This window comes from Corynebacterium curieae (assembly GCF_027570035.1).
GTDB classification, from domain to species: Bacteria; Actinomycetota; Actinomycetes; order Mycobacteriales; family Mycobacteriaceae; genus Corynebacterium; species Corynebacterium curieae.
In genome coordinates, this window is sequence record NZ_JAKMUU010000001.1 from 749,108 (window position 1) to 864,450 (window position 115,343).

The 115,343-nt window shown below is 58.1% G+C and carries 93 protein-coding genes, 5 tRNA genes and 3 pseudogenes; 30 read left to right on the plus strand and 71 right to left on the minus strand.

Annotated features, from left to right (window positions below):
- Positions 1 to 99: 99 nt before the first annotated feature.
- Together L8V01_RS03495 and L8V01_RS03500 are read left to right on the plus strand one after the other, a co-directional pair.
- Complete coding sequence (locus tag L8V01_RS03495; protein ID WP_269945751.1) at positions 100 to 2,154, plus strand: site-specific DNA-methyltransferase; 2,055 nt, start codon at positions 100 to 102, stop codon at positions 2,152 to 2,154.
- A gap of 4 nt (positions 2,155 to 2,158) precedes the next feature.
- Positions 2,159 to 4,735, plus strand: a complete 2,577-nt coding sequence (locus L8V01_RS03500) for a DEAD/DEAH box helicase (protein WP_269945752.1) — start codon at positions 2,159 to 2,161, stop codon at positions 4,733 to 4,735.
- Between the two features lie 1,419 nt (positions 4,736 to 6,154).
- On the opposite strand, the gene L8V01_RS03505 is transcribed toward L8V01_RS03500, so the two are convergent.
- On the minus strand, positions 6,155 to 7,708 hold the full coding sequence (locus L8V01_RS03505) for a recombinase family protein (protein ID WP_269945753.1): 1,554 nt from the start codon (positions 7,706 to 7,708) through the stop codon (positions 6,155 to 6,157).
- 62 nt (positions 7,709 to 7,770) lie between these two features.
- Between L8V01_RS03505 and L8V01_RS03510 the strand changes: the two are divergent.
- Positions 7,771 to 8,415, plus strand: a pseudogene (locus L8V01_RS03510) (HNH endonuclease signature motif containing protein); the annotation flags it as partial.
- A gap of 76 nt (positions 8,416 to 8,491) precedes the next feature.
- Here L8V01_RS03510 and efeB read toward each other — a convergent pair.
- From efeB to lepA, 4 genes are all read right to left on the minus strand, one after another.
- Complete coding sequence (efeB, locus tag L8V01_RS03515; protein WP_269945754.1) at positions 8,492 to 9,775, minus strand: iron uptake transporter deferrochelatase/peroxidase subunit; 1,284 nt, start codon at positions 9,773 to 9,775, stop codon at positions 8,492 to 8,494.
- Positions 9,775 to 10,932, minus strand: a complete 1,158-nt coding sequence (locus L8V01_RS03520) for an EfeM/EfeO family lipoprotein (protein WP_269945755.1) — start codon at positions 10,930 to 10,932, stop codon at positions 9,775 to 9,777. The genes efeB and L8V01_RS03520 overlap by 1 nt, the downstream gene beginning before the upstream one ends.
- A gap of 3 nt (positions 10,933 to 10,935) precedes the next feature.
- A complete protein-coding gene (locus L8V01_RS03525) occupies positions 10,936 to 12,903 on the minus strand; it encodes an alkaline phosphatase family protein (protein ID WP_269945756.1) in 1,968 nt (655 codons plus the stop codon).
- A gap of 257 nt (positions 12,904 to 13,160) precedes the next feature.
- Positions 13,161 to 15,011 (minus strand): translation elongation factor 4, encoded by a 1,851-nt coding sequence (lepA, locus tag L8V01_RS03530; protein ID WP_269945757.1) that lies wholly within the window; start codon positions 15,009 to 15,011, stop codon positions 13,161 to 13,163.
- 18 nt (positions 15,012 to 15,029) lie between these two features.
- Here lepA and L8V01_RS03535 point away from each other — a divergent pair, with 18 nt between their 5' ends.
- Both L8V01_RS03535 and rpsT read left to right on the plus strand, forming a co-directional pair.
- The gene (locus L8V01_RS03535) at positions 15,030 to 15,566 is read left to right on the plus strand and encodes a type II toxin-antitoxin system PemK/MazF family toxin (protein ID WP_269945758.1); all 537 of its coding nucleotides are present in this window, start codon (positions 15,030 to 15,032) and stop codon (positions 15,564 to 15,566) included.
- 221 nt (positions 15,567 to 15,787) lie between these two features.
- Positions 15,788 to 16,051, plus strand: a complete 264-nt coding sequence (gene rpsT / locus L8V01_RS03540) for a 30S ribosomal protein S20 (protein WP_269945759.1) — start codon at positions 15,788 to 15,790, stop codon at positions 16,049 to 16,051.
- Positions 16,052 to 16,144: 93 nt separating this feature from the next.
- Here rpsT and L8V01_RS03545 read toward each other — a convergent pair whose 3' ends face one another.
- Complete coding sequence (locus L8V01_RS03545; RefSeq protein WP_269945760.1) at positions 16,145 to 16,723, minus strand: TetR/AcrR family transcriptional regulator; 579 nt, start codon at positions 16,721 to 16,723, stop codon at positions 16,145 to 16,147.
- A 333-nt stretch (positions 16,724 to 17,056) separates the two neighbouring features.
- Here L8V01_RS03545 and L8V01_RS03550 point away from each other — a divergent pair, with 333 nt between their 5' ends.
- A complete protein-coding gene (locus tag L8V01_RS03550; RefSeq protein ID WP_269945761.1) occupies positions 17,057 to 17,899 on the plus strand; it encodes a DNA adenine methylase in 843 nt (280 codons plus the stop codon).
- A complete protein-coding gene (locus L8V01_RS03555) occupies positions 17,892 to 19,232 on the plus strand; it encodes a type II restriction enzyme (protein WP_269945762.1) in 1,341 nt (446 codons plus the stop codon). The genes L8V01_RS03550 and L8V01_RS03555 overlap by 8 nt, the downstream gene beginning before the upstream one ends.
- Here L8V01_RS03555 and L8V01_RS03560 read toward each other — a convergent pair.
- The 21 genes and pseudogenes from L8V01_RS03560 to L8V01_RS03660 form a co-directional block, all read right to left on the minus strand.
- Entirely contained in the window at positions 19,229 to 19,876 is a 648-nt protein-coding gene (locus L8V01_RS03560; protein ID WP_269945763.1) for a LysE family translocator, read from the minus strand. The genes L8V01_RS03555 and L8V01_RS03560 overlap by 4 nt on opposite strands.
- Positions 19,873 to 20,262: an ankyrin repeat domain-containing protein gene (locus tag L8V01_RS03565; RefSeq protein ID WP_269945764.1), complete on the minus strand. Its 390-nt coding sequence runs from the start codon at positions 20,260 to 20,262 to the stop codon at positions 19,873 to 19,875. Before L8V01_RS03565 ends, L8V01_RS03560 begins: the two co-directional genes overlap by 4 nt.
- A 10-nt stretch (positions 20,263 to 20,272) precedes the next feature.
- Positions 20,273 to 21,250 carry a DNA polymerase III subunit delta gene (gene holA / locus L8V01_RS03570; RefSeq protein WP_269945765.1) on the minus strand — a complete coding sequence of 326 codons (978 nt, stop codon included), beginning with the start codon at positions 21,248 to 21,250 and terminating at the stop codon, positions 20,273 to 20,275.
- Position 21,251: 1 nt separating this feature from the next.
- A complete protein-coding gene (locus L8V01_RS03575; protein ID WP_269945766.1) occupies positions 21,252 to 22,664 on the minus strand; it encodes a ComEC/Rec2 family competence protein in 1,413 nt (470 codons plus the stop codon).
- Positions 22,665 to 22,682: 18 nt separating this feature from the next.
- The gene (locus tag L8V01_RS03580; protein WP_269945767.1) at positions 22,683 to 23,381 is read right to left on the minus strand and encodes a ComEA family DNA-binding protein; all 699 of its coding nucleotides are present in this window, start codon (positions 23,379 to 23,381) and stop codon (positions 22,683 to 22,685) included.
- 99 nt (positions 23,382 to 23,480) lie between these two features.
- Positions 23,481 to 24,356 (minus strand): DegV family protein, encoded by an 876-nt coding sequence (locus L8V01_RS03585; protein WP_269945768.1) that lies wholly within the window; start codon positions 24,354 to 24,356, stop codon positions 23,481 to 23,483.
- A complete protein-coding gene (locus tag L8V01_RS03590; RefSeq protein ID WP_269945769.1) occupies positions 24,356 to 25,054 on the minus strand; it encodes a histidine phosphatase family protein in 699 nt (232 codons plus the stop codon). Before L8V01_RS03590 ends, L8V01_RS03585 begins: the two co-directional genes overlap by 1 nt.
- Positions 25,055 to 25,061: 7 nt before the next feature.
- Complete coding sequence (gene rsfS / locus L8V01_RS03595) at positions 25,062 to 25,505, minus strand: ribosome silencing factor (RefSeq protein WP_198493287.1); 444 nt, start codon at positions 25,503 to 25,505, stop codon at positions 25,062 to 25,064.
- A 148-nt stretch (positions 25,506 to 25,653) separates the two neighbouring features.
- A complete protein-coding gene (nadD, locus tag L8V01_RS03600; protein WP_269945770.1) occupies positions 25,654 to 26,271 on the minus strand; it encodes a nicotinate-nucleotide adenylyltransferase in 618 nt (205 codons plus the stop codon).
- A 23-nt stretch (positions 26,272 to 26,294) separates the two neighbouring features.
- On the minus strand, positions 26,295 to 27,563 hold the full coding sequence (locus L8V01_RS03605; RefSeq protein WP_269945771.1) for a glutamate-5-semialdehyde dehydrogenase: 1,269 nt from the start codon (positions 27,561 to 27,563) through the stop codon (positions 26,295 to 26,297).
- A gap of 97 nt (positions 27,564 to 27,660) precedes the next feature.
- Positions 27,661 to 28,566, minus strand: coding sequence for a D-isomer specific 2-hydroxyacid dehydrogenase family protein (locus tag L8V01_RS03610; RefSeq protein WP_269945772.1), 906 nt, complete (start codon positions 28,564 to 28,566; stop codon positions 27,661 to 27,663).
- A pseudogene (locus L8V01_RS03615) lies at positions 28,566 to 29,496 on the minus strand (D-isomer specific 2-hydroxyacid dehydrogenase family protein). The gene L8V01_RS03610 and the pseudogene L8V01_RS03615 overlap by 1 nt, the downstream one beginning before the upstream one ends.
- Before the next feature lie 33 nt (positions 29,497 to 29,529).
- Positions 29,530 to 30,762 (minus strand): glutamate 5-kinase, encoded by a 1,233-nt coding sequence (gene proB / locus L8V01_RS03620; RefSeq protein WP_269945773.1) that lies wholly within the window; start codon positions 30,760 to 30,762, stop codon positions 29,530 to 29,532.
- Positions 30,763 to 30,822: 60 nt separating this feature from the next.
- Entirely contained in the window at positions 30,823 to 32,355 is a 1,533-nt protein-coding gene (obgE, locus tag L8V01_RS03625; RefSeq protein ID WP_269945774.1) for a GTPase ObgE, read from the minus strand.
- 85 nt (positions 32,356 to 32,440) lie between these two features.
- Positions 32,441 to 33,376 (minus strand): class C sortase, encoded by a 936-nt coding sequence (locus tag L8V01_RS03630; RefSeq protein ID WP_269945775.1) that lies wholly within the window; start codon positions 33,374 to 33,376, stop codon positions 32,441 to 32,443.
- Positions 33,377 to 33,378: 2 nt separating this feature from the next.
- Entirely contained in the window at positions 33,379 to 34,764 is a 1,386-nt protein-coding gene (locus tag L8V01_RS03635; RefSeq protein WP_269945776.1) for a hypothetical protein, read from the minus strand.
- A gap of 234 nt (positions 34,765 to 34,998) precedes the next feature.
- Positions 34,999 to 36,501 carry a SpaH/EbpB family LPXTG-anchored major pilin gene (locus L8V01_RS03640; RefSeq protein ID WP_269945777.1) on the minus strand — a complete coding sequence of 501 codons (1,503 nt, stop codon included), beginning with the start codon at positions 36,499 to 36,501 and terminating at the stop codon, positions 34,999 to 35,001.
- 359 nt (positions 36,502 to 36,860) lie between these two features.
- Positions 36,861 to 42,800: a DUF5979 domain-containing protein gene (locus L8V01_RS03645; RefSeq protein ID WP_269945778.1), complete on the minus strand. Its 5,940-nt coding sequence runs from the start codon at positions 42,798 to 42,800 to the stop codon at positions 36,861 to 36,863.
- 451 nt (positions 42,801 to 43,251) lie between these two features.
- Positions 43,252 to 43,530: a 50S ribosomal protein L27 gene (gene rpmA / locus L8V01_RS03650; RefSeq protein WP_005324079.1), complete on the minus strand. Its 279-nt coding sequence runs from the start codon at positions 43,528 to 43,530 to the stop codon at positions 43,252 to 43,254.
- 42 nt (positions 43,531 to 43,572) lie between these two features.
- Positions 43,573 to 43,878 (minus strand): 50S ribosomal protein L21, encoded by a 306-nt coding sequence (gene rplU, locus L8V01_RS03655; protein WP_005324077.1) that lies wholly within the window; start codon positions 43,876 to 43,878, stop codon positions 43,573 to 43,575.
- A gap of 226 nt (positions 43,879 to 44,104) precedes the next feature.
- The gene (locus L8V01_RS03660) at positions 44,105 to 47,998 is read right to left on the minus strand and encodes a translation initiation factor IF-2 N-terminal domain-containing protein (RefSeq protein ID WP_269945779.1); all 3,894 of its coding nucleotides are present in this window, start codon (positions 47,996 to 47,998) and stop codon (positions 44,105 to 44,107) included.
- A gap of 200 nt (positions 47,999 to 48,198) precedes the next feature.
- Here L8V01_RS03660 and L8V01_RS03665 point away from each other — a divergent pair, with 200 nt between their 5' ends.
- Entirely contained in the window at positions 48,199 to 48,966 is a 768-nt protein-coding gene (locus L8V01_RS03665) for a hypothetical protein (RefSeq protein WP_269945780.1), read from the plus strand.
- Here the strand turns inward: L8V01_RS03665 and arsB are convergent.
- The gene (gene arsB / locus L8V01_RS03670) at positions 48,963 to 50,027 is read right to left on the minus strand and encodes an ACR3 family arsenite efflux transporter (RefSeq protein ID WP_269945781.1); all 1,065 of its coding nucleotides are present in this window, start codon (positions 50,025 to 50,027) and stop codon (positions 48,963 to 48,965) included. The two genes, L8V01_RS03665 and arsB, sit on opposite strands and share 4 nt — an antisense overlap.
- Positions 50,028 to 50,135: 108 nt before the next feature.
- On the opposite strand from arsB, the gene L8V01_RS03675 reads away from it, so the two are divergent.
- Positions 50,136 to 50,486: an ArsR/SmtB family transcription factor gene (locus L8V01_RS03675; protein ID WP_269945782.1), complete on the plus strand. Its 351-nt coding sequence runs from the start codon at positions 50,136 to 50,138 to the stop codon at positions 50,484 to 50,486.
- A gap of 13 nt (positions 50,487 to 50,499) precedes the next feature.
- Here the strand turns inward: L8V01_RS03675 and L8V01_RS03680 are convergent, their stop codons facing one another.
- From L8V01_RS03680 to L8V01_RS03710, 7 genes are all read right to left on the minus strand, one after another.
- The gene (locus L8V01_RS03680; protein ID WP_269945783.1) at positions 50,500 to 51,804 is read right to left on the minus strand and encodes an exonuclease domain-containing protein; all 1,305 of its coding nucleotides are present in this window, start codon (positions 51,802 to 51,804) and stop codon (positions 50,500 to 50,502) included.
- Between the two features lie 160 nt (positions 51,805 to 51,964).
- Positions 51,965 to 52,375, minus strand: coding sequence for a nucleoside-diphosphate kinase (gene ndk, locus L8V01_RS03685; RefSeq protein WP_005324068.1), 411 nt, complete (start codon positions 52,373 to 52,375; stop codon positions 51,965 to 51,967).
- Between the two features lie 79 nt (positions 52,376 to 52,454).
- Positions 52,455 to 52,766 (minus strand): hypothetical protein, encoded by a 312-nt coding sequence (locus tag L8V01_RS03690; protein ID WP_239192356.1) that lies wholly within the window; start codon positions 52,764 to 52,766, stop codon positions 52,455 to 52,457.
- 46 nt (positions 52,767 to 52,812) lie between these two features.
- Positions 52,813 to 53,319 (minus strand): DUF4233 domain-containing protein, encoded by a 507-nt coding sequence (locus L8V01_RS03695; RefSeq protein WP_269945784.1) that lies wholly within the window; start codon positions 53,317 to 53,319, stop codon positions 52,813 to 52,815.
- On the minus strand, positions 53,316 to 54,851 hold the full coding sequence (gene folC / locus L8V01_RS03700) for a bifunctional tetrahydrofolate synthase/dihydrofolate synthase (RefSeq protein ID WP_269945785.1): 1,536 nt from the start codon (positions 54,849 to 54,851) through the stop codon (positions 53,316 to 53,318). Before folC ends, L8V01_RS03695 begins: the two co-directional genes overlap by 4 nt.
- Entirely contained in the window at positions 54,851 to 57,571 is a 2,721-nt protein-coding gene (locus L8V01_RS03705; protein ID WP_269945786.1) for a valine--tRNA ligase, read from the minus strand. Before L8V01_RS03705 ends, folC begins: the two co-directional genes overlap by 1 nt.
- Positions 57,572 to 57,651: 80 nt before the next feature.
- The gene (locus tag L8V01_RS03710) at positions 57,652 to 58,602 is read right to left on the minus strand and encodes a malate dehydrogenase (protein ID WP_269945787.1); all 951 of its coding nucleotides are present in this window, start codon (positions 58,600 to 58,602) and stop codon (positions 57,652 to 57,654) included.
- 371 nt (positions 58,603 to 58,973) lie between these two features.
- Between L8V01_RS03710 and L8V01_RS03715 the strand changes: the two genes are divergently transcribed.
- Positions 58,974 to 59,738 (plus strand): TetR/AcrR family transcriptional regulator, encoded by a 765-nt coding sequence (locus L8V01_RS03715; RefSeq protein WP_269945788.1) that lies wholly within the window; start codon positions 58,974 to 58,976, stop codon positions 59,736 to 59,738.
- A gap of 10 nt (positions 59,739 to 59,748) precedes the next feature.
- Here the strand turns inward: L8V01_RS03715 and clpX are convergent, their stop codons facing one another.
- Positions 59,749 to 61,044, minus strand: a complete 1,296-nt coding sequence (clpX, locus tag L8V01_RS03720) for an ATP-dependent Clp protease ATP-binding subunit ClpX (RefSeq protein ID WP_269945789.1) — start codon at positions 61,042 to 61,044, stop codon at positions 59,749 to 59,751.
- Positions 61,045 to 61,269: 225 nt separating this feature from the next.
- Here clpX and fabG point away from each other — a divergent pair, with 225 nt between their 5' ends.
- Positions 61,270 to 62,037 (plus strand): 3-oxoacyl-ACP reductase FabG, encoded by a 768-nt coding sequence (gene fabG / locus L8V01_RS03725; RefSeq protein WP_269945790.1) that lies wholly within the window; start codon positions 61,270 to 61,272, stop codon positions 62,035 to 62,037.
- Positions 62,038 to 62,139: 102 nt separating this feature from the next.
- On the opposite strand, the gene L8V01_RS03730 is transcribed toward fabG, so the two are convergent.
- From L8V01_RS03730 to L8V01_RS03770, 9 genes are all read right to left on the minus strand, one after another.
- Entirely contained in the window at positions 62,140 to 62,394 is a 255-nt protein-coding gene (locus tag L8V01_RS03730; protein ID WP_269945791.1) for a hypothetical protein, read from the minus strand.
- A gap of 164 nt (positions 62,395 to 62,558) precedes the next feature.
- On the minus strand, positions 62,559 to 62,849 hold the full coding sequence (locus L8V01_RS03735) for a hypothetical protein (RefSeq protein ID WP_269945792.1): 291 nt from the start codon (positions 62,847 to 62,849) through the stop codon (positions 62,559 to 62,561).
- Between the two features lie 3 nt (positions 62,850 to 62,852).
- A complete protein-coding gene (locus L8V01_RS03740) occupies positions 62,853 to 64,163 on the minus strand; it encodes an inorganic phosphate transporter (RefSeq protein ID WP_269945793.1) in 1,311 nt (436 codons plus the stop codon).
- 319 nt (positions 64,164 to 64,482) lie between these two features.
- Complete coding sequence (locus L8V01_RS03745; protein ID WP_269945794.1) at positions 64,483 to 65,985, minus strand: peptide MFS transporter; 1,503 nt, start codon at positions 65,983 to 65,985, stop codon at positions 64,483 to 64,485.
- Positions 65,986 to 66,208: 223 nt separating this feature from the next.
- Complete coding sequence (locus L8V01_RS03750; protein ID WP_269945795.1) at positions 66,209 to 66,832, minus strand: ATP-dependent Clp protease proteolytic subunit; 624 nt, start codon at positions 66,830 to 66,832, stop codon at positions 66,209 to 66,211.
- Between the two features lie 20 nt (positions 66,833 to 66,852).
- Positions 66,853 to 67,464 (minus strand): ATP-dependent Clp protease proteolytic subunit, encoded by a 612-nt coding sequence (locus tag L8V01_RS03755; protein ID WP_269945796.1) that lies wholly within the window; start codon positions 67,462 to 67,464, stop codon positions 66,853 to 66,855.
- A 191-nt stretch (positions 67,465 to 67,655) separates the two neighbouring features.
- The gene (gene tig / locus L8V01_RS03760; protein WP_269945797.1) at positions 67,656 to 69,011 is read right to left on the minus strand and encodes a trigger factor; all 1,356 of its coding nucleotides are present in this window, start codon (positions 69,009 to 69,011) and stop codon (positions 67,656 to 67,658) included.
- Positions 69,012 to 69,101: 90 nt separating this feature from the next.
- A tRNA-Pro gene (locus tag L8V01_RS03765) sits at positions 69,102 to 69,175 on the minus strand.
- Between the two features lie 134 nt (positions 69,176 to 69,309).
- Positions 69,310 to 70,131 carry a DUF1542 domain-containing protein gene (locus L8V01_RS03770; RefSeq protein WP_269945798.1) on the minus strand — a complete coding sequence of 274 codons (822 nt, stop codon included), beginning with the start codon at positions 70,129 to 70,131 and terminating at the stop codon, positions 69,310 to 69,312.
- A 133-nt stretch (positions 70,132 to 70,264) separates the two neighbouring features.
- Here L8V01_RS03770 and L8V01_RS03775 point away from each other — a divergent pair.
- The 4 genes from L8V01_RS03775 (at position 70,265) to L8V01_RS03790 (ending at position 72,771) form a co-directional block, all read left to right on the plus strand.
- Positions 70,265 to 70,339, plus strand: a tRNA-Gly gene (locus L8V01_RS03775).
- A gap of 137 nt (positions 70,340 to 70,476) precedes the next feature.
- A complete protein-coding gene (locus L8V01_RS03780) occupies positions 70,477 to 71,169 on the plus strand; it encodes a nitroreductase (protein WP_269945799.1) in 693 nt (230 codons plus the stop codon).
- A gap of 117 nt (positions 71,170 to 71,286) precedes the next feature.
- Complete coding sequence (locus L8V01_RS03785) at positions 71,287 to 71,919, plus strand: hypothetical protein (RefSeq protein WP_269945800.1); 633 nt, start codon at positions 71,287 to 71,289, stop codon at positions 71,917 to 71,919.
- Between the two features lie 18 nt (positions 71,920 to 71,937).
- The gene (locus L8V01_RS03790; protein WP_269945801.1) at positions 71,938 to 72,771 is read left to right on the plus strand and encodes an aldo/keto reductase; all 834 of its coding nucleotides are present in this window, start codon (positions 71,938 to 71,940) and stop codon (positions 72,769 to 72,771) included.
- Positions 72,772 to 72,866: 95 nt separating this feature from the next.
- Here L8V01_RS03790 and L8V01_RS03795 read toward each other — a convergent pair whose 3' ends face one another.
- Positions 72,867 to 73,340 carry a ribose-5-phosphate isomerase gene (locus tag L8V01_RS03795; protein WP_269945802.1) on the minus strand — a complete coding sequence of 158 codons (474 nt, stop codon included), beginning with the start codon at positions 73,338 to 73,340 and terminating at the stop codon, positions 72,867 to 72,869.
- A 134-nt stretch (positions 73,341 to 73,474) separates the two neighbouring features.
- Here L8V01_RS03795 and L8V01_RS03800 point away from each other — a divergent pair, with 134 nt between their 5' ends.
- Together L8V01_RS03800 and L8V01_RS03805 are read left to right on the plus strand one after the other, a co-directional pair.
- Entirely contained in the window at positions 73,475 to 73,864 is a 390-nt protein-coding gene (locus L8V01_RS03800) for an MFS transporter (protein ID WP_269945803.1), read from the plus strand.
- A 194-nt stretch (positions 73,865 to 74,058) separates the two neighbouring features.
- On the plus strand, positions 74,059 to 74,661 hold the full coding sequence (locus L8V01_RS03805) for an excalibur calcium-binding domain-containing protein (RefSeq protein ID WP_269945804.1): 603 nt from the start codon (positions 74,059 to 74,061) through the stop codon (positions 74,659 to 74,661).
- A 240-nt stretch (positions 74,662 to 74,901) separates the two neighbouring features.
- Here L8V01_RS03805 and L8V01_RS03810 read toward each other — a convergent pair whose 3' ends face one another.
- Positions 74,902 to 75,525 carry a mycothiol-dependent nitroreductase Rv2466c family protein gene (locus tag L8V01_RS03810; protein ID WP_269945805.1) on the minus strand — a complete coding sequence of 208 codons (624 nt, stop codon included), beginning with the start codon at positions 75,523 to 75,525 and terminating at the stop codon, positions 74,902 to 74,904.
- Between the two features lie 98 nt (positions 75,526 to 75,623).
- On the opposite strand from L8V01_RS03810, the gene pepN reads away from it, so the two are divergent.
- Positions 75,624 to 78,140 carry an aminopeptidase N gene (gene pepN, locus L8V01_RS03815; RefSeq protein ID WP_269945806.1) on the plus strand — a complete coding sequence of 839 codons (2,517 nt, stop codon included), beginning with the start codon at positions 75,624 to 75,626 and terminating at the stop codon, positions 78,138 to 78,140.
- On the opposite strand, the gene L8V01_RS03820 is transcribed toward pepN, so the two are convergent.
- The 7 genes from L8V01_RS03820 to L8V01_RS03850 all read right to left on the minus strand — a co-directional run bounded on the left by L8V01_RS03820 (position 78,137) and on the right by L8V01_RS03850 (position 86,110).
- On the minus strand, positions 78,137 to 78,910 hold the full coding sequence (locus L8V01_RS03820) for a GntR family transcriptional regulator (RefSeq protein ID WP_269945807.1): 774 nt from the start codon (positions 78,908 to 78,910) through the stop codon (positions 78,137 to 78,139). The two genes, pepN and L8V01_RS03820, sit on opposite strands and share 4 nt — an antisense overlap.
- Before the next feature lie 74 nt (positions 78,911 to 78,984).
- Entirely contained in the window at positions 78,985 to 79,701 is a 717-nt protein-coding gene (locus L8V01_RS03825) for an SDR family oxidoreductase (RefSeq protein WP_269945808.1), read from the minus strand.
- Between the two features lie 55 nt (positions 79,702 to 79,756).
- A complete protein-coding gene (locus L8V01_RS03830) occupies positions 79,757 to 80,971 on the minus strand; it encodes an alkylhydroperoxidase domain protein (RefSeq protein WP_269945809.1) in 1,215 nt (404 codons plus the stop codon).
- Positions 80,972 to 81,001: 30 nt separating this feature from the next.
- Complete coding sequence (locus L8V01_RS03835; protein WP_269945810.1) at positions 81,002 to 82,624, minus strand: dipeptide ABC transporter ATP-binding protein; 1,623 nt, start codon at positions 82,622 to 82,624, stop codon at positions 81,002 to 81,004.
- Positions 82,624 to 83,379: an ABC transporter permease gene (locus tag L8V01_RS03840; protein WP_420869455.1), complete on the minus strand. Its 756-nt coding sequence runs from the start codon at positions 83,377 to 83,379 to the stop codon at positions 82,624 to 82,626. Before L8V01_RS03840 ends, L8V01_RS03835 begins: the two co-directional genes overlap by 1 nt.
- 55 nt (positions 83,380 to 83,434) lie before the next feature.
- Positions 83,435 to 84,451: an ABC transporter permease gene (locus L8V01_RS03845; RefSeq protein WP_269945811.1), complete on the minus strand. Its 1,017-nt coding sequence runs from the start codon at positions 84,449 to 84,451 to the stop codon at positions 83,435 to 83,437.
- A gap of 3 nt (positions 84,452 to 84,454) precedes the next feature.
- Positions 84,455 to 86,110 carry a TIGR04028 family ABC transporter substrate-binding protein gene (locus tag L8V01_RS03850; protein WP_269945812.1) on the minus strand — a complete coding sequence of 552 codons (1,656 nt, stop codon included), beginning with the start codon at positions 86,108 to 86,110 and terminating at the stop codon, positions 84,455 to 84,457.
- Between the two features lie 202 nt (positions 86,111 to 86,312).
- On the opposite strand from L8V01_RS03850, the gene L8V01_RS03855 reads away from it, so the two are divergent.
- Positions 86,313 to 88,181 carry an FAD/NAD(P)-binding protein gene (locus tag L8V01_RS03855; protein ID WP_269945813.1) on the plus strand — a complete coding sequence of 623 codons (1,869 nt, stop codon included), beginning with the start codon at positions 86,313 to 86,315 and terminating at the stop codon, positions 88,179 to 88,181.
- A 33-nt stretch (positions 88,182 to 88,214) separates the two neighbouring features.
- Here the strand turns inward: L8V01_RS03855 and L8V01_RS03860 are convergent, their stop codons facing one another.
- Positions 88,215 to 89,372 (minus strand): cystathionine gamma-synthase, encoded by a 1,158-nt coding sequence (locus L8V01_RS03860; protein WP_269945814.1) that lies wholly within the window; start codon positions 89,370 to 89,372, stop codon positions 88,215 to 88,217.
- A gap of 142 nt (positions 89,373 to 89,514) precedes the next feature.
- On the opposite strand from L8V01_RS03860, the gene L8V01_RS03865 reads away from it, so the two are divergent.
- Together L8V01_RS03865 and L8V01_RS03870 are read left to right on the plus strand one after the other, a co-directional pair.
- Entirely contained in the window at positions 89,515 to 90,525 is a 1,011-nt protein-coding gene (locus tag L8V01_RS03865; RefSeq protein WP_269945815.1) for a mechanosensitive ion channel family protein, read from the plus strand.
- Positions 90,526 to 90,908 (plus strand): annotated as a pseudogene (locus L8V01_RS03870) (globin).
- 98 nt (positions 90,909 to 91,006) lie between these two features.
- Here the strand turns inward: L8V01_RS03870 and ald are convergent.
- The 6 genes from ald to L8V01_RS03900 form a co-directional block, all read right to left on the minus strand.
- Entirely contained in the window at positions 91,007 to 92,098 is a 1,092-nt protein-coding gene (gene ald / locus L8V01_RS03875) for an alanine dehydrogenase (RefSeq protein WP_269945816.1), read from the minus strand.
- A gap of 257 nt (positions 92,099 to 92,355) precedes the next feature.
- Positions 92,356 to 92,994 (minus strand): DUF8185 domain-containing protein, encoded by a 639-nt coding sequence (locus tag L8V01_RS03880; protein ID WP_259887010.1) that lies wholly within the window; start codon positions 92,992 to 92,994, stop codon positions 92,356 to 92,358.
- 42 nt (positions 92,995 to 93,036) lie between these two features.
- On the minus strand, positions 93,037 to 93,453 hold the full coding sequence (locus tag L8V01_RS03885) for an acyl-CoA thioesterase (RefSeq protein WP_259887011.1): 417 nt from the start codon (positions 93,451 to 93,453) through the stop codon (positions 93,037 to 93,039).
- 25 nt (positions 93,454 to 93,478) lie between these two features.
- Positions 93,479 to 95,149, minus strand: coding sequence for an energy-dependent translational throttle protein EttA (gene ettA / locus L8V01_RS03890; protein WP_250412441.1), 1,671 nt, complete (start codon positions 95,147 to 95,149; stop codon positions 93,479 to 93,481).
- Between the two features lie 119 nt (positions 95,150 to 95,268).
- On the minus strand, positions 95,269 to 95,907 hold the full coding sequence (locus L8V01_RS03895; RefSeq protein WP_269945817.1) for a single-stranded DNA-binding protein: 639 nt from the start codon (positions 95,905 to 95,907) through the stop codon (positions 95,269 to 95,271).
- Positions 95,908 to 96,088: 181 nt separating this feature from the next.
- Entirely contained in the window at positions 96,089 to 98,140 is a 2,052-nt protein-coding gene (locus L8V01_RS03900) for a bifunctional copper resistance protein CopD/cytochrome c oxidase assembly protein (RefSeq protein WP_269945818.1), read from the minus strand.
- A gap of 66 nt (positions 98,141 to 98,206) precedes the next feature.
- On the opposite strand from L8V01_RS03900, the gene L8V01_RS03905 reads away from it, so the two are divergent.
- The 3 genes from L8V01_RS03905 (at position 98,207) to cmrA (ending at position 100,132) form a co-directional block, all read left to right on the plus strand.
- On the plus strand, positions 98,207 to 99,124 hold the full coding sequence (locus L8V01_RS03905) for a LysR family transcriptional regulator (RefSeq protein WP_269945819.1): 918 nt from the start codon (positions 98,207 to 98,209) through the stop codon (positions 99,122 to 99,124).
- 39 nt (positions 99,125 to 99,163) lie between these two features.
- A tRNA-Arg gene (locus tag L8V01_RS03910) sits at positions 99,164 to 99,237 on the plus strand.
- Between the two features lie 94 nt (positions 99,238 to 99,331).
- Complete coding sequence (gene cmrA / locus L8V01_RS03915) at positions 99,332 to 100,132, plus strand: mycolate reductase (RefSeq protein ID WP_269945820.1); 801 nt, start codon at positions 99,332 to 99,334, stop codon at positions 100,130 to 100,132.
- Here cmrA and L8V01_RS03920 read toward each other — a convergent pair.
- Positions 100,129 to 101,670 carry an alanine/glycine:cation symporter family protein gene (locus L8V01_RS03920; protein ID WP_269945821.1) on the minus strand — a complete coding sequence of 514 codons (1,542 nt, stop codon included), beginning with the start codon at positions 101,668 to 101,670 and terminating at the stop codon, positions 100,129 to 100,131. The genes cmrA and L8V01_RS03920 overlap by 4 nt on opposite strands.
- Positions 101,671 to 101,888: 218 nt before the next feature.
- Here L8V01_RS03920 and orn point away from each other — a divergent pair, with 218 nt between their 5' ends.
- Together orn and L8V01_RS03930 are read left to right on the plus strand one after the other, a co-directional pair.
- Positions 101,889 to 102,527, plus strand: a complete 639-nt coding sequence (gene orn / locus L8V01_RS03925; protein WP_394371647.1) for an oligoribonuclease — start codon at positions 101,889 to 101,891, stop codon at positions 102,525 to 102,527.
- 49 nt (positions 102,528 to 102,576) lie between these two features.
- Positions 102,577 to 102,652 (plus strand) — tRNA-His (locus L8V01_RS03930).
- 28 nt (positions 102,653 to 102,680) lie between these two features.
- On the opposite strand, the gene L8V01_RS03935 is transcribed toward L8V01_RS03930, so the two are convergent.
- Together L8V01_RS03935 and L8V01_RS03940 are read right to left on the minus strand one after the other, a co-directional pair.
- Positions 102,681 to 103,637: an MsnO8 family LLM class oxidoreductase gene (locus tag L8V01_RS03935; protein WP_269945823.1), complete on the minus strand. Its 957-nt coding sequence runs from the start codon at positions 103,635 to 103,637 to the stop codon at positions 102,681 to 102,683.
- Between the two features lie 29 nt (positions 103,638 to 103,666).
- The gene (locus tag L8V01_RS03940; protein WP_269945824.1) at positions 103,667 to 104,896 is read right to left on the minus strand and encodes a L,D-transpeptidase; all 1,230 of its coding nucleotides are present in this window, start codon (positions 104,894 to 104,896) and stop codon (positions 103,667 to 103,669) included.
- Positions 104,897 to 105,108: 212 nt separating this feature from the next.
- On the opposite strand from L8V01_RS03940, the gene L8V01_RS03945 reads away from it, so the two are divergent.
- Positions 105,109 to 105,181: transfer RNA gene (locus L8V01_RS03945), tRNA-Lys, on the plus strand.
- 41 nt (positions 105,182 to 105,222) lie between these two features.
- On the opposite strand, the gene L8V01_RS03950 is transcribed toward L8V01_RS03945, so the two are convergent.
- The 5 genes from L8V01_RS03950 to L8V01_RS03970 all read right to left on the minus strand — a co-directional run bounded on the left by L8V01_RS03950 (position 105,223) and on the right by L8V01_RS03970 (position 109,889).
- Positions 105,223 to 105,984 (minus strand): ABC transporter ATP-binding protein, encoded by a 762-nt coding sequence (locus tag L8V01_RS03950; protein ID WP_269945825.1) that lies wholly within the window; start codon positions 105,982 to 105,984, stop codon positions 105,223 to 105,225.
- Entirely contained in the window at positions 105,975 to 107,030 is a 1,056-nt protein-coding gene (locus L8V01_RS03955) for a FecCD family ABC transporter permease (RefSeq protein ID WP_269945826.1), read from the minus strand. Before L8V01_RS03955 ends, L8V01_RS03950 begins: the two co-directional genes overlap by 10 nt.
- Complete coding sequence (locus L8V01_RS03960) at positions 107,030 to 108,193, minus strand: ABC transporter substrate-binding protein (RefSeq protein ID WP_269945827.1); 1,164 nt, start codon at positions 108,191 to 108,193, stop codon at positions 107,030 to 107,032. Before L8V01_RS03960 ends, L8V01_RS03955 begins: the two co-directional genes overlap by 1 nt.
- Before the next feature lie 90 nt (positions 108,194 to 108,283).
- On the minus strand, positions 108,284 to 109,561 hold the full coding sequence (locus tag L8V01_RS03965) for a glutaminase (protein ID WP_269945828.1): 1,278 nt from the start codon (positions 109,559 to 109,561) through the stop codon (positions 108,284 to 108,286).
- A 49-nt stretch (positions 109,562 to 109,610) separates the two neighbouring features.
- The gene (locus L8V01_RS03970) at positions 109,611 to 109,889 is read right to left on the minus strand and encodes a DUF3618 domain-containing protein (protein WP_259887666.1); all 279 of its coding nucleotides are present in this window, start codon (positions 109,887 to 109,889) and stop codon (positions 109,611 to 109,613) included.
- Positions 109,890 to 109,985: 96 nt separating this feature from the next.
- Here L8V01_RS03970 and bcp point away from each other — a divergent pair, with 96 nt between their 5' ends.
- Entirely contained in the window at positions 109,986 to 110,453 is a 468-nt protein-coding gene (gene bcp, locus L8V01_RS03975; protein ID WP_269945829.1) for a thioredoxin-dependent thiol peroxidase, read from the plus strand.
- Between the two features lie 437 nt (positions 110,454 to 110,890).
- A complete protein-coding gene (locus tag L8V01_RS03980) occupies positions 110,891 to 111,877 on the plus strand; it encodes an HNH endonuclease signature motif containing protein (protein WP_269945830.1) in 987 nt (328 codons plus the stop codon).
- A 21-nt stretch (positions 111,878 to 111,898) separates the two neighbouring features.
- Here L8V01_RS03980 and bioD read toward each other — a convergent pair whose 3' ends face one another.
- Both bioD and L8V01_RS03990 read right to left on the minus strand, forming a co-directional pair.
- Positions 111,899 to 112,558, minus strand: coding sequence for a dethiobiotin synthase (gene bioD / locus L8V01_RS03985; RefSeq protein WP_269945831.1), 660 nt, complete (start codon positions 112,556 to 112,558; stop codon positions 111,899 to 111,901).
- A complete protein-coding gene (locus L8V01_RS03990) occupies positions 112,555 to 113,826 on the minus strand; it encodes an adenosylmethionine--8-amino-7-oxononanoate transaminase (protein WP_269945832.1) in 1,272 nt (423 codons plus the stop codon). Before L8V01_RS03990 ends, bioD begins: the two co-directional genes overlap by 4 nt.
- A gap of 43 nt (positions 113,827 to 113,869) precedes the next feature.
- On the opposite strand from L8V01_RS03990, the gene L8V01_RS03995 reads away from it, so the two are divergent.
- On the plus strand, positions 113,870 to 115,300 hold the full coding sequence (locus tag L8V01_RS03995) for a peptide MFS transporter (RefSeq protein WP_269945833.1): 1,431 nt from the start codon (positions 113,870 to 113,872) through the stop codon (positions 115,298 to 115,300).
- Positions 115,301 to 115,343: the final 43 nt, after the last annotated feature.

The window sequence follows — 115,343 nt, forward strand, 5'->3', positions numbered from 1 at the left end:
AAGAGTTTGGTCCAGAGTTTTAGATGGTAATTGACCATGATAAGTGCGTAATCACACGTAGAATGACAACGATGTAATTTTTTGAAAGGTATACAGTTTATGGCCAAATGCAGCAAACTAGAGCTGACCTGGTACAACAAAGACAAAGCTCTCATCCCGCTGGCGGAAGGCAAGTACGGCTACGCTTGGGTTGAGTCAACTGATCCGCGCTATTGCCAAACACGACCGTTGATAATCGATGAGTATTTCGCAGGTGAGCAGGCCGAGAAAGATCCGAAAGCTACCTATTCAGAGCGTGCCAATCTGACTCCACAAGACGGTAACCTGCTTATTCTTGGGGAATCAGGAGATGTGTTAGAGACGCTAACACGTGTTCCTGAGTTGGTTGATAAGTACGTTGGCCAGGTCAAATGCATCTATATTGATCCGCCGTTCAACACCGCTCAGACCTTCGCTAACTACGAAGATAACCTTGAGCATTCAGTGTGGTTGACCATGATGCGTGACCGTCTGCTCAACATGCGCAGCTTGCTCAGCGATGATGGCAGCATCTGGGTGCATCTCGATGACGTGGAGAATCATCGTATGCGCCTGCTAATGGACGAAGTCTTTGGGGCTGAGAATTTCATTGCAGACTTCATCTGGCAGAAGGCGGATGGAACTCGCAACAATACTAATAGTGTCTCCGTGGACCAAGATTACGTTTGCGCTTACTCAAAATCTAGCGGCTTTCGGATTAATCGCCTACCGCGTACAGCAGCTGACAACGCCCGATTTTCAAATCCCGATGGGGATATTCGAGGATTGTGGTGGGATGACAATCCAACAGCTCCTGGAGCTTCGACGCACCAGGGGATGGTTTACGCAATTCAGAATCCCATTACTGGGGAACTCGTATACCCAGGCTACGGACGATGTTGGGCGGCTGAGCAGAGCACCATTTTTGAATGCATGTCGCAGTACGCACGATATGAACTCCGTGATCTAAACGATGCGGAGGAGCGTGCATCTCGGTGTGGGGTCGGGGTGGATAAAGTGCGGGAAGGTGTCTGCGGAATCGTATTAGCGGATTCGCTTGAAATAAGTTCTATAGAAGCGCAGAAAACGATTAAACGAGGAAATTTACCTCAGTTCTTTTGGCGGAAGCAAGGTGTCGGTGGGATTGGAAAGAAGTCGTACATCCCCGACGGCGGAACAGTTCCCGCTACATTGCTTTCGAACGAGGATGTTGGGCACAATCGCGGGGCGAAGTCCGAGCTCAAAGCGCTTTTCCCAGGGGTCACACCATTCACCACCCCCAAACCCGAGCGTCTTTTAGAGCGAATCATTCACATTGCTACCAACCCTGGCGATATCGTTCTCGACTGCTTTGGCGGCTCGGGTACCACTGCAGCGGTAGCGCAGAAGATGGGTCGGCGTTGGGTGACCTGTGAGTTGGTTGAGGACACATTTAATCGTTTTATTGTTCCTAGATTATCTAAAGTAATCGCAAATGATGATCCAGGTGGAGTTACCTTTACGCAGGATCGTGAGCCTAAAGATGGTGTTACTCTTCCAGAAAAGCATGATGCCACTGCTGCTGAAGACTCAGCGAAATTGCTTCGAGCCTTAGCGAAGATGGATCACATCACTTCTGAGCAGCAAGCACATATTAAAGAAACAATGAAGCTGATTGCTACGAAGAAGTCCACTGTTCGCAATTGGCGTGGTGGTGGTGGCTTTACCACGGCGCATTTAGCACCTGAGTGTTTTAGCTACGACCCGGAATTGGGATTAACGACACTTACTGACGCAGCTCATGGCGATATTCTCGTCCGTACTATCGCAGCTAACCTGGGCTTTTACTTGAGTCCTGAAGACTCGTACTTTGACGGCCACTACAACCGTAAGCGTCTTGCTGTCGTGGATGGACTCGTTGACAAAGCTAAGGTGGATGAAGTCATGTCGCACTTGCCTGAGGGGTGTAGCGCAGATATCGCCGCCACCATGGTGGATGAAGATATGCGCGATTATGTTTCATCATTTGAGAATGGTTCGCGCGTTATACACATTCCATTCGGTGTGTTTCCACATGCTCCTGTTAGTCCTGATGCGGACGAGAGCGTGGAATTAATCGACCGTATTGACCCCGACAGGGCCGGAGAGGATGAGTAAGGCCATGGCGTTGAATGTAGTTGTAGATAACAACTTGATTGCTGAGATTGCTAGCGATTTTAACCTTCGGGAGCCTAATCGTGAAGCGCTGAAAGCTGCTGTAGCTAGGCTCGAATCGGGCGATTTCGACCCGCAGACACCGCAGATTCTTAATCTTGCCACGGGTGCGGGCAAGACCTATGTCATGGCTGCACTCATTGAATACCTGCGCCATCAGGGTCATTACACGGTCATGGTGATTACTCCCAGCACCGTGGTGCAGAACAAGACGGTGGATGATTTCACGCGTGGAAGCAAGCGTTACCTCGGTGGTTTCCGCATTCCACCCCATGTTATTACTCCTGGTGACGTGCATCATTTACGCACCAACATGGATCGGATGTCTGATGGTCAAGCTCGTGCTTCAGATATCTATGTCTTCAATGTGCAGCAGCTCTATCCGCCGAAGGAAGGCGGTAAAAACGTTGCTACTGGTGTCGAAGGGGCACGCCGTAAGACTTGGAAGTTCCAGGAAGCTTCTGGCGTACTTGGCGAGCGACTGGCTGAAATGGATGATTTAGTGGTCATCATTGATGAGGCACACTTGTTTGGTGATTCAGCCGAGATCTATCAATCTGCCTTTAAAGCCTTGCTACCTGCGGCAACGTTCGGCTTAACCGCTTCGGCTAGCAAGGATGATGACATCATCTTTGAGTATCCGCTCTATCAAGCACTTGCCGATGGTTACGTGAAACAACCCGTACTCGTGTACCGCAATGGTGGCTACGGTAGTGATTCTCCTGGTGAAGGGCGACAGCTACAGGATGCATTATCGCTGCTGAGACGCAAGGAAGAAGCCTATGCAGGTTGGCGACTAACGCACCCAGATGGCAAGCAAACAAAACCTTTGCTCTTTGTCGTGTGTCAGAACGTCAACCACGCCACTGAGATTGCCGAGCGTCTACGCCAGCCTGACTATTTTGATACCCCTGAGGCTGTCCTTCAAGTCGATAGCAAGCACACGGATTCAGCAACTCAAACCATGCTGCGCTATCTCGATTCTGACCACTCTCCCGTGCGTTGCATTGTCAGCGTGAACAAACTGCGAGAAGGATGGGACACTAAGCGCATTGCGGTGATGTGCACCCTTCGTGCAATGGGTTCTGAGGTGTTGACCCAGCAGGTTATGGGACGTGGTTTGCGGTTGCCTTTCGGGTCATTGACCGGCGAAGCTACAATCGATGAACTCGATATCTTGAGTCATCAGTCCTTTGTAGATTTGCTGGATAAGGAAGATGTTCTTCGAGAATTTGGCTTAGATGGCGCTGTCGAGGACGGTGTGGACACGACAGAGCTGATTACTGGTGGCGGGGATACTGATACGGCAGAAGGCACTGTAACGCTACCTGCGACAACGGATCCAGGTAATAGTGCTCATACATTTAATTCGAGCGATTCTGAGCCTTCGGAGATTAGTTCTGGTACTCATACTCCAGATTTGCCTGAAGCAGGCTCCAGCGCCCACCTTGCGCATCCACGCGGAGTTTCTGCTCGTAGGGTCGGAGACGATGAGGCGATTACACCGGGTAATGACCATCAGCCTGCCTTGACCAACGTGTATGTCACGGTCAACAAGGATTTTGAGGATGTTGAGTTCACCTTCCCTATCTCCTCGCTGATAGCGACTGTCAAGAATTTCCGGCTCGATGATTACCCACTTGAGGGGGTTAGGCCCTTTGCCGCTGGTGTCAAGAACACGATGGCGACTCTTGAGCGCAGGAAAATCATTGCTGATGCAACGTCACACTCAGTAAAGGCTGAGGCTATGGATCGCGTGAAAGTTCAGTCCTACCGTCAAACGGAAGCTCAAGTAGTTACTGAACTTGTCCAGCGTGTAGCTAAGATGAATGTCATTCATGCTATTGATAGCAACTTCCGCTATCTCAAACAGCAGATCATCCCCTTTTTCATGGATAACAGTGGTATTGACGCATGGACTGAGAACGCGAAGGAATCAGCTGCCGTCCAGCTCGCGGCGTATGTGCGCAGCATCTATGAGGACTTCAAGAAGAATCCAACCTTAGAGCGCAAGGTCGCAGCGAAGAAGATGCCGATCCGCCGTTCGATCCCAGTACCTCAGGTCTATGACCTGCTGGATATTGAGGGGGCTGCTAGCTCAGCCGATGCAGGGTTTAATAAGAACCGCTATTACGGACCGTGGGTAAAGGGTCTTTTTGATGGCGCTAAATTCGACTCCTTTAACGCAGAATACCGTCTGGCCTGCTTGTTCAACTTCGATCCTGACGTTGTGTGGTGGACAAGACTCTATGAAGCTGATGGTGCATGTGTCGCGTACACGGTAAAGAATGACTATTACCCTGACTTCGTGGTTCGCGATACTGATGGGGTCTACTGGGTCATTGAGGCCAAGGCTGATCGGGATAGAGATGACGAAACAGTCAAGCTCAAGCAGGAAGCCATGGAGGATACCTTGCGCAAGCTTTACCTGGTCGAAGACTTTGAAGACCAAACGTGGCAGTACCTCATGGCATTTGAATCCGATATCAAGGCCTCTAACTCATTTGATGATTTGCGACCATAAGCGCTGCTAAACCAATAAAAAAGACCGCCTGAGCATCACGGGGGATTATGCTCAGACGGCCTTTCTTCTCCAGAGACCACTGGAGCCCTTATCAGGGGTGCAGGCCTCACAAAGTGGTACGCGCAGTATGACACGGGACTCAAGGGCCTGACCCCGATGCACTATCGGCATCAGGCCCTTGAACCCCTAACCACCTAGAATTAAACCAGTCCAACTTTTGGGGGCCAGTTCATTTTCTCACTAGGGGTTATGTAGTGATGTTGCCGTTTATCCCTGTCTCTCCTCTGTAAATCCTGCTGCTGTAAGTAGCGTGTATGCAAGTTCTCAGGCTTGGGTAGCGGTCATCCAGGCAGAAGTGCTAGGTAAGCCTGTATAGACATCCGTATCATCGTCCGTTAGCTAAACTTCTCCATTGCGCAGTAACAATGCCCCCATCTAACTAGGAGACGATTCCGGCAAGACTTGGAGAATTAGGCCTGATTCCTCTAGGTCTTCCGCGATTACGTTGGCATATAGTAGTGCCCGACTTCATTTACGATATGGAAGTGCTTTTTATTTTACTTACAAGCTCCCTACAGTTGCGCATTCTTCCTTTCCATAATCTGCTGTAAAGCCCATAGGATGACGTGGCGGAAGTAGTGTGTTGATTGGCTTGTAACATAGCCCATATGGAACCCCTTCAGCCTCCACCAGTCACCTAAGCTTGGCGCGAGACTTCTGATACTGAGTATCACTATATATGTTGTGACACTATTATGCCGCCCTCTTGTATCTATGTTTACCTTTAGGCTCTACGCAACTGCCCCACACAAAATTTAGCCGGTTGAAATAAAATCTATCCACACATCACCCAAACCCATTGAGTTAGGCAACCCCAAGAAACGACATACCCCGAAGACGCGAAAAAGGCAAACATACCCCTGTTCACCAAATTGTGTGAACTTCACACGAGTTTAGATAATTTCACACACCACTTCACATTCGTAATTTATCCTCTGACCTGCTATTATCCTCTATTTAACACATTTCACATGTTTTCCAGTATTGAGGCATAAGAGCATAAAGCAGCTACCTCTATATAGGTGGTACCACATAGCTACATACGGCTATATAAAAAGATTTGTTGAAAATCGTGTAACCGTGTGAAATGACCTTTTTCTACCCGCCTATCTGGGGAAACGCCTTCACAAACATTGTGTGAAATCGTGTGAGTTCACATGTTAAGTCGTGATTTCACTCGATTATTGAACGCATCCACCCATAAATATGATAGGCAACCACTTATAATCACATCTTCACCCCTTAACTGTGACTAGAAACATATTGGCACTAATCTAGACACGAATTAAACAAGGTGGTTTAAGGTGTTTTGCCCGATGACCCACCCTTGTGGGCGAACCGCTTACCCTTCCCCGCTTTCTAGGCGTCTACCTTCCACTCGATTCCCACCGTCTTCGGGTCGAACCGCTTGCGCCCTACTACTGCTTTGTAGAGCCGAACCTCCATGAGCGCGTCTATGATTGCCCGCTTTGTCACCAGCGAACTGTCCCTAAATCCCGCCGCTGGGTCTTGCATCCCTGTTAACACCGATTGCGTTGCCTCTGGCAGCATCTTAACCTGTTGCCGGCGCAGACCGTCGATAGCAGCCTGAGCCTTATCACGCTTGCGCTTTAGGTCCCGTGCGGTTATTAAATCTTCATCGAAGTCAGACTCAGCACCCTTAATCCTGGCCTCTAGGTCCTTTATCTGCTGCTCTATAGCCTTCGATTCTTCCGTCGGCTCCCTCCTAGCTACCAGCGCCTCCACCACGTCTTCGCGAGATAGAATCTCATCTACAACCGTACAGACCAATCGGTCTATAGGCTCGCGGGTGCGGGAGATACCACATTGCCTGCACCGGTACCTCAGACCTAATGTGGTCATATGGTGGCCGCATTCGCCGCAGATATAAAGACCCGAACCTAGTCCGGCCCGCCCGCTTCGGTTATGCCTCCTCTTATCACGCTTGGGGTCGCACAAGATATCAGAGACAGACCACCACAAACTCTTATCCACAATAGGTTCCCAGAACCCGGTGACACGCTCGCCGTCGGCATCACGGGCAATATGCATCCTTTTGCCCGGTGCCGTATCAGACCCGGCACCCCTATGCTCTGGCCTCTTCTTCGCGTCTTCGGGCATATGTACCCGGTACCCGGCATAGGTTGGATTAGATCCAACTCTTAGAACCATATGGTGTGTCCACTTGGTCTGCTTCGGCTTCGGTAGCAGCTCCATATCACGCTCTGCGCGCTTTTCATTGCGCTGTTGCCATATCAGTATCCCGGGCGGTGCACACGGGGCAAGCCACGGCACCTCTTCATCTCTACCCGCTTCGCCATTGAGTGCGCGCACGATATCAGCCATAGACACCCCTGCCTGTATAGCCCTGTAGATACCGCGCACCGTCTTAGCCCTATCCTCTATAACTTTGTAGTCGTTGTCATAGCCATAGGGCGCGGCCCCGCTGGGGCGGCCTCCTTTTTGCACCTTCTGAAGTATTGCGCGCTTTTGCCGCTCAGACTTGCGCTCAACTTCTTTACTGGTAAACGCACCCATAACACGCGACAAAAATCGGCCGTCATCATTGCTCAAGTCAAGTTCGCCGTTGCAAGTTGCTAGGTGCAGATTCGTATATTTAGCCCGCCCTAACCATTGCTCCATCTGCATAGGTTGTCGGGTAAGCCTGTCGAGGTTATAGCAAACAATAGTGTTAAAGCGACCCGCTTCGTAGTCTTCCTCCATGCGGTTGTACTCACGGCGCGTTACGTGTTCCTTACTTGCGCTCACCGAGTTGTCAACATATTCATCTACTAACTCCCACCCTTCCCGTTCAATAAGCGCCATACAGTCCTCCCGCTGACGCTCAATACCGAGGCCGTTGTTTTCTGCATCGAGGCTAATCCTTAGGTACATCACTGCTTTTCGCGTCATTTTAACCATCCAATCTTGTGATGTTGCGCACAAAATGTGCCTTTTCTGATGTGTCTTTGTGCCCCATCTTACCGGAAAAGGGCGTGCGGATGACGCGGCGCAAGGGAGGGCCATCGACGCTTTCGATTACCGGTGATTCCGATTTCATCGCTGACCTGCACGCCAGCATCAATGAGGAGAAACCTCTCGATTCTGTGGAGAATATCTTCTTCCGCGGCGGAGCTGCGGTACGGCCTGCCGCGACGACGAATATCATCATCCAGCTCGATGAGTTGGATGAAATCCTAGGCGGTGGAGGCGAAGAAATCACGCTGCGACTGACCAATGGTGCCGAAATCAGCGGCGCCAAGCTGGTGGAAAAGCGCCTTGCCGAATGCGGCCTTGTCACGCTCGTCCATCCCTATGAGGGGCCGGTAAACTTGTATCGCACCTCGCGGCATGCCTCGGATAAGCAGCGCCTGATGGCAGGTGCGGAAAACCCCACCTGCCCGTGGGCGGAGTGCAATTATCCGGCGGATAAGTGTCAGATTCACCACCTGCAGGCGTGGAAGCACGGCGGCGAGACCAATATGTCGAATCTCAGCGTGGCGTGCCCGTATCACAACGGCGTCAACGACGACGATCCGCATGCGCCGCCGGTGCGTGGCCGGCTCGAGCGGCGGCAGGGCCGAATAGTCTGGGTCCCGCCCTGGGCCAATTCAAACTGAGCGCCCTGCCTCGCTATTTACGAACTCAACTCACCCTGCACAGTTTTCGCAAATACTGCAGGGCAGCGAAGCTTGCCTAGGCTTGGAGGAGCGAGCAGCCGAAGAAGTCGGAGTCGTCGGCAACGCCGGGCAAAGCATAGAAATAGCCGCCGCCGTAGGGGCGGATATAGTCCGCGAGCGGTTCGCCCTCGAGGCGTTTTTGCACCGTGATGAACTGACGCTCCAAGTCCTGCTGGAAACAGATGAAGACCAAGCCGACATCGAGGGTGCCGTTGTCGCGCACCCCGTTGTCATAATTATAAGCGCGACGCAACATGAGCTGGTCGGAGGTTTCTGGCGTGCGCGGATTGGCGAGGCGAATATGCGCATCGGTGGGGATGACGTCACCTGTGGCATCGTCGAGGTAGTTCGGCTCAGCGTGCTCGTCACCGCCGGAAAGTGGGCCGCCGGTAGCACGGTCGCGGCCGAAGATTTGCTCCTGCTCGGCAATGGAGATGCGATCCCAGAATTCGGTATACATAGCAATCAGGCGAACCACCATATAACTGCCGCCGGCGGCCCAATCTGGCTCGTCCGCGCCAGCCCACACCAGCTTGTCTTGATCCTTTTCGGCCGGATTGACGATGCCATCTTTGAACCCAAGATGATTTCTTTGGGTGCCAGAAGGCCGTGGCTCGTTCATGTAGCCGTTTTGGCGCCAGCGCACGGCGACGTCGCCGCGAGTGTGCCGAAGGATATCGCGCAACGCGTGAATGACGGTATCGTGCTGATCGGCGCAAATCTGCAAGGCTAGGTCGCCGTGGCACAGCTCGTCGTTCAAGGTGTCATCAGCGAAAGCCTGCATAGAGCTCAGGTGGCTAGGCTTAACGGGTTTTAGGCCAAAGCGGTCGTCGAAAAGCGAATCGCCCACGGCAAGGGTTATGGATAGGCTATCGGTGGGAAGCTTTGGACCCAGCTCGCCGGAATCACCGGCGGGATAGGCTATGCCATCGGCCGCGGTGGCTCCGCCGGTGGTAAGAACGCGGGCACGCTCGGTGATGGTACGAAACAGCTCTTCCAGACGCGATTTTCCTGTGAACTGTACGTCGAGGGCGACGACCTCGGAATACTTTTGGGCTGGGTTGACAATACCCTGCTGGTGCTCGCCATGGAAAGGAAGATCGAGCGGGTCATCCGCATCGGTGCGCGGCGAAGGCACAGCGGGGTCGGCCGAAGAATCCTTGCCATGCTTTGAGGAGCCGAAGGAGGAACCAGCAAAGCTTGACTGCGCGTTGGCGGCCGCGGCTGGGCCGGTAAGCGCGGCGGTTGCAGCAAGGCCAGAAAGAAAGGAGCGGCGGGAAAAATTAAACGGGCAGGGCACTAATCCATCCTTCTAATAACGGTCATCGTGGCGACAGGGGCAAGCAACTCATTAGCACGGGCAACGGCCGACTGCAGGCGCATACGATCCTTTTGCGACCATTTGTCAAAAGCGGTGTCATACTTTTCATCGAATTCACCGGCGATCTTGTCGAGTTCATCCAGCTGGTTATAGATTGGCGCGGTATCCAACCCGCGGCCCTCAACGAGGGAGCGGACGGCATCCAGCGTCAGCCGAGTAGAGGTAACATCGCCGCGCAGCGCGGTGGGTAGGGCATGAGCGCCGAAGTCACGCTCGCCACGCATGTCGAAGCGCTCGAATTCCTCCATCACCTCGTGGGTGCGCAGGCCGTAATCGGGCGCGGGAATGGCGAAGTGGGAGGTCTCGAGGGCACGGGCGGTTTTATCGACGGCGTCGGCAAGCGCGCGGGCAGGCTTGGCCGCATCCTTGACAGGGCGCTTGGACCACAGCAGCTTTTCAACCTCTGCGTGCCCCTCCAAGTCCGGCCCAGGCCACATTTCGCTGGAATCGTCGAAGGAGCGGTAGATCTCGAGGTAATCGAGGTAGGCCGCTCGGGCGGCGGGACGGTCTTTAGAGGTGGCATCGGCAAGAGCGTGAGCCTTTTTCTGCAGCTCAGGAACGCGCTTTTTCTGCTTAGCTGCCTGCTGGATAGCAACAGCTGCGACCTCGCGGTCAGTAATAGGAACCATCTTGGGCGCTTCGGTGATGGTGGAACCGGTGACCGTGAAATCATCAGACTTCACGGCCGAATCATTGTGGAAGACACAGGTGAGGTGATAAGTGCCGTCCTGCAGCTTCGGGGCCCACGCGCGCTTGGCTGGAGTACCCACGCGCTCTAGAACTTGGTAGGCATTGCCCGCATCGTCTGCAACGTAGACGGTAAGCGCCAGTCCAGAGGTGTTATAGACCTTCCACTCTGCTTGCCCCTGGACCTTGTCGGGCGTAGGGCACGAATACACGTCGCGCACATTTAGCTGTGGTTCTTTCGGCTTCGCGCTTTTGCTTGTCGACGGCGCCGCCGGTCGCGAGTCTCGGGAGCTGGAGCCGAAGGAGCTTAGGGAGCTTTGAGCTACAGCATGAGGGGATACGGCCGCGATGGCAAGCACCGCGGCGGTGGCGATACGGAAGGTCTTCATAGGTTAGAACGGGAGGTTAGGCAGCGGTGGGAGCTTGAAATCCTTCAGCTTCTTAAGGTCGAGGCCGGGGTGACCATTCATGTACCAAGCTACGATGCCAGCGCCTACGCCTAGGGCAGTAAGGATAGCCGCAATGACGCCGCCCTTGGAAGAACCAGCAGAAGAGCTGGAGCTCGAGTCAGCGGGCTTATTTGTGCCAGGCCGCGGCTTGGACTCTTGGTGCAACTTAGTGATGGAAGGCACGCCCTGTTCAGTAACCGTCGGGTCATCCATATCCTCAACAACGTCCTTGAGGTTAGTGCCAGCGCGAGAGGAATTATCCACCTTTTCGATAGATGCGTAATCCTTAGCAACGGTGCCATCGGTCTCGTTCAGGAAAAGCTTCGGTGCCTTCTCTCCGGCGTTGAAGTCGAACATGTTGTTCAGTTTCCCGGCGCGCTCGTCAAAGGCAACGCCTCCCAGGCGGCCGAGGCCCCAGTTGTCCTGGATGAACTTGGTAACAGAGGTCTGCTCAGTGTAGGTGGAATCGATGTGATTAGTCTTTGCGTACGGGGAAATGACCAACAGAGGCTGGCGGGTGCCTGGACCGCACTGGCCATGCTTATCGCCGGCGACGCCGACCTTCGCTGCGGCAGCGGTACAGATTTCCTTATCCTGGTGTGGATCGTTGGAACCGTTTAAGATTTCTGGGGCTTTGTGGTCATACCAGCCATCGGAATCATCGTAGGCGATGACCACTGCGGTGGAATCCCACTCTGGGGAGTTCTGCAGCTCGTTGATGTAGTGGGTAATGAAAGCCTGCTCGTCTAACGGATTGGAGTAGCCGGCGTGGCCGTCCTGGTAGTTCGCGGCCTTCAAGAACGACACGGCCGGCAAATTGCCCTGTTCGATTGCGGTGTCGAAATCCTTCAAGTCGTACTGATGGTTGGCACGATCGGTCTTGCCAATCATGTCATCGCTCGACGGTGCCAGGTGGTGCGGGTTTGCGGTGGAGGCGTAGTACTGGAACGGCTGGTGGTGCGGATTGTAGTCCGTTTGGTTCTGACCGGTCAGCGTGGTGTGGGACGCGCCGCAGCGAGCGCGGGCATTATCGGTGGCCTCGTCGGTCGGGCGGAAGCCGCCCTGGAACCAGCCCCAGGTGACGTCCTTGTCATTGAGCTGGTCGCCGATGTTTTTGGAGTGCATCGCAGTCACCTGGTTGGTGCCGGCGGAGGAGTTATTAGAGCAGTCGTCGTAAAGCGGGTCTGGGTCGCCGACAACGGTGGCGGTCTTGCCGTCTTCAGATACGCCAGCGAGGGCGTGGTTCTTGCCTGCTTCGATCTTCTTTTGCTCACCGGTGGCTGGGTCATGCATGGTACCGCCGGCCACTGTGCCGGAAATCAGGTTCAGTGCTCCAGGGGTGGATGGGCCAAAGATGGTGGAGTAGCTATTGTCGTTCATCGCGAAGTTCTGCGCATAGTTCCACATACCGGTGACGGTATTGCCATCGTAATAGCCCATGGTCATACCTGGGGCGGCGTAGTAGCCGTTGGAGGATTTATCGATGTCGGTAGACACGGTCTCTGGGAATTTGTCCATCTTGCCACCGTTGTACGCGGCCTGCTCATCGCCGTAGTGGTGATTCTGATCCGTGGTGACAGCGTGGTCTGGCCCAATGCGGAAGGGCTTGACGGAGTTGGGGTTCTTCTCCCCCATTACGCCATCGTTTTCGAGGTTTTTTGCTTTAGGGGTGCCCTTTTTGGCAGTGAACTTTGGGGCTTCTTTATCGCTGCCCTGCAGCTTCTCGCCGTCCTTGTTTAAGGCATTCGGATAGGTTCCGAAGTAGTGGTCGAAGGAGATATTCTCCGAGTAAATGACTACAACGTGCTCAATCGGGGTGGTGGTGGTGGCCGCCTGGGCGATGCCGGGGACGAGTGAAGTGGTGGCGGCTGCGGTAGCGCAGACGGCCACAGCACGAGAGCGAAGCTTCATAAAAAATCCAACCTTGGTCGAGAATTAGCGGGGCAGGTCGAAAGTGGCTGTGGCTCACCGGCGAGTCATCGGTCGCTTTCGAATCGAGATTTAACGCCGCGAAAACATAAACCGCAACTAGTTAAAAAGGGCGCTCCGGCCGAGAGGACGCCCTAAAGGGGCAGCTCACCTTGAAATTTTTGACAGACGCGCCCCGGGGTTGTTAACGAAGAATTAAGAATCTATTCGGCTTCGCTTTGCCAATAGGGGGTGCGAGGTTAGTCGTTGGCGTCAGTAGACAGCGCGGCCACAAAAGCCTCCTGCGGCACCGAGACGGAGCCCAAGGTCTTCATGCGCTTCTTGCCGGCCTTCTGCTTTTCCAGCAGCTTGCGCTTACGGGAGATATCGCCGCCGTAGCACTTGGCTAGCACGTCCTTGCGCATAGCGCGGATGTTTTCGCGGGCAATGATCTTCGAGCCGATGGCCGCCTGGACGGGCACCTCGAACTGCTGGCGCGGGATGAGCTCCTTGAGCTTCTTGGTCATCTTATTGCCGTACCACTGGGCGGAATCGCGGTGGACGATGGCAGAGAAGGCGTCGACTGGGTCGCCGTTGAGCAAAATGTCGACCTTGACTAGGTCCGCGAGTTGCTCGCCGGCCTCCTCATAGTTCAGCGAGGCGTAGCCCTTGGTGCGGGACTTGAGCATATCGAAAAAGTCGAAGATGATTTCGCCGAGCGGCATGGTGTAGCGCAGCTCCACGCGGTCCTCGGAAAGGTAGTCCATGCCGCCCATCTGGCCGCGCTTGGACTGGCAGAGTTCCATGGTGGGGCCGACAAATTGCTCAGGCACGATGACGGTCATCTTCACCACAGGCTCGTAAACCTCGGTAAGTTTTCCTTCCGGCCAGTCGGAGGGATTGTGGACCCACTTTTCCTCGCCGTCTTCGGCCACCACGCGGTAGGTCACCGAAGGCGCGGTGGAAATCAGGTCGAGGCCGAACTCGCGCTCTAGGCGGTCACGCGTGATTTCCATATGCAAAAGGCCCAAGAAACCGCAGCGGAAACCAAAACCGAGGGCAACGGAGGTTTCGGGCTCGAAGGTTAAGGAGGCGTCGTTAAGCTGCAGCTTTTCCAGGGCATCGCGCAGGTCCGGGAAGTCGGCCTGAGAAATGGGGAATAGGCCGGAGTAGACCATCGGGTCCGGATCCTTGTAGCCCTTGAGCGGGGTGTCGGCACCACCGTTGGACCAGGTGACAGTATCGCCCACCTTGGTCTCGCGAACGTCTTTTACGCCGGTAATCAGGTAGCCCACCTCGCCAGGGCCCAAGCCCTCACACTTTTGCATCGTGGGCGAAACGATGCCGATTTCCAGCAGCTCGTGATTGGCGTTGGTCGACATCATGGTGACCTTCTGGCGCGGGGTGAGCTTGCCATCCACCATGCGGATATAGGTCACCACGCCGCGGTAAGTGTCATAGACGGAGTCAAAAATCATGGCGCGGGCCGGCGCATCGGCGTCGAATTCAGAGGACGGTGGCGGGACTAGCTCGCAGACCTTGTCCAGCAGCTCGACGACGCCCTCGCCAGTCTTGCCGGAAACGCGCAGCACCTCTTCCGGCTCGCAACCGATGATATTGGCGATTTCCAGCGCGTATTTTTCCGGGTCGGCGGCCGGCAGGTCGATTTTATTGAGGACCGGGATGATTTCCAGGTCGTTTTCCATCGCCAGGTAGAGGTTGGCGAGGGTTTGGGCTTCGATGCCCTGGGCGGCGTCGACAAGCAGGATGGCGCCCTCACATGCCTCGAGCGCGCGGGAGACCTCGTAGGTAAAGTCCACGTGGCCGGGGGTGTCGATCATCTGCATGACAATCTGTTCCCCCTGCGCGGTGCCGGACTGGGGCACCCACGGCAGGCGGACGTTCTGCGCCTTAATGGTAATGCCGCGCTCGCGCTCGATGTCCATATTATCGAGGAACTGGTCACGCATATCGCGCTCCGCAACCACCTTGGATAGCTGCAGGATGCGGTCCGCCAGCGTCGACTTGCCGTGGTCGATGTGAGCAATAATGCAGAAGTTTCGGATTCGGGCGGGATCCGTAAACGTCGTGGCCGCAAAGTTTTCAGACATAGGTCTACAATAGTCGACATGAAAAGCGGCATGCTCACCCGTCTGCGCCAGGCGCTGGGAATCAGCGAGCGCGAGCCCGTCGACGCCGGTCTGACCCGCATCAATTCCCGGCTGGGGCTGGATAGGTCGGATGAATTCCACGAGCCCCGCAAGGCCGCCGATATCCGGGTTGAGGCCACCGCTTCCCACCCCCGCTCCATATTTTTTACACCCGATATGGATGGCCAGGCCGATTCTGGCGAGGTGGTCTGGGTGTGGGTGCCCTCCGAGGGCAAGCAGGCACCACCGCGCGAGCGCGCCATTTTGGTCGTCGGCCGCACCCGCACCACGGTGATGGGTCTGCTTATCTCCCCCAACCCGAAGCATGCGCTTGACGATGCCTGGCTGGAAATCGGCTCCGGCGAGTGGGACGAATCTGGATGCGATTGTTGGGTGCGCCTCGACCGCCTCCTCGAGGTCTCCGAGGAGCAGGTGCGCCGGCAGGGCACGCTTTTCCCAGAACGCAGATTCGAAAGAATCGCAAATAGGTTGCGGGCGCGCTATCACTGGGCATAGCGGCTGCGCAGCGTATGGAAAGGGTTTTGGTGGGAAGGACGCCGTACTGCTATTGTGAGTTGGTTACTTACTTGCCGGGCGCGTTGGTCGGGGCGGGCAGGACCTTGGGTTCGCCCTTCGAATACTAGCGCCGAGCGCACCAGTAGACGCTGGGGCGCGGGAGTAGTCCGAGCAGGTCGGTTTCTACGTCAATCATTTTCGATTACTAAGAGGTATTTTTCATGGCAAATATCAAGTCCAAGCAGAAGCGCGTTATCACCAACGAGAAGGCACGCCGCCGCAATAAGAGCATCCGCTCCGCAGTGCGTACCGAGATCCGCAAGTTCCGCGAGGCTGTTGCTACCGGCGACAAGGCTGCTGCCGAGAAGCAGCTGCGCGTGGCTTCCCGCGCCCTGGACAAGTCCGTGTCCAAGGGTGTCTTCCACCGCAACACCGCTGCCAACAAGAAGTCCGGCATGGCTTCCGCTTTCAACAAGATGGACTAAGAGCCAGTACAGGAAATTCCCTCGGCCGCATTCCACGGAGTGCGCCGAGGGATTTTTCTTGCCCCAATGGGGCTGCAGGTTAGCGTGCGGCGCTTAGGCCAGCTCGTCGTTGAAGTAGTCTTCGAAGATGGCGCCGGCGTTGTGATAGGCGTCGGCAAGCGATGTGCCGCCGCGGGACTCCACGAAGGTCTCAATGGCGGTTTGGAATTGGGTGTGGATGATATTGACGGTGGGCGTTAGGCGTGGATCGGAAGATTTCCAGCCCTCGCGCGCCTGCACGGCTTGGCGGATGCGCTGGACAATGCGCCTATTGCGCTGGTAGTACATGCCACGCAGCTTGGCATCCTTGGCAAGCGCCCGCGCGGTGAGTTGGGAGATTTCCGGAAAAAACTCGTTGCCTACGGCGCGCTTAAATTCGGCCTTGGCCATAATTTCAGAATCCTCGCGCAGGCTCCCGGTGGGCAGCCCCGCAGCGAAGTTCTGGAACTGGTACTCCACTTCCTCAGAAAATTCGGGACCCAAAACTGCCGATTCTTTGTCCTTTATATAGTTAAATAAGGTGCGCCGAGAAACGCCCACCTTCTGGGCGAGCTCTTCCATGGTAAAACCGTCATACCCATTGTCTATGACGAGGTTGAGCGCAGCGACTCGAATCTTTGATATACGCGGCATGGATGCCCCTTTCTGTCCCGACGCTCTAAAAGCTTCAGTTACGTTTTCTAGCTCCCCAAGGCATTGTGTGAAATTTCTATTTTGCCTACAAACTAAGGGATTTTGGGGCGATTTTATTACCTTATATTCGCCTTGGGAAACCGCTATGCTCACCGAATAAAATCACGGCCGGCGGGACTGCGCGTTTGCGCCCGTCATGGCACTATTTGGCAAAACTGTGATGTTAGACAACTGCGAACGCAAGCTTCGGACCGGAACATCGCATAAATACGCTCGCGCGTTCGAAAGGCCGATGGTGCTCGTGTCCGGCGCGGCGGCTAAGATGAGTCAACGATGAAAAACGTTAAACCACTGGTGAAATGGGCGGGCGGAAAGCGCCAGCTCCTGCCGCATATCCACGCCGCCCTGCCGGCGGATGCCCCGCGGCGTTTCTATGAACCTTTCATCGGTGGCGGAGCGGTCCTTTTCTCCCTCGAACCAGCCAGCGCACGGGTCAACGATCTCAATAGCGAGCTCATCAACTTGTATGAGGTGGTGCGCGGCGGCGTCGATGAGCTCATTGACGTGCTCGCGGGCTATCCCAATGAGGCGGAGTTTTTCTATGCGCTGCGGGCAGTGGACCGGGATGCCCAGCGGTTTGCCGCCCTCTCCCCTGTCGAGCGTGCCGCGCGCACGCTGTATCTCAACCGGACCTGCTATAACGGCCTGTACCGCGTGAACGCGGCGGGGCAATTTAATGCACCGTTCGGACGCTATAAAAACCCCACCATCTGCGATGAGGCGACGCTGCGCGCTGTCCACCGCTATTTTGCGGATAATGATGTGAGCTTTTCCCAAGGCGATTTCGCCGCAGCAGTGGCGGACGCGGGTAAAGGCGATTTCGTCTATTTCGATCCGCCCTATGACCCGGTAAACGTGACGAGCTCGTTTACCGGCTATCAAAAGGGCGGCTTTGACCGCGCGGAGCAAGAGCGCCTCAAAGAGGTCTGCGATGAGTTGGATCATCGCGGGGTAAAGTTCCTACTGTCGAATTCAGCCACCGAGTTCATTCGGGATCTCTATGCGGACTATGAGATAGGCATCGTCGGGGCAACACGGGCAATAAACTCCGTCGGTTCGAAGCGCGGCAAGGTCGATGAAGTGCTGGTGCGCAACTACGAGGTAACCCGTGGCTAGCGGTCCGCAGGCGCATGCAGAACGGGAGCTGCGGGCACGATTTGGCGTGCCGGAGTCGGTAAAGCTGGGCGTTAATGACTGGGGCTGGCTGCGCGTCCTAGCTGCCGGCTACGGCGACGAGCTGGAACAGCACGGATACTTCTTCATTGGTGCCCGCGAGCTGGAAGAGATCTCAGGCAGGCAGCCGCGGCTGATGGCCAAGCATGATTTCTCTACCTCCCGGCCGTGGATCTTTCAGCGCTTGCGGCTCGGTATCGTGCCGGTCAGCCGCCGCGAATACCTGGTGGGGCGATTCAATCTCTACGAGAGATTTCCAGAGACGCAGCGCGGCGAGGTACGCACACTGGAGCTGCCGGCGGGGCTGGATACTCTCTCGATGGAGGGGGTGAGCTCGGAGGCGGTGGCGTTAAATGGGGCGTCGGCAAGCGGGATGCTAGAGGACTTCCTGGGATGCGGGCCGTTGCAGGCCACGGTGGCAGGGCGCATGTCCACGCGCGAGCTGCAGGTGCGGCTGCCAGACTTGGGCGTGGATGTGGCGGTGGACCGCGCGCAGATGGAAATCGACGGCGGCTTTGAATCGCTCGAGCATCTGGTGCTGGTGGAGGCGAAGAATCACCTTTCGGATGATTTCAATATCCGGCAGCTATATTTTCCCTACCGGCGCTTCCAGCAGCGCCTTGCCAAGGACGTGGTGCCGGTCTACCTGGTGTATTCCAATGGCATTTTCCATCTATACCGCTATGAATTTCGGGACCCGGCGGATTTTCGCAGCATTGCGCTAGTCGATAGCGCCCGCTACGCACTGTCGGCCTCGAACCTAGATACACAGGCGGCGCTAGATATCGTGCGAGCGGTGGAGCCGGAAGCCGAGCCGGCGGTGCCCTTCCCGCAGGCCAATAGCTTTGAGCGGGTGGTCAACCTCTTGGAGCTCATCGCGCTGCAGCCGCTGAGCAAGGCGGAGATTACCCAGCGCTATGACTTCGACCCGCGGCAGGCGGACTATTATGCCAACGCCGCGCGCTACCTCGGGCTCGCGGAGCTGACAGATGAGGCTTGGGAGCCAACCGAGCGCGGCCGGCGCGTCATCGAGCAGCCGCAGCGCGACGCCCGGAATGCGGCACTGATACGGTCGCTTGCCGCGCGGCGGGTTTTCCGCGAGGTACTCGAGCTCAGCTTGGCCCGCGGCGCGGTGGCCAGCACCGCAGAGATCGTTGCAGCGATGGAGGGGCTGGGCCTGAGCTTGGCGACGTCCCAACGGCGCGCCTCCACCGTCGCCCGCTGGACCCAGTGGGTGCTCGATACGGTGGCCGAGGGAACACCGCGGCTATTTTAGGCCAGTAGGTTCTGCGCGCCGGAGATGATGAGGATGATGCCGGCGATGATGAAAAACAGGCCGGAGCCGATGTCGATCCACGGGCCGGCGGCGATGAGCTTGCGGCGCACCGCGTTGGTGGAAATCACCGTGGCGACAACGAGGAAGAAAAGGAAGGCCGAGAGCGATAACGAGAGCGTGAGCGCGATGGCCAACCATGCCGGCGGGCTGGCGGGAAGCAGCGGGGCAATCATCGCGGCGAGGAAGAGCACGATTTTCGGGTTGGACATATTCGTGGCTAGCCCCACCTTGAAAGCGGTGCGCAGCCGGCCGAGCTGGGCGGCGGCGTCTTCTAAATCCACGGGCGGGTTGGACCGCTGGGCGATGCCGCTGCGCAGCGCGCGCGAACCCATAAATACCAGGAAGCAGCCGCCGACGACTTGGACCGCGCCCAAAATTTCCGGGAAGGCCGTCAGCAGCGCGGCGGCGCCGAAAACGGTGGCGGCGCACCAAAAGAGCACGCCGATCTGGATGCCGGCGGCCGCCGCAATGGCATGGCGGCGCGAGCGGGTGGCGTAGCGGGTTACCAGGATAATGTCTGGGCCAGGCGAGGCCACGCCCACCAGGTTCATCAGTAGGAGGGTGAAAAAGGACGTCCAGGTCACTCCCCTGCCTCGCTTTCTAGGCGCGGGACGAGGTCTTCGCGGCCAAACATGCGGGCAGAATCCAGCGCGGAGGGCTGGCCGGCGGTAGGGTCGGCGTGGGCGGCAAGGAGGGCGTCGATAACCGCGTCTTCCTTCTTGAAGATGGCGCCGGCCAGCGGGGACTGGCCGCGATCATTGAGCAGGTTGACGTCCGCGCCGGCGCGGGCAAGTGCGGTAACCAGCTCGGCGTGGCCGTGATAGGCGGCGAGCATGAGAAAGGACTGGCCTTCGTGGTTAACGAGGACGATATTTACGCCGTGGTCGATATAGGCGAGGAGGTCCAGGTTGCCCTCGCGCGCCATGTCAAAGAGTCGACCGGCGAATTCTTGCACTTGCGTCTCAGACATGGTTTCTAGCTTATCGCGCCAGTTCCGCGACGCGTTTGACGGCCGCCTCTATGGCGAATTCGGGCTCACCGCCTTGGCCTTTGACGGCGGCATCGAGCTCGGAGACAAGGATGACGGCCTTGGTGACATTATCGGCGGACCAGCGGCGGGCCACGGGCTGGGTCATTTTGACCACGTAGGGCGCTAGACCGGTTTGGCTCGCCAGCGAGTACTGGTCCCCGCGCGCGGAGTAAAGGCGAGCGACGGCGCCGACCTTATTGGCCAGCGCGGCGGCAATCGCCACGGGGCTCGCGCCCAGCTGGAGGGCGCGGCGGCAGGTGGATACGGCGGCTTCGACGCGGCCGGCGACGGCGGCGTCGGCAATGTCCCAATTGGCCACCTCGGCCACGCCGACGTAGTAGTTTTGCACCGCCTCGCGGGTGACATTGCCGCCGGTATCGGAGACCAGCTGGGAGATGGCTGAGGCCAGCTCGCGCAGATCAGAGCCCACTCCCTCGAGCACGGCGTGGATAACGTCCGGGGTGGGGCGCACGCCGTGGCTGGAAAATTCGCGGGTGGCCCACTGGCCCAGCTCATTGGGGTAGAGCGAAAAGACCTCGTGGACCTCCGCAATCTTGCGCAGCTTGGCCACAAGCTCGGGCTGCTTCTTCTTTTTCTTCAGCGTCTTGGCCGTCACGGAGTAGATGATGACCATGGTCATGCCCGGCGCGGGATTGGCGCAGGCACGCAGGATGATATCGACTACTTCCTTGCCGGCGCGCTCGCAGTCGCTGATGACGATGACGCGGTTATCACCAAAGAGCGACGGGCTGGTGGCCTCGAGGATCTCGCCCTCCGAGACCTCGGAGGCCTTAAGCTTGGTCAGCTCGGGCCGGGTGCCGGTAGATCCGCTCTCCTCGGCCGCGGCGCGCTGGATGTGCAGGCGGGCGCGTTCGGTGAGGAATTCATCATCGCCGAGGATGAGGTGTACTGGTGGCATGCCCGCCATTTTAGCCTGCGGCCAGGCCGAGCCAGGCGATGCCCGCCAGCGTCAGCGCCAAGGTGAGCCACGGGCGGTGATAGAGGAGGCCGGCGATGATCCAGGCGTAGGCAAGCAGCGTAAAAAGCGGGTTGGCGGGAATGGTGACCACGGGCAGGTGGGCCACGCCGTGGGCGACGGTGTTAATCCACCACGAGAAGGGCTCAGTGAGGCGCAGCAAGCCGGCGCCCAGCACATCGAGCGGGCCCAGCTGGGCAAAGATGGCGGCGATAAGCCCCACGATGGTAATCGGCACGGTGGCGGGCTCGACGAGGATATTGGCCAGCACGGAGACCACGGAGACCTCACCGGACATGAGTGCCACCAGCGGGAGGGTAACGATATCGGCAGCGATGGCTACCGCGACCGCGCGCAGAAAGATGGCGGGCCAGCCGGTCACGGCCAAGTGCTTATAGATGAGCGGGCTTAGCGCCACGATGCCGAGCGTCGCCGCGCAGGATAGGGCGAAGCCAAAGTGCACGGCGAGGTCAGAATCGACAAAGAGCAGCGCGATGATACCGAGGCTAAGCGCGTGAATGGGCTCCATGCGCGTGGAATTGAGCACGGCGAGCAGCCCTACTACCCCGGCGACGGCCGCGCGCTGGACGGAAGGTTCGAAGCCCACAAGCAAAACATAGGTGGCAAGGGCGCACAGGGAGGCGGCCACGCGGGCGCGGGGTCCGAGCGCGAAGGCGGCGCAGACCACGGCCGCGGCGGAGCAAACGATGGCCACATTGGCCCCAGATACAGCGCTCAAGTGGGAGAGCCCGGTGGCGATATACAGGTCGCGCTCGGCGGTATCTTGCAGCGCGGTATCGCCGAGCACCATGCCGGGGATAAGGCCCTGGCTGGAGGGCCCGACGGTATCGAGGACCAGCGCGCGGAAAATCTCGGCCACCTCGGCCGCCCAGCCGGCCAGGCCTTCGGGCTCGGCGGTTACCTGCACGTCGGTGGCATTGGCGCTGAGCTTGCCGACGCCCGCCCTATCCGACTCCCCTACCCTTACCCTGGCCGTAATTTCGGCACCCGCGGCGGCCGGGACCGGATCCGGGCTAAAGACGGGCAGCTGCGTGGGGTATCCCGGAACCTTGAGCCGCAGCAACCAGCCACCGGCACTGGTTTGTGTCGGCGCGGTGGTCAGGCGGCCGGTGACTTCGGTGCCGAGGTCGAAAGTGGCTGCGCGGGCCTGGCGCACCGCGGCGACGAGCGCTGCAACAGAGGCGACCGTCCCACAGAAAAGCGCTTGGCCCCACTGACGGGTACACAGGCACAGCGCGACGGCCGCGACAATGATTGCGATGGCCCAGCCGCGGCCGGCGAGCAGCACGGCGATGACGGCCATCCAGGCGGTGGCCGCGCCGGGGACGAGCCGCAGTTCTCGCATCGCACGCTCGAGCTCGAGTTAGAGCTGGACCTGGTCTTTAAGCTGTGCCAGCTTCGCCGGGCCGATGCCGGAGACCTCGAGGAGTTCTTCCACGTCCTTAAAGCCGCCGTGCTCCTCGCGGTAAGCCACGATGGCTTGCGCAGTAACCTCACCAACGCCCTTGAGCTCCGTCAGTTCCTCGGCGGTGGCGTTATTGAGGCTCAGGCCGCTGCCGCTGCTACCGCTGCCGCCGGGGTTATCGCCGGCAGGGGCGGGTTCGTCAGGTGCGGGAGGTGGGGCGGCGCCGGAGGGAAGAATGTGGAGCTGTTGGCCGTCGGAAAGCCGCTGGGCATGGTTGAGCGCCATGGTGTCGGCGCCGGGAAGCGGATGGGCGGCATCGAGGGCATCGGCGACGCGCGCGCCGGGCTCGAGTGTCTTCAGGCCGGGCTCGGCAACTTCGCCGATGACCGAGACGATGATTTCGCTGGGTTCCTCACTTGGTGCAGCACCGGGAGCCTCGCTTAATGCCGCGGGCTCGGGCATGCCGGAGGCGTCATCGGAGCGCGCATTGATGCCGAGCCAGACCACCACGCCGATGACAAGAAGGACAGCCACGGCGCAGGCTTGCCAGGGGCTGATTCGCAGCCGCGGGCGCGGGTAATCGACGGCGAGGAGTTCTTCCTCGCCGGTGGGTTGGGTAAATTCGCGGAGTCGTTCACTGATATTGGGTGCCGCCATGACGCTGAGACTAAATGCGCGCGCCAAGAGGCGGTAGGTACAGCGGAAGCGGGCTGTGGATAACTTGTTGTGGACGTCAACGAACCCGGCGCGCTGGGCCTAGTTATCCACAGAACGGCGCGGCGAGAAGGCGCGGGGTCGACCACGCGTGTGAGGATGAGCTGGTTCGGCCGGAGGCTCCGAGCTAAACACCGCAGATACGCCGATGGCGGAGGGGCCGGCGTGGACCGAGAGGACGTCGTTAAGCGGGGTGCAGATGAAGGACGAGCCCTGCGGCAGCGCCGCTTCAAGGAGCGCTTCCAGCTTGGCGGCTGCGCCTTCGGCGTGGTTGTGCTGGATGGCGACGAAGGCCGGCTCCCCGTTCGCGCGGGAGGCGATGAGATCCACCAACTTGGTAAAGGCCTTGGTTTGGGTGCGGGTCTTGCCCACTAGCTCCAGTTTGCCGCGGGTAATGGACATAATCGGCTTGGTGGCCAGCAGCGCCGTGGAAAGCATGGCCGTGGCCGGGGAAAGGCGGCCAGAGCGGCGCAGATCTTCCGTGGAGTGCAGATACACCCAGGTAGCCGAGCGCTTGAGGGTATCTAAGGCGGCGGCGTAGCATTCCTCCAGACTGGCGCCGCGGGAGGCCAACTTAGCCGCGGACATCGTGGCCGCGCCCATAGCCATGCCGGCTGAACCGGAATCAATCACCCGCACCGTGTGCGGGAAAACACCCGAAGCAGAAACCGCAGCGGAGTAGGTAGAAGATAGCTCTTTAGATAGGTGTATGGCCACCACACCTTCGTCTTGGGCGCGCTCCATCTCGCGACCATAGGCAGCGGCCAGCTCCAGTGCGCTTAGCCCGGAGGTAGATTGCTCTAGGCCTTCCTTGCCATGGCTTTCCATGAGGTGGAGATCGATGACGGCGATGGATAGCTGCTCCGCCAACTCCGGCGGCAGACCCGCCGAGGAATCCGTTATGACGCGAACGGCCACTAGATATCTGCCCCGCCGTCCCCGGTGACCTCGCCGCCCATATTCCAGCCATCGAAATACCACTTGGCGCTGCCGACGTTCTGGGCATTAAATTCCAGCGAGGACAGCGGCGTATCCGGGTTGAAATCAGGGCGGGCCGTTAGCTGCGACCAGTGCGTATTCTTCAGTCCGGAAAGGATTCCGTACTGTGCATGGTCGAGTCCGAGCAGGTGACACGTCAGCGCCGAGATAGCACCGCCATGGGCCACGATGAGCACGGGGCCTGCTTCCCAGCCGCCGAAATCTTGCATGAGCTCATCGATGACAGGGCGGGCACGTTCGGCCACATCCACGCGGGACTCGCCCTCTGGCGGGGCCCAGGTGGGGTCGTGGCGCCAAATGGCGCGCGCGCCTGGGAACTCCTCATCCACCTCAGCAGAGGTCCTGCCCTGCCACCGGCCTAGGTGGGTCTCGCGCAGGCGGGCATCCGTGGTGAAGTCCACGCCGAGGGCATCGGCGACCACGCGCGCGGTTTCGCGCGCACGGATGAGGTCGGAGGCAACAATTTTAGATACGCCCTGATCCTGCAGCAGGCGCGCGGCAGCACGGGCCTGCTCATAGCCCAGCTCGGACAGCTCGGTGTCCAAGTGGCCTTGCATGCGGCCGGTGGCGTTATACGTGGTTTGTCCGTGGCGGATCAGGATCAGGCGGCGGCTCATAGGGGGTTTAAAGCTCCTCGTCCTCGCCTGGGACCTTATCGGCCAGTGGGAGCTCATCGATGGAATCGACCTCGCGCGGATTGACGCCATTGGTCCATTCACCGGGGCGCTCTGGGGCCTCGATGCCCTCAATCTCTAGTGCCGGGCAATCGTGGTACAGGCGATCCAAGCCATAGAACTCGCGCTGGTCATTGCGCTGAACGTGGACGACGATATTGCCATAATCCAGCAGCACCCAGCGGTTTTCGCGGTTGCCCTCGCGGCGCTGCGGCTCAAATCCTTGCTTGGTCATCTCATCTTCGACTTCATCCACGATGGAGGCCACCTGGCGCTCGTTATCCGCAGAAGCTAGCACGAAGACCTCGGTAATGGCGAGGACATCGGAGACATCAATTGCTGCGATATTGGTGGCCAGTTTTTCCTGCGCGGCGTGTGCCGCGGTTTCTGCCATGCGGCGGGCAAGATCAGAAGTAGACAATGTGTAAATAATCCCTTTTCGCGTCTGAGTACATTCGGAATGAACTATCTCTAGTGACAGTCTATTCTTGCACGTTTAGCAGGGCCGTGCCCAAAAATCTGTACCAGCCCAGTGGAAGTTTCTACAGGGGCTTATCCGGGTTTGGCCCGTAGAGATTATTCTTGGTGATGTACTGCACCACCCCATCCGGAACGAGGTACCACACGGGCTGGCCTTGGGCGGCGCGCTCGCGGCAAGCGGTAGAAGAGATGGCCATGGCGGGGATATCGATAAGATCAATATCCTCCTGCGCATCGGCAGGCAGCATATCGGCGCTTAGCTCATAGCCTGGGCGGGTAACGCCCACAAAGTGCGCCATCTCCAGCATCTCTTCCCAGTTATGCCAGCTCATGATGGATGCCAGCGAATCGGCACCGGTAATGAAGTAAAACTCCGCATCCGGGAAGAGTTCGCGCAGGTCGCGCAGCGTATCGATGGTATATGTGGGCCCCTCGCGGTCAATATCTACGCGCGAGACGGTAAAACGCGGATTAGAGGCCGTGGCCACCATCGTCATCAAGTAGCGGTGCTCGGCCGCAGTGACGTCGCGGTGGGACTTTTGCCACGGCTGACCGGTGGGAACAAAGACGACGGTATCGAGGGCAAAACGGTGTGCGGCCTCGCTGGCCGCTACCAAGTGGCCGTTGTGGATGGGGTCAAAGGTGCCACCCATGATGCCGATGCGCTGTGGGCTAGTCATGGATGGCGATTATAGCCGCACTACTAGGGGCGGGTCTGACCGGTACCCTGCAGGATCCACTTGCTAGAGGTCAGCTCCGGAAGCGCCATCGGGCCGCGGGCGTGCAGCTTCTGGGTGGAAATGCCGATTTCGGCGCCCATGCCGTAGACCTCACCATCGGTAAAGGCGGTAGAGGCGTTGAGCATGACCGCGGCGGCATCCACCTCGTTGCCAAACTTCACTAGGACGTCGGCATCCTGCGCGGCGATGGCCTCGGTGTGGCCAGTGGTGAACTCGGCGATATGGTCGATGGCGCCATCGACGCCGTCGACCACCTTGGCGCAGATATCCATGGACAGCGATTCCTCGCGCCAGTCCTCATCGGTGGCCTGCACGGCATCCTTGACGCCGAAGCCCTCGAGCTCGGCGACGTCACCGTGGATGGTCACACCCTCATCCTGCAGCGCGGTGATGATGCGCAGCTTGGCGGAGTCGTCCAAAGCGGCGTCGATAAGCACGCACTCCGTGGAATTGCACACGGAGGTGCGGCGGGTCTTGCCGTTGATGACCATGTCGATGGCCTTGTCCAAGTCAGCTGAGGCATCCACGTAGAAGTGGCAATTGCCGGTGCCGGTCTCAATGGCCGGGACGGTGGCGCCGGTGACCACGGCTTCAATGAGCTTCGCGCCGCCGCGCGGGATGACAAGGTCCACTAGGCCTCGGGCGGTGATGAGATCCTGGACGGAATCGTGGGTCTCGCACGGCAGAAGCTGCACGGCCTCGCGCGGAAGGTCAAACTCGGCGAGGGTATCCTGCAAGATTTCTACCAGCTTGGTATTGGAATTGCGGGCGGATTTAGAGCCGCGCAGCAGCGGCACGTTGCCGGACTTGATGGCCAAACCAAAGGCGTCCACGGTGACGTTCGGGCGGGCCTCATAGACCATGCCCATCACACCGAGTGGGACGCGGACCTGCTTCATCTGGATGCCATTGTCCATGGTGCGGCCCTGCAGGATCTCGCCTACTGGGTCCTGCAGGCTGGCAACCTGGCGCAGGCCGCCAGCGATGCCCTCCACGCGCGCGGCGTCAAGGGACAGGCGGTCAATGAGGGACTCGGACATGCCGCGCTCGCGGCCAGCTTCGATATCTTGCTTATTAGCGGCGAGGATATCCTCGGTGTGGGCAATGAGGTTTTCGGCTGCGCGCTGCAAGATTTCGTTCTTGCGCGGCGTGGATAGCTGCGCCACGACGGGCGCAACCTCCTTGGCAGCACGGGCTTTGGACAGAACTTCTTCGCGTTCAGTGTTGCTCATGCCATACCAGCCTAACGAAAGGTCGCGCGCATTTCAGCGACCTCAGCCGCGGTGGGGTTGAGCTGGCCATCGTCAGCGCGGTTACTGGGGCTTTCCATCAGTAGCCGGCTTCAATATCTACTTCCGTGGGGATTTCTTCACCGGCGGCAAAGCGCTCCATGACCTTTGCTGCATGCGCACCGATGCGGCGGCGCACCGAATACGGCGGATTGGCAAGGTGCGGGGTAATGACCACGTTGGGCATCTCCCATAGCGGGTGGCCATCAGGCAACGGTTCTGGATCGGTGACGTCAAGGCCGGCGCCGGCGATCTGGCCGGCGCGCAGGGCATCGACCAGCGCATCGGTATCCACTAGCGGGCCGCGCCCAACGTTAATGACCACGGCGTGGTTGGGCATGGAGCGGAAGGCGGCGGCGCCGAAAAGCTGGCGGGTCTGTTCCGTTAGCGGAGCGAGCGCCACGAAATAATCGGCGGCCGGCCACACGCGCTCGATATCGGAGGTGGCATAGGTTTCATCGGCGCCTTCAACCGGGTTACCGGAGCGATTGACCGCAATGATGCGTGGGCCGAAGCCTTCTAGCATGCGGATGAGCCGCTTGCCGATGCCCCCGGCACCCACCACCGCCACCGTCTTATCCTCAAAAAGGAAGCTGGTATGGGCTTCGACCTCATCGCGGTTATCCCAGCTCGTTCCCACGTGCTTGTGCGCATGCAATTGGGCGAGCAGGAGCGCAATGGTGGACTCGGCCACGGTGGCGTCATATAGCCCGGCGGCATTGGACCAGCGGGCGGAAGTATTCCGCATGACATCGAGCAGGTGGTCCACACCAGCAAACGGAACTTGGACTAAGCCCACGCTTGGCGGCAGGGGCTGCGGGAAATCATCCGGGCCACCGTTGAAGATGAGAGCCTCGGCTTTCTCCAGTGGGGCGCGTTCGTGCCCAGCGGCATCGAGGGCCTGCAGGGTTTCCTCCCACGGGGTGGGCAACATCGCGTACTTCATTAGTATCCGGCCTCCACATCCACGCGGGTGGGCATAGCCTCTCCCCTCTCCCACGCCGCGGCATTGGCGTTGAAGATAGCGCCCAAGTGAAACTGAGCTACGTGTGCGGAAGCGGCCATGTGGGGCGTCATGGTGCAATTGGGCAGGTCATAAAGCGGATGGCCATCGGGCAGCGGCTCCGGATCCATAACCTCCAAGCCGGCGCCGGCGATTTCGCCGCTGCGCAAGGCTTTCACAAGGTCATCGGTAACCACGGTGCTGCCGCGGCCGACGTTGATAAAGATGGCGGAGGGCTTCATGGCGCGGAAAGTGGCGGCATCGATAAGCCCCTCCGTGTCCTTGGTCGCCGGGAGGATGCAGAAGATAAAATCCGCTTCGCCCCACACGTGCTGGGCTTTATCCATGGGCACCACCTCATCGGCGCCTTCCACCGCACGGCCGGAGCGATTGACCGCGGTAATGCGCACGCCGAACGGCTTCAGGAGCCTAATTAGCTGCTTGCCGATGCCCCCTGCGCCAAAGATCGCCACCTTCTTCGGCCCTTGCTGGTTATAGAGCCAGGCTTGGGATTCATCAAGTTGCTGAGCCACCGACCACGAGGCGGCCTGGGCGAAGGCCTTATGATGATGCGCTTGGGAAAGCGCCAAGCCCAGTGCGGACTCGGCCACCGGCTGGGCAAAAGCACCGGCGGAATTGCACCACGGCACGCCGTCTGGGGTGATCACCCCGGCGTCAATTAGCTGATTCACACCGGTAAAACAATGCTGCACCCAACCGATATTCTCCGGCATCTCGGGGATGCGGCGTGGGTTGGGGGGCATTGTTGATGTAGACCTCGGCATCCTCAATGCTGCTTACACGCTGATGCCCGGCAGCTTCGATATCTTCTACCATCGGCTGCCAGGTTTCCGGTCCCATGAAATACTTCATGCCCCAACCATACGGGGAATCCCAGACTCGGGTTTAGATGCGGGAGGCGAAGTTGGAAAGGTAGTCCGCGTGGACGACGGAACGGCGCTGCTCCTCAGGAAGCTCTTCCATCTTCTTCCCCTTAATGGCGTGCAGCTCCTCGGAATCGAAGCGCACTTCGCCACGGCCGATGACCTCACCATTCGGGCCCAGGATGTCGATGATTTCTCCCTTATTGAACTCGCCCTGCACATCAGTAATGCCAACGGCGAGCAGCGAGGTGCCGCCCTTGGTGACGGCCTCCTTGGCGCCTTCATCGAGGCGGACGGCTCCGCCGGTATCGGCGCAGTAGAGCGCCCAGAACTTCCAGGCGGACAGCTGGCGTTCCTCGCGGGTGTGGAAGACGGTGCCCACGGAGGCGTCGGCAAGCGCGGGGCCAATGTTATCCGTGGAGGTCAGCAGCACTGGAATGCCGCCGCGGGTAGCCAGGCGGGCCGCGGAAACCTTGGTGGCCATGCCGCCGGTGCCGACCTTGCCGCCATCGCCAGCCACAACGCCCTTCAAGTCCTTGCCGGTGCGCACCTCATCGATGAACTTGGCATCCGGCTCGGCAGGGTTCTTATCGTACAAACCAGGCACGTCAGAAAATAGGAAGAGCGCGTCCGCGCCCACTAGGTTTGCCACCAGCGCGGAGAGGCGATCGTTATCGCCAAAGTGCATTTCCGACGTCGCCACCGCATCGTTCTCGTTCACGATGGGGATGGTGCGCAGCTGGCGCAGGCGATCGATGGTGCGCTGCGCATTGCGGGCACGATCGCGGTGTCCAGTATCGGAGGCGGTCAACAAAACCTGGCCGATGGTGCGCTTATAACGCGCAAAGGACTGGCCCCACACATAGGCCAGATGCACCTGGCCTACAGACGCGGAAGCCTGCTTGGTAGCCAAATCGGTCGGCCGCTGGTGCAGGCCGAGTGGGCCCATACCGGCGGCAACCGCACCGGAGGAGACGATGATGACATCGGAGCGGCCCATGCGCGCATGGACGGCATCGACGATGTGATCAATCTTTTCCTGGGAGACACGGAAGTTCTCATCCGTAAGAGAAGAGGAACCAATCTTTACCACGACGCGCTTAGCCTGAGCGATTTCGTGGCGGAGATCCGACTCAAACCCCGAAGCAGTGGGGTTTTCAACGCGAGGTTCCGGGAAAGGGGTATCAGCGGTAGGACCGGCAAAAGGTTCTACCGGAAGCGGAAGGATGGATTCTTTCTGTTCATCAGAAGACATGCCAACCGAGTTTACAAAGCCTACCCTCTAGCACACCCCAAGAATAGGGGGATCTGGAAATTAGCCCTGCCACCTATCGCGGTTAGCGCCCTCGCGGGTGACCTCTTCATCATTGCCATAATCGTACTCATCAATAAGGCCACGGCGCGCCTGCGAGGCACGCTTGCGCTCCGCTGCAGAAGCGCGGGCGGTTCCCTTAAGGCGAGCATCCTCGCCGCGGCTAGCCATTGTCGGATCACCGCCGGTCATCGGCTCCCACTCAAAGGTAATGCCGCCGATAGTCACCGGGCAGCCTTCTACAGCACCCTGCTCGCGCAGCTCATCCTCCACGCCGGCCTTGGCCAAGCGGTCCGCCAAGAAGCCCACTGCCTCATCATTTTCAAAGTCAGTCTGGGTAATCCAGCGATCAATCTTCTTGCCCTCAACAATGAAGCCACCCTCGACCTCAGGATCGACCTTCACGGTGAAATCAGCAAACGCGCCGGTATGCTTCTTATGGCCCTGGGCCTTGGGATGGATAACGGTGTGGTTCTTATCCTTTTTTGGCAACGGCTGAGCCTTGCGGTGTTCGGTCACCATATCCATGAGCCGGAATTTCAGCGGATCCAGACCCTTGCGAGCGACGGCCGAAATAATAAAGACAGGCCAGCCAAATTTCTCTTCCAGATCATCCTTGACAAATTCCGCCAGCTCTTCGGCCTCAGGCACATCTGCCTTATTCAAGATGATGACGCGCGGGCGCTCACGCAGATCCCCTAAACCAGTATCTTCCTGCAAAGCCTCCTGGTACTTAGCCAACTCATTTTCCATCGCCTCAATATCAGAGACCGGATCACGGCCGGGCTCAATGGTGGCGGTATCCACCACATGGGCAAGCACCGCCGTGCGTTCAATATGACGCAAAAAGTCTAGACCGAGCCCCTTGCCATCGGCCGCGCCCGGGATAAGCCCCGGCACGTCCGCGATAGTAAAGGAACTATCTCCCATATCCACCACGCCAAGGTTCGGCTGCAGCGTAGTAAAGGGATAATCACCGATCTTTGGCTTTGCGGCCGACAACACCGAGATGAGCGAGGACTTACCTGCCGATGGAAAGCCCACCAGCCCTACATCCGCCATGGATTTCAGTTCGAGGATCAGATCATGTGCCTGGCCCGGCTCACCTTGTAGAGCAAAACCCGGCGCCTTGCGGTTTTTTGAGGCCAATGCGGCATTGCCCAAACCGCCAAAGCCGCCTTCTGCGGCCACAAACCGCGTTCCCGGAACGGTAAGGTCCGCCAAGGTTTCGCCCTTTTCAGTGCGGACCACCGTGCCCGCCGGGACCTCCAAAATCAGGTCTTCACCGCGAGCACCATTGCGCATATCGCCGGCGCCATTGCCGCCGCGTTGCGCCTTAATATGCGGGCGGTAGTGGAAATCCATAAGAGTATGGATTTGTTCAGAGACCTCGAGGATGATGTCACCGCCGTGCCCACCATTGCCACCATCCGGGCCACCCAAGGGCTTAAACTTCTCGCGGTGGACAGACACACAGCCGTGTCCACCGTCGCCTGCTTGCAGGTGCAGGACAACGCGGTCAATAAAACGTGCCATGAACTGCTCTCTCCTCGAATTTGGTTGAGACCAAAAGTCTATCAGTTCACTTGGATTTTAAACCATGCGTAGTTTTGGCTGTTCCTCATTCGGACGCTTCGTTCGCCCTCTTTTCCTCGGCCTCTTTTTGGCGCTCGGCCTCCTGTGCTTCCTTTTCTTTCTTTTTCTTACGGCGGCGATGATTCTTCCACCAGATAAGAAATAGCGTCAACAAGATAATGAGGACTACCAAAATCATCCACCACGACCAACCGAATCCCGCTGGAGAAGGCTCTGGGTTCCCCGGATCTAGCGGGTAGCGCTCTGCATGGACCAGTAACCTGTCCGTATTGAGGCCATACGGCGTACACGTAATTAGCGTGATTTTGTCGTGGCCAGGCTCGTACGTGACAGCATCATAGTCATCCGGTTTGACGACCTCGCGGCTGGTCATCTTATATCGAAGCCGCTCCCCCATTACGTCGATATAGATGTCGTCGCCTTCCTTCAGTGTGGGAAGGCGGTCGAACATCCCTGCGTTGACCATGCCAGTGTGCGCTGAAATAACGGAGTTAGTGCCATCGCCTCCGACGGGAAGCGTGGACCCAAACATATGCCCTGCTCCGCCGTATAACACCTTAGGCGCAGTGGTGTGGAAGACCGGCAAGTCTACGTCGATGGACGGAATGCGAATGCGGGCAATCATTCCGGTTGGACCATCTACATTCAACTGAGACATATAGTCATCCATCCCCGGATCGGTACTTACCGGTGGACGGGCGTGCGGCCCCTCTGCAAGCAGGCGGTCGTTATACTCATGTGCGCGTTGCAGCTGATGTGCTTTTTCATCATCGCTCAGATCAGCCACTTTGCCGCTATAGGCCTCCGTTTGTCGCATCAGCTTATTGTGATTAGCAAGCGTGGATACGACGGGGTAAAGCAGCAACAAGGCACCAAGAATCAAGGCAATGATTGAAACCGCATTGCTTTTCTTGCGTTTTTTCTGCTCTGCAGCTGGCCTTTCTTCCGCGCTAACCGTCACCTTTATTCCTCATCTGCTTCAGCCTGCGTAAGCGATTCGTCTTCCTCTTCACCTCGCCGACGAAGGAGAAGTATCAAGCCTACGAGGATAAGGAGTACTGCTACTACGGTTATACCTATAACAGAAGCACCGGTGGATGCTAGGCTCCCCAAAATTCCTGAATCGGCGCCGCCGTCCTTGGCAGCTTCAGGGTCGCCCTCTTCTGGCGATAATGGACCTGTATGCCCCTCTTTATCAGGAGCAACGGGAAAGCCTGGCCCCTCACTCGGCTGGCTCGGCTGCTCCGTAGTCGGTTCCGACTCGCTGGGCTCCTGTGAAGGAGAAACAGCCGGCATATCACTCGATGAGGATTCTATTGTCGATGGAGCGGGCTCTACAGAATCGGATTGCTGTGGAGTGGGCTTAGTAGTTTGCGTACTGCTTTCGGAAGGCGGGAAGCAAGATTCAAAGTCAAAGATCGAGATGCTTGTGCTTCCCGACGCCTCTACTTCGCTACGCTCAGCATCCATACCATCCGTTGCCAACGTGGTCGTAGCGTGCAATTCGCCTTTGGCATCTTGCTTGGCCCTCACAGAAAGCGTGGCCTTGACGGTGGTATTTGGATCTAGCGCGCGCAATTGAGCTAATTCCTTTAATGCCCCGCCTTTAAGCTCAATTATGAGCTTATTTCCTGCAAGCTCCACGGTATATTCATCAGTATCAAGTTCTTGGGCCTCTCCGGCACCGACGATTCGCACAGATTCCACAGCAGAACGCTTAGCATTCTCCGTGTCGGCTGCCAGTTGCAGCATCTCCCCTGCTGCGAGGATCTGCACCGATTCGCCATTTTCATCTTGCACATCGTGCATATCCGAAAGTTCAGTGGACAGACGATAATGCCCGATAGTGCCATCGGTGCTGATATTCGGGGTTGCAGCGGAAACCTCATATTTCACTCGTCCGCCAGGTGCAACCGCATAACGCTCACCGGGAACCAGGCACGACGTGCGTGGAGTGATACTTACGTTGAGCACTTGAGCCTTTAATTCGACTCGCTGGTCCTCACCATCGCCGGAAACCGCGACTACGAACGGAGCATAAGACACACGTGGGTCCTGCGAGCTGGGGTCATCAGCAACATCGATGAGATAAACCCCCGGATCAACATCGTGAAATGTAGCCCTACCACCGTCGCTGGTGATTTTTCCTTCAGGAACGAATCGCTTGGGCTCATTTTCCAGAAGCTGTGGGACATCTAACGTAGGCAGGTCTTTTAGGCCTACCCCATCAATGCGTGATAGCTGTAGGGTCCTGTCACCGATTTCCGCAAACCAGTCCTTACCCACAGACTCTGTTAGATCTACGTGGATGTCACTGCTGCTACCCTTCGTAGTGGCAGCGGAAGCCACCGCAATTCCTCCGGCCGCCGGAGAAGGTCCCGGAAAAGATTGCGCTGACAGCCCAGCCACCAGTCCCAACGCGAAAATTGCGGAACCGGTGCGCCGTAGCTGCCTTTTTTGCTCGCCCACTTTCAAGACCTTCTTTCCAAACCGGCTATCGGGCATGCATTAATCCACTGCATGCCCGATTACCGCTTCTTGCTGGCGCGCACAAGTTCGGCGCCGAGCCATCAAATTGCCCAGTTAAGCGTTACGACGCTTCAACTGATAAGCAGCACCACCGATGAATAGGAGTGCGCCTAGGCCCAGGATGATGAGCATCGTTCGCATACCGGTGGCGGGGAGCTTGCCCCAGATATTGTCCTTCACGTCGTTGACAGTTGCGGTATAGAGGATTCTTTCAGTACCGCTGCGCTTGGTTGAAGTTTTTTCCAAGTGCTGGGGATCCGGATTCACCAAATAGCCAGCTGGCGCCTTAGTCTCTACCGCACAATAATTCTTATCTGGATCAAACTGCAAGAAGTAACCATCAGCCACTGCAGCTTGAGAGGAATCGCCCTTAGCCTCAATAGTCGCATCTGCAGCCGCAGTGCCTTCCGAGTTTGCTCCCTTAATGGGTTCAGCACCCTCCGCTACGCTCCACTTACTACCTTGCTCGGTGCATTCAAAGATCTGGAACTGAGCTCCAGAACCGTTTTTATCATCCTCGGTAGCTTCACCATTCAGGTTCTTGGTAATAGAGACGTCATTGTAATGAGTTACGGTAGGCCCCTCTACGTCTCCGCCAGGAGTCGTCGGAATATCATTGTCCTTGATGTGCTCCGTCGCCGTATTCTCAATTTGACCGTTTGCAGGAATGCTCAAAACCCCGGCGTTGAATTCAACCTTCACTTGAAGGTCTGGGGTCTCTGCACGGGCGTCCGCCAGCTTTTTAAGCCCTTCTTTGGTAAACGCAACGCGAAGGTTTTTACCGTTGATCGTCACTGTGTAGTCGGTTTTACTATCGAGTGCCAGGCTACCTGCGGAGACGCTTACGTTTTCAGCGGAATCGGCATAATCCAAATGCTTATTGAGATCATCTGATATCTCGAGCTCTGGAATACTGCGATCACCACTCTGATCAACGTCTCCCGCCGGGACCGGTGCGGTAATGGTGTACTTAATTGTGTCGCCTACGTTGGCGTTCTTATTGTCCGAAGTCTTCGTAGGCTGAATGAGCTGATTCTTCGGAGAGACGGTCGGATTGTAGTTAATCGAACCATCATTTTCAGTCAGTGGAATAGTCACCAAGAACGGCGATCCGACTGTGTACTTAGAACCTTCAACCGGCAGCTCGGTCACTCGGTACATTCCGACTGGAAGGTTCGAAAACTTTGCCGTACCTTCCTTGTTGGTCTCCAGTGTCTGCTCTGTGAACGACTCATCCTTTGTCGCTTGAGCAGCGCCTTCAGCTACTATATTTCCCGCTTCTGTCCAGCCAGCTGCGGTATCAAGCGCATTATCCAACTTGATCTTTTCGATCTTGAATTTCATTCCTTCAAGATGATCGGTAGCTCCTGGATCTCCGGCGCGCTTATCGATAGTCAGGGAGCCAGTTTTACTAGCGTCAATAGTTTGACGAGCAGAAGCTGCGGGAGTTTGAGTTCCGGAAGTGTCATCTCCAGGCGCGGCTAGAGCAGCCGGGCTTGACACAGCCACGCCGGCTGCGAGAGCGATAGCGAAAGTTTTGGACAAAAGACGGGACATAAAAAGAGGATCCTCTCGTGGATACCTAAACCGGGGTAGTATCTCTGACGGTCGGCATGAATAGGGCAAATTCTGGGTAGATTATAAGTGCTGGAGTAAGGCTTGCACAAGCCGAGAGACATTGATTCTTAAGAAACCTCCATATCTAATACAAGGAGCCTGCCGGTAACAGCGTCCTTACCAAAAATTTGGCACCTAGCTTCCGGAGAAAGCAAATACCTGCAGATTTCCGCGTAATCAATTTCCTTTAGTAACAAAGAGAAGCCACAGCGAAATTACTCCGCCGCAGCTTCCCTTTCTCAGCCTCCGCAGTCTAACAACTAGTTGCCTATTACTACTGTCAGCTGGCCTGTCGTTATCTAGCTCTCGTCTTCATCCGAACGACGGAGATAGCGCCATAGTCCAAAGCCCAATAGCAGCAGTCCCAGTACTAGGACCCAAATTAAGGTTTGCATACCGGTTTCTGGCAGCAGCCCACCAATGAGTCCAGACGGTCGAAGCGCTCCTTGGCTATCACTTGCAGATGCTTTCAACTGATAGCCATTATCATTTGCCGTAGCTGTTACTTCAACCTTCGGCTCACCGTCTTCCGGATAGTGATAGGTCTCATTTTCGCCTACAGGAATCGCAACTTCGAATGAGCAGGAGAACGTGCTGCCTTCTTTCAGCGATTTAGGCGGAGCGCATACCTCAGTAGGAATTACACCGTTCGCGCCAACTTTCGCAGATTTCCCATCCTTAGATACTGTTAGTCCTGCAAGTGAAGCATCGGTCACGCGGAAATCCCGCAAGTCGTACGCACCATCATTTGTGACCTCATAAGACATCTTCATGTTTTGGGCCTTTGAGGGCAGCAAAGTTGTATCAAAGAGGTCACCTGTTAGTTTTCCTAACGGGGTACCCTCAATGGACTTCTTAACACTAAAAGCCGCAAATTTATTTTCTGCGGTCAGCGTCCAGCGGTCTCCAGAACGACTAGTGTCCGTTCCATTGTCGACTGGTCGCACTGTAAACGAAATCGGTCGAGTGGGTTCAGCCTTTGCGTCTGAGGCACTAGCGCCACCATTGGTGGCAGAGCCTGATGACTGCGGAGCATCAGGCTCGATCAGATCGCCAGAGTTAGATATCTGGAATATGGAATCACTGTTTTCAACCCCATCATCGGTTTCAAAGACGGTGCAGTTTCCATCGACTGGAATATTGCTGATGGTGTGACTTTGACCAGAACGCAGCGAAAACTCATTGTTTTGTGGAGAGGCTGCGTCCGTTGGATCACTACAGACTTGTCGGAAATGGAAGGTAGCGTCCTTGCCCACTTGGCCTACGGCTTCCTTAGTGAAAGTAGCGTCGTAGTGTGCCCGCGGGTGGTAGATATCAGTACCAATGACCAGATCTTCTTCAGTGGAAGGTAGATCTGCCGGTGTAGTAAAGGTGTAAGAATCTTTCTTGTTGTCCTTTGTTACCTCGTTGCGGGAGATATCAGCTAATGAGCCACTGCCGCCTTGGCGGCTATTGTTCAACCAAGTCGCATACTGGGTCAGCGGAGTACGGGCCCCTGCCGTGACTTCTAGTTGTCCACGTGGTTCCAAAGCTGGTCCACCCAACTTTAGTTCACACTCGGATCCCACAGGTAGAGCAACTGTCTGACCGCCACGCGGTGCTAGATCAGTCTTGGCAATCTCTTCGCTGCCTACCGCTGAAAGTGGAAACGACCGATTCACAATGCTATTGGCGGGATCCTTGCAGACTACATCTGCTGTGTAGCCTTGCGGATTTGTCCCCGCTAGGTAACCAAAGTTATTAACCACTAACCTTACGGGCGCGGTTCGGCGTTCTACTCGATTAACAAAATGTAGGTCTTTTGCTCCTTCAGCATTAGGTTCGGGAGAATAGCCGCTAACTGCCCGTTCATCGGGTGCTATTCGCAAGGCAGAAGGTGTATTAGTCGAATCCTGTTCCACGAACCGGCAGAAAGAGCCGGCCGGCACCACTGCTTCGTCGGAAGCAAATGAAAGAACTTGGTCGTCACCATCACTACCCGAGTCCTTAAACTCGGATTTCTTTAGCGCAGAAGGCAGGATGTATTTCGAGTTGGGCCTCAACTTCTCTGGGATAAATGAATCTTCACCAATATTGTTCGTTTGGTAGCCAATCGCCTTGCACTGCATGGTGAAGTTAAAGGCGTAATCATCAGGAACTTCCTTTAGATTGCCTTCGCGGCCAACAAGATCCTTGCTGATTTTAACCTTCGAGGTTTCATATTCGTAGTGGTTATCTAGGCGCACCCTATTGTCACCTGCTTCATCCACCGTGAAGAATGAAGGCGAGGTTGTCTGGTCGTCCTTTAGTTCCTGGTCGGGGTAGGCATTACCGCCTGCCCTATCGACGACCCAATCTACATATGCAGGGCGCAAATAGGCATTGAGATCATCGGTACCATCATTCATCTTCAAATTGAGTGAACCAAAGTGGTCGCCGGTGATTTGGCAATCGGCACCGACTGGAACTCCTTCGAAGAGTGCTTTACCTTCTCCCTTAATCGCACCGCTTTGTTGTTGCAAGACAGCTTCATCGCCGGTTTCTGGATCTCGGCATACTAAGTCGAACTTGTGATCATATAAAGCGTCCTGCAAATCTTTACCCGCATTTTTGTACTGATCACGAATGCTGTCACTTGGCAAAACAGCTCTCTTAGTCAGTTCAATGTCGGTGGTACGGCGCTTATAGGTGTTCGTCAGAACGATATCTACATCATCCGTGCTGTTGACGCTAAAGTCCGCTACACCGTCGTTTACATCGCTACCGTTTACACTGATAGCTTTCTGAAGCGTAATTCCTCGAGCGGTGGTCGTTTCGCCTTCAGTGATTTCGCATTTCGATCCGACGTTAACCGAAATCGGAGCAGTTTCTTTTCCTTGCTGTACGGTCGTAGAAACATGTACTCCCGCGGTGCCATCGGGGTTAGTACAGACCAGCTCGACGGGAAATACACGGTTAGATTTGATCTCACGACGCTGCTCCGAGATCAGGGAATTCGGGTCATCGAATTCCACCCTTTTAGAATCATTGATGTTCGCTTGGACAAAACCATAATCATGGTGCACATCCATGGTCGACTGCTCACCAATGGTGAATTCTTTGCCGTTTCCTATGTTGCTACCGGCGTCCTCATCGGCAGCGTAGAGATATTCCGCATCGCTTTTAATCGGATATTCTTCGCCACCCCTAGACGTTCTGCTATCGGAATCCCCGGTTTCTTCCAAGCGGCAATTTGTACCTTCTGGAACGTCAGCAGCTGGAATCTCAAGCCTATCTCCGGGTTTCAAATCAAACTTGGTGGAAAATCCGTTGTCGCATGTAAGCGAGTATGCCAAGGATTCTGGGAACAATGACTCTTGTCCAGTTGCACGTAGCGACACAGTTAGGCCTTTACCTGCGGGGGTAAACCGGTTGGTCACGGTCGCGGTGTTTTCTGCGGCGTTCACCGTAGTCTTTACGTTATCTGCATCGGTATTAAAGATCATGCCGCCAGCGACGTTTGGAGTTTCTTCGGTAAACGTACAGTCGTTTCCGTACGGGACGCCTAGTTTCCCACCCTGGTCGTTGAGCAGATTAGCATCGGCGGAGTCGTCCGAGACGAGCTGGGCAGTTCCGTTTGCTGGAACCACGACTTTTCCTGTAAGCGCTACTGAACGAGCCTTCCCATCTGCACCGGAAATATTACGCGTACCGCACCTATAAGTGAATGTATAGGAATCGGGAATTGTGCCGTTAACTTCGGATTCCACGACTTTATTCAGAGAAACTGTGCCTAGCTTCGGATCGAAAATATTAGTAACAGTAACTAAATTGCGATCCTGCCCGGACACCTTGTGAATGGTCGTTACTTTTTTGTTCTTCGCTTCGGCATTGCTCAGTTCAGTGCTCTGATCGCCACCATCAGACGAGCGTATCTTGGCACCTTTAAAGAGAGCCGTTGCCGTGTCACTTGGCTCATCTTCCCAAACCATGCAATCGGCGTTCACCCGCACATCCCCTACGGATTTCTCGTCTCCGTCGTGAGAGAGGGTCACTTTTCCTTCGCTGATGTTCTTCCCATCAGCAATGCAACGATAATTTACCTGGTAGTCCAGTGCCCTTACGTCCTCATTGCCCGCAGCAAGGCCAGAGATTTCCTTACGGATTACAAAAGGCGCAGTCAAATAATCGTAGCTGGTATCAAAATGCAACTCTCTCGTTGCACCCTTTGCAGGCAACGTAAAGTGATAGTCCCCGCTCTCATCGGGCTTAATACGCTGACCATCGAGACTTCCTATTCGACCAGCAAATTTCATAGTCTCTCGTTGCTGTTCGCTTAGGTCAGTTAATGGGGTAACCGTGCAATCACGCCCGACCGGAAGATCTGGGATATCAACCGAGTTAGACGGAGCGGCCTCTGTTAAATCGAGTGTTACCTCGCGCTGTCCCATATTTGTGCCTTGGCAACGAATACCAAATCGGTAGGTTCCTCCTATCTTTCCATCCTTTACAGGATCTCCCAGAATGCGCTTACTCAGTTTCAGCGTGGCTTTCTTATAGTCATAGTTATTTTGCGCGGCTGCGGACCCAGTTGCTCGGCCATCAGTATTAGAGCCAGTTGAATCCAGTTTTACCGTTACTGGGGTGTTAACGTCGCCAGTAGCTTGACCAGCATTCCAATCGAGTTTGAAATCAATGCCCTCTCCGGGCTTTCCACCATCTGCAAAATTTTCGGTGACGGTACAGGTAGACCCCTTGGGCAAAGTATTGATTGTCGTTTCGGTACCGCGCTCCAGTCGCACATCGTCTTCCAGCTTGACGTCGGGGTAAGCCGCGGAAAAATCACTACTAGGCGCAGTGCATTTATAGTGCAGAGTAAATTTTTGCAGCTGAATCTCGCTAAAGTTAGCTGCTGAGCCCTTCACGTCCTTGCGGAGTGTTAAAGAAGCCGGTTTATATTTTGCCTCCCAAGTAACCGAGCACTTGGGTTGCCTACGCTCAGACGAAGGCAATAGCAACGTTGAAGTACCTGTAGCTGTATCTTTCTTAAGCTCATAACCACTAGGAACACTGCCTTCCTTAATGTTTATATTTTCCGCGCTACCGGAGGTCGGTGTCAGGGTGCACTGCCATACTGGGTTATACCGATCAAAGGCCTTTTCTTTAGGCGAAGTTTGAGAACGAAAGCCTAGTTGATCCTGCGCGGTACCATCTGTGCCTAGCTTACGCATGACGGTGGTATATCCATTCGCAGGGTTGGGGAGATCGGTTGTAGCTTGTCCATCGCGCAAGAACGGAGTGTAGCTCGCGGTACGGGACTGATTGGTCGCTTCCTTTTCAAAGGATGACTCAACCTTTGCCATGCTGTCAGCACTGCCGAAGTTGACACGACTCATCGCAACTCCGATAGCTATTGCTTGCTTGCCAGAAGCGAGCGAAGCCATGCTAATTTCCATGTTTTGGGGTTTATCTACACCCACTACCCAAGAAGAGTGCGCATCTGTTTCGGTCGAGTGGCAAACAAACCCACGTTTACTGCCATCCGAAAGGGGGGCCCAAGCCGAATTCTTAGGCTCGTTTCCTGCACCGAACTGTTGTTCACAAGCCTTCTTCTCGTTGCCTGCCCGCAACTCTGTTGGAGGAGTTACTGTGCCACCGTCCACGCTAATCATTTCACCGATTCCGCCAGCACCAGTAGACTCCGCGTCAGCCACTGCAAAGCGATAGTTGCTTAACGGTGCGTTAACACCTGTACGCTTTACGACGATATTGCGCATCTTCAAGCGAACAAACGGAGAGCCCGACCCGTTCATCTGAAGAACATCCTTGGTGGAATTGCCCTCTTGCTTGTCAAAGAAACCCGGCTTGCCAAAGATTGATTGGTTCCAGGAAGGATTGGGCAAAGCCGAAAAAGTGGTTTGCGAATTTTTAGATACGATTTCGTAATCGAATTCGATGGTGTAGTCGCCCACTACCTTCCGTTTATGAACTGGAGCTGCAGTGGAATTGCTATTGACAACATTAACAGGAGAAACCATATCGCTGAGATCCAGCCAGCAAATTTGGCTCGCCCAAGGCTCAATTTCGCCTTTTCCTTTGCGGAAATCACAATCACCAAACCCCACTCCATCAGAGCTAGTAGGGTCCGCAGCTTCTGCCCTAGGAGCTGTCTGAGGCAGGACTAAAACAGCCACTGCAACTATCATGCTCATCACGAAAGCAAGTAAGCGGGTCAGAATAGGGCGGCGTGAGAAAAGCGGCTGGGTGGCAAAATGAGCCATCGTTACGTAATCCTTCCGGTTACATATCCGCCGAACTGGCTGGTTTAGAAGACTAGGTGTCGTAAAAGCACACGAGGTCGGCGTTATTCCAAAAGTATGTTACTCGGGATAGAGGCTCGTTTCCAGCCGCATATCATTACTGAGTGAAGAAATATTTATTTTTCGCTAAGGGATTAATTCTTTCCCAAGGTTGGCTTCTTAAACACTCTTTACCAGCTGAAATAAAGAAGCTTGAAGCAGTGGGGATGTATTCGTGGCGGCGTTGCCACCGCCGACTACCGAAACCTAGTTAAGCGGAAGAGCAACCATGTAAAGTGCAACCAACCCCAAGGATTGCAGGGTTCCTTTTTGGTAGCGTAGCTCCGTTCTAAAGCCACGGAACTACGGAAAAGAAAATCCCGAGTTCTACCAAGCTGGAAGCCGGTAAAACTCGGGATCGACGTTGAATTGCTTAAGCAGTCGCTTCTGCAGCAACCTCTTCAGCCGGAACGATGTTGACCATACGACGGCCACGCTTGATACCGAACTCAACGGAGCCAGCTGCAAGCGCGAACAGGGTATCGTCGCCGCCGCGGCCTACGTTCTCACCTGGGTGGAACTTGGTACCGCGCTGACGCACGATGATCTCGCCGGCATTAACCTGCTGACCACCGAAGCGCTTGACGCCGAGACGCTTGGACTCGGAATCGCGACCGTTGCTGGAGCTGGAAGCACCCTTCTTGTGTGCCATGTGGTTTTCCCTCCTTTAGGGATAATTACAGCCGGTTAAGGCTTACTTGATACCGGTGATCTTCAAGGTGGTCACAGGCTGACGGTGGCCCTGACGCTTCTTGTAACCAGTCTTGTTCTTGTACTTCAGGATATCGACCTTCGGGCCCTTACCCTGCTCAACGATTTCTGCGGAGACAGAAACCTTCTCCAAGTCGGATGCCTTGGACTTAACATCGGCGCCATCGACGAGCAGAACCGGGGTGAGAGCTACGGCAGAGCCTGGCTCACCCTCGATCTTCTCGACCTTGACGAGGTCACCTTCAGCAACCTTGTACTGCTTGCCGCCGGTCTTGACGATCGCGTACATAGAGGGTTACCCCTTATCTAAACTCGCTCGGAAGCAACCGGGGAGGCCGCGTTCCGAATGGACACTTACACATTGCGTTTAGTTCCCGCGCGAACATGCCCGCACAGCTCACTTGGTGAGTGTCGGACTGATCCAGCGTCGTGAGTACTAAACAGCGACTGTCAAAGACTACCCCGTAGCGGGCACAAAATACAAACCACGCTTTTCGTGCCCGCGTGGCGTAGCCCTAAGACTTGCTTCGCCGTGCTACGCGGCGCCGGCCGCGCCCGGACTTAGCCTTCGCATTGTCGTGGTTAGCACCGCTCACCGTTGACCGCTTTTTAGCAACGTCATCCTGTGCCTTTGGGGCCCTCGCACTTGCCGACGCCCCCGTTTTGCGCACCGCCCTCTTCTTTCCACGGCGCAGCACCTTGACGTCACCAGAAGCTGCCGGTGTGCCACTTGCTGCGCGTTCCGGCGAGCGGTCTTCTGCGCGCCTTGCCGCCTTCGGGTTATCCGCTACCGCTTTCTTAGGCGCGGACTGTCGCACGGCACGGCGACGCCCACGGCCTCGCCCATTGCCGCCCGTGCGGCCTGCACGCGCGGTGCCAGCGGCCTTTTCATGGCGCTGCTCAGCGGAACCACCCACCTGCTCGCGCTCATGTTCCTCAGTCTTCGCCTTCACCTCGTGTGGCACGCGGGAGGTAGCACGGCGCTTGCCTGGCTGGGTACGCACCGAACGACGACGGCCGCGCCCGCGGCCGCGGCCCTTGCGCTCCTTTTCCGCCTTTGGCGCTTCGGCCGAGTCCGCGTCGCCAGCAGCACCAGACACAGCGTCCGCGTTGGTATCCTTCTCGCCGGAGACCGCGAAGTCCTGCGGCTGCGGGCGCTTATCGGAGCGCGAATTGCCACGCGTGCGGCGCTTGCGGCGCGGCGAGGATTCAAACTCGGCTACTGCCTCCTCGTAGGTTTTCTCCGCAGCCTTCTGCTCGCTCTGCTCCGGTAGCTTGCGCTCCGCGCCTTCGGCGGCACGAGAGGACTTGGAACGGCGCGTGGCTCGGCGAGGCTTCTTGCCACGCCTGGAGCCCGCCCCAGCACCAGGGTGAGCCTTAGCAACGGCTCCCGAATCTGCGTCCGTATCCGCGTCGGGGACGTAAGAATTGAATTCTTGGACCTCGTCGTTTTCAGCGGCATTATCCGCCGCAGCATACGCGATGGCTTCGATATCGGATACTTCAGCCTGGCTCTTCTTATGTGCGCGGCGGCGGCCTCGGCCGCTTCCGCGCTCCTTGCCGCGATCCTCGTCTCGCTTCTGTACCTGCGCGCCGAAGTCCGATTCGTCCGTGCCACGCTCATCCACGACAACGTTGGCTACGAGATCTTCCAGCGAGGTCTTTGCGGTCTGTGTAGATTCCCGAGCAGAGTCTTCGCGCTCAGTGCCATAGACCGGTGCCTCGGTCTTCTTGAAGCGCTTGGGCTTGGAGGAACCTGGGGCGTCGTCAAGCTCATGCTTATGCATCGCCACCGCGGCCGGGTGCTGCTGGGGATCGTGGTGTGGCTTCTTGTGTTGCTTCGACTTGCGGCCAGAATGCTTGGAGCGCTGATCGTCCTCGGCCTCGTCCACCGGATACTGGTGAATGATGATGCCACGGCCGTTGCAGCACTCGCACTCGGTGGAGAAGGTCTCTACCAGCCCGGTGCCCAGGCGCTTACGGGTCATCTGCACCAAGCCCAGCGAGGTAACCTCAGAGACTTGGTGACGGGTGCGATCGCGGCCCAAGGCTTCCTTCAGGCGGCGCAGCACCAGATCCTGGTTTTCTGGCAGGACCATATCAATAAAGTCCACGACGATCATGCCGCCGAGATCGCGCAGACGCATCTGGCGCACGATTTCTTCGGCAGCCTCGAGGTTATTGCGGGTAACGGTTTCCTCTAGGTTGCCGCCGGAACCGGTGAACTTTCCGGTATTGACATCAATGACGGTCATGGCCTCGGTGCGGTCAATAACCAGCGTGCCGCCCGAGGGCAGCCATACCTTGCGCGAGAGCGCCTTATGCAGCTGCTCATCAATGCGGTAGGCCTCGAAGGCATCCTGCCCGCCGTGGTCCTTGGCACGGTAGCGCACCACGCGATCTGCCAGATCCGGCGCCATGGAATCTACATAGGCGCGGACGGTATTGAAGGAACGCTTGCCATCGACGATGAGCCCGGTGAAGTCCTCGTTGAAGAGATCGCGCACCACCTTGATGAGCATGTTTGGTTCTTCATACATGGTCACCGGCTTGGCACCCTTGGAGGATTTTTCCTTCTTAGCGTGTGCCACGATGTCCTCCCACCGGCTGTGCAGGCGGTTGACGTCGGTAGCGATTGCCTCTTCTGGGACGTTTTCGGCGGCGGTGCGGATAATTGCGCCGCCATCACCCGGCACTACCCGGCCGAGGATATTCTTCAGGCGCTTGCGCTCTGGAGCGGGCAGCTTGCGGGAAATACCGGCGCTGCGCCCGCCCGGTACGTAAACCAGGTAACGACCGGCAAGGGAAATCTGGGTGGTAAGCCGCGCGCCCTTGTGACCGATGGGATCCTTGGCCACCTGCACCAGCACCTGGTCGCCGGATTTCAGGGCGTTTTCTACCTTGCGGGCGCGCCCGTGCAGCTTGGTCTTGCGCCAGTCGATTTCACCGGCATAGAGCACGCCGTTTCGACCCTGTCCGATATCCACGAAGGCTGCCTCCATGGACGGCAGCACGTTTTGGACGCGGCCCAAGTAGATATTGCCAATGAGCGAGGCCTGGGACTCGGTGGTCACAAAGTGCTCGACCAGGAGGTCATCTTCTAACACGCCCACCTGGGTGATGATGCCAGCGCCATCCTCGCGCTCTTTATCGCGCACCACCATGGTGCGCTCCACGGCTTCGCGGCGGGCAAGGAACTCCGCCTGCGAGACAATGTGCTGGCGGGTACGGCCCTTCTCGCGCAATTCCGCACGGCGGCGCTTCTGGGCTTCAATTCGCGTGGAGCCACGGATCGCCTTCGGCTCTTCAATGTGCTCGGGCTCGTCTGCTTGCCCTTCACGCTTCGAACCCGCGCCGCGTCCGCGGGATGCGCCGCGGCGCCCACGGCGGCGGCCCTCAGACTTTCCGGAACCGCGGTCGGAGCCGGAGCCGGAGTGCTCGCGGCTATCTTCGGCGGAATCCGCCGCGTCCTCATTGTCATCGCCTGCGGAGTCGTCGGCGGAGAAGTCCTCCTCCGCTGCGTCTACTGCCGGTGCGAATGCCGCTGCCTCGTCCTGCTGCGGGGCCATGAAGATAGGCGCAAAGTCATAGTGCCCAGAGTCTTCCTCGGATTCGGCGCGCGGAACGATGTGCGGTGCGTAGTAGTCATCCTCGAAATCTTCACCGGCTTCAGCCAACACCTCGTGCAACTTCGCTGCATCAACCGTTCCGGTATCAAGCGCGCTAGCCGGTGCTTCGTCCGCCTCACCTGTGGCTTCTGCCGCTTCGGATACTTCCGCTTCAGAGCGTTCGGTGTCCTCGGCGGCTGCGCCAGTTTCGGCTGCGGCCTGGGCGAGGGATGCCTCTACCTTGTCTTCGATCTGGGAGATCTCATTGTCCACGTTCTTGCGCACGCGGTGGCGCAGGTGTTCTTCGTCTTCCGCGGACTGCTCCCCTTCCCCTGACTCGGCGGCATCTGCGGGCTCTTTAGGCGCTACGGCGGCGGTCTTACGGGTGGCCTTGCGAGCGCGCTTGGCACGCTTTTTCGCCGACTTCTTTTCCTGTTCCTCGTCCGCGTTCTCTTCCGAGTGTGCGGCGGCCTCGCCCTTGGCCTCTTCAGCCGGTGCTTGAGTGGAAGCTTCGGAGGAGGTTTCGGGGGCGTCGCCCGAGGGGGCGTCGGCAACCGCGGCGGCGTTCGCTACAGCGTCCAGCACCTGGCCTGCTTCCTCGCGGGAAAGGGAGCTCTGCGCGCTCTTTTTCAGACCCATGTCTTTAAGCTGTGCCACCAGCTCGCGCGAGGAAAGCCCCAGCTGCTTGGCTAGGGCATAGACGCGGGTCTTGTCCTTGAGCTGGCCGCGGTCTAGGTTCTGGGCCAAAGACGCCGCAGCCTGGAGGTTTTCAGTTGTTTCTTGAGAGTTCTGTGCCACCATGTTCGGGCTTACTCCTGTACATCGTCCGTATTTGGCGCGGCCTCGGGCGCAGGCACGGCCAAAGACCGTACCGCCGCCGCGCGAGGTTTTCTGTGCGCTATAAAAGTTTGTGGGTATGAAGTTTTGGCGTCTCGTACGCGCTATCCCCCATTGTGTCACAGAAACGCGGCCAGGCTGGCAGGCGGTGTTATGTTGGCAGCGTGGCAGAACTAGCACGAATCCCCGCGCGCGAACTCGCGCAGTACAGGCAGCGCAATGAAGTCCCGGTGCGCTCGGCGCTTTACTTCGGGGTGCCGGCCGGCTTTGCCGTTGGATTCGCCAAGACGGGTGTGGACTATATGTTGGTCGGCGCCGGTGTCTTCGCCGTCTTTGCAGTGCTGGGATTGGTGCACCTTATCCGCAACTACCCGCGCGGTATCAATGCCGCGCAGGAGGAATTCCGCGATGGCGATTACCCCACGATTGCCTATATCGCGCCGTTTATTCCAATCGCTGCGCCGCTGGTCATGGCCCCGCTAAGCGCGGCCGGGCTTGTTCCGGAGGTGGAGCTTGCCCCGCCCGTTGCCGGTGTCCTATCCGGTGCGTGGTGGGCATTCGGCTTGCCTTTAGGGCTGTGGGGGATGTTCTCCCAATCCTTCCGCATCGGCCGGCGCAGGATTACCAAAATCCTGGAAAAGGATCCGCTCGACGGGGTTACAAAGGCTCGCCTGCAGCTTGCCGACGCCCACTCCAACATCCTCACCGCCCTCATCGCCACCGGCGCGGTGCAGGGAAACACGATTAATTCCACTGCCCTCTCGAAGTTCATGAAGGTAGACCTCGACCCTCTTTGCGAGCACCTCGATGCTTTGGCCAAGGCGGACCTGGTGAAGCTCAGCCGCATGGGACTGCGCACCGCGCCCGCAAAATGGACCATCACCATCACGCCGACTGGGGTCCGGTGTCTCTATCAAGTGGGCCGGCGTTAACTTGGCAAGCTTTTGTCTCCTGGGAAAATTTTCGGACCTATCCAGAGCATCACGTACACAAGTCCTACGAGCACTGGAATTTCAATTAGTGGCCCAATGGTACCGGCGAGAGCCTGTGCTGACGCAGCACCAAAAGTGCCAATGGAAACCGCGATGGCTAGTTCGAAATTATTACCAGCTGCGGTAAACGCAACGGAAGCGGATTGCGCGTAGTTCATTCCCACAACCTTTGCCACACCCAAAGCTAGGAAAAACATTCCAACAAAGTAAATGACCAACGGAATCGCAACCTTGATCACCACCATGGGCTGCGCTACCAACTGTTCTCCCTGCAGGGAGAACAGCAACACAATGGTATAGAGCAAGCCGATCATCGCCAAGGGAGAAACTACCAGAAGGAAGCGGTTTTCAAACCATTCGCGGCCTTTGACTTTCTCACCCCAGACCCGTGAGAGCACACCAAGCAGCAGGGGGACTCCCAAAAATACGAGAACCGCGGTGACGATAGACCAGAAAGAGAAATCAGCAGAGGTGGTATCTAGCCCCAACCACCCTGGCAAAATCTGCAAATAGAACCATCCCAGCACACCGAACATGGCTACCTGGAATACAGAGTTTATGGCGACAAGAACGGCGGTGGCCTCCCGATCGGCGCAGGAGAGATCGGACCAGACTAGGACCATTGCGATACAACGGGCTAGCCCAACGATAATCAGGCCGGTTCGCAGCTCTGGCTGATCGGCAAGAAATATCCACGCCAGGGTGAACATCACTGCAGGCCCCACCAGCCAGTTCAACACAATCGATACCACCATCAACCGGCCATCGGCAGCAATATCTCGGGTCTTTTCATAGCGGACTTTAGCCAGGGGCGGATACATCATAACTAGCAGGCCCAGCGCGATTGGAAGAGAAATACCGCCAACCTCTAGAGCAGACAGTGCTTCTCCAATGCCTGGCAGGAAGTGGCCTATCAATAGCCCCACAGCCATGGCCATGATGATCCAAACGGGAAGGAATCTATCGAGAAATGACAACTTTGGGCGTTGCGTAACGGCCATGGCTCTCCTTGTACGCCGAGGAATTCAACTTTCGAGCAGTACTTTAATCACCCATATTGACACTCGTCAATATAACGGAGTGGGAGGCAGACTCCTTATACTGTGTGCATGAACTCCTCCCCTAGCAATGCCGACAACGCCCCGGACGCACCGTGCTGTTCCCTGAGCAGTGGCCCGCTCAGCCAGGGCGACTCCCTCCGCTTTTCCCAGCAATTTAAAGTACTTGCTGACCCAGCCCGCCTGCGCCTGCTATCCATATTGTGCGACGAGGGCTGCGGCCCAATGAGTGTTACGGAGTTGACCGCGCTTTCCGGCCTTAGCCAACCGACGGTATCTCATCACCTCGGCAAGTTGAGGGAATCCGGTCTTTTAATCAAGCAACAGTGCGGCCGAACAGTTACTCACCGAGTGCAAAAACAGGCCTTCACTGAATTGCGCCAGCTCCTCTCATTCGACTAAGTCGATGCTAGGGCTAATCAGCAAAGCGAATAACCTCACGGGCGACGTCTTCCGCAACGATGGGAATGCCATACTGTTTCGCCTTCTTGGCTTTGCCCGATTGTGAGTCCGGGTCACCGGCGATGAGCACCTTGGTCTTTTTGGCTAGGCCACCAATTTCCACGCCGTGCGCGGCAAAATACTCTTCCCATTCCGCAGTCGAGTAGGCCTTGGCGCCGGTAATGGTCACTCGCTCGCCAGCGCTCACCACAATGCCGCCCATGCTGGCGAGTCCGCCACTACTGCCGTCCTCTTCAGAACCTTGCGGCGTCTCTTCACTAGGGGCACCATGCCGACCTTCTGCCTGTGGAGCGGTGTCGGGGTCTAAGGCAGCCTCGATATCAGCAGCCGGGATCCCCAAAGCGCGGCCGGCCGAAGCCAGGATGGCGCGTTCCTCAGCCGTGACAACACCATCAGCCCAGGCTTCTTCAATCAGCAGCGTGATATAGGCTTCATGCAGCTCGCGCAGGCCATGTTCATCGAGCCCATGTGCATGAGCAAAGGCCAGCAATTGGGTTTGCTCGGTCGCGGAAAGGCGGCGGTCGAGCAAGGCGGCGTCGAGAAGCTTGAAATAGTCTTCCGCAACCTTATTCGATGGCGCCTCACGTTGTGCGACGAGCCCGGCGAACCAGCCGTCGTCCTGTGCCGCTTGTTTGGCGGATTCCGCAGCTGCGCGGCTAAGAAGTGCCGGCTCCGCCCACCCCGGCTGGGGTGCCAGGCTGCGATACAGCTGTTGCTCAGCCAAGCGCTCACTCATATAGCTTTCTTGGGCGGCCGGGGTATTGGCCAGGAAATGCTGGAATAGTTGCGCCGTAGCCATCGCATCCGCCAATGCGGAGTGCGCCAACTCATTATGAATTCCCAGATGTGCACAGCAATCCCCCAGCTTCACCTTGGGAAGACCAAGATACCTGCGTGCCAATACGGCCGTATCAATCGCCGGCAACGCCTCTTCAGAACAGGCACGACAAGCCAGCAGCTCGGACTGAATAAAGGTCCGATCGAATCCCGCATTATGAGCAACGAATATGCGGTCTTCGAGAGAATAAGCCAGCTTGTCCGCTACTTGCGCAAAGGTGGGCGCGCCTAGAACATCAGAGGCGGAAATGCCATGAATTTCCGTGGCCGCGATATGGCGTTGCGGGTTAATGAGCGTTTCCCAGGAATCCTGCACTGCTCCTTCCGGCGATAGCTCCACGACGCCAATTTCAACGATGCGGTGCCCGTGCTTATAGGAAAATCCGGTGGTCTCAATGTCTACGACCGCGTAGCCGCGCATATGCGCCTCCCCACGTCTTGTTGAAAACAGTTCCTAGCCGCACCAGTGTAGGCGTGTTGTGCTTCTGCTCGCTGCCCATATGACAGAGGACCAGGTGACAATATGAATAAAGCCCGAGCCGGTGGCTCGGGCTTTATTGCGTAAGAAACGCTTAAGATGCTTAGAGGTTCGGGAACCAGATAGCGATTTCGCGCTCTGCGGACTCTGGGGAGTCAGAGCCGTGCACGATGTTCTCGCCAACGGTCAGGGCGAAGTCGCCGCGGATGGTGCCCGGGGTGGCCTTGGAGACTGGGTCGGTGCCACCGGCCAGCTGGCGCCATGCCTCGATGGCGCGCTCGCCCTCAACAACACCGGCAATCAGCGGTGCGGAGGTGATGAACTCGACGAGGTCACCAAAGAATGGCTTGTCCTTGTGCTCCTCGTAGTGCTTCTCCGCGGTCTCGCGGTCAGCAACGCGCAGGTCGAGCTCGGCCAGCTTCAGGCCCTTGCGCTCGATGCGGGAGATGATTTCGCCTACGTGGCCGTTCTTTACGCCGTCCGGCTTGATGAGAATCAGTGTACGTTCAGTCATGCCCCACACTGTACCGAAACCGCACGCATGCGTCGCGCGCTGGGGTATTCCTTTGGGGTAAAAGTGTGGGGGTCCAGGGCTATGCGAGTTGTTTGACTATCTCTTCGGCGCGCTCCTGCGAGGTGCCCCGAAACCACAGGCGCACCTGACCTACTGCTGCGCCGAATTGGCCATTGGCCAGCAGTCGTTGCAGCTCCGCGCGCTGCTCCTTATCCAAATCCTCAAAGGTGGCTTCTTTGGCCGGCTCAAAGTTGCTCCGCAGCGCCAAAACCAGAAAAACGCCGCCAATGATGAGGGCGACTAGCGGTAGCCACGGCGTTCCCGTTGCGGCGCGGGCGACCACCGCGGCGATGCAGGCGAGTGCGGCAAGGACGAGATAGAGATTGCGCATGGGCGCTAGTCTATCGCGTCTGCCCCACCCGCCGGTGGTATCGAGCCTATTTCTCGTTGAGGTGCTGCGTGGTGAGGTATCCGCGCTTCATGCGGGCAATGAGGTTGCTGCGCAGGTAGACGGCCAGCAGCCACTCCATGCCAAAGATGATGAAGATGGCGGCCACAGCCCAGTGGACCATAAAGCCCACAATGACGCACAACAGCTGCGCCCATACGATGACCGACAGCGCCCACTTCTTATTCATGAACGCGATCATCACGAGGTGGAATACCACTGCGGCGATGACAAAGCCGTAGTTGAAGGGGGTCCACAACGTACCGTCATAGAGCTTGTAGAGCATCGGCAGTGCGAAGGATAGGGCGAGCGCCTCCATGGTCAGGGAGCTGGCAATGACCATCCCGTTGAAGCTTTTGAGCGGGTCCTTGACTGGGGCTTGGCCCATGCCGAGGGGGCCGATCTCGCTTTCGGGGACCTGCTCCTCGCGGCCACGGGTGCGGCGGGGCGGGCGAGGCTGGTGCTCGCCGCGCGGGTGGTGATTGTCGCGGCTCATGCGGGTTCCTTTCCAAACATCGCGCGGGCATCACCAGCGGTGACGACCGAGCCGGTAATGATGATGCCGGAGCCGGACTGAACCTCGGCGTCCTCGGCAAGCTCCACTGCCTGGGCATAGGCGCCCGGCAGGTTATCGGCTACGTACACTCGCTCCTCGCCAAAGATATCGCGGGCGGTCTCTGCCAAGTCGTAGGCATCGAGGGCGCGCGGCGAGGAGTTTTGGGTGATGACTACCTCGGTGAGGTAAGGCTCAAGTGCGGTGAGGATGCCAGTGGAATCCTTATCCGCGAAGATGGAGAGCACACCGATGAGGCGGGCGAAGTCGAAATCGCGGTCCAGCGCAGCACCTAGTGCCTTGGCACCATGTGGATTATGGGCGGCGTCAATAAACGTCGTCGGCGACGTGCGCACGCGCTCCAGGCGGCCGGGTGAAATCGCTTGGGCAAAGCCATTGCGCACGGTCGCAACATCCAGCGGGTGGCCGGCCGAGGCGCCGAAGAATGCCTCTACCGCAGCAAGGGCGACGGCCGCATTCTTGGCCTGGTGCTCGCCGTGCAGGGGCAAGAAGATGTCCTCGTACAGGCCTCCGAGTCCTTGGATATTAACCTGCTGGCCGCCGACGGCGATGCGAGACTCGAGGGCAGCAAACTCAGAACCGGAGCGGGCGACGCCCGCCTCCACGTCCACGGCCTGTTGCAGGATAACCCGCATTGCTTCCGGATCCTGCTCGGCGATGACCACGATGTTTTCATTCGGAGTCAGCGGGTCATCGGCATCCTCGCGCGGCTTGATAATGCCAGCCTTTTCGCCGGCAATCTCTGCGAGAGTGTCGCCCAGGTAATCCGTGTGGTCCAAGCCCACCGGGGTAATGACGGAGACGTCCGCATTGACCACGTTGGTGGCATCCCACCGGCCGCCGAGGCCGACTTCGACAACGGCTACGTCCACGGGGGCGTCGGCAAACGCGGCATAGGACAAGCCGACGAGGACCTCGAACTTGGACATGGGGACGTCCGACTGGGCATCGATCATCTCCACAAAGGGCTTGATCTCGTGCCAGATGCGCACATAATCGCGCGGGTGGATGGGCTGGCCATCGATGCCGATGCGCTCGGTAACGCGTTGCAGGTGCGGGCTGGTGACCAGACCGACACGGCGGTGGAAGGCGCGCAGGAGCGAATCCACCATGCGCGCGGTAGAGGACTTGCCGTTGGTGCCGGCGATGTGGATGACGTCGAAGGAACGCTCTGGGTGGCCAAGCAGATCCATGAGCATTTCGATGCGATCGAGGGAAGGCTCAATCTTGGTCTCCGGCCAGCGCTCATTGAGCTCTTCTTCGACCTCTGCGAGGGCACGCAACTCCTCGGCCGAGACTTCTTGCGGGGCAGCCTCGTTGTACTCGTCCTCGCTGCCCAAGCCCAAATTGAGAGTCAGGCCGGACTCGGTGATTTCCACCGGGCCACCATCGATGCCTTCTTTGAGGGCATCGACGATTTCGAAGTCCTCTGTCTCCTTGTCCTTGTCCGCCACTACTTCAGCCCCTCCAAACGGCTGGTGATGCGCTCGACCTCTTCGCGGGCGACCTGCTGGCGCTCCTTGATCTTATTGACCACTTCTTCCGGAGCCTTGGACAGGAAGTTCTCATTGCCCAGCTTCTTGCCGGTCTGCTCCAGTTCCTTATTGGCCTTGGCCAGGTCCTTTTCTAGGCGCTTGCGCTCGGCTTCTACGTCTACCGCACCGTGGGTGTCCAGGGTGACTTCGACGGTGGCCTGGGAAAGGCGCACCTCGATGGAGGCGGAAGGATCGAAATCCTCACCTGGGGTGGTGGTATTAGCCAGGTTGCGCACCAGTTCCTCTTGGCCAGCCAGATCCGCTGCGGCGAAGTCGAGGCGGCCCGGCACCTTCTGGGAAGGTTTTACACCCTGGTCAGAGCGGAAGCGGCGCAGCTCAGTGATGAGCTTATCGGCGTCTTCGATGCGGCGGGCGGCCACCTCATCCTTGGTAGCTCCACCATTGGTATCGGCAACGGTAGGCCACGGCGCCACGACGATAGACTCGCCGCCGGTCAGTGCCTTCCACAGCACCTCGGTGACGAAAGGCATAGTCGGGTGCAGCAGGCGCAGGACAACGTCGAGCACACGGCCCAACACGATTTGGGTATTGCGGCCCTGCTCGCTCATACCATCGCGCGGGATCTGGGTCTTGGCAATTTCCAGGTACCAGTCACATAGCTCGTCCCAGGTGAAGTGGTAGAGCAGCTCGTTGGCCTTGGCAAATTGGTAATCATCCAGGTAGGCATCCACCTTGGCGCGAACCTCTTCGGCGCGGTCAAGGATCCAGCGGTCGGCGTCGGTAAGCTCCTCGCGGTTCGGCAGCGCGGCCACGCCCGCGCCATTCATGAGCGCGAACTTGGTGGCGTTGAACAACTTGGTGGCAAAGTTGCGGGCGGCCGCAGCGGCGTCGGATCCCAGCGGCAAATCGACGCCCGGGTTGGCGCCGCGAGCCAGGGTAAAGCGCAGTGCGTCCGCGCCGTAATCGCGCACCCAATCCATCGGGTCAATGCCGTTGCCCAAGGATTTGGACATCTTACGGCCCTGCTCATCGCGCACCAAGCCGTGCAGGTAGAGATCCTTGAACGGCACCTGCGGGCGGCCCTCTGCGCCCTCGCCCAAAAGCTCCGGGGTGTGGGTGCCGGCGAAGGTACCAAACATCATCATGCGGGCCACCCAGAAGAACAAGATGTCATAGGCCGTGACCAGCACGTTGGTGGGATAGAACTTCTCTAGATCCGGGGTCTTTTCCGGCCAACCCAGGGTAGAAAATGGCCACAGCGCGGAGGAGAACCAAGTATCCAGCACGTCAGGATCCTGCTCATAGCCTGCTGGTGGCTCCTCATCAGGGCCGACACAGACGATGTCTCGCTGGCCGTCCTCGCCTTCTGGCCCGTACCAGATAGGAATGCGGTGGCCCCACCACAGCTGGCGGGAGATGCACCAATCGTGCATGTCATCGACCCACTCGAAGTAGCGCGGCTCGAGCGACTGCGGGTGCAGGGTGGTATCGCCCTCTCGCACGGCGTCGCCAGAGGCCTTGGCCATCTTGGCCACGTCTACGAACCACTGCAGGGACAGGCGCGGCTCGATGGGCTCGCCGGAGCGCTCCGAGTGACCCACGGAGTGGACGTACGGGCGGATTTCCTTGACAATGCGGCCCTGTTCGCGCAGCGCCTCGCGGATCTCCACGCGTGCTTCCTCGCGGGTCAGGCCGTCGAAGCGGGTGCCGGTATTGGCAATGTGGCCGGTGGTATCGATAACGGTGGGCATCTCCAAGTCGTGGCGGGTGCCCATTGCGTAGTCATTCGGATCGTGGGCCGGGGTGATCTTCACGGCGCCGGTACCGAATTCCATGTCTACGTAGTCATCGGCGATGATCTTGAGCTTTAGGTCATCACGGAATGGGTGCGGAAGCTCCTTGCCCACCAAGTCAGCGTAGCGCTCATCGTCTGGGTGGACGGCAATGGCGACGTCACCCAGCATGGTCTCCACACGGGTGGTGGCTACGATGAGGTGCGGTTCATCGTCATTGAGCGAGCCATAGCGGATGGACACCAGCTCGCCCTCGACGTCTTTGTAGACAACCTCGATATCGGAGACGGCGGTCTCCAGCACCGGAGACCAGTTCACCAAGCGGTTGGCCTGGTAGATCATGCCCTCATCGTAGAGGTTCTTAAAGATGGTCTGTACGGCGCGGGAGAGGCCATCATCCAAGGTGAAGCGCTCGCGGGACCAGTCCACGGAGTCACCGATGGCGCGCATCTGATTCTGGATGGTGCCGCCGTACTGCTTCTTCCATTCCCAGACCTTGCCAATGAATTCTTCGCGCTCATAGTCCCAGCGCTTCTTGCCCTCGGTCTCCTTGAGCTTAGCCTCGACCTTGGTCTGGGTGGCGATGCCGGCGTGATCGGCACCGGGCAGCCACAGGGTGGCGTAGCCCTGCATGCGCTTGCGGCGGATAATGGAATCAATCAGCGTGTGGTCCAAGGCGTGGCCCATGTGCAGCTGGCCGGTCACGTTCGGCGGCGGCAGCACGATGGAATAAGGCTCGGCCTCCGAATTCGCATCCGGGGTGAAGTAGCCCTTTTCCACCCAGCCCTCATAGAGGTCCTTCTCTACGGCCTGCGGCTCCCAAGACTTGGGCAGCGCATCGGCACGGTTGGTACCAACTAATTGCTCATTATTTTGCTCAGTCACCTGGCCGATTCTACCTTGCACGTCAACCGGCTCAGTCAGGCAGGGTGCGCGCCGTGGCTAGAGCGCGCACCGAGTGTGTTTTAGAGCAGGTCTGCTACGGCCTCGCGCTCTTCACGCAGCTCAGCTACGGAGGCCTCAATGCGTTCCTTTTGGAACTCATTGAGCTCAAGTCCCTGCACAATCTCCCACTTACCGTTGCGGCTAATGGTGGGGAAACCGCAAATAAGGCCCTTATCGACGCCGTAGGAACCGTCCGAAGGCACCGCCGCAGTGCGCCAATCCTCCGTGCCATGAATCCAATCGTGCATGTGATCCACTGCTGCCGACGCGGCCGATGCGGCCGAGGAGCTGCCGCGCACCTCAATGATTTCAGCGCCGCGCTTGGCCACCTTGGGGATCATTTCCTCGCGGTACCAGTCCTGGTCCACCTCGGCGTTGGAATAGGTGATATCCGGGAACTGGCTAGCGGAGTGGTTGCCCCACACCGCAATCTTGGTGAAGTCCGTGGTGGCTTTGCCGGTCTTCAGCGCCAGCTGGCTCAAGGTGCGATTATGGTCCAGCCGCATCAAAGCGTTGAACTGGGAGCTATCCAAATCCGGAGCATTATTCGCGGCGATGAGCGCATTGGTATTAGCCGGGTTGCCCACTACAAGCACGCGGACATCGCGCGCGGCGTAGTCATTGATCGCCTTGCCCTGCTTGGTAAAGATGGCGCCGTTGGCTTCAAGGAGGTCGGCGCGCTCCATACCCTTACTGCGCGGGCGTGCGCCCACCAAGAAGGCGGCGGAGGTGTTGGTAAAGGCCTCCTTGAGATCATCAGTGACCGTAATGGAGTTAACCAGAGGCAGGGCGGAGTCATTGAGCTCCATGGCCACTCCCTGGGCCTTGCCCACTGCTGCCGGAATTTCCAGCAGCGCTAGATCTACCGGGGTTTCCTTGCCATAGACATCGCCGGCGGCGATGCGCCACAGCAGCGAGTATGCAATATTGCCGGCGGCACCGGTAACAGTAACTTTGACGGGCTGTGTCATGGTTTTAAGCCTCCTCAATGGCTGCAACGGGGGCGGTGCACGCGAGCTTTGCTGCTTGCGCCACCACTGGATGTATCCACTACCGAGCTTAGCCCCAACGCGGCCTCACGCGCTGTGAATTTAGTCCCCTCTTTTGGAGGGAGAAGGCGGTGAACTTGCGTTAAATTACCCCCATTTACCTCCAAATTAACGCCCCCAATGGGTCAGAAACTCCCGCACGGGGTGAGTAATCGGGCATGATAGGAAAAGGAAAAGCGGGGCACTCCCCCACTCCACACACCCAAATTACATAGGGGACCTCCCACTTCCGCACCGTTAGATATCAGTTCACCGCGCCATCGCGGGCGCCGCAAGGATTAAGGACATACGCAATGAGCTCTGAGAATACTGACCCACTGCAGACTGCAGGCCAGGCGGATTCTCCTCACGCTGCCCACGCGGAATCTGTCAGCATTGACTCCGTGGTGGACGTTGCGATCAAGCAGTTTTCCCGCTGCGGTTTTGCAGAAACCAAGCTGGATTCCATCGCCCAGGAATCCGGCATGTCCAAGCGCATGATCCACTATCACTTTGGCGATAAGAAGGGGCTATACCTGCGCGCGCTGAGCACCGCCGCGCAGCGCCTCAACCCGCCCGAGGACGCCCTGGAAATCGATACCACGGTTCCGGTCGAGGGCGTGCGCAAGCTGGTGGATTGGCTCTTCCGCGAGCGCGTAGCCAACCCGGAGGCCATCCGGATGTTGGTGTGGGAGACCAACCAGCAGATTGTGGACCCAGCTCAGCAAGCGGTTGCAGACGTCACCGGGGTCGCCCTTCATCTCGATCGCCTGCTGCTCTTGGGCCAGGACGCCGGCGCCTTCCGCCCGGGTATTTCCGCCAATGACATCTTTACCCTCATTTCCTCGTTGACCGTATACCGCGTGACCAACCAGGTGATGGTGGAAAACATGCTGGGGGTAAACTTCAATACCAAAGAAAATATCGACGGCATGCATAGGCTCACCGTCGATGCTGTGCTGGCGTTTTTGACCGCCAATATTCCGGACTCAGGCCACGAGTCCTACCTCACTTCTTCCTCTTTCGATACTAAGGAGGGCGACGAGGCCTCGCCGCAGGATATCTACAGCGAGGAGTAGCCGCGCAGGCTTAGGCGGATTCCTTGGCCTCATCCTTATAGCTAAACTGCGGCTCCGCGCCCTCAGTCACGCACTCTGGGGTGATATGCACCGTGGCGATATCCTCGCGATCCGGCAGGTCGTACATGACCGGGACCAGCAGCTCTTCCATAATGGCGCGCAAACCACGTGCACCCGTCTTGCGCTCCAAGGCAAGCTCCGCGATAGCGTCTAATGCCGCCGGCTCGATTTCTAGTTCGCAATCATCCATCTCAAAGAGGCGGCTGTACTGCTTTACCAAGGAATTCTTTGGCTCGGTGAGCACCTTGACCAGGGATTCACGGTCCAGGTTATCCACCGTGGCCACGACAGGAAGGCGGCCAATGAATTCTGGGATGAGCCCGAACTTCACCAGGTCTTCTGGGCGCACCTGGGAGAAGAGGTCGACCTTTTCACGCTCGTCCTTGGTATCCAAATTGGCGCCAAAGCCCACGCCCTTCTTGCCCACGCGATCCGCAATGACCTGATCCAGCCCAGCGAAAGCGCCGGCGACGATGAACAAAATATTGGAGGTATCCAGCTGGATAAACTCCTGGTTCGGGTGCTTGCGCCCGCCCTGCGGCGGGATGGCCGCCACGGTGCCTTCCAGGATCTTCAGCAGGGCCTGCTGCACGCCCTCGCCGGATACGTCGCGGGTAATGGACGGGTTTTCCGACTTGCGGGAAATCTTGTCCACCTCGTCGACGTAGATGATGCCACGCTGTGCGCGCTCCACGTCAAAGTCCGCGGCCTGCAGCAGCTTCAACAGGATATTTTCCACGTCTTCGCCCACGTAGCCGGCCTCGGTGAGGCTGGTGGCATCGGCGATGGCAAAGGGGACATCGAGAAGCCGGGCCAAGGTCTGCGCCAAGTAAGTCTTACCGGAACCGGTAGGTCCCAACATCAAGATATTGGACTTAGAGATCTCCACCTCGTCGCCCTCGGCCTTCTTGCGGCGGGCGTCTAGCGCAGCGGACTCCTCCGCCTTGATGCGCTTGTAGTGATTGTAGACCGCCACGGACAGCACGCGCTTGGCCTTGTCCTGGCCAATGACGTACTTATCCAGAAAGGCGGAAATCTGCGAGGGCCGAGGCAGGCGCACCTCCGCATCGGAGGATTCCTGTGCCTGTTCTTGGCCCAGTTCCTCTTCGATGATCTCATTGCATAGCTCTATGCACTCATCACAGATGTAGACACCGCCGCCGGCGATGAGCTTTTTCACCTGTTTCTGACTCTTGCCGCAAAAGGAACACTTGAGCAGGTCAGCGCTTTCTTGCATACGTGCCATTAAGTTCTTTCACACTCGCTTTTCGTTACCGCTACTCATATACGGAAGGACGATTCTACCCTTCCGAGCGGCTCCAACTTCATCTGTTTCTACCTTAGTAAATCAACCCGACAGGCCCTTCATTCATTCCCTTCCGCGTGGCGAATTTCCCGGTATTTTCCGCCCCCGTGAAGGCTAGACTGGGAGGTGAAACCCGCATTTCACCCTCTCAAGAACAGGAGCATCATGTTCGATCTCACAGACCGCGTAGCCATTGTCACCGGCGGTGCTTCCGGCATTGGCCGCGGCATCGTCGCCTCGCTGCGAGAGGCCGGCGCCACCGTCATCATCGCCGATATCAACCTCGACCACGCCACCACCACTGCCAAAGAGCTGGGCGCCAGCGCCGTGCGTGTGGATGTAACCGACCGTGCTTCGGTCAAGGACATGTACCGCCAGGTCGTTGCTGAGCACGGCGGGTTCGATATCGTCTGCTCCAATGCCGGTGTCTTCCCCAATTGCCCGCTGGCAGAGATGACCGATGAGCGGTGGGAGGCCATGTTTGCCATCAATACCCACGGCACCTTTAAGGTGGTCCAAGAAGCACTGCCCTACCTACAGGAACGCCGCTATGGCCGCATCGTGATTACAACGTCTATTACCGGCTCGCACACGGGCTTTCCCGGCTGGGCCCACTATGGCGCATCGAAAGCCGCCCAGCAGGGATTTATGCGCTCGGCTGCGCTCGAAGTAGCCCGCGATGGAATAACCATCAACGGCGTCCTCCCCGGCAATATCCTTACCGAGGGCCTCGAAGCCCAGGGCCAAGAGTACCTCGACCAGATGACACGTTCGGTGCCTTTGCACCGCCTTGGCACCCCACGGGATATCGGCAATGCAGCGGCCTTCCTTGCTTCGAAGGAGGCAGGCTACATCACCGGCCAAACTCTCGTTATTGACGGCGGCCAGCTCCTTCCCGAAACCCCCGAAGCCATCTTGCCGCCGCGCGACTAGCTCTGCTTGCCGACGCCCCCTTCTACTCAACCAACACAGCACAAGGCCCCTTGTCGCACTTTCGCAACAAGGGGCCTTGTGAGGATTTCATTCAGTGGCTACTTATTGCAGCCAGTCGAAGTCGAGCAGGAAAAGTTCTGCATCGAGCATCTCGTGTTCATCCGGTGCATGACCGGTGACGGCTTCTAGTGCCTCTGCAACATCCTTAGCCGTAGCAGGGGTCTTATCAGCGTCAAGCAGGGTTTCTGCCACCAAAGCACGAACCGGAGCTTCCGAAACGGTGTCCAAGCCGGTGCCAGTGGTGGAGCCCTTGAACGCATCAGCGATGCCGTCCATCAAAGAACGCATCTTGTTCATTACTCACACCTCCATGTGGCTCATCTCTGTTTGATAGAGACGAATATACGCGACACACCACCCCTAAGCAACCCCTAGGTTGCTTAACGTTAACCTTTTGTTAACTTTCGGAAAGTGTGCCGCGCACCACAGAAGAAGTTTTCTCCCGAGTAAATAGTGGTGGCCTAGAGGTCACCGAATGGCGTAAAGCCAAAGTAGTGGTCCAGCGTATCGCGGGCAATCCACATAATGGCCACGAGGATAACTACAGCCAACACGGCGTAGACGGTCCAGCCAAGCACCTTCATCTGAGCGCTTGCCGGGGTATCGCCTACGACAACGCCGTTGTCATCGCGAATGGGGTCACCAGTCATGCACCGCATACCTAAGGAGAAAAGGAGCGGGATGCCAGCGCCAAAGACCAATGCTAGGCCGGCAACTTGAACGAGGGACTGAAAGATTTCTGCAGCGGTCATGATTTAGCGCTCCTCTTGAGCAGTAGACGGCGCGGAAGCTTCCTCCGCATGAGTAGCAGCAACTGGAGCGGCGCCAGCAGCGACAGGCTCCTTGTGGTCAGAACCAGCACCGGCACCGGCACCCATAGAGGAATCCACGGACTCGGAGTTCGGGTCCCAATCATTGTTCACGTTGGAGGCATCCACTGGGTTCATGCGGGAGCGAACAACGATGAGTCCGGCCATGGCCAGCAGCAAGACGAAGTCCACAATGGCGCCAGTTGCCACGTTGGTAAAGGAGGAGACACCGTGTGCCAGCCACCAGGTAGCAAAGCCTACAAAAGCCGCGCACGGCAGGGTGATGAGCCAGGCGGAAACCATACGCATTGCCACACCCCAGCGAACCTCGGCGCCGCGCCGACCCAAGCCGGTACCCAGGATGGAACCGGTGGACACGTGAGTGGTAGACAGTGCCATACCACCGGTCGCAGAGGTCAGGATGATCGCTGCGGAGGTAGCCTCGGCGGCCATGCCCTGCGGGGACTCGATCTCCACCAGACCCTTGCCCAGGGTGCGGATAACGCGCCAGCCGCCAGACAAGGTACCGGCCGCAATGGCTGCGGCACAGGAGATAATGACCCAGGTGGGAATGCGGGCGTCGGCAACCGCATGCCCAGAAGCAACCAGCGCCAGGAAGATAACGCCCATGGTCTTCTGCGCATCGCCAGCGCCGTGAGCTAGGGACACCAGGCAGGCGGTGACAATCTGACCCTGGCGGAAATGCTCATTCTTAGCCTTATTCGGAATGGTGTTGGTCACCCAGTAGATAAGGAAGGTAGCGCACGCTGATACCAGCGCGGCGATAATTGGGGAGGCCACAGCCGGGATAATAATCTTTCCGGCAATAGAGGACCACTCCACACCAGCCGAGCCCATAGCGGCGAACGCAGCACCGATGAGACCGCCGAACAAGGCGTGGGAGGAACTGGAGGGCATGCCCAGCAGCCAGGTAAATAGGTTCCAGATAATGCCGCCAATAAGGCCGGTGAAGACCACCATCAGCAGTGCTTGGCCGTCGGTATCCGCAGCTGCACCGGAAAGGTCATAGGAATCAAGGTTCACAATGCCCTTTGCCACGGTCGCAGCAACGTTGACCGAAAGGAAGGCACCGACAAGGTTGAGGACTGCGGAGATTGCCACCGCAGTAAAAGGCTTCAAGGCACCAGTAGCAATGGACGTGGCCATCGCGTTGGCAGTGTCATGAAATCCGTTCGTAAAGTCAAAGGCAAGAGCGGTAACCACCACAATGCCGAGGATAATCAGAGTCGCTGTCACAGCGTTGGCCCCTTGGAAAGAAAACAAATGAACACGGTAGGTATCTACGGCATCTTCACGCATCGCAGACGAAATGCACAATACTCCTGCCAAGAACCACAGACAATTGCTTTTCTTTAACGTTTTCTTTGGTTAACCTTAATTTAACCTTCGGGGGTGCAAATTAGACTCATCAAATGCGACGAAGAAATGAATCTTCGCTGCTCATACCTTTTATATTCCATTTCTACCTCGCACGCCGCAAGTGATAAAAACCACTTAAGGAGGTATGCCGGCCTTGGGCCAACACACCTCCAAAACCGGGGTATTTTAAAAGCGCCTAACGGAAGGTAGAGAACTTCCTTACTACCCATCGGCTAAGCAGGAGGACAATACCACCTAGCACGATGGAGACAATGCCAAGGGAAATAAAGAAGGTGTTCTCCGCACTCGCATCATCTGGGTCATAAAAGCTAGCCAACGAGCCAGCCAACGACGTACCCATGGCCACCGCCATCATCCACACAGCCATCATGCGCGAGGGGAAGGCAACTGGCGCTACCTTAGTGGCCAATGCATTGCCCACTGGCGACAGCAACAGCTCACCCATGGTGAATAGGAACAGGATGAGGATGATGACATACATCGGAGTCGAGTTCGCGGCCGCACCAGAGTAAGGCAAGAAGAAAAATAGCGAAATGCCGATGATGATATTGGCTACGCCAAACTTGACCGGTGTGGACCACTGCCTGTCCCCGAGCTTTGTCCACATCGTTGCGAAAATCGCGGAGAAAATGACAATAAAGATGGGGTTAATAGACTGAACCAGTGATGGCGGAACTTCCCAGCCAAAGACATGTCGATCCAAGCGCACGTCCGAGTAAATCGTCATCACAGTAAACTGCTGCTGGAAAATGCCGAAGAACAGCACACCGGAAACAAACATTGGGATAAAGCCCAAAAGCCGGTTCTTTTCCTCGCGGGTGACCAACTTCGAGGTATACATCTGGATCCAGAGATAGATCGCTGCCACAAGCGCTACCCCGGTGACAATATTGGACAGCCAATCAACCTGGATGACCCCGGTAGCCAAAGCTACGACCACTACCACGATAATGGCCGCAACGGCCCCTACGCCCAGCAGCAGCTGCTTGGTCGTGGCTGGGTTCGGTACATCGTGCCCCGCATCCTTAATAGTGGTTTTGCGCATTAAGGAGTACTGAATCAAACCTAGGGCCATGCCCACAGCCGCGATGCCAAAGCCCCAGTGGAATCCTTGCCATCCCCAAAGCGCAGTTGTAATCAACGGACCGACGAGGCCACCGATATTAACGCCCATGTAGAAGATGGAGAAACCACCGTCGCGGCGCGGGTCATCACGGCTATACATAGAGCCGAGCACGACCTGGGCAGTGGTCTTAACGCCACCAGAGCCGACAGCAATCAGGACTAGGCCGATGGCCAGTCCAGTTACCGCGGGGATAAAGGCCAAAGCTAGGTGGCCAACCATCACCATAACGGCCGAGTAAAACAACGTGCGCTCCGCACCCAATACGCGGTCTGCCACGAGCGAGGCTAATAGGCAGGCCATGTACACCAAGCCGCCGTAGGCGCCCACGATCGACGTAGCATCAGCCCGATCCAGACCGAGACCGCCATCGGTGGTGGCGTAGTACATATACAGCAAGACGAGCGCCTGCATGCCGTAGAAGCTAAAGCGCTCCCACATTTCCACGCCAAAGAGATTGGCCAAACCCCAAGGATGACCAAAGAAAGTGCGTTCGCCGCTCTGCGGGGTGGGCGCGGCGGCCTGTGCTGCCACGTCAGATGTGTGTTTCTCCATAAAATAATATGACCACTCGGAGTTCTAAATCACAAATCCTACGCTATAGGTTTAGTGTCGCACGATAGAAATAAACCTAACGACCTGCAGAAAATTCTCTTCGAGCTTTACCCCATTCGGGTGCAGGGAGAAAGCCCTCCAACCAGCAGAAAACGCACAAGGCCCTGCCCTGCAGCTCAAGTTTGGCTGCAGGGCAGGGCTTTATGGGGCGTCCTATCCCGTTCTAAGCGTTGAGTTTGCGGTACTCAAAGACCGTATCGATGATGCCGTATTCCACGGCTTCCTCAGCAGTCAGAATCTTATCGCGATCGGTATCGATGCGGATCTGCTCTGCGGTACGGCCGGTGTGCTCCGACAACGTAGTCTCCATCAGCTTGCGCATACGCTCAATCTCAGCGGCCTGAATCTCCAAGTCAGAAACCTGGCCCTGAGTGCCTTGGGTTGCTGGCTGGTGAATGAGCACGCGGGAGTTCGGCAGCGCTGCGCGCTTGCCCGGTGCACCCGCAGCCAAAAGCACAGCTGCTGCAGAAGCGGCCTGACCCAGGCACACGGTCTGAACGTCAGGACGCACGTAGCGCATGGTGTCATAGATAGCCATCAGCGCGGTAAAAGAACCACCCGGCGAATTAATGTACATGGTGATATCGCGGTCCGGATCCTGGCTTTCCAGAACCAGCAGCTGCGCCATGATGTCATTAGCAGAGGTGTCATCCACCTGGGTGCCCAAGAAGATGATGCGCTCTTCAAAGAGCTTGGAATATGGGTTGGTTTCCTTGGTGCCCTGTGCGGACTGCTCAATGAAGGACGGCAGAACGTAGCGGGAACTTGGCATCTGAGGTTGATTCATAGTGATTTTCTCCTTATTCCCTAGTTGCTCAGTGGGCCGTTAACGGACTCGATGACGTGGTCGACAATGCCGTATTCCTTAGCCTGCTGTGCAGTCATCCAACGGTCGCGGTCAGAGTCCTTGGTGATCTGCTCAAAGGTCTGGCCAGTGTGCTCCGCAATAAGCTCGGCCATCTCACGCTTTGTTTGTGCAAACTGCTCAGCCTGGATAGCGATGTCTGCAGCAGTACCGCCAACACCAGCAGAAGGCTGGTGCATCATAATACGTGCGTGTGGCAGTGCGAAGCGCTTGCCTTTAGTTCCGCCGGAAAGCAGGAACTGCCCCATGGAAGCTGCCAAGCCCATGCCATAGGTAGCGATATCGCAAGGCGAGTACTTCATGGTGTCGTAGATGGCCATGCCGGCCGTAACGGAGCCACCCGGGGAGTTGATGTAAAGCGAGATATCGCGAGTGGGGTCCTCCGCGGATAGCAGCAGGATCTGCGCACACAGCTTATTGGCAATCTCATCGTCTACCTGGGTGCCCAAAAAGATAATGCGCTCATGCAAGAGGCGCTCATAAACGCTATCTCCCAAGCTCAGGCCGGAGCCCGAGGGGTTGTTCATCTGAAGCTGGTCAGATTTCTTAGACATTCGAATAGTCTCCTTGAGGACGGTTAATCTCTAATGCCCCCCACACTACTTAATGTGGCAGTGGTTGTGGGCACTGTTCGCTATCAGCGTTTGGCCCGAACTTGTGGCCATGCCTCCTCCGCTAGACATGGCAAAAGCCCAGCCCATAAAGCACTTTTGCGGCCATTGGGCTGGGCTTTCAAAGAAAAGGCTTACTCCGCGTCGGTAGCGTCGTTGTCTTCCTCTTCGATTTCACCGAAGTACTGGTCAACGTCCACGTCGTTGCCCTCTTCATCCTTAACGGTGGTGCGGCAGATAGCGGCAGCCAGTGCCTTGCCACGACGCACGTCAGAGAAGAGGTTGGCAATCTGTCCGTTGGACTGCAGCTGCTGGATGAACTGGTTCGGATCCATGCCGTAGGACTGTGCGGTAAACAGGATGTGGTCGGTCAGCTCCTGCTGAGAGACTTCCGGCTCTTCCTGCTCCGCCACGGCGTCGAGGAACAGCTGGGTGCGGACGGACTCTTCCGCCTGCTCGTGGGTCTGCTTATCAAACTCTTCACGGGAAGTTCCCTGTGCCTCGAGCAGCTGAGCCAAAGCCTTCTCATCGTGAGCCAGCTGGCCCAAGATCTGGTGCAGCTGAGAGTGAGCCTGCTCATTTACAACGGACTGCGGCAGCTCGAACTCAACCTCAGACAGTGCAGATTTCAGAACCTCATCGCGGATTTGTGCCGCCTGCTCAGCCTTCTTGGTCTCCTCCACCTGGGTCTTGGTGGATTCGCGCAGCTCGTCCATGGTGTCGAACTCGGAAGCCATCTGAGCAAACTCATCGTCCATAGCCGGCAGCTTGCGCTCCTTGGACTGCTGAACGTGGACCTTGATGGTGGCTTCTTCGTCCTTGTGCTCGCCAGACTGAATGGTGGAGGTGAACTCGTTGTCCTCACCGGTCTTCATGCCGCGCAGGGCGGTATCCAAGCCCTTGATGAGGTCATCGTCACCGATGCGGTAGGACAGACCCTCAGTAGAGGCGTCCTCGATCTTTTCGCCGTCAATCTCAGCGGTGATATCGATAATGGCGTAGTCACCGGTCTTCATCTTGCGCTTGGTGTCCTTAAGCTCACCAAAGCGCTCAGCCAGCTCCTCCAGAGCCTTGTCGACGTCCTCTTCGTCAGCCTTCAGGGCCGGAACGGTAACGGAGATCTTGGAAAAGTCCGGAACCTCGAACTCTGGGCGGATATCAACCTCTGCGGTAAATTCCACAAAGTCCTTGTCCTCGATCTTGGAGATATCAACGTCCGGCTGGCCGATGACCTTCAGATCGTTTTCCTTCACTGCCTGCTCGTAGCGGGAAGGCAGCATGTCATTGACAACCTGCTCCAGGATGGGGCCGCGGCCGAAGCGAGCGTCAATAAGCTGGCGCGGTGCCTTGCCCTTACGGAAACCTGGAATAGAAACCTGCTGCGCGATTGCCGCGTAAGCCTGATCGATTTCCTGGTCCAGCTCCGCAAACGGAACGTTGACGGTGAGCTTAACGCGGGTATCGCTCAGCTTGTCTACGGTGGTCTTCACGAGTGAATCTCCCTGGCTTCATTGTTTTACGTACATAAACTTAAAGGGGGTCCGGAAATCCTTATTAGGGCATTTCCAGACCCCCATACGTCGGGGCGACAGGATTTGAACCTGCGACCCCCTGCTCCCAAAGCAGGTGCGCTACCAAACTGCGCCACGCCCCGTATGTAGGCCACCAAGTTGCCTTGGCTGCGTTGCATACCTGAGACAGTGTACCGTGTCCGTTTTAAATCTCCTAAACGGACCCCCATTAAACGGCATCACCGCAGCCTAGCAGCCATTTTTGACAGGTTTCCGGCTAAAAATCGAAATCAAACATTCCATCAAAGAAACCGTCACCATCACCATCCGTCAGGCCGTCAAAGAAACCGCCACCGTCATCACCGCCGCCCATATCGCCAGCGTCGCCTGCATCGCCGCCGTCGGCACCGAAATCTCCACCGCCCATTTCATCGGGACCGCCCCAAGCGCCGCTTTCCGCGGCCGCCGCGGAGTAACCGACGCCAGACATGCCAGAAAAGAGCGCATTAAACATCATGGAGTAGCCCATCATCCACACACCGGTTTGCAAAGCATCTGCCCACCACGGACGGGAATACCAACCAGCGGGAACCGGACGCCCTGCCACGGTGCCACCTGGGTAGTAGTTCGGGGTATCCGCCGAAGCATATGGAGAGGCAGTAATCTGCTGACCATTCGCTTCTACCGTGCGCTTTTCAGTGACCTTGCCAGCCGCGCGCTGACCTTCCAGCGGAGGTAGTTCCGGCCCCGGGTTCATACCCATAATTTCGCGAGCGGCATTAACGTAATGCATTCCCTCCAATGCAGATTCACGGGCCAGATTGGCCTGTTTAACGGTCGTTGCTTGCGCAATCGCGGAATTCGCCGCGGTAAAGCGCTCCGAGGCGTCCGCCATCGCTTGCTGAGAAGCAGTATCCGTGCCAGAAATCTGCATTACCTGGCCGCCGAGACGTTCTATCCACCGGCGGGCATCAGCCTGGGCGTCCGCAAGCTGCGTTGCTTCACGCTCCTCGCGCTTCTTTTTGGAGGTGCGCGAGGAAATTAGCCAAGCTCCACCGCCCAGCACGATTGCCACAAGAAGAACGTTCACAGAAATCATCGCTTTCTTTAACGAGGTTTAGTCTCGCTGAACCAACGGTTGACGCGGCCATTCAGTTCCCTATGCCTTGCCCATTTTATTTTTTGGCCCTGTGTGCGCTAAAGTATGGCGCAGCGTTTCAATAGCGCTCTGTGGGAATGTCGTATAGTGGCTAATACCTCAGCCTTCCAAGCTGAAGACGCGGGTTCGATTCCCGTCATTCCCTCCAATTTCGCTCATCTTTCAGGTGGGCGATTTTCGTTTTCTACCTACCCCTGACCCGCCCATTCCGGCTTAAGCCCCCATTCCCAGCTGGCCACACTTGTTTTAAGGCAGAAATATGCGGCGATGTGTAGGGTGGCGCGCATGACTTCAGCCAATAAGTATTCCGAATTCATCCGCAATCGCCATTCTCCCCGCGCCTTCCTGCCGGAGCCCATGCCGGTAGAAGACATCAAGCAGGTTCTGGAAGACGCCCAATCCGCCCCGTCTAACTCCAATACCCAGCCGTGGAATGTCCACCTCGTAGGCGGGGAAACACTCAAAGAACTAAGCGCCGCCCTTATTGAGGAATTCGATACCAACGGGCTCAGCCCGGATTTCACCACCGATTATGGTGAGGGTGTCCATCCCAAGCGATCTCAAGAGTTGGCCGCCAAAATGTACGGGCTGCTTGGTATTAAGCGCGAGGATAAAGAAGGCCGCATGGAGTTTATCCGCGAAAACCTGCGCTTCTTTGGCGCACCCCATGCGGTGCTTCTTTTTATCCCGCCGATGGGCGACCGCATCCGTGCCGCCTTTGACCAGGGAACCTACACCCAAAACTTCCTGCTTTCCCTGGAAGCACACGGATATCACGGCATCCCACAGGGCATGATCTCCTTGATTGTGCCAACCGCACGTGAATTCCTCGGCGTGGACGAGGACTACAAGCTAGTCACCGCCATCACCTTTGGTACTGCCGATGAATCGAGCCCGGTCTTCAAGACGGATCCAGGCCGCGCGCCGCTATCGGAAACCATAACGATCCACGGCATCGAGGGCTTGGACCTCGATTAGGGGTCCAGCCCTACCAGAGACCTACTTTCAGCCAATCAGCTCAGCGAACGGCCAGGGGCGGAAGTAAATAAGAGAAGGTCGCCGAAAGGGGGCGTCGGCAAGCCTAGAATTATGGCCATGGATATCACTCTTGCGACCTTTGACCATGCCCCCGAGTCCGCACTGCGCGGCGTGCGCTTTAAGAATGCGTGGGTGCCTTCGGAAAAGTATGCGGATTCGCGCCGCGGTACGCTCACCGGCCAGTACCCGCAGCGCCAGGCCACCACGCGCATCAGTGAGGTCTTTGCCGGCGTGGGTTATGAGGTGCGCGAGGATACGCAGCCGGCCGGCGCAGATGTCTTTCGCTTGCTAGAGCAGCCCAGCGTAGAGGAGCTCGACCAGGTTAAGGGCGTTATTGCCATCTGCTCTTTGCTGGGCGGGAATGCACCGATGTCGGTACTGTGGCCGGGCGTGGCAGAAAGCGGGGAGAATAATGAGCTCGTCTCCCCTATTGACTTGGCTCCCACGCTCGCCGCTATTGCTGGGCTCGATGTGCGGCCCAATGCTCGCCTGTCCTTCGATGGGTTGAACCTGGTGCCGGTGCTGCGCCATGGCGCCTCGGGGCATGCCGCGTTGTTCTTTGATAATGGCGTGCGCATGATTGATGCCTCGCTTATCGACGACACGGCTAACCCACCCCATGAGCGCGCCCGCCTGCAGGATGAGTGGGAGACGTGGAATAAATTCATCACGCTCGGCCCGCTGCAGTAGATAGGTAGTCTGGGACGCATGAGCGTACCTAACATCACCCTTAATGATGGCAATACCATCCCACAGCTGGGCTTCGGCGTCTTCCAAATGGATCCGGACAAGACCGAGGAGCTGGTAGCTGAGGCCCTGCGCGTGGGCTATCGCCATATCGATACCGCCGCAATCTATGACAATGAAGAAGGCGTAGGTAAGGCTATTGCCAACTCCGGCATCCCGCGCGAGGAACTTTTTGTTACCACCAAGCTGTGGAATGACCGCCAGACCGATGCCGCCGCGGCGCTCGATGAGTCTTTGGAAAAACTCGGCTTGGATTATGTGGATCTTTACCTCATCCATTGGCCTACGCCTGCAAAGGGCACGTACGTCGAGGCGTGGAAGCAACTCATTGAGTTGCAAAAGCAAGGCAAGGCAAAGTCCATTGGCGTGTCCAACTTCGAGCTGGAGCATTTGGAGCAATTGGAGCTAAAGACCGACGTCAAGCCTGCGGTGAATCAGGTTGAGCTTCACCCTTATTTGCAGCGCTGGCGCGAGCTGGATGCCTTCCGCGCCCATACCGTCTCCATCGAGGCGTGGGGCCCGCTGGGCCAGGGAAAGAGCGATATCTTGGAGGCCCCCGAGGTCACCGACGCCGCTGCTGCGCACGATGTCAGCCCGGCACAGGTGATCATCCGCTGGCACCTGCAAAACGGCGTGATCCTCTTCCCCAAGTCCGCTACCCCCTCGCGCATCGCGGAGAACTTCGACGTCTTCGGCTTTGAGCTAACCGAGGAAGAGATGGCCGCCATCACTGCTTTGGATGAGGGCGAAGAGGGGCGCGGCGGCCCGCACCCGAATGACATGAATGACGCCTAAAGCTTAGTGCCACGGCCGTGTCGGCCAAACTTGCCGAAGCGCACAAAGAATCGCCGCGGATCCCCGTAGGGTCCGCGGCGTTTGATATGCCGGATTTAGGCCTCCGGCAGCTCAGGAGCGATACCAGTGCGCTCGTATTCCGCCAAAATATCGATGCGGCGCTGGTGGCGCTCGGCGCGGGACCATTCCTGATCTAGGAAGGCGTCGACGATTTCCAGCGCTTGCTCCTCGGTGTGCATGCGGCCGCCAATGCCAATGAGCTGGGCGTTATTGTGTTCACGGGCCAAACGGGCGGTCTCTGCGGACCAAGCCAGGGCGCAACGAGCACCCTTGACCTTATTGGCAGCAATTTGCTCGCCATTGCCAGAACCGCCGAGCACAATGCCCAGGGAACCTGGATCATTGACGGTGCGTTGTGCAGCCTCAATGCAATATGCCGGGTAATCATCCTCGGCATCGTAGGTGTGGGCGCCACAATCAATAACCTCGTGGCCCTGCTTGGTCAGGTGTTCAGCAATCAGGTTCTTGGTTTCGAAACCTGCGTGGTCTGCTCCTAGATATACGCGCATGGCCCACATCCTACCGGCCCAGCGCGCGTTGAGGAGGCTAACTGCCCACCCTGTTTCGCATTACATATTCCTGATAAGCTCGCGAGCACATGGCAACACAATAAGGGAGGAAAGCTATTCCTATAACCAGACCAGTGCTCGTGTTTTACGGCGGCGGCCTACTTGCCTGGATCATCCTATTAGCTATCCAGGTTTTCGGCGGCGGAGGCTTCCTTTTGCCGCTTATCACCAGCATCCTAGCAACGTTGGCCCATGCGGGCTTGGGCACATGGTGGATTGCGCAGAAGGTGCGCGGTAATCCGCGGGCCAATGGAGGCGCAATAGCTGCCGGCATTATCGCGCTTCTCGCTGGAGTCTCGTGGGCCTCCTGGGTGGTCGTCGCTTGGGACGACTTTCAGGCCGGCATGGAACTTCCCTCTATCAATATCGCAGGTCTGCCGGCATTCATCTTGACCCCGCTGACCATCGCACTGTGCATCGGGGCCGCAATTCAGCTGCGCCGGCGCAAAAAGAGCACCCAGTAGCTACAAGAAACAGATTCTTTGGGTGGAAACTCCCCCTTTGCTTTTAGGCTGCCGGCAAAGATCAACTCGGTCACCGCTAACCATCGCTTTAAATCTAGAAATCAGAGGATTCATATCCAAAACAGGACAGGAAATTGCTAAGAATCAAGTAGCCTCTTAGTAAAGTCTGAAACTCTCCCTCAAAGGACTAGAGCATGAAAAAGCTACTTCCCATTCTCGTTACAACCACGCTTTTGATATCAGCATGTAGCGATTCAGGCGAAAGCTCCGAGACCACTTCGAGCACGACCAGCAGTAGTCCGTCGAGCACCACCACGTCCTCTACGACTAGCTCGACAAGTAGTGTCACTACCTCCTCATCTAGCGAGGTTACGCCTCCATCAGAGGTCGAAGAACCTGACGAAGAAGATGAGCACGACGATGACGATCTCCACGTACACGATAATCCGAACGCTGCATTGGGCTACTCAGATGAGGAAGAACAAGCTGAGCAAGCTCCTGCGGAAAAGACCGTTTCCTCTTGTGGAGACCCCTCAATTCATGAACGCGGCACGACGTTCTTCTCGGACGGCACCTCCGGCTGGACTCAACAGTGCTCAGATGAAATGGCCCCACAGGTTGCACAGCAATTCGTAGCACCGCCGGCCGAGCAACAAAACGACCCAGCACCAGCCGGTGGTGGATCTGGTCGAACCTGCGCCGAAATTGGGCACAAAGTCTATCCTGGCGACCCCGACTACTCGCCAGCACGAGATGAGGACGGCGACGGTGTGGGCTGCGAATCCTATCCGGGATAATGCATTCCCCGATTTATGCGGAGAATTAAAGACTAAGTAGGAGCAGGCAGGGAAACCACGCCCTACCTACCGGCATCCCTTAGCTTCTCCGCTTACCGCTGCTGAGATCGCAACCATTTCAGCCCCGCGAATCCAGCAGCAAGAGTGGGCAATTTAGCCCCCATGCTCCTACGGCAGAAGGGTCTGACTCACCAACGCCTTCTACTGGAGCGTGTGATGAGTAATGATCCTCGCTTTGGCTTACCTCTCCTCCACCTGCGGCATCTCGGTGCGGGAGCGCTTGAGTTCGAAGAAGTATGGGTACTGGGCAAGGCGCAGGGAGGCGTCGAAAAGCTCACCTGCTTCTTCCCCGGTAGGAATGCGGGTAATGACTGGACCGAAGAAAGCGGTCTCGCCCAGCTTGATAACCGGGGTTCCTACCTCGTCGCCCACGGAAGAGATACCGTTGTGGTGGTATTCGCGCAGCTTTTCGTCATAGTCTTCAGTATTGGCTACCTCGGCAAACTCGGCGGGAAGATCCACCTCCGCTAAGGCCTGCGCGATGATGTCGTCATAACCGCCAAAGCCGGTGCGCCCGCCATTGCCCTTGGCGTGAACCAGGGTGCCCATCGCAGTGTAGAGCTCGTCTACCTTCTCTGGACGCTCGGCCTTTACCTTGGCAAAGACGCGTGCTGGGCCCCAGTTGGCCTTCATCATGTCCATGTAGCTGGGGTCCAAATCGCGGCCGTCGTTAAGCACGGACAAAGACATCGGCTCGAACTCGACCTCAATATCACGGACCTTTTCTACCTCTTTAATCCAGCGAGAGGTGGCCCAAGCGAAGGGGCAGGATACGTCGAACCAGAACTTTACTGCATCAGCCATGATTACTCCTTTGATTGATAAAAGTTTGCCCCACCAGCCTAGGCACGGGACTACTGTGGATGCAGAACTATTTTCGGTACAGAAGGAGAATTTAGGCTATGACCTCCGTAAACCTTACTCGCACGGAAGCGGCAGAACGCTCCCAGATGATCGAGGTGGACCATTACGATGTCACTTTAGACCTCAAGTATTCGGATACCCATTTCCTCTCCACTACGAAGGTGAGCTTCACTTCGCGGGAGATCGGCTCCACTTTCATCGACCTGCGCGCCGAAGAAGTGCACGAGGTACGCCTTAACGGCAATCCGCTGCCCACGAATTCTTATAATCCCACCTACGGCATTCCGCTATCCGGCCTCCAGGTGGCCGATTACGCGCTGGAAGTCACCGCCAAGATCCCCTATTCACGCACCGGCGAAGGCCTGCACCGCTTTGTGGATCCCGCCGATGACAAGGTCTACCTCTATACGCAATTTGAAACCGCCGACGCCAAGCGCGTCTTTGCTTGTTTTGACCAACCGGATATGAAGGCCACCTATGCGCTGCACTTCAAGGCGCCTGAAGACTGGTCCATCATCACCAATGGCCCGGTAAACTGGGAAGGCGATGTAGCCAGTACGACCATCGATTACCCACTATCGACCTACCTGGTAGCCCTATGCGCCGGCCCTTACCACAAGGTCACCGATACCTGGCGCGGCGAGCTTACCGCTCACCCGGAAGGCAAGCCGGCCCAAAAACTAGAGGTGCCGCTAGGCATTTACTGCCGAGACTCCCTCGCCGATGCGCTCGATGCCGAGCGCCTATTTACCGAAACCAAGCAGGGCTTTGATTTCTACCACCGCAATTTCGGCTTCCCCTATCCCTTTGGCAAGTATGACCAGATCTTCGTGCCCGAGTTCAACGCCGGCGCGATGGAAAACGCCGGGTGCGTCACCATCCGCGATGAGTATGTCTTTACCTCCCAGGCCACGCACTATAAGTACGAGCGCCGCGCAGACACCATCCTGCACGAACTAGCCCATATGTGGTTCGGTGACCTCGTCACCATGCAGTGGTGGGATGATCTGTGGCTCAACGAGTCCTTCGCCACTTGGTCCGCCGCTATCTCCCAAGCGGAGGAAACCGAATACGATACTGCATGGGTCACCTTTGCCAATGTGGAGAAGTCCTGGGCGTATCAGCAGGATCAGCTGCCTACCACCCACCCGATTTCCACCGATGCCAGCGATATCGAGACCGTGGAGCAGAACTTCGACGGCATCACCTATGCCAAGGGCGCTTCCGTGCTGAAGCAACTGCAGGCCTATGTCGGCCGCGAAAACTTCCTCGCCGGAGTGCGCCGCCACTTTGCCGCCCATGCGTGGGGCAATGCCACCTTTGATGATCTGCTGGGCCACCTCGAAGATGCCTCCGGCCGCGACCTTTCCTTCTGGGCGCAGCAGTGGCTGAAGACCTCCGGCATCAATACGCTCAGCGTAGCGCTCAACGCGGATGAATCCGGCAACATCACTCATGCCTATCTCACCCAGAGCGGCGATACTTTGCGCACCCACCGCGTAGCGGTGGGCCTGTACAACCTGCAGGAAGGCCGGGTGGTGCGCACCGAACGCATCGAGATGGATATCGATGGCGCCTCCACCGAGATCCCTGAGCTCATTGGCCGCCCACTGGCCGATATCGATTTCTTGCTGCCCAATGACGATGATCTGACTTACTGCCTTATCGAGCTGGATCCGGGCTCACTGCAGTTCCTGCTGGATAACATCGATAAGTTTGCAGATCCCATGGCCCGCACCCTGTGCTGGTCCACCGCGTGGGAGATGACCCGCGCCGGAAATATGCGCGCCCGCGATTTCATCCAGCTGGTAGCCCGCGGCATGCAGGCCGAGACCGAGCTTGCAGTCCTCGAGCGCATTGTCCTGCAGGCCTCTAGCGCGCTGAAGAACTACGCCGATCCACAGTGGGCCGCCCAAAGCACCCTGCTTGCCGACGCCCTCCTCGACGGCGCCCGCAGCACCGATGCCCAACGCTCCATCATCTGCACCCAGGCGCTGGCAAAAATTCGTCTGCACGATAGTGCGCGCGACTACCTGCGCGGCGTACTGGAATCTTCTGCGGATGCAGGGCTGCGTTGGTCCGCACTGGCTGCACTCGCCGCCGATGGCCAGGTAGACGACGTCCCTGCCGCCGCGGATGCGCAACTTGAGCGCGATAATTCCGCTACCGGCTATTACTCTTCCCTGCGCGCCCGTGCCGCGGTAGCAACCGCGGAGAACAAGCGCACAGTATGGGAGGACATCGTGGCGGGTAACCTCACCAACCGCGAGCTAACCTCCAAACTAGAGGGTTTGCTCTATCCGCATGCCGATAAGTTCCTCCCCACCGCCGAGTTCTTCGATATTGCGGAAAAGGTATGGGCTTCCCAATCGTCTGAGGTGGCGCTGACCACCGTGACGGGCCTCTTCCCTTCTTGGGATATCACCCAGAAAGGCCTGGACCGTGCTGATGCTTTCTTGGATAAGGATTTGCCCGGAGGTCTGCGCCGCACGGTAACCGAGCAGCGCGACCGCGTGGCCCGCGCGCTGCGCAACCGCCAAATAGACGCTGGTTAAGTATTTTCTCCTGCGCCGCGGCCCGTGCTCGGCTCCGGCGCGGGTTCATCCCCCATTATCGCTTCTACGTTGACGATATCCGAGCGCAAAGACGCCTCTATATAGGCAATGGCTCTCCCCGCCTCATCTTTTAGCAGCCGCACGAACCGAAGCAGTGGGTGCGAACGGCTCACCTGCAGTAATTTCTGTTCCTCCATGCGAGCGGTGGCGGCGCTAATATTTTCGCGTTTGAACGCGGGCTTCAAGTTATAACCGGCTAGTACTTCCATAATGGATTCGTGCAGGTCACACTGGTCGAGGTCGGGAACCATAGAGGCTGGGATGGTATAGCGCGAAAGGGCCACGGGTGCGTCATCAACGAAAAATAATCGCTTGATTTCCCATACAAAGGTGGACTCGTCTACCGCCAGCACCGCAGCCGCGCCTTTTGCCACAGGCTCCTTGTTTACCGATACCACTCTTACGACGGTGTCGTGGCCTTGTTCGCGCAGCTGGGTGACGATCCCCTCTTTGCTGGTTAGGCTCAGCGTAGGGGCAACCGTGCGCACGTAGGTGCCGCCACTGCGCCCGCGGCGGCGATCGATGAGGCCTTCTACTTCCAAGATGTCTAAAGCATGGCGCACGGTCATGCGCGCGACATGAAATTCTTGAACTAATTCGCGTTCAGTAGGCAAACGCTGACCGGGCGCTAGTTCATGGCGGGCAATCTTTTCGCGCAGGGAATCGGAGATAAGGAGATAGGCGGGCCGTTTAGGGCTTTGGGAAGTCACGGCCCTCGAGTGTAGTGGACAAACTGAACCTCAACCCCATTAATGTGTGATGTGTGTTACCAAAACTCGCACTGCTATTTGCGCAAATTAAGTTCAATTCGCGGCCTGACCTGGAGTTCCGTCAGCTGCGTAGTAGGCCCTGCGTCCACCACGGTACGAATGGCACGGGCCACCTCGGCTGGCGCGATAACTTGTGAGGGATCGTAGTCCTGCAGACCCTGCAGCATCGGAGTATCGGTAGGCCCTGGCGCTACGGAAGAGACGCGAATGCCCGGCTCAGAGATGCGCAATCCGTCTGCCAGCGCATAGAGCGCGTGCTTCGTGGCCGCATAGACTACGTTATCGCCATAACTATGTCGGCCGGCACCAGAATTGATAAATACTACGGTGCCTTCGGCCTTGCGCAGCTGCGGAAGAAGGGCGCGGGTGACCTCAGCAGGAGCATGCACATTGAGATCCATATGCGCGCGCCAGTTTTCTGGCGTGGCTTCTTCCACAGAATACTTGGTGGCCCGCGCAGCGGCGTGCACGAGTACGTCCACCCGATCCAATTCCGGCAGCGCCATGCCTTCATCAAGTCCGGCTACCAAGTCAATGGCTACCGGCGTAATGGAGGGCGATTCGGGCAGATCCGCCGCGCTTCGGCCCAAAGCGTAGACGTGGTGATCGCGTGCCAAATCGGCAATAATTTCCCGGCCCATGCCGCCGGTGGCGCCGGTGACAACGGCGACCCTCTGCGGAGCTTCGGTATCCGGGCTAGCTTGTGCGGTGGCATTCGAAGAATTAGTCATGCCACCCCATCATAGGGAACCTTCCTCCTCGTTACCGCTGCCCGGTTATCAACGGCTAACGGAACCGCTTGGGCACATCCGGCTGGCCCAGAGTAAGCATCAAGCGATTGGCCCAGTTGAAGAAGGACGAGGCGTAGATGAGGTCCAAGATGGACTGGTCATCGAATCCGACCGTGCGCAAGTCCGCGCATAGTTGTGCATCGAAGGCAAAGGGGGTTTCGGTCAGCGCTACGGCCGCGCGGCGGATAAGGTCCCACTTTTCGGATCCGAGGTCCGCTTCGATGCCTTCGTCCAAGAGGCGGTCAACGATCTCACGATCGCCGCCTTCCTGGACGCACCGCGCCTGGTGTACAGAGGCGCAATACTCACAACCGTTGTAGCGCGAAGCCACGGTGGCGGCGAGTTCGCGGTCCGCGCGGGAAAGGCCGCCTTCGGTGTTATAGAAGATGTCCAGGTCGGTCAACGTACGCGCCTTCAAGGCAGCGGGGTCGCGGGCGAGTAGGCGGAAGTACTCGGAGTCGATGCGTTCTGGTTTGATAAGGGCATCGGTATGCGCATCGGTAAAGTCTTTCTTCGCCAAGGCCTCTACCCAGGGCTTCCACCCCAGGGAGTGGTTGACAAAGTGGTCTGGCAACACGGTATCGGGCTGCAGAGTATTCGCGGTAGCCTCCCAGCCTGGGTCGGCTACACCAGCGGCACGCTCGGCTGCGGGGCGGGCAGCGGAGTCCTCGCCAGACAGTACGCGCAGGCCGTGGACCACGCGTAGCTGGAAGGCCAGAAAGGCCGCCAGCTGAGACAAGCTGACGATATCCGTAGCGGACCATCCGGCGGAATCCAGGTGCCCAATCGCCTCCGGAGAGGCATCCTTCGGGTGGAAGGCCAAAAGGTGGGCCCAATCGAGGGCGGCGGCCAAGCGCTCACCCAATACGCTCCCTGCAGCGGTATCGCCAAAGATAAGGAAGTCGCCCTGCTGATACGGGCCGGTGGACACGCCGCGCTGGCTAGCGGTACGCACGGCAGCGACGAGGTCCGCATCGGCTTCGTCGCTAAGTAGATCGAAATAGAAGTCCGCAGCCTCGCCGGTCTGATAAATCGCGGCGGTAAAGGCCGCTACGGCATAGCGCTCGGCATAGGAAAATTCGCCTGGTTCCGCGGGTTCTAGCAAAGCGCTAAAACTCAGCTGCGCATTTTCCTGCGCATCGTGGCGAGCACGACGCAGCCGCTGCACCTCGGCGCTGGCGTGGGAAAGTTCATTAATAATATCGGTCATATCCTCAATCCAACCTTTCTGGGGCGGGGTTTATAGCCCCAAGTTTAGGTCCCCGGCACGGTAGCGGGAGCCGGGGATGGCATCTATCAGCTGGCGGGTGTAGTCGGTTTCCGGCTGTGCAAAGACCTGGGCTGTCGGCCCGGATTCCACTTGTTTGCCGCGGGAAAGCACGGAGACGGTATCGGAGATCTGGTTGACAACCGCAAGATCGTGCGAGATGAAGATATAGGTAAGCTCCAGCTCGCGCTGCAGCTCATCAAGCAGGCGCAGGATCTGTGCCTGCACGGTAACATCGAGCGCGGACACGGCCTCATCGAGCACCACGAGTTCGGGCTCAATGATCATGGCGCGGGCGATGGCCACGCGCTGGCGCTGACCGCCGGAGAGTTCGGTGGGGCGGCGGGATGCCATAGAGGAATCTAGGGCCACCAAATCGAGGAATTCCCGTGCCTTCGCGCGGGCATCGCGTTTGGAAGCGCCGGTGAAATTGCGCACCGGCTCGGCGATGGTATCGCCGATGCTAAAGCGCGGGTCGAGCGAGCCAAAGGGATTTTGGTACACCATCTGGATGGAGCGGCGCAGCTCGCGGCGGCGTGTACCTCGGGCAGTGCTGATGTCTTCACCGGCCAAGCGAATGCTGCCGGAGGTCGGCGTGCTCAACAAGGAGATAGCACGCCCAGTCGTGGTCTTACCGGAACCGGACTCGCCTACCAAGGCGTGGGTGGTGCCACGGGCAACGGAAAAATTAATGTCATCCACGGCAGTAAAATCCCCGAAGTGTTGACTAAGTCCTTCCACCTCGAGCAAGGTTTCATGCTGTGCTGACGCGGCGGCGCGCACCGGAGATGCGGCCTGTGAGGGGGTAGGGGCGGTGAGCGAGGGGGCGTCGGCAAGCAGGCGCTTGGAGTAGGCATGCTGGGGATCGGTGAGGACGCGGGCGGCAACGCCAGACTCGCGGACGGTGCCCTTTTCCATCACCACGATGTTATTCGCCCGGTCGCCCGCCACGGCCAGATCATGCGTGATAAAGAGAATGCCCATGGTCAGCTCCTCGCGCATCTCATCGAGGAGATCCAAGATGATCTTCTGCACGGTGACATCCAGCGCGGACGTGGGCTCATCGGCGATGATGAGCTCCGGCTCCAATGCCACAGCCGCGGCGATAAGCACGCGCTGCTTCATTCCGCCGGAAAGCTCATGTGGGTATTGGTGATAGCGGCGCTGCGGATCATCGATGCCCACGCGCTCCAAGAGCTCCAAAGCCCTCTTCTTGCGGGAGGCTTTATCGCCCTGCGCGTGGATGGCCATGCCCTCTTCCACGGCGGCGCCGATGGTCTTGAGCGGGTTGAGCGAATTATTCGGATCCTGCGGGATCAAACCAATGCGGCGACCGCGCAGCTCCCGCCACTGCTTTTGGGAATACTGCGTGACGTCGCGGCCGTCGAAAGTAATGCTGCCGGAAACAATCGAGGCATTATCCGGCAGCAGGCCAATGGCGGCCATGGCGGAGGTGGACTTGCCGGATCCGGATTCGCCAACGATGGCAGTCATTTCACCGGGGTTTACCTCCAGCTCCATGCCGCTTACCGCCTCCACCTCACCATGGGCGGTGCGGTAGGTAATGGATAGATCACTAATGCTAAGCAGGGACATTAGGCCGCCTTTCGCAGTGTCTGGCTGAGGTGATTGGCCGCGAGGACCACGGCGACGATGACGATTCCAGGGGCGATGGTCAGCCAGCCGGCCGTGGCGATGTAGTCGCGCGATTCAGAGATGAGCAGGCCCCATTCCGGGGTTGGGGGCGGAGCGCCATAGCCGAGGAAGCCGAGGGTGGCTAGCTGCAAAATGGCCAGGCCGAATTGCAGGGCGGCTACGGCGAAAACCGCGGTGAGTGAGTTGGGAAGAATATGGCGCACCAGCACTTGGAAGGAAGAACCGCCGGAGCCATAGGCGGCCTCAACGAAATCGGAGCCGGCGACGCTGAGCACCTGGGAACGCGCGAGGCGCGCGAAGGTGGCCACGGAGGTAATGCCAACGGCGATGGCGGCATTGAAGATGCCGTGTCCGAGCACAATGATGACGGACAGCGAGAGCAACAGGCCGGGAATGGACAGCAGCACATCCACGATGCGCATAATGACGACATCGATCCAGCCGCGGCGCACTCCGGCAATAATGCCCAAGATGGTGCCGACGAAGAGGCCGAAAAGTACGGCCAGCAGAGCGCCGAGTAGGGACTGACGCGCGCCGTAGACCACACGGGTATAGAGATCCCGGCCGACGGCATCGGTGCCGAACCAGTGCTGGAAGCTAGGTTGGAGCAGCGCCGTGGTGTCACCTCCCTGGTTCGGGTCTTGGGAGGTAAACAGTTGCGGGAACAGCGCGCAAAGCACCGCGACGCCCAGCACAATAAGCGCGAGAGTATGTTGCCCGGGGTGAGCTTCAGCTGTGTGGATTTGAGCTTCATGCTTGGACCTTCTTCTCGTGCGTTGCAGGGGTGTCGGTGTCGGTGGTGGTGGCAGCGGGGCTGCCAGATGCAGTGTCGTGCTCGCGCTCGCGCAGGCGCACGTCGAGCACTGGGTAGAGCAGGTCCACAATGAGATTGATGAGAACAAAGACGGTGGCGGCGAGCACCACAATGGCCAGCAGCACTGAGGTATCGCGGTTGGCCACCGCATCTACGGTCAGCGCGCCGATGCCGTGGCGAGCAAAAACCGCTTCCGTAACCACGGAGCCGCCGACGAGCTCACCAAAGGTAAGGCCGGCCATGGTCAGCGCTGGCAGTAGCGCGTTACGCAGGACATTGCGCCACAGCAACCAGGCGCCGCTAGCGCCTTTGGCACGCACCACCTGCACGAAGGACATATCCATTACCTCATCGATGGAGCGCAGCAGGACCTGTGCCAACGGCGCGGCTACAAAAATGGCGAGGGTGATTACCGGAAGGATGAGGTTTTGGGCGTCGCTCGCGCCAATGACCGGTACCCAGCCTAAGCCAAAGGAAAAGATCTGGATCAAGATGATGCCGATCCAGAAGGTAGGCAGGGAGACCATAACGGAAGGCAGGCTACGGAAGAAGCTGCGCAGCCAGGAAAATGGGCCGAAGGTGGAGACAATTGCTACGAGGAAAGCTAGGGCCACGCCTACGAGGAAGGCGAGGACGGCCAGCGCCAGCGTTGAGGGCAGGGCATCTGCCAGCATCTCCGATACGGCGGCACCGGTGGCGACAGAAAAGCCAAAGTCACCGGTAAGGAATCCCCCGAGGGCACTGAAGTAGCGGCTTAAGATCGGTTCATCGGCGCCGTAAACTTCGCGAATGGTGGCCAGCTGCTCGGCGTTGAGTCCTAGGTTGGGGTTGTCATAGCGGGAAGCGACGGCATCGCCAGGCAAGGCCGCCAAGAGAATGAAGGAAAGGGTGAAGGTTGCCCAGATGACGAGTACGGCTTGGCCGATGCGCAGGGCAATGGTTTTCAGGCTCATGGTTTAGTCCTCCCCTTCCGTGGGGTTGATGTCTACCGCATAGAACGATGGGCGGCCGATGGCCTCGGTACTAAAACCTTCGATATAGGGCTGGAAACCGTAGACCTGCGGCTCTTCAAACATGGGCAGGATATAGGCCTGCTCAGACAGGTAGTCCTGCATCCTGCCGGTCATGGCCAGGCGGTCTTTTTCGCTGCTGAGGTCGAAGTAGTCCTTCACCAGTTTCTGCAGCTTCTCATCGCCAAAGCTATCGGTCTTCTCGTCATAGTTGAGGAAAGAATTGCGCCCGGTGCCATCCAGCCACGTTGCCAAGGTGTCCACGTTGGCGCGGCCGGTCATGGTGTGGCGCACCTGCACGGTGTCTTGGTCCTTCATGGCCTTTTGTTGCGCGGAACGATCACCTGGGTTGAGGTTGGCTTCAATGCCGACGTTCTTCAACATCTCCTGGGCCTTGGTGAACATTTCTTTAGAGCGCGGCTGCGGGACGGCCTCATTAAAGGTCACGGAAAGGCGCTTACCATCCTTTTCACGGATGCCATCTTCTCCTGGGCGCCAGCCAGAGGCGTCGAGCAGGCGCTTAGATTCCTCTGGATCAAAGTTATAGTTCGTGGACTGATCCTTATAGCCAATGGCCGTCTTGGCCAGGATCGACGTGCCCTTGGGGTAGGAATCAGAAAAGAGGGTATCCAGGATATTATCGCGGTCGATAGCGTGAATGATGGCTTGGCGTACGCGCTTATCCGCCAAGAGTGGGTGGCGGAAGTGGAAGTGGAAGCTATTGTTCACTCCACGGGTGGGCGCGGCGAAAATCTGCAGGTATTGATCCTTCAGGTGCTTCTCGTCGGGGGCTTCGATCTGGCGCGCGACATCGGACTGGCCGGCCACAAGCGAACCCACGCGCACGGAGTCTTCGGCCGCGAGCACGATATTGATGCCCTCAATATCGGCTGGGCCCTGGTGATCCTTGCGGGCCGGCGGCGCCCAGTCGTAGTCTTCCCGCTTCTTGAGCACCAACTTGGTGCCCAATTCCTCTTCTTCAATAACAAAGGGCCCAGAACCGGATATCTCGGTGGCGTTGCCCGGCGCGAAGCCGGTGTCATCTAGATCCAGGGTGGCGTTAGACAGCAGGCCCTGGTTCATCACGGAGGTGGACTGCGGGAAGCCCGGGGAAGGCTCGCTGAAGTAGAACTTCACCGTGTAGTCATCAATAACCTCAGACTTTTCATAATTGGGCAGCTGCTCCGAAGGCGTGAGCATGCGGTCTTCATCGCCTAGGGCATAGAGGTCATAGTTCTTCTTCACGTTCGCAGCATCTAGGCGGGAGCCATCGGAGTAGGTCACGCCTTTGCGAATCTTGAAGGTGAACTCGGTGTTGTCCTTATTTGCCTTGGGCATCTCCTCCGCAATCCACGGGTGCAGCTCGAGGGTATCCGGGTCCTGCCAAAGCAGGCGGTCCGTGATGTTATTGAGCACGCCGCCGTTAGGGTAATAGCCGCCGGAGGGTGGATAGAGGTTATTGAACATATTGGGCTCGACATAGGTGACCATGCCATCTTCCGCGGCGTGGGTAGTAGTGGCGCACGAGGTTAGCGAGAGAGCTAGCGCGCTGCTGGCCAGGACCGCGGCCGCAGGCCGCAGGAGCCGAGAAAGTTGCTTCATAAAAGCTCGAGTTCCTTTAAGTCTAAAGTAGTACTCGCCCATTAGACCACACTCCTTCTCTCAAATACAAGACCGGACTGTCTACCTCATTACCTGGCAAAACAACAGTTCATAAATCCGCTTATAGACCTTCTGGTCTATTTTATTCTTACTACCGGGTCCGATGTTCCTGGAAAGGTCTGAATGTGGCACGATAGAAAGTATGTCTACTCCAGCTATCGCGATCGTCGGTATGGGCCCGCGCGGCATTTCCATCCTGGAACGCCTCTCCGCCCGCATGGACGATTCCAGCGACCCCATTACCGTCCACCTCATTGATGACGCCCAGCATGGCGCCGGCCGCATTTGGGGAACGGATCAAACCAAAACCCTGTGCATGAATACCCGCGCCGGCGCGGTCACCCTTTTCACCGAGCCCGGCTCCACAGTGGATGCCCCTGTGCTCGAAGGCCCCATTCAGTACGAGTGGATTAAGCTCCTGCGCGGCGATGGCGATACTGTCCCCGCGGCCAAGCGCGAGCTTTTTGAGCAGCATCCTCCGGCCGCACATATTGCGGAGGACTACCGCGAGGAGCTTGCCGCCACCCGCCCGGAGTCAAATCCTTCCCGCGCTCTTTATGGCGAATACCTGCGCTGGGTTTATGACGTGGTCATCGCGCGCCTGCCTAAGAGCATTTCCACTGTTAATCACTTCAGCAGGTTGGAGACCATCACTGAGGACGAGGGCGTAGACGTGCTCCATCTGGCCGATGGCTCCGAGGTGCGTGCCGATGCCACGGTGCTGGCCTATGGCTGGATGGTTCCGGAATACAACGAACAGGAAAAGCGGCTAGCGGCCTCCGGCCTGACCTGGATTGCCCCTGATAACCCGGTAGAGCAAGACTATGCGGCCATTCCCGGCGGCGAGGACGTGCTGGTGCGCGGGTTAGGCATGGGCTTTTATGACATCATGGCGCTAACCACCATCGAGCGCGGCGGCACGTTCGTGGAGGATTCTTCCGCGCGCTCCGGCCTGCGCTATGAGCCCTGCGGCAAGGAACCCAATTTCATTATTTCCTCCGGCCGCGGCTACCCCTACCACCCTAAGTCCGAATACGGCGAGCTGCCGCCGACCATGCCGCGCCGCCGCCTGAAGGACGTCATTGCGAAGCTCAGCGGCACCCAGGACATCGACTTCGACGCCCAGGTCTGGCCTGCCATTGCGCGCGACAGCTACGAGGCTTATATCACTACCTTGGAGCGCGTGCGCCCGGAGTCGCTTCTGCGCCCACGCACGGAAATCCTCGAGACCATCGATGCTACCGCCCCGGATGAGCTGGGCGCGGCCATTGCGCCCATGGTCACCGAACCGTGGGACATGAACGATCTCATGTACCAGATTGCCGGGTTTACCGGGGACATCGATGAGCTCACCGAGCACATTGCCCAGTCCATGGAAGGTGATATCCGGGAGGCCGCCGCCGGCCATGACTCTCCTATCAAAGCCGCGCTGTGGTCGCTATCGCAATCGCGCAAGCCGGCCTCCATCCTTGGCGCAGAGGGCCGCTACACCCGCGAGTCCCGCACCGGCCGCTACAGTCAGGTCATGTCCTTTGGCCAGATGATCGGCTCCGGCCCACCACTCTTCCGCGTGCGCCAGTTGCTCGCGCTGGTCGACGCCGGCTTGGCCCACTTCCTAGGCGATCACCCCACCGTGTCCATCGAGGCCGATCACTTTACCCTGACCTCCGGCCCGCGCTCGGCTTCTGCGCCCACGCTTGTCGACGCCTTTATGCACCGCCCCGATATCCGCACCGCCGGCGATGCCATGACGCGCTGCTTGGTGGATTCCGGCCGCGTGCGCCCCTTCCCCGATCACGGCCAACCCACCGGCTCCCCAGAGACCGATGGGGCTACCCGCCGCACTGTTCACCCGAACGGCGAGCTGGACGCACGCCTGCACATCGTGGGCATACCCACCTATTCCCAGTGGCCGGATACCACCATTTCCCCGATGCCGGGCACCGACCCACTCATGTTGCAGGAAACCGACAAGACCGCTGGTTCCCTCCTCGCCGTGGTGCGCTCCTAGCCACCACCCGCGCTATGGGCTAAGGGCCGAGGCCTATAGCGCGTCGAGGGCCTGTTCCAAGTCCGCGAGCAGGTCATCGATGTCTTCAATGCCGATGGAGATGCGCACCAGATCCTCCGGCGGCACCAGCTCGGACCCTTCCGCGGATACGTGAGTCATATTCTTTGGGTGCTCGATGAGCGATTCCACCCCGCCCAACGATTCCGCTAGACAGATAAGCCGCGTATTGAGACAGATCTGCTTGGCATGCTCTGCGCTATGGAAGCGAACGGACATCATGCCACCAAAGCCACGCATCTGCTGTGCTGCCAGCTCATGGCCCGGATGGTCCTTAAGCCCGGGGTAGAGCACCTGCTTAACCTCGGGGCGGCCCTGCAAAAATTCCGCTACCTTCTGTGCATTGGCGCAGTGGCGATCCATGCGCACCGACAGGGTCTTGATGCCGCGGGCGGTGAGGTAGGCGTCGAAAGGCGAGCTCACCGCACCCACATTGCCTTGGAAGTAGAGCAGCCGCTCGTCCACGTGGGCGTCATTAGTAACCACCGCACCACCGAGCACATCGGAATGACCGCCTAAGTACTTGGTGGTCGAGTGCAGCACGTGGTCCGCGCCAAGTTCCAGCGGGTTCTGCAGGTAAGGCGTGGCAAAAGTATTGTCCACCAGCACCTGCGCGTTACCCTTAATCTTGGCCACCGCGGCAATATCGGTGATATTTAGCGCCGGATTGGTGGGCGTTTCCAGCCAAATGAGCTTGGTATTGTCTTTGACCGCGTCGGCAACCGCGGCAGTATCACTGGTGTTGACGATGGACATCTCCACGCCCCACTCGGTGAAATCATTAAGCAAGCGGTAGGACCCGCCGTAGGCATCACTGCCCAAAATGACGTGATCGCCTGGGCGAACCAAGATCCGAATCAGCGTATCGGCGGCGGCCATACCGGAAGAAAACACGCGGGCGTATTCGGCACCTTCAAGCGCGGCAAGCGTGCGTTCGAGCGAGCGCACGGTGGGGTTGGCCACGCGGCCGTATTCAAAGCCACCACGCAGCTGTGCCAAGCCGTCTTGTGCGAACGTGGTCGATGCATAGATCGGTACATTGATGGAGCCCATGTGCGGGTCTGGGTGGTAGCCGCCATGGATGGAACGGGACGTAAAGCCTTGAGCCAGGTTCTGCGTGCTGCGTTCAGTCATAGCACCACAGTCTAGACTAAGCTGTTCATTTCCTACGGAGAGATGGGTATTTATTTTCACAGTCCCTACCCTGGAACTCGTCGCGCTTTCAGGCGCGCCCCTTACAATGGGCGCGGTTCATATTGTCCACGACTAAGAAAGAATGATGAATACGCAATTCTTAGCCTCCGCAGCTTCCACCAAGGACTCGGCCGTCGAGTCCGTCTCTAGTTTTTGGAATGACGAGAAGGTGCAAAGCTGGCTTATCGAGCGCCCTATTCGCATCGCCATCATCCTTATCCTGGCCATAATCGCTCACTGGCTGCTCCACCGCATCATCAACAAGGTGGCTGACAACAGCATCAAATCCACTGGCCTGGATAAGCAGCGCTTCCGCGAGAAGTTTAAGGTACGGTCCCACCACCCCGAGCTAAGCCAGCAAGAAGAGGCTATGCGCCATACCCGCGAAGTTCGGCGTGCCTCCCGTATTAAGACGCTAGCCGGGGTGGCCCGCTCCGCCGCCGCCATTTTCGTTTGGGTGTGGGCCGTTATTGCTATCTTGGATGAGCTAGACGTTAACGTGGCACCGCTTATCGCCTCTGCCGGTGTTATCGGTGTCGCCCTCGGCTTTGGCGCCCAGGCGCTGGTGAAGGATTTCCTTTCCGGCATCTTCATGCTCATCGAGGATCAATATGGCATCGGCGACGTGGTTGACCTGGGCAATGGCGTCTTTGGCGACGTCGAGTCCATCTCCCTGCGCATCACTACCGTCCGCGATATCGATGGTGCGCTGTGGTACGTGCGCAATGGCGAAATCCTCCAGGTGGCCAACCATTCGGATGAATACTCGGTTGCCCGCATCCAGATCCCAGTGGGTCTTTCTAATGACCCAGAGGTTGCCGGCGATGTCATTGAGAACGCCGTCAAGGAAGCCGCACAAGACGACAAGGTACGCAAGCTCATTCTCAGCACGCCCCGCGTGGACGGCATGTCTGGCTTCGAACCAGACTATGTTTCCTTCCGTGTATCTACCAAGACCCTGCCGGGCAAACAGTGGGACGTTCAGCGTTTCTTGCAGTCCCGCGTGCTCAATGTCATGCACACTAAAGGTATTACGACCCCCTACCCGCACGGCATCGGCATTGCCGATCCCCGCAAGGAAGAAGAAGAGTAAATGGATTCTGTTTACGAGGCCGTCGGCGGCATGGATACCTTTGAGCGCCTCGTCCACGGCTTTTATTCCCAGGTCAAAGAGGACGACGTCATCGGCCCCATGTACCCCGAGAACGACTGGGAGGGCGCCGAGCAGCGCCTTACCTGGTTCTTGGCGCAGTATTGGGGTGGGCCGCAGCTTTTCTCTGAAAACCGCGGCCACCCGCGCCTGCGCATGCGGCACGCCCCTACCCCATCGATATCACCGCACACGATCGGTGGCTGGAATTAATGGGTAATTCGCTCGCCGAAATCGACGAAGAAACTATTCCACCGGCCTACCGCGAAATGATCTGGGATCACATGCAGCGCGTAGCAGCCATGATGATCAACAAAGCGCCCTAGCGGCCTGTTGACGCCCGCGCACAACATGAGCCCGGACCCCGCATTCGACGAGGAACCGGGCTCATGATTTATCTAGCGCGCGGGATGCGACGCGGTGCTTAGTCGTCCCAGTCAAAAGCCTTACGCACAGGCTCGGACACCAGACGACCGCCGCGGGTCATCACGCCACCTTCTAGGCCTGGGAAGCGCTTGATGGCGGCATCCAGGTTATCCTTGGCCACCGCGCGGATGTATGGCAGCGTCGCAGACGATAGCGCGCGGGTCGAGGTATTAGCCACTGCGCCCGGCATATTAGCCACGCAGTAGAACAAGGTGTCGTGCACCTTAAAGGTGGGATCATCGTGGGAGGTCTTCTTCGAGTTTTCGAAGCAACCACCTTGGTCGATGGCCACGTCCACGAGGACTGCGCCCTTCTTCATCTTCTTCACGGTCTCCTCGCGCACCAGCTTCGGCGCAGCGGAACCTGGAATGAGCACGGCACCGATGACGAGGTCGGCTTCCTGTAGCTCTTTCTCGATGGTGGCTGGATCCGAGATCAAGGTGCGCACGCCACCGGCGTACTGGTCATCGAAGCGCTGCAAGACGTGTGGATCGAGGTCCAGCACGGTGACTTCGGCGCGCAGGCCGTGTGCCATCGCAACGGCGGAGGCACCAACTTGGCCGCCGCCGATCACGACGACGCGTGCCGACTGGGTGCCCGGAACGCCAGAGACCAACAAACCGCGGCCACCCTGGGTGGACAGCAGGTGGTGGGTGCCTTCGATAACGGCAAGGCGACCAGCCACCTGGGACATTGGAGTCAGCAGCGGCAAAGTACCGTGGCGGTCGGTGACCGTTTCATAGGCAATCGAGGTGGTATTGGCCTCTACCAGTGCCTCCGCCAGCGGGCGGTCCGCAGCGAGGTGAAGGTAGGTAAAGACGGTAAGGTCCGAGCGCAGGTACTTGTACTCGGACTCGAGTGGCTCCTTGACCTTGAGCAGCAGTTCCGCTTGCGACCACGTCTCTTCCGCTGAGTCCACAATTGTGGCACCGGCATCCTTGTAGGCAGAATCGGGGAAGGATGCGCCTTCACCGGCACCGGTTTCAATGAACACTTCATGGCCATCAGCAACGAGGGTTTGCGCTCCCATAGGGGTGAGAGCCACGCGGTTCTCGTTATTCATGATTTCTTTTGGTACCGCAATACGCATTACACCGTCTCCTTGTAGGTGCAGGAAATTACTTTTACATTTCTAGAGTAACGCAGCACACGTTTACCTGGGTGTCTAATCTGAAACTCACATAGGCCGAAAAAGCACGAACCTATATGACTACCGTTATTGCCCTGCTAGACGAGGGTTTTGCGAAATAAGCACCACTCCTTGCTCTCCCAAAGGTGGACCGCTTTTGGGGGTCCATGTTCTCTGGGGAGGAGGCCCTCGCTGGGTCTTGCGGTAGATGGATGGGCTTAAAACAGCGAAAGACGGGTAGACCGATAAATGCTGCCGAAGGGGGCGTCGAGACGCACCCAGCGCCCCAGCTGAGCCACGCGCAAGTGGCGCGGCACGTCCATTGGGGCGGAAAATCCAGGGATAAGGCCCAGGTTGGTGCACGCAAAGATCATGCGCATGGGGATTTCCACCGTGGCGCCATCGCCTTCTACGGTAACGACGGTTTGATTCAAGAGGCTAGACGGCGGGCCCATGGGCCCAGAAAATTGTCGCGTCAGTTGTTGGCCTTTATCGGAAAGCTCGCGCACCACAGTGACCGGCAATGTATCGACCACGCTATAACCAGTAGCCGGCGGCAGGGCTCCCGGCCATGACGGATCGCGCGCGGGGCCCAAATCGAGAGTTCCGGTTGACTCATGTTCCTTGAGTTGCTCGGCGAGCGTAGCGGCAGAAACCACCGCCCCATCGCGGGAGGCGACGCCCTCCACGCGGCGGGATGCAACTACCTCAAAGGGAGTGGTGACAAAGACATCGACGACGTCGCCAGTCAGCTGGCGCAAACGCACCGAAGCGCTCGCGTCTAAGCCGACTGCGCGCGTGACAAGGGCCCGAAGGCCAGGTCCACCGCTTCCAATCTCTAGAGTCTCGGTGACCATGCCTTCGGGCCCTGCCTTTCTTTTCTTTGCTCTGCGCCGCAGCTAGTTGGCTGCGGTATTTTGCAGAATGTCCTTTTCCTGTTCCGTCAGCGGGCGCGGAGTCTGCTGCTGGCGGTCAACGACCACCTGCACGCATTCCACGGTTGCTGCTACCTCGCCCTGGGCATTTTTAACCTTCTGAGCGGTGGTAAAAGACGTGGTACCAATCTGCGAGATAGTGGTCTCTACCTCAACAGTAGTGGTTTCCTTAAACTCCATTGGGCGCAGGAAATCTACATCGAGGTGTCGCACGAACGCAATGAAGTCGAGGCCTTTGGAATAGATGTGTTCCTTCGCAAAGGCCAAGCGTGCTTCTTGGGCAAGCTCGATGTAGTTTGCGTTCATCATGTGGCCGTACATATCAAAGTCCGACCAGCGGGTTTGAATACGGTACGTATGCACGCTTGGGGTTGCCATCATTCTCCTCAGTTAAGGCGTCAGCTAGTTAGCGGGTCAGCTTCCGGTGGGTTACGCGGGAAGGACGGGCTGCTTCTTCACCAAGGCGGTCGACCTTGTTCTTCTCATAGTCACCGAAGTTGCCTTCGAACCAGAACCACTGGCCTTCTTCCACATTGCCCTCCCAGGCCAGGATGTGGGTACAAGTGCGGTCTAGGAACCAGCGGTCGTGGGAAATGACCACGGCGCAGCCGGGGAACTTCTCCAGCGCGTTTTCCAGCGAACCGAGGGTTTCCACGTCTAGGTCGTTGGTCGGCTCGTCAAGGAGGATCAGGTTGCCGCCCTCCTTCAGGGTCAATGCCAGGTTCAAGCGGTTGCGCTCACCGCCGGAAAGCACCTTGGACGGCTTCTGCTGATCCGGGCCCTTGAAGCCGAAAGCGGAGAGGTAAGCACGCGACGGCATCTCGTTCTGGCCCACATGAATGTAGTCCAAGCCGCCGGAGACAACCTCCCAAACGGTTGCCTCGGGGTCGATATTCTCGCGGTTCTGGTCCACGTAGGACAGCTTGACGGTATCTCCGACCTCAACGGAACCGGCGTCCGGCTGCTCCAGCCCCACAATGGTCTTAAACAGGGTGGTCTTACCAACACCGTTCGGGCCGATAACGCCCACGATGCCGTTGCGCGGCAGGGTGAAAGAAAGGTCCTTAATCAGGACGCGACCATCAAAGCCCTTCTGCAGGTCCTTGACCTCTACAACCTTATTACCCAAGCGCGGCGGGGTGGGAATCTGGATTTCTTCGAAGTCGAGCTTCTTGTATTTCTCGGCCTCGGCTGCCATCTCCTCGTAGCGCTCCAGACGAGCCTTGTTCTTGGCCTGGCGGGCCTTTGCACCGGAGCGAACCCACTCCAACTCGTCCTTCAAGCGCTTGCGCAGCTTCGCATCCTTCTTGCCGGCAACCTCCAAGCGCTCCTGCTTCTTATCCAGGTAGGTGGAGTAGTTGCCCTCGTATGGGTAGAGCTTGCCGCGGTCAACCTCACAGATCCAGCCCGCGACGTGATCAAGGAAGTAGCGATCGTGAGTCACGGCCAAGACAGCACCCGGATAATCAGCCAAGTGCTTCTCCAGCCACTGCACGGACTCGGCGTCTAGGTGGTTCGTAGGCTCGTCGAGCAGCAGCAGGTCCGGCTCGGTCAGCAGAAGCTTAGCCAGCGCTACGCGGCGACGCTCGCCACCAGAAAGGTTGGTCACTGGGGCGTCAGAAGGCGGGCAACGCAAAGCCTCCATTGCCTGCTCGATCTTGGAGTCAACCTCCCAGGCATCGGCGGCATCCAGTTCCTCCTGCAGCTTGCCCATCTCTTCCATGAGCTCATCGCTGTAGTTAGTGGCCATTTCCTCGGCGATCTGCTCGAAGCGCTGCTTCTTTTCAAAGATATCGCCCAAGCCCTCTTCGACGTTGCCGCGCACGGTCTTCTCGTCATTGAGAGGTGGCTCCTGTTGCAGGATGCCCACGGTGGCACCCGGATCTAGAAAAGCCTCGCCATTGGAAGGCTGGTCCAGGCCGGCCATAATCTTCAGAATGGAGGACTTACCGGCGCCATTAGGGCCGACCACACCAATCTTGGCTCCTGGGTAGAACGCCATTGTTACATCGTCAAGGATGACTTTATCGCCAATTGCCTTGCGCACGTTTTTCATCGTGTAGATGAATTCGCCCACTTTTACCCCTTTGCAAAAATTTGGGAGACGTATTTATCTACACAAACACTACATCAGAACCAGAGCCCAAGTGCCTCGGGTCAGGTACACCCGAGGCAATCAAGGCAAGGCCGAAAGGCTTAAGCATTCACGGTGGCGGATTCCGCCTCGGCAGCTTCCTCCGCTTCGGCGTCATAGGGTTCCTCTTCCCCACTACGCGCTGCTGCAGCTCGTTCCGCCAAATAGCGGTCGGCCGCCGTATCCGCAGCGGTGTCGCCCTGTTCTGCCGGTTGCTGTGGCACGCTGTGGTCCACGTCCGGTTCGATGGCATTGTCCCCCAGTTCTGGGACCGCAATATTTTCTTGGTTGTATTGCGGGACGAGGCGCTTTGTGCCAATGACGTGCCGGTTCAAGTCCAACCCCACGTACTGCGCCTTAATAAACGTGCGGAAGTGGTCGGTTCCTTGATCATCGCTCCATTGCTCTGTAACCAAGGAGCCAACAATCACCAGTGGCATGCCTTTGGCCAGGGATTTACGCACGTTGATGGCGAATTGATTCCACATTTCGACGTCGATATAAAGGTGATCCACGTCGCGCCACTGCGGGGCCTTGGCGGTTTGTCCTTCCGGATCATTGACGCCAGTATCTGCCTGACGGTCCGGAATTCGGCGTGAGGAAGCTATGCGCAGCTTGGCCTTATAGGCCCCTGTAGAGGTTTTGGTCAGGATTGGGTCACGTGTCAGGCGTCCGGTCAAGGTAATTGGATATTGGGACATGGTGATAGAAAATCCTTTGCTGGATGTTGGGTTGGCGAGTTCGGTTTTCCTCGCTCGCCTGTACATCCTGATGCCCTTGCGGACGCCGCACCATGGGCACCAGCCCCACCCTGTGGATAACTTGTTGCTCTCGTCAACAAAAGGCGCGTTTTAGGGTGACCTTTGACAAGTTATCCACAGGCTAGCGCCCACGGAAGCTCGAATCATCGCCTTGGTTTATGTCCTGCAACATCGCGTTATAGCGTTCCAACTCGGCATCATCGTCCGCATCCGCCTGCACATCATGGCGGCGGGCAGTGGCCCGGTCATCGCTCAACCAATCCAGGAAGAGCTTGCCAAAGACGATGACCAGCGGGAACTGGCCAAAGCCCCACGCAATGCCGCCGCCCACACGCTGATCTTGGAGCAAATCTGGATCCCATGGCAGCTCCAAATACTGGTAGAAGTCCGCGCCCAATACAGTTTGCATCTGCATCAGGTACACGCCGGCAAAAAGGTGGAACGGCATGGAAAGGAAGAGCACGGCCAAACGGAAGGGAGTAGAGCGGCGCTTAGGTAGCGGATCTGGGCCGATAACTTCCCAAAAATAGAAGCAGCCGGAAATGATGAACGTGAAGTTCATGATGAGGTGTCCGGCATGCTCCGAGATGGCAAATTGATACAGGCTCGGGAAAAGGTAGAGCACGTACAGGAAAAATAAGTATTGCAGCAGATTGACAAACGGGTTGGTCAGGAACCCAACAATCTTGGATTGGGTCGCTGCCAATGCATAATCATGCAGGCTCGGCTGCCCCTTCGGCCCAGCCTCGAAGGCCTCCATGATTAGGGTCAATGGTGCGCCTAGAACGAGCAGGAGGGGCACTGCCATGGACAAAATCATGTGGACCAACATGTGCATGGAATACATCGCCGGCATATAAAGCCCCAGGCCAGTGGACATCACGAGGGTCATGCCCAGCGCACCACACATAAACCACGCGGTACGGCCCTTGCTCCACGTCAGGCCGCGCTTGTGGACACGGTAGACGCAATAGCCATAGGCCGCAGCCAAAAGAAGGCCGATGGTTCCAAACATGATGTCAAATCGGAACATGGTCCACACGTTGAGCACCGTGGGCTTTTCAAAGAGCTCATACCCCATCAAAATCTGCATCGAGTTGAGGTTGGGATCCCGCGGTGGCGGGGGTACGGTACGCCCCAAGGTGATGGCCACACCGATGGTGCCGGCCATGACCGCCACCTCCACTATGGCTATGCGTATGAACAGGCGCGGGTTCTTGTCCAACTGCGGGATAGTCAGCTCGCGGTGAGCTAGGCCAAAGATTCCCAGCAGGATCGTCAGCACGAACTTAGTTATCAAGATGATGCCGTAGGCAGAATCCACTAGATCGGAGATATTCATGCGGATAAGCGTGTTGATCAGGCCTGATACCGCCAGCACCACAATGGCCATGAAGGCAATGCCAGAGTAGCGCTTCACTGCAAAAGCAAGGTTGGGGCCAAGGCGCCGCCCATGGGCGATAAGCGCCATGAGCCCGCCTACCCAAAGCATGACAAAGACCAAGTGCCACAGCAGCGAATTGGTGCCGTAATCGTGGTCGCCGCCGGCCGCGGAGTGGCCTTCTAGGCCAATGGGCACCACCTGCAAGACGGAGAAGAAAAGTAACACCGGCTGCATGGACCAGCTGCGACCAAGAAGTCCGAGAATGCCTACGCCAAGGGCAATGAGCACGGAAATCCCCCAGACAATGGTGGTGGAAATTTCCGTGAGTGCCATCTTCACAATGGAAGGCTCAAATACTTGAGAAAATGGCGCTCCGGTGAGATCGGACATGATGAGCGGGATTTCCACCAGCCCCACGGCTGCCACACCAAAGGAAGCCCAGGTGCCGGTACGCGCGGCAATGTGGCCGTCGACGGATAAGGGGGCATCGATAAGCGCAGCATTATCCCCGCGCGGAGCGATGAGAAAGGATGAAGCCAAGAAGGACCCCACGGACAAGGCCATGAGAATCCACGCCAATCCGCGGAAAACCGGCAGGCCAAAGGTGGTAATGCGGCCGGGATCCGGAATTCCTAGGGCCGCCAGGGAATCAGCCAGGAGGAACAAGGAAATGAAACCGGCAATCAGGCCGGCAATCAGCATAGCTGCGATATACATTCCCCAGGAAGAGCGGGGCTTCCTCCCCGCCGTATTCACACTGTTAACCTGCTCATTTGCCATAGTGGGCATTGTATAGCGCGACCTAGTTTCTCACATAACACACATTTTGTCTTTACATGTGTCATTATGGGGCTTATGGACACCCGTCAACTTCTTTATTTCCGCGCCGTTGTAGACAACGGTTCCTTCACGCACGCTGCTGAATCCCTCGACATGACTCAGCCTTCCCTGAGCCTTTCCATTCGGAAGCTAGAAAAGGAACTCAACGCCCAGCTGCTCTCGCGCGGCCGTTCCGGCGTCTCCACTACGGAGGCCGGGGATTATGTGTATGAAACAGCCGTGAAAGTTGATGCGCTGCTGAATGAAACCCACCGACATATCAGCGAAATCACCGGTGACAAGGCCAGCACCGTCTCGCTCGCCTCTGGCCCGATATTGAACTGGGAATTTACCCCTTCCGTGCTAGCCGAGCTCAAAAAGATTTACCCCACTGCCACCATCACGCTAGATGATGCCGAACCGGCTACCGCCATCAAGCACCTGCTGGATGGCCAAGTGGACTTGGCGCTCTTGCCGACGTCCGATCCCAAGGCCTTTATTCGCCGCTACTCCCCCGAACTTACCGTCCACCAGGTGGCCACGTTTGATTATTCCGTCGCCCTCCCACAGCGCCTTGCAGAGCTAGAAGCGCCCATTTCCCTGGCGGACCTGCGCGGAGAGAATTGGCTTGTCCCACCGCGCAGCCGCGAGCTGCCGGAACTAGCAGAGTTCTATAGTGAGCTGTGGAATACTCGCCCTGGCCTCAAGCCGGACAAGACCCAAGAAGTAGCCAGCCTCAATAGTGCTATCCCGCTGGTATCCAGCGGGCTTGGTGTAAGCATCGTGCCCAATTGTGCGCCCGCCGTACAGCCGCATGGCATCCTTAGCCGCCCGATTGCAGACGACCTGCCACCCTATTACGCCATCGTGGCCTATCGAGCAGATCGCGATCTGACCGCCGCAGCGCAGGAGCTGGTGGATATCCTGCGTTCCCCACAGCGCACCCTGGCTTAGGTTTCCCCGTCCTTGTGGGCTACTATGAGTGCGTTGTAAGCCCCCATAGCTCAGTGGATTAGAGCAGTGGGTTTCTACCCCATGTGTCGCGGGTTCGAATCCTGCTGGGGGCACCGCCCGAAAGCCTTGAGGCGCCGAGTTTCTCGCCGCTTCAAGGCTTTTTGTTTACGCTAGGACTCACAACGCCCAACCCGGAAAGGCTTAACCATGTCACTTCCCGCCCCCTCTCGCACGTCCTACGCCCTCGTCACCGGCGCTAGCCAAGGAATTGGCAAAGCCATGGCGCAGGATTTTGCCGCGCTGGGCTATAACGTCATCCTTGTTGCCCGGCGCCGCGAGGTACTAGAGTCCATTGCCGCGGAGCTCGAGCAGCGCCACAATGTCGAGGCCATAGCTCTGCCTGCGGACCTCGCAGCGGCTGATGACGTCGCCCGTGTAGTAGAAACCATAGCCTCCCACGAGGTGTCCATTTTGGTAAATTCCGCCGGTATTGCCAGCTTCGGCCCCTTCATGGACCAGGACTGGAAGTACGAATCAACCCAATTTGATCTCAATGGCACTGCGGTTCACCGCCTCACCCGCGCTGCTTTGGAGCACATGCTGCCGCGCCGCAACGGTGCCATTTGCAATGTTGGTTCCGCCGCGGGCAATATCCCCATTCCCAACAACGCTACCTATGTCTTCACCAAGGCCGGCGTCAATGCGTTTACGGAGGCCCTGCACTACGAGCTCAAAGGCTCCGGAGTATCGTGCACCCTCCTTGCCCCCGGACCGGTGCGCGAGGCCGCCATCGCGGAAGAAGACCAGTCCATCGTGGATAAGGTGGTCCCGGATTTCTTGTGGACCACCTACGAATCTTGCTCCCAAGAGACCATTGCGGCTATGCGTCGCAACCAACGCCGCGTAGTACCGGGGCCCCTATCGAAGGCCATGAATACCATCAGCCAAGTGCTGCCCACCCCGGTGATTGCACCGCTGGTAGGCAGCTTCTACGCCAAGATGGGCTAGGCTCCCGCACCCTCTAGGTCGTTTCCTTTGAGCACGCTGCCCTCGCCGCGTGCTCGTTTGCGCGCCACCCAGAAGTCCGCGTTCTTAATACCTAGGGCTTCTGGGTCGAATTGTGGATCCTTTCCAGCCTTCTTCTGTTTCTCGTAGTCCTTGAGCGCCTTGAGGGCAGGCACCTGGAGGAAAAGGATGGCGATGATATTGAGCCATGCTGTGGTGCCAACACCAATATCACCCAATGCCCATGCCGCTCCTGGAGTGGTGGTAGCTCCCACGATGACGGAGACAATAATCAGCGCGCGCAGCACCCAAATCAGGCCCCGACGGGCAGCCCGGGAGCGTACCCAACGGTTGAAGTAGGTCAAATTGACCTCGGACATGTAGTAGTACGCCAGAACCGTCGTAAAGGCGAAGAAGGCGATGGAAACCGCAATAAACGTCGGGCCCCAACCGGCAAAGACGCTATCCAGGCCGGATTGCACGTAGCCAGGACCAACCTCAACGCCTTCCGGCAGCGAACCGTTGTAGACCACCTCGCCGTCCTCGGAGCTACCGCGAAAGACGGTGTACATATCGGTGGAAATGATCATGAACGCGGTAGCCGAGCAAACAAAGAGCGTATCAACGTAGACCGCAAAGGACTGCACAAAGCCCTGCTTTGCCGGGTGGGAGACCTCGGCGGCCGCTGCGGATTGCGGGCCGGTACCCTGGCCGGCCTCGTTAGAATAAATGCCGCGCTTAACGCCCCACATGATCGCCGCGCCCAGCATGCCGGAAAAGCCGGCTTCCATATTGAAGGCGGACTTGAAGATGAGACCAAAGACCTCTGGAATCTGCGAGAAGTTCATGCACATGACCACCACGGAAATGACAATGTAGATAACCGCCATAAAGGGCACGACGATGGTGGCAAAGTTCGCGATGCGCTTTACGCCGCCGATAATGATGATGGCCAGGATGCCTGCCAACACGACGGCAGCCCACGTGGAGTTAATACCCCACGCGGTATCGGCCGCGGCAGCCACCGCGTTGGCCTGAATCGCCGGCAAGAAGTAGCTAGTGGCCAAAATCATGGCGATGGCGAATACGATGCCATAAACCACCATGAACGGTGCGGCCTTGGTGTGCTTATAGGCCTTTTCGATGTAGTACGCTGGGCCGCCGCGATACTCTCCGGTGTCTTGGTCTTTCTCCTTGTATATCTGGGCCAAAGTACATTCGATAAACGAAGTAGACGAGCCCAACATCGCCACGGCCCACATCCAAAACACCGCTCCTGGGCCGCCAAAGGCGATGGCGGTTGCCACACCGGCGATATTGCCCACGCCGACGCGGCCGGATAGCGAGACCATCAAGGACTGGAAGGAAGATACACCATCCGCGGATTTCTCTCCGTTGGCGATCTGCTTGAGCATATCTGGGATGCAGCGCACCTGGAGGCCGCGCGTCACCACAGTGAAATAGATGCCCGCGCCGAGGCATAAAAACACCAAGACGGGGGACCAAATTACGGAATTGAGGGCTTCAAGAAAGTTTGCCATCTGGTCTCTCCTAAGTCTGTCGCACCTCCCGAGTGAAGAGCGATAACACAAAGTATGCCGCAACTCACACTTAAACGTGAGTCAAATCACCGAAAATTATTATGTAGATACACACCACACCTGCGCATCGCTACTGTGCCCTGTAGTGATTCACTCTTTCGAAACTCCCACCTGCACCCCATACAGGGGTAATGAAGTGCGAGCGTAGAATGGTCTGCATGCCACATTCCGATATTGCCGCAAAGCACGACCGCCTCGTCTGGATCGATTTGGAGATGACCGGCCTCGACCCGGAGCGCCACGTCATCGTCGAGGTCGCCGCCGTTATCACCGATGGCAACCTCAATATCCTGAGTGAAGGTATCGACCTCGTCGTCCACGCCACCGAGGAAGAACTGGCCCAGATGGATTCCTTTGTCACCGAGATGCACGCCAAGTCTGGGCTGGATAAAGAAATCCGCGAGTCTTCTACCTCCATCGGTGAGGCCGAGGATGCCGTGCTAACGCTTATCAATGAGCACTGCGATCCGGAGCACCCCGCTCCCCTAGCCGGAAATTCTATCGCCACCGATCGCACCTTCATTCGCACCTATATGCCGCGACTCGATAGCGCCCTGCACTACCGCATGATCGATGTATCGACCATCAAGGAGCTGGCCCGCCGGTGGCATCCGCGCGCCTATTTCAACCAGCCCGATAAGGGCATGGCCCACCGCGCTCTACAAGACATTATCGAGTCCATCCGCGAGCTGGACTTCTACCGCCGCAGCGTCTTCCGCACCGATGAGGGCCCCACCACCCCCGAGGCGGAGCAGATCAAGGCGGAAACTACGGCAGATTACCAGGCGTTTTTGTAATTTAGGCAGCGTGAGTTAACCTGTATTTCGTTGCTTTCACGCAGCGATGGTGGCTGTAGTTCAGCTGGTAGAGCACCAGGTTGTGATCCTGGGTGTCGCGGGTTCGAGCCCCGTCAGCCACCCCAAGTGCCCGAGCCTTGCGCTCGGGCTTTTTCAGTTTTCTCCCTGCAGGCTTGCCAGCAGCTCCTCCGAGCGCGCTCGACCAGCCACATCCGGCATATCTCCGGTCACCACAAACTCGCTTATGCCTAAGCGCTTGCCGACGCCCCTTAGTTCCTCCCCCACTCCTTCCACCGTCCCCCAGACATCGTGGGCCAACGCTTCCTCGATTCGCCGCCGTTGCTGCCCCGTCAGCGCATTCATATCTAGCTCGCCCGCTGGCCGCAGAGGCGCAAACTCACCAGTAGATTGTGCGCATACCTTGGCATAGGCCTCCGGCAACAATAAATCGCGGGCGGCCGCGGCGGTATCGGCGGCGGCGATATTAAGCGAGGAGATGATAGGTGGGGCGTCGGCAAGCGCATGCTCCCGATATACTCGCGCGGCCGCCCCCTGGGTTGCTACTGGCCCACCCAAGATGACGCCCAACCCCAGCTTGGCCGCCACCGCTGCCGAGCGAAAGCCCGCCAAAACGTAGAGCGGCGTACCTTCGTACTCCGGACGCACCGTCACAGCTTCCTCACCACGCAGGTAGCGCATCAGCGTTGCTAATTCCGCCTCGAAGCGCTGCTTTAGCTCGGTAGGCTCGCCCTGGCGCAGCGCCTGCCGCACCGGCGCAGTAAATCCCACTGAGGAGCCGATACCTATATCAATGCGGCCGGGATAGAGCGCCTCGAGGAGGTTAATCTGCTCAGCTACCAGAAACGGCGCATGATTAAGCAACATAATTCCGGCCGCACCCACCCGAATTCTTTGCGTCCTCGCCGCCACGTGGGCCGCCAACATGCCCGGCTGCCCCGCCGGAATGCCCGGCACGCCATGATGCTCTGCCACTAGGAAGCGCCGAAACCCCAGCCGCTCCACATGCCGCGCATGCTCGGCCACCTGGCTTAGCGGGCCGGCCGCACCGCGATCTAAAACAGAAAAGCGCATGGCCACCACTGTAGCCATGCGCTCATCCCTTGCGCCGACGCCGGATGCTACTGATTTGCGTCCGCGTTGCCCTTGGACCACTCGTCCCAGGACATATTCCAATCACCTAGGCCATCCATCGCATTGAGCGTTTCGCCATAGGTATTAAATACGCGCACCACGTCGCCGCGCTTCATCGTCTCCTGGAACCACTGCGCAGCCTCCGGCGTCACGTTAACGCAACCGTGGGAGGTATTGGTATTGCCCTGTGCCCACACGGACCATGGAGCGGAGTGGACATAAATACCGGAATAAGACATCTGCGTAGCCCAGTCCACAGTCGTGCGATAACCGCCGGCCTCGTGGGCCAAACCAAAGGTCTCCGAGTCCATCAACAGCTGTGGGTGTTCATCACCAATGACGTAGCGACCATTCGGCGTATCGTACTGATAATCGCGGCCCAATGAGACCGGGATGGCGCGCAAGAACTTCTTATTCTTGAATACCTTCATGGTCTTGGTGGCGTTATCGATTAGCGCTACGGTGCGATCACCAATAGTGAAATTCGTAGAGGCATTCTCACCGCCATAGATTCCACCACCTAGGTCCTTGCCATACTGGTTTACCTTGACCTCTACCTTGGTGCCTGGCTCCCAGTAATCCTTTGGCCGCCAGCGCACTTCCTGGTTATTAACCCAGTAGAATGCGCCTTCCACCTCCGGTTTGGTGGTCACAGTAATGGTCTTCTCGGCCGCCTTGCGGTCCGTAATTGGAACGCCAAAATTAACGCCAATGACCTGGCCTACGCCTACCTCAGAATCGGGGATCGGGGTTAGCGAGGCTTCGGCCACGCCCGCTGCCTGCGGGGTGGAAAAGCTTAGGTTCTTCTTGTTGCCATCCACGTCAGCGGCGACAATCGAATAGGTGTGGTTATAGCCCAAGTCCTCCGCGGTAGACCACTTCTTAGCGTCCTTGGAGAGCTTTTCTTCTACTTCCACGCCCATCTCATTGGTCATGGTGACGCTCTTTAGCTTCCCGTTGGTCTCCACCGTTACCGGCTTCGACGGGTCTACGTTCTGCGCCCCGTCCTTTACGGAAACCTTCAGGCCATCCTTTTTCTTTTCGGACTCTTTGCCACCCTCCTTCGCGTCGCTCGCGCTCGCGGCGGCGGTGGATTCTTGGTCGGTAGCTTGGTTCTCAGCCGAGGAACCAGAAGAGCAGGAGGCGGCGGCTAGGGAAATGCACGCTACGCCTGCGACCGCAAGGAGACGGCGCGCAATAGGGAGGGAATTTTTCACTGAGTTGCCCTTAGACACGTAAATACTGCTTTCAAAGACCAACCTAGATTAGCGTTTCCACCCGCCAAATACCAGAAGCCACTTCAGGCATTAACCAATTTGTTATAGACCCCCTAAAACCCGTATTGACCAGGCGATTTTACACTTTTAAAGAATGGCTGCTAGAGTATCTACTCGTTGCACAGAGAGCCACACGGCAGGAAGTCAACAATGCGCCATTAGCTCAATTGGCAGAGCAACTGACTCTTAATCAGTGGGTTCGGGGTTCGATTCCCTGATGGCGCACAAGATAAAAAATAAGGCCGGGCAATTGCCCGGCCTTTTTGCTATTTCACCCGCAGCGGAGCGATAAGCGGGGCACCGCCATGCTTGACGATGTCCGCCTCTACCCCATACACGCCCTCCACGAGCTCCCCCGTGAGCACGTCCATAGGCGTGCCTTGAGCGCGGATGTGTCCCTTTTTGAGCACCACCAGCTGGTCACACATGCGCGCGGCCAAGTTAATGTCGTGAATAGCTACAAGGCCCAGGCTGCCGTCGCGCTGCGCCTTTGCCCGCACCTCGTCCAGCACGAAGATCTGGTGATGGAGGTCGAGGGCGGATGTAGGTTCGTCGAGAAGCATCAGGCCTGGGCTGCCTACCAGCATCTGTGCCACCGCTACCAGCTGGCGCTGGCCGCCGGAAAGCTCGTTGAGGTAGCGCGAGGCGATCGCATCCAGCCCAAGGGAGTGCAGAACTTCGCCGGTGCGCGTAATTGGGTCCTCGCAGGCTTCGCGGCGCGCGGAAATCAGCACGGCCTCAAAGGCGCGCAGGGCGGCCGTACTAGTAAGGTCTTGCGGCACGTAGCCAATGAGCTGGCGGCGGCGCTTGCCGCGCGGTGCCGTGCCATCGACGCGAAAATCCACTTCGCCCTGGCAGCCGCGGTGCACGCCGGCCAAGGACTTACTCAGCGTGGTCTTTCCGGAGGCATTTGGCCCCAACAGCCCCACCAACTGCCCGCCGTGGAGTTTTTCCACGTCCACGGACTCCAGCACGCTGTGCTTGCCATAGGCCGCACTTAGCCCGGAAATAGTCAGTTCTACGTCCACAGGGCCCTCCTTCGGGTCATAACAATGGCAATGAAGAATGGCACACCCAGCAGCGAGGTGACGATGCCAATGGGGATCGCCAGTCCTGGCTTAATCATCAGGCTCACCGCGTGCGCGGCACACATGACGGCGGCGCCCGCAGCCATTGAGGCGGGCAAGAAGTAACGCTGGTCCTCGCCCACCAACATGCGGGCAATATGCGGGCCGACCAGACCAATGAAACCGATGATGCCGGCAAAGGCCACCGTCGTCGCCGCGACGAGCGAAACCACGATGAGCACCACGATGCGCAGGCGGGAGGTATTTACGCCCATCGCGGTAGCGCGGGCATCGCCAAGCCGCAAAGCAGTAAGACGCCAGCCCAGCGCCCACAGGATGGGCAGGGCGATAATCAGCACGGCCGCCAGCACCCCATTGGCCGCCCAATTGGCGCGGGTAAGCGAGCCCATGGACCAAAACACGATCTGCTGCAGCGCCTCGGCCGAGGACTGGTATTGGATAAGCGCCAGCATGGCTTGAAAAAAGAACACCAACCCGATGCCAAGCAGCACCATGGTCTCTGCCTTCGCGCCACGGATGACGGCCGCGATAACAATGATGGCCGTAGCCACCGCGGCAGCAAGCCACGCCACCAGCGCCAAGTTAAACTGCGGCTGCGCAATCAGCTGCCACTTGAGCACAATGGAGGTGGCGCCGCCAAACGCGGCGGCCGCAGAAATGCCGAGGGTAAATGGCTCGGCCAGCGGGTTATTGAGGATGGTCTGCATCTCCGCGCCGGCCAAGGACAAGGCCATACCGATGAGCACGGCCATCACGGCCATGGGCAGGCGCAGTTGCCACAGCACCGTGCGCGTCTGGTCCTCCAGACCCGCAGGATTCACGATGCCCTTTATTACCTCGCCCGGGCTGATATCAATCGCACCGACGAAGTTGCTAATGACAAATGCGACGGCCGCAATCAGGGTCAGGCCCGCAACGATGCCTATGCGTTGCCAGGTTAGCTTCTTATGTTGCCGCGCGAGCGCGGCTACCTCTGCACCCTCCATTAGTTGGTGCTAAAGAAGGTTCCCTCGCCCGAGACCGGCGAGTACTTTTCTTGCGCATCCATCCACTGCTTGGCGACGTCCATATCGGCATACGCCTCCGGGTCGATCCACTCCGCCACCTGCAGCAGCGCCAGGTAATTAAACGGCGAATCATAGAACTGGTGCCACATGCTGTGCAGGTGATGCTCCTTAACCGCACGCAGCTTATCGAAGCCGGCCTGCTTCTCCGGTAGCTTCGCGATGCTGCCCTTGGCTTCCTTTTCATCAATGCCGTAGCCCACTGCGGCGTATCCGACAGGGTGGCCTTCATCGTCCTTCATCTCAGACCAATCGCCACCGGTGGCGATGATCATATCCGGGTCAGATTCCAGGACCTTTTCCGGGGTGATTGTGCCGGACTCGCCCGGAATGACTTTATCGCCGATATTCTCGCCGCCGGCCGCGTTGACCAGCTGGGAGATATTGGAATCGTTCCAAGATCCGCAGCAATCGGAGACACCGGCCGAGCGCCAGACAAAGGTCTTCGGCTTATCTTCTACCTTCTCCGCGCGGTCCTCGACCAAATCCACGGTCTTTTGCCAATCCGAGTTAAATTCCTCAGCTCGGTCCTCTTGCCCAAAGATTTCGCCGAAAATATCCATGGTCTTCGGGGTATTTTCCAGCGGCTTGCGGCGGAAGTCGGTCACCGCGTACTTCAGGCCAGCTTGGTCCATCTTGTCGGTCAGGCCCGCCTCACGGGAAGCATCGTACTGATCCAGCGAGAGCACGATGAGGTCCGGGTCCAAGCTCACCAGCTTCTCCACGGTGACATCGCCCTTGGCAAAACCGCCCACCTCGGGGACTTCGTTTACGGACGGTAGCTCTTTTTCCAGCGCCTTGTAGTAGTCCGGCACGTTCTGCTTCAAGTCCGTGCCAATGCCGACGACCTTATCCAGCGGGTTATCGGTATTAAGAATGCCGGTAGCAAAAAGCGATCGGCCCTCGCCCAAAATCACGCGATCGGGAGCCTTATCTAGTTCCACGTCACGGCCGGTGATATCGGTAAAAGAAAAGGCAGCATCGTCGCTTGCTCCGCCGGTTACTTCCTCGGCTGCACCGCAGCCGACCAGCGCCATTGCCGACGCCGCCACAACCGCCATCACCTTAAGGGGAGTATGAGCCATTTTTAGTCCTTGGTCGTTGGATGCCCTCGCGGCTAACGCGAAGGGCCTTACATAGGACATCCTAACCTGATTAAGTAAGGCAACCCAAACCTATACGGGTTCGCCGTTAATGGCATAGTCCTCCAGCTCGCCTTTCGGCACCTCCGTGCCGTCCGACATGGTGCGATCTTCTAACTCTCCGTCCGGATCCACGATGGCGATATCGAACCCCGACTCGCGAATACGGCGCAGCCCTTCCTTCAGCATGCGCCGGCCCATGCGGTTCGTACCAGAAATATGGGTCAGCTCCAGCACCACCGTGCCCTCGCTGAAATCTGATTCCATCAGCTCATACAAGACGGTCTCGGCCGCGTTGAAGTTAATCAAGCCCTGCAGATAAATCACCGTTAGCTCTGCATCCTGCTCCACCTTGCGCACCGGATTCACACCGTAGCGCTCATCCGTGGACATTAGATGCAGGCCCATATCCTTCGAGAGCAGCTTGAACGCATCCACACCGCGCACCGAGTTGCCCTCTTTATTAAGCCGCGGCGAGAACGTCGCCACGCCCAACTGGCCCGGCAACGTGCCCAACAGGCCGCCCGAGACACCCGACTTCGCCGGGATTCCCACCTCGGCCATCCACCGGCCGGCGCCGTCATACATGCCGGCCGAGCTCATTACCGATAGCGTCAACCGGCACACGTCCGCATCGAGAATCTTGTCTCCCGTTACCGGTTGCACGCCGCCATTGGCCAGCGTTGCCGACATCACGGCCAGGTCCCGCACCGTCACCACAATCGAGCACTGCTCGATATAGGTCGAAACCGCATCGTGCGCCTCATCCTGGATGATGTCGTAATTGCGCAGCATATGCGCCAGGGAGAGATTGCGTTCGCTGACTTCGAGCTCGGAGTCGCGCATGGGGGCGTCGATAAGCAAATCGCGGCCCGCCAGCCGCGAAAAATAGGTACGCAAACGCTCCACGCGCGCGGCCGGCTCCGAATCCACGCCATTAATCAACTGCGTGACCGCAATAGCGCCCGCATTGATCATGGGGTTGACCGGCCGATGGTCATCGCGGTTTAGCGATAGCTCATTAAAAGCCTCGCCCGAAGGCTCCATGCCCACGATGTCGCGCACCGCGGAAAGGCCGAGCTCCTGAAGAGCCAGGGCATAAACAAAAGGCTTGGACAGGGACTGGAGGGTAAATTCCACCTCATCATCGCCCGCGGAGTACACGTGGCCGGTAGTCGTACACATCGCTGCGCCGAGGTACTCAGGCTCCGCCTTGGCCAGCTCCGGAATATAATCCGCCACAGCGCCGTCGCGGTTATCGCGCACCTTGTTGAGGATTTCCTGCAAATAAAAAGGGATTGGTGTCTTCATCCCAACCCAGCCTACGAAAAAAGTCCCCGCGGTGCGGGGACTTCGCTAATTAGTGGCGCTCGGACAGCAGGCGCTGCAGCTCCTTCAGGTCGCTCTTGCGGCGACGAGAGCGGAATACCGAGAAAGCAATCAGGCCCACTACGGCTGCGCCGACGCCGCCCAGCGCCAGCTGCACGTTGCGTTCCTGCAGCTTATCGGTGGCCGCGGTCTTGGCCTCATTGGCAAAGTTCTGCGGCTTGCTGCGCTCCGCGAGCTCGTCCAAAGTGCCGGCCAGCTGGCGGCGGGTGCGCTCAATATCGCGCTGAATATCTTCAATATTGCGTGCCACGACGTTCTCCTCTTAATTTAGGTTCGCTCTTAACGGGGTCATTCTACCCCGCCGGCACAGCGGCGTGCAGCCCGGGCGGTAAGTATGGTGGGGGCCATGACTGAAAACCGTTTGAATACTGGAGACACCGCCCCTGCCTTTGCGCTTGCCGACGACGCCGGGAACACCGTTTCCCTCGCCGATTACGCAGGCCAGCGCGTACTCGTCTACTTCTACCCCCGCGCGAATACCCCAGGCTGCACTAAAGAGGCCTGCGATTTCCGCGACTCCCTGGAGCAGCTCAATGATCTCAATATCGCCGTAGTGGGTATTTCGCCAGATAAGCCGGAAGCACTGGCAAAGTTCCGCGCGGACCACGATCTCAACTTCCCACTGCTTTCGGATCCGGATAAGTCCGTCATGACCGCCTACGGCGCGTTTGGGGAGAAGAAGAACTACGGCAAGGTAGTCCAGGGCGTCATCCGCTCCACCTTCTTGGTCGAGCCGGATGGCACCATCGGCCAGACGCATTACAACGTTAAGGCAACCGGCCATGTCGCCCGCGTGATGAGGGGCCTTAGCTAGCACCGGGAGAGATCCTGCTACCGCGGTGTCGACTTTGCGCCCTTCGCCTTCGACGAGGCCGTCCACCGCGCCGGGGCACCCGTCGGTGCGTTGTACCTCGCCTGCGAGCTCACTCGGCACGACACCGCCGCGGATGCCGAGCGCCAGCCACATCTCCCGCTATCCGAAACCCTCTCCCTCTCGCGCCGTCCATAAGCGTTGACGACCGCATTGACCTGGCTGGATTCCTTATCCACAGCGTCGTCGCGCAGCTCAATTGCGCAACTGCGGGCGATTCGGATGTCTTTGATGCCGTGGTCGTAGAGATTAAGCGCATGTCCGTTTCGTACCTTTTTGCCATTGCGGGCTTTTGAGGAAGTTGACGCTTAAACAAGTTATCCACAATTGCGAACGTCCTCGCCTCGGCTCACCCGCCGGCTCTGCTTAAAGTTGCAGCTATGAGCGCACTGCAGGCCTATGCCACCCATATAAGCTCGGCGATGGATATCCTCGCCGAGGCCCATGGCATGCCTGAGCGCGCCCTCCTCGAGCTTGGTTTGCCGGACGTGGAAGCGCGCGAACTGCGCGCCATGGCCGAAGTCTATTTCGGCACGACCGGCTTTAGCCGCAAGCAACGCCACGCGGCCACGGCCGCCCGCCACCACGACCTAGTAACCCTCAAGCTCATCGAAAAATACGTTTCCCGGCTGCGCAATAAACGTGACGCCTGGAACTTGCGCGTGGAATTATGCCGCCTGCGCGGGCCAGCCTCCGAAATCGCGCGCCGCGCCAAGCAACGCCTCCGCGATCTTCGCCCGCGCCGCACCCCGCCCCGCGAAGGAGTGCAGTTGCTGCGCCGGCCGAACGGCCCGTGGACGATGCGGATTACTGCCCTGTCGGCCTTCCTCGCGGAGTTCGACGCCGCGCTCGACCCCGCACGCCCGCTGGATTCTCTGCGGGATCTCCTACGCGGCACAGGCGTCCCTTCTGCGCGCACCACGACCAATGTCATCATCCCACTCAACGCGCTGGACCAGATCCTGGACGGCGATGGCGAAGAGGTCACCCTGCGCCTGACCAACGGCGCCACCATTACCGGGGCCGAGCTGGTCGAGCGCACCTTCACCGAGCACGGCCTAGTCACCCTTATCCACCCAGTCAAAGGCCCAGTCAACCTGTATCGCGCCTCCCGCTACGCCACCGACAAGCAGCGGCAGATGGCCGCGGCCGAGAACCCCACCTGCCCTTGGCCGCCGTGCAACCACCCAGCCGATAAGGCCCAAATTCACCACCTCAAGGCATGGAAGCACGGTGGGCTGACCAATATGGACAACCTGACCGTGTGCTGTCCGTACCACAACGGGGTCAACCAGGACGATCCGAATGCCCCGCCGCTACGCGGACGCCTTGCCCGAGTCAATGGCAAGGTCCGCTGGGTCCGTTAGCGCTGCCTCTACGAGGTAGCGCTACTCGGCGTGCTCTAAAAAGTTCGCGTAGGCTTCGGCGGCTACCCGCGCGAATTCGGCCGGCGTCATGCGGGCCATGCCCTCCGGCAGGCTGCCCCACAGCGGACAGCCGGTCACCACCGGCATCTCCTCGAGGTTCAGACGTGTAGCTAAGTCCGGTTCGGCCGGCAGCGAGCCACCAACCAGCCCGAGCACCTCGATTCCGCGGCGTTGCGCCTCGCGCACGGTCAGCTCTGCCGCGTTGAGGCTTCCTAAGCTGAGGGAGGTGACGATGAGGAGCCTATCGGCGACGTCGGCAAGCGTATAGGCGTCTGCCAGACGCACGAGCAGCCCGCCGGCGCCTTCAACAAGCACCACGCGTCCGGGCGCGTCGAGGGCGGCAATCCACTCCTTGAGCTCCTGCAGGCTGGGTTGGTCCATGCCGGCCCGGCGCGCAGAAAGGTTCGGCGCCAGCGGCTCCGGGAAGCGCACCATCTCGGTGACCTCCACGCCTGCCAGCTTGCCGACGGTCGCCGCATCTCCCTTTCCCTCCGGCTCCCCCGTCTGCAGTGGCTTAGCGTAGACAACCTCGCGGCCGCGTTGCTTGAAGGCGCTGGCGAGTGCGGCCGTGGCCACGGTCTTGCCGACGTCCGTGTTCGTCCCCGTCACGTAAATGATCACTGTCGTCCTCCTGCCACCGCGGCGCGCACGCCGCGGCACATCTGTGTTACTTCGTCCGCGGTGCTGATAAACGGCGGCATGATATAAATCAGCCGGCCGAACGGGCGCAACCACACGCCCTGTTCTACGGCCGCGGCCGTCGCTGCGGCCATATTTACTTCGCGTTCCATTTCCACCACGCCGATGGCGCCAAGCACGCGCACATCCGCTACTCCCGGCTCCTCGGCTAGTCCTCCAAGCCCGCGCTGCAGCTGCTTTTCGATGCCCGCTACCTGCTCGCGCCAGTGTCCTTCCAAAATGAGCTCAGTTGCCGCGGCCGAAACGGCGCAAGCAAGCGGATTAGCCATAAACGTCGGTCCGTGCATCAGCGCGCGCGGGCGCATCCCTTCGGCAATCTTCGCAGTAGCGAGCGTGGCGGCCATGGTCATAAACCCGCCGGTCATCGCCTTGCCAACGCACATAATATCTGGCACGACGCCGGCCGCTTGAGTGGCAAAAAGGTCGCCAGTCCGGCCGAAGCCGGTGGCGATCTCATCTGCGATGAGCACGATTCCGTGGCGGTCACAAATATCGCGGGCCCCGCGTACCAGCTCGTGGTCGTGAAAGCGCATGCCTCCCGCGCCTTGGACTACAGGTTCGATGACTAGGGCCGCGACCTCCTCTGTGATGCACGCTTCCAGTTCGTGCAGATAGGTTGCGCGCTCGGCCGGGCTAGCTCCGCGAGTAGGCGGCGCTGGGGCGAAAACCTGGCGCGCTAAGGTGCCAGTCCACATCGAGTGCATACCGCCTTCGGGATCGCACACGCTCATCGCCGCGAAGGTATCGCCGTGATACCCCGATCGCCACGTCAGCATCTTGGTGCGCTCCGGGTGCCCTAGGCCGCGGGCGTACTGTAGCGCCATTTTGATGGCTACTTCTACCGATACAGATCCGGAGTCCGAATAAAAGACCTGCTCGAAATCACCCCGAGTCAGTTCCATGAGGTTACGGGTCAGCCGCGCGGCAGGTTCGTGGGTGAGCCCGCCGAACATGACGTGACTCATCTGCTCGATTTGTGCAGCCGCTGCTGCCTTGAGTCGCGGGTGTCCGTGGCCGTGGGCGGCGGCCCACCAGGAAGACATGGCGTCGATAAGCGTGGTGCCATCCGCAAGCGTTAGATGGACGCCGGCGGCCGAGTCCACCACAAGCGTTGGCTCACCTGGCTCGGCGTAGGGGTGCCAAATGTGTCGCGCGTCGAGAGCGGCAATATCCTCCGCTGAAATATCCATGATTTTAGGTCTATCACAGACTTTCGGCCGTTATAGTGCTTTTATGACAATTATTAAACAGCGTTCAATCCGGCGTTTACCCGCGGCTTTACCAGCAATCGCCGGAATTGAAATGTGGGAGCGCTTTAGCTTCTACGGCATGCAAGCCATCCTCGCCTACTACCTTTACTCCGCATCCGGCGGGCTCGGCATGGACCAGGCGCAGGCCACGGCGCTCGTCGGCGCATACGGTAGCCTGCTCTACCTGTGTACTTTCGTCGGCGGGTGGGTCAGCGACCGGCTCTTGGGCGCCGAACGCACGCTACTTGCCGGCGCAGGTCTGCTCATTTGCGGGCACTTTTCGCTGTCCTTGGTGCCTGGCGCGGCAGGTCTCGTGGCCGGACTTTTGCCGCTTGCGCTGGGATCAGGACTGCTCAAGACAGCAGCGATTACCATTCTGGGTGCGGCTTTTCCTCCCGCGGCCGGCGCACGAGATGGCGCCTTCCAGATCTTTTATCTAGGAATTAATATCGGCGCCCTGCTCGGGCCGATGCTTACTGGATGGCTGGCACAAGAATACGGCTACCACGCCGGCTTCCTTGCGGCCGCGGTCCTCATGTGTTGCGGGTGCGTCCTCTACGGGGCGCTGCGCCGGCGGGTAGTCGCCGAATTCGATTCGCGGCCGCCCAACCCCACCACTACACCGGGCAGAGCCGCGTCGATAGCGCTGGCGGCCGTCGTGGGTGGCGTCGTCGTTGCGGTGACTGTCTCGCCAGATAAGCTGGCCATGCTTTTGCTCTTTACGACGATCGCGGCCGCCCTCGCCCTCTTCGCCAGCATGCTGCGATCGCCGCGGGTCAGCGCGCCGGAGCGGCGGAAGGTCGTGGCATATATCCCGCTGTTTTTCTGCTCGACGGCCTATTGGACCCTCCAACCGCAGATTTACGGCGTGCTAGCCGTGTACTCGGATCAGCGTGTAAACCGCATGGTAGGCGGATTTGAGATTCCAGCGGCGTGGACGCAATCGCTCAACCCACTGTTCATCTTGGTGTTGTCCCTTCCACTGGCGGCAGGCATGGCCCGCTGGGCCCGCTCGCGACGTCTACTAATGGCCGTAGGCATCATGGTGGCTGGTTCCGGAATGTTTGTACTGTTGCCGTTCGTCGGGGGCGCAGAAAACTCAACGCCGTTCGCGGTTTTGGCCGTGACCATCTTCTTGATGTCGCTCGGCGAGCTATTCATCGGACCAGTGGGCATGGCGGCATCGGCCGCGCACGCACCGCGGGCCTACGCGACGCGCTTTTCGGCGCTGTACTTTCTCACCATGGCCATCGGCACCTCGCTGGCGGGAACACTATCGACGCTCTATGACCCTTCCTCGGCAGATGCGGAGCGGACCTATCTACTTATTGTCGGAATCGTCCCCGTCGCACTGGGGCTCATACTCTTGGTCGGCCGAAAGGACGTCGTGGACGAGGTTTCGGGCGGCGTTTAAGGTATCGGCTTCTGAGGCAGGTTGGGTGTCGATGGAGAAGATC

What these genes read in the sequence shown, in the direction of transcription:
- L8V01_RS03495 (WP_269945751.1), top strand. Translation starts at nt 100, where the DNA reads ATGGCCAAATGCAGCAAACTAGAGCTGACCTGGTACAACAAAGACAAA.
- L8V01_RS03500 (WP_269945752.1), top strand. Translation starts at nt 2,159, where the DNA reads ATGGCGTTGAATGTAGTTGTAGATAACAACTTGATTGCTGAGATTGCT.
- L8V01_RS03505 (WP_269945753.1), bottom strand. Translation starts at nt 7,708, where the DNA reads ATGACGCGAAAAGCAGTGATGTACCTAAGGATTAGCCTCGATGCAGAA.
- L8V01_RS03520 (WP_269945755.1), bottom strand. Translation starts at nt 10,932, where the DNA reads ATGAAGACCTTCCGTATCGCCACCGCCGCGGTGCTTGCCATCGCGGCC.
- L8V01_RS03525 (WP_269945756.1), bottom strand. Translation starts at nt 12,903, where the DNA reads ATGAAGCTTCGCTCTCGTGCTGTGGCCGTCTGCGCTACCGCAGCCGCC.
- lepA (WP_269945757.1), bottom strand. Translation starts at nt 15,011, where the DNA reads ATGTCTGAAAACTTTGCGGCCACGACGTTTACGGATCCCGCCCGAATC.
- L8V01_RS03535 (WP_269945758.1), top strand. Translation starts at nt 15,030, where the DNA reads ATGAAAAGCGGCATGCTCACCCGTCTGCGCCAGGCGCTGGGAATCAGC.
- rpsT (WP_269945759.1), top strand. Translation starts at nt 15,788, where the DNA reads ATGGCAAATATCAAGTCCAAGCAGAAGCGCGTTATCACCAACGAGAAG.
- L8V01_RS03545 (WP_269945760.1), bottom strand. Translation starts at nt 16,723, where the DNA reads ATGCCGCGTATATCAAAGATTCGAGTCGCTGCGCTCAACCTCGTCATA.
- L8V01_RS03550 (WP_269945761.1), top strand. Translation starts at nt 17,057, where the DNA reads ATGAAAAACGTTAAACCACTGGTGAAATGGGCGGGCGGAAAGCGCCAG.
- L8V01_RS03565 (WP_269945764.1), bottom strand. Translation starts at nt 20,262, where the DNA reads ATGTCTGAGACGCAAGTGCAAGAATTCGCCGGTCGACTCTTTGACATG.
- holA (WP_269945765.1), bottom strand. Translation starts at nt 21,250, where the DNA reads ATGGCGGGCATGCCACCAGTACACCTCATCCTCGGCGATGATGAATTC.
- L8V01_RS03575 (WP_269945766.1), bottom strand. Translation starts at nt 22,664, where the DNA reads ATGCGAGAACTGCGGCTCGTCCCCGGCGCGGCCACCGCCTGGATGGCC.
- L8V01_RS03580 (WP_269945767.1), bottom strand. Translation starts at nt 23,381, where the DNA reads ATGGCGGCACCCAATATCAGTGAACGACTCCGCGAATTTACCCAACCC.
- L8V01_RS03590 (WP_269945769.1), bottom strand. Translation starts at nt 25,054, where the DNA reads ATGAGCCGCCGCCTGATCCTGATCCGCCACGGACAAACCACGTATAAC.
- rsfS (WP_198493287.1), bottom strand. Translation starts at nt 25,505, where the DNA reads ATGGCAGAAACCGCGGCACACGCCGCGCAGGAAAAACTGGCCACCAAT.
- nadD (WP_269945770.1), bottom strand. Translation starts at nt 26,271, where the DNA reads ATGACTAGCCCACAGCGCATCGGCATCATGGGTGGCACCTTTGACCCC.
- L8V01_RS03605 (WP_269945771.1), bottom strand. Translation starts at nt 27,563, where the DNA reads ATGAGCAACACTGAACGCGAAGAAGTTCTGTCCAAAGCCCGTGCTGCC.
- L8V01_RS03610 (WP_269945772.1), bottom strand. Translation starts at nt 28,566, where the DNA reads ATGAAGTACGCGATGTTGCCCACCCCGTGGGAGGAAACCCTGCAGGCC.
- proB (WP_269945773.1), bottom strand. Translation starts at nt 30,762, where the DNA reads ATGTCTTCTGATGAACAGAAAGAATCCATCCTTCCGCTTCCGGTAGAA.
- obgE (WP_269945774.1), bottom strand. Translation starts at nt 32,355, where the DNA reads ATGGCACGTTTTATTGACCGCGTTGTCCTGCACCTGCAAGCAGGCGAC.
- L8V01_RS03640 (WP_269945777.1), bottom strand. Translation starts at nt 36,501, where the DNA reads ATGTCCCGTCTTTTGTCCAAAACTTTCGCTATCGCTCTCGCAGCCGGC.
- L8V01_RS03645 (WP_269945778.1), bottom strand. Translation starts at nt 42,800, where the DNA reads ATGGCTCATTTTGCCACCCAGCCGCTTTTCTCACGCCGCCCTATTCTG.
- rpmA (WP_005324079.1), bottom strand. Translation starts at nt 43,530, where the DNA reads ATGGCACACAAGAAGGGTGCTTCCAGCTCCAGCAACGGTCGCGATTCC.
- rplU (WP_005324077.1), bottom strand. Translation starts at nt 43,878, where the DNA reads ATGTACGCGATCGTCAAGACCGGCGGCAAGCAGTACAAGGTTGCTGAA.
- L8V01_RS03660 (WP_269945779.1), bottom strand. Translation starts at nt 47,998, where the DNA reads ATGGTGGCACAGAACTCTCAAGAAACAACTGAAAACCTCCAGGCTGCG.
- arsB (WP_269945781.1), bottom strand. Translation starts at nt 50,027, where the DNA reads ATGGCCGTTACGCAACGCCCAAAGTTGTCATTTCTCGATAGATTCCTT.
- L8V01_RS03675 (WP_269945782.1), top strand. Translation starts at nt 50,136, where the DNA reads ATGAACTCCTCCCCTAGCAATGCCGACAACGCCCCGGACGCACCGTGC.
- L8V01_RS03680 (WP_269945783.1), bottom strand. Translation starts at nt 51,804, where the DNA reads ATGCGCGGCTACGCGGTCGTAGACATTGAGACCACCGGATTTTCCTAT.
- ndk (WP_005324068.1), bottom strand. Translation starts at nt 52,375, where the DNA reads ATGACTGAACGTACACTGATTCTCATCAAGCCGGACGGCGTAAAGAAC.
- L8V01_RS03690 (WP_239192356.1), bottom strand. Translation starts at nt 52,766, where the DNA reads ATGCGCAATCTCTATCTCGTCCTTGCCGCACTCGCCTGCATCGCCGCG.
- L8V01_RS03695 (WP_269945784.1), bottom strand. Translation starts at nt 53,319, where the DNA reads ATGAGCCGCGACAATCACCACCCGCGCGGCGAGCACCAGCCTCGCCCG.
- L8V01_RS03710 (WP_269945787.1), bottom strand. Translation starts at nt 58,602, where the DNA reads ATGACACAGCCCGTCAAAGTTACTGTTACCGGTGCCGCCGGCAATATT.
- L8V01_RS03715 (WP_269945788.1), top strand. Translation starts at nt 58,974, where the DNA reads ATGAGCTCTGAGAATACTGACCCACTGCAGACTGCAGGCCAGGCGGAT.
- clpX (WP_269945789.1), bottom strand. Translation starts at nt 61,044, where the DNA reads ATGGCACGTATGCAAGAAAGCGCTGACCTGCTCAAGTGTTCCTTTTGC.
- fabG (WP_269945790.1), top strand. Translation starts at nt 61,270, where the DNA reads ATGTTCGATCTCACAGACCGCGTAGCCATTGTCACCGGCGGTGCTTCC.
- L8V01_RS03730 (WP_269945791.1), bottom strand. Translation starts at nt 62,394, where the DNA reads ATGAACAAGATGCGTTCTTTGATGGACGGCATCGCTGATGCGTTCAAG.
- L8V01_RS03735 (WP_269945792.1), bottom strand. Translation starts at nt 62,849, where the DNA reads ATGACCGCTGCAGAAATCTTTCAGTCCCTCGTTCAAGTTGCCGGCCTA.
- L8V01_RS03745 (WP_269945794.1), bottom strand. Translation starts at nt 65,985, where the DNA reads ATGGAGAAACACACATCTGACGTGGCAGCACAGGCCGCCGCGCCCACC.
- L8V01_RS03750 (WP_269945795.1), bottom strand. Translation starts at nt 66,832, where the DNA reads ATGAATCAACCTCAGATGCCAAGTTCCCGCTACGTTCTGCCGTCCTTC.
- L8V01_RS03755 (WP_269945796.1), bottom strand. Translation starts at nt 67,464, where the DNA reads ATGTCTAAGAAATCTGACCAGCTTCAGATGAACAACCCCTCGGGCTCC.
- L8V01_RS03770 (WP_269945798.1), bottom strand. Translation starts at nt 70,131, where the DNA reads ATGATTTCTGTGAACGTTCTTCTTGTGGCAATCGTGCTGGGCGGTGGA.
- L8V01_RS03780 (WP_269945799.1), top strand. Translation starts at nt 70,477, where the DNA reads ATGACTTCAGCCAATAAGTATTCCGAATTCATCCGCAATCGCCATTCT.
- L8V01_RS03785 (WP_269945800.1), top strand. Translation starts at nt 71,287, where the DNA reads ATGGATATCACTCTTGCGACCTTTGACCATGCCCCCGAGTCCGCACTG.
- L8V01_RS03790 (WP_269945801.1), top strand. Translation starts at nt 71,938, where the DNA reads ATGAGCGTACCTAACATCACCCTTAATGATGGCAATACCATCCCACAG.
- L8V01_RS03795 (WP_269945802.1), bottom strand. Translation starts at nt 73,340, where the DNA reads ATGCGCGTATATCTAGGAGCAGACCACGCAGGTTTCGAAACCAAGAAC.
- L8V01_RS03805 (WP_269945804.1), top strand. Translation starts at nt 74,059, where the DNA reads ATGAAAAAGCTACTTCCCATTCTCGTTACAACCACGCTTTTGATATCA.
- L8V01_RS03810 (WP_269945805.1), bottom strand. Translation starts at nt 75,525, where the DNA reads ATGGCTGATGCAGTAAAGTTCTGGTTCGACGTATCCTGCCCCTTCGCT.
- pepN (WP_269945806.1), top strand. Translation starts at nt 75,624, where the DNA reads ATGACCTCCGTAAACCTTACTCGCACGGAAGCGGCAGAACGCTCCCAG.
- L8V01_RS03825 (WP_269945808.1), bottom strand. Translation starts at nt 79,701, where the DNA reads ATGACTAATTCTTCGAATGCCACCGCACAAGCTAGCCCGGATACCGAA.
- L8V01_RS03830 (WP_269945809.1), bottom strand. Translation starts at nt 80,971, where the DNA reads ATGACCGATATTATTAATGAACTTTCCCACGCCAGCGCCGAGGTGCAG.
- L8V01_RS03835 (WP_269945810.1), bottom strand. Translation starts at nt 82,624, where the DNA reads ATGTCCCTGCTTAGCATTAGTGATCTATCCATTACCTACCGCACCGCC.
- L8V01_RS03845 (WP_269945811.1), bottom strand. Translation starts at nt 84,451, where the DNA reads ATGAGCCTGAAAACCATTGCCCTGCGCATCGGCCAAGCCGTACTCGTC.
- L8V01_RS03850 (WP_269945812.1), bottom strand. Translation starts at nt 86,110, where the DNA reads ATGAAGCAACTTTCTCGGCTCCTGCGGCCTGCGGCCGCGGTCCTGGCC.
- L8V01_RS03855 (WP_269945813.1), top strand. Translation starts at nt 86,313, where the DNA reads ATGTCTACTCCAGCTATCGCGATCGTCGGTATGGGCCCGCGCGGCATT.
- L8V01_RS03860 (WP_269945814.1), bottom strand. Translation starts at nt 89,372, where the DNA reads ATGACTGAACGCAGCACGCAGAACCTGGCTCAAGGCTTTACGTCCCGT.
- L8V01_RS03865 (WP_269945815.1), top strand. Translation starts at nt 89,515, where the DNA reads ATGATGAATACGCAATTCTTAGCCTCCGCAGCTTCCACCAAGGACTCG.
- ald (WP_269945816.1), bottom strand. Translation starts at nt 92,098, where the DNA reads ATGCGTATTGCGGTACCAAAAGAAATCATGAATAACGAGAACCGCGTG.
- L8V01_RS03880 (WP_259887010.1), bottom strand. Translation starts at nt 92,994, where the DNA reads ATGGTCACCGAGACTCTAGAGATTGGAAGCGGTGGACCTGGCCTTCGG.
- L8V01_RS03885 (WP_259887011.1), bottom strand. Translation starts at nt 93,453, where the DNA reads ATGATGGCAACCCCAAGCGTGCATACGTACCGTATTCAAACCCGCTGG.
- L8V01_RS03895 (WP_269945817.1), bottom strand. Translation starts at nt 95,907, where the DNA reads ATGTCCCAATATCCAATTACCTTGACCGGACGCCTGACACGTGACCCA.
- L8V01_RS03900 (WP_269945818.1), bottom strand. Translation starts at nt 98,140, where the DNA reads ATGCCCACTATGGCAAATGAGCAGGTTAACAGTGTGAATACGGCGGGG.
- L8V01_RS03905 (WP_269945819.1), top strand. Translation starts at nt 98,207, where the DNA reads ATGGACACCCGTCAACTTCTTTATTTCCGCGCCGTTGTAGACAACGGT.
- cmrA (WP_269945820.1), top strand. Translation starts at nt 99,332, where the DNA reads ATGTCACTTCCCGCCCCCTCTCGCACGTCCTACGCCCTCGTCACCGGC.
- L8V01_RS03920 (WP_269945821.1), bottom strand. Translation starts at nt 101,670, where the DNA reads ATGGCAAACTTTCTTGAAGCCCTCAATTCCGTAATTTGGTCCCCCGTC.
- orn (WP_394371647.1), top strand. Translation starts at nt 101,889, where the DNA reads ATGCCACATTCCGATATTGCCGCAAAGCACGACCGCCTCGTCTGGATC.
- L8V01_RS03935 (WP_269945823.1), bottom strand. Translation starts at nt 103,637, where the DNA reads ATGGCTACAGTGGTGGCCATGCGCTTTTCTGTTTTAGATCGCGGTGCG.
- L8V01_RS03955 (WP_269945826.1), bottom strand. Translation starts at nt 107,030, where the DNA reads ATGGAGGGTGCAGAGGTAGCCGCGCTCGCGCGGCAACATAAGAAGCTA.
- L8V01_RS03960 (WP_269945827.1), bottom strand. Translation starts at nt 108,193, where the DNA reads ATGGCTCATACTCCCCTTAAGGTGATGGCGGTTGTGGCGGCGTCGGCA.
- L8V01_RS03965 (WP_269945828.1), bottom strand. Translation starts at nt 109,561, where the DNA reads ATGAAGACACCAATCCCTTTTTATTTGCAGGAAATCCTCAACAAGGTG.
- bcp (WP_269945829.1), top strand. Translation starts at nt 109,986, where the DNA reads ATGACTGAAAACCGTTTGAATACTGGAGACACCGCCCCTGCCTTTGCG.
- L8V01_RS03980 (WP_269945830.1), top strand. Translation starts at nt 110,891, where the DNA reads ATGAGCGCACTGCAGGCCTATGCCACCCATATAAGCTCGGCGATGGAT.
- L8V01_RS03990 (WP_269945832.1), bottom strand. Translation starts at nt 113,826, where the DNA reads ATGGATATTTCAGCGGAGGATATTGCCGCTCTCGACGCGCGACACATT.
- L8V01_RS03995 (WP_269945833.1), top strand. Translation starts at nt 113,870, where the DNA reads ATGACAATTATTAAACAGCGTTCAATCCGGCGTTTACCCGCGGCTTTA.